The 115,343-nt window shown below is 73.2% G+C and carries 97 protein-coding genes and 2 pseudogenes (1 of these 99 running past the window's edge); 72 read left to right on the forward strand and 27 right to left on the reverse strand.

What is annotated here, in order from left to right; genetic code table 11:
- The first annotated feature begins 103 nt into the window (after positions 1–103).
- The 4 genes from ACFUJY_RS16400 to ACFUJY_RS16415 all read left to right on the forward strand — a co-directional run bounded on the left by ACFUJY_RS16400 (position 104) and on the right by ACFUJY_RS16415 (position 3,654).
- Positions 104–1,294: an alcohol dehydrogenase catalytic domain-containing protein gene (locus ACFUJY_RS16400; protein WP_383299440.1), complete on the forward strand. Its 1,191-nt coding sequence runs from the start codon at positions 104–106 to the stop codon at positions 1,292–1,294.
- A gap of 21 nt (positions 1,295–1,315) precedes the next feature.
- Positions 1,316–2,353, forward strand: a complete 1,038-nt coding sequence (locus ACFUJY_RS16405) for an NAD-dependent epimerase/dehydratase family protein (RefSeq protein ID WP_383299443.1) — start codon at positions 1,316–1,318, stop codon at positions 2,351–2,353.
- 66 nt (positions 2,354–2,419) lie between these two features.
- Positions 2,420–2,956: an isochorismatase family cysteine hydrolase gene (locus ACFUJY_RS16410; RefSeq protein ID WP_383300262.1), complete on the forward strand. Its 537-nt coding sequence runs from the start codon at positions 2,420–2,422 to the stop codon at positions 2,954–2,956.
- A 29-nt stretch (positions 2,957–2,985) separates the two neighbouring features.
- A complete protein-coding gene (locus tag ACFUJY_RS16415) occupies positions 2,986–3,654 on the forward strand; it encodes an HAD family hydrolase (protein ID WP_383299446.1) in 669 nt (222 codons plus the stop codon).
- 18 nt (positions 3,655–3,672) lie between these two features.
- Here ACFUJY_RS16415 and ACFUJY_RS16420 read toward each other — a convergent pair whose 3' ends face one another.
- A complete protein-coding gene (locus ACFUJY_RS16420) occupies positions 3,673–4,047 on the reverse strand; it encodes a VOC family protein (RefSeq protein ID WP_383299449.1) in 375 nt (124 codons plus the stop codon).
- 125 nt (positions 4,048–4,172) lie between these two features.
- Between ACFUJY_RS16420 and ACFUJY_RS16425 the strand changes: the two genes are divergently transcribed.
- Positions 4,173–5,138, forward strand: a complete 966-nt coding sequence (locus tag ACFUJY_RS16425) for an LLM class F420-dependent oxidoreductase (protein ID WP_383299451.1) — start codon at positions 4,173–4,175, stop codon at positions 5,136–5,138.
- A 44-nt stretch (positions 5,139–5,182) separates the two neighbouring features.
- Here the strand turns inward: ACFUJY_RS16425 and ACFUJY_RS16430 are convergent, their stop codons facing one another.
- Both ACFUJY_RS16430 and ACFUJY_RS16435 read right to left on the reverse strand, forming a co-directional pair.
- A complete protein-coding gene (locus tag ACFUJY_RS16430; RefSeq protein WP_383299455.1) occupies positions 5,183–5,731 on the reverse strand; it encodes a DUF6328 family protein in 549 nt (182 codons plus the stop codon).
- A gap of 88 nt (positions 5,732–5,819) precedes the next feature.
- Positions 5,820–6,146: a plasmid stabilization protein gene (locus tag ACFUJY_RS16435; protein WP_073967112.1), complete on the reverse strand. Its 327-nt coding sequence runs from the start codon at positions 6,144–6,146 to the stop codon at positions 5,820–5,822.
- A gap of 295 nt (positions 6,147–6,441) precedes the next feature.
- On the opposite strand from ACFUJY_RS16435, the gene ACFUJY_RS16440 reads away from it, so the two are divergent.
- Genes ACFUJY_RS16440 through ACFUJY_RS16470 form a run of 7 tightly spaced genes read left to right on the forward strand, consistent with a single transcriptional unit; the run spans position 6,442 to position 16,827 of the window.
- Positions 6,442–9,555: an FAD-linked oxidase C-terminal domain-containing protein gene (locus tag ACFUJY_RS16440; protein WP_383299459.1), complete on the forward strand. Its 3,114-nt coding sequence runs from the start codon at positions 6,442–6,444 to the stop codon at positions 9,553–9,555.
- A gap of 12 nt (positions 9,556–9,567) precedes the next feature.
- A complete protein-coding gene (locus ACFUJY_RS16445) occupies positions 9,568–11,373 on the forward strand; it encodes a thiamine pyrophosphate-requiring protein (RefSeq protein WP_383299461.1) in 1,806 nt (601 codons plus the stop codon).
- A complete protein-coding gene (locus ACFUJY_RS16450; protein ID WP_383299464.1) occupies positions 11,370–12,497 on the forward strand; it encodes an enolase C-terminal domain-like protein in 1,128 nt (375 codons plus the stop codon). The genes ACFUJY_RS16445 and ACFUJY_RS16450 overlap by 4 nt, the downstream gene beginning before the upstream one ends.
- A 25-nt stretch (positions 12,498–12,522) precedes the next feature.
- The gene (locus ACFUJY_RS16455; RefSeq protein ID WP_383299467.1) at positions 12,523–14,307 is read left to right on the forward strand and encodes a glycoside hydrolase family 15 protein; all 1,785 of its coding nucleotides are present in this window, start codon (positions 12,523–12,525) and stop codon (positions 14,305–14,307) included.
- Complete coding sequence (locus ACFUJY_RS16460; RefSeq protein WP_383299470.1) at positions 14,304–15,308, forward strand: SDR family oxidoreductase; 1,005 nt, start codon at positions 14,304–14,306, stop codon at positions 15,306–15,308. The genes ACFUJY_RS16455 and ACFUJY_RS16460 overlap by 4 nt, the downstream gene beginning before the upstream one ends.
- Before the next feature lie 6 nt (positions 15,309–15,314).
- Positions 15,315–16,199 (forward strand): non-homologous end-joining DNA ligase, encoded by an 885-nt coding sequence (gene ligD / locus ACFUJY_RS16465; RefSeq protein ID WP_383299472.1) that lies wholly within the window; start codon positions 15,315–15,317, stop codon positions 16,197–16,199.
- A 19-nt stretch (positions 16,200–16,218) separates the two neighbouring features.
- Positions 16,219–16,827 (forward strand): endonuclease, encoded by a 609-nt coding sequence (locus tag ACFUJY_RS16470; protein WP_383299474.1) that lies wholly within the window; start codon positions 16,219–16,221, stop codon positions 16,825–16,827.
- Between the two features lie 12 nt (positions 16,828–16,839).
- Here the strand turns inward: ACFUJY_RS16470 and ACFUJY_RS16475 are convergent, their stop codons facing one another.
- On the reverse strand, positions 16,840–18,234 hold the full coding sequence (locus tag ACFUJY_RS16475) for a hypothetical protein (protein WP_383299476.1): 1,395 nt from the start codon (positions 18,232–18,234) through the stop codon (positions 16,840–16,842).
- 165 nt (positions 18,235–18,399) lie between these two features.
- Between ACFUJY_RS16475 and ACFUJY_RS16480 the strand changes: the two genes are divergently transcribed.
- Complete coding sequence (locus ACFUJY_RS16480) at positions 18,400–19,701, forward strand: molybdopterin-dependent oxidoreductase (RefSeq protein WP_383299478.1); 1,302 nt, start codon at positions 18,400–18,402, stop codon at positions 19,699–19,701.
- A gap of 325 nt (positions 19,702–20,026) precedes the next feature.
- On the opposite strand, the gene ACFUJY_RS16485 is transcribed toward ACFUJY_RS16480, so the two are convergent.
- From ACFUJY_RS16485 to ACFUJY_RS16495, 3 genes are read right to left on the reverse strand one after another with little or no spacing between them, the layout of a single operon-like run.
- On the reverse strand, positions 20,027–20,911 hold the full coding sequence (locus ACFUJY_RS16485; RefSeq protein ID WP_383299480.1) for a class I SAM-dependent DNA methyltransferase: 885 nt from the start codon (positions 20,909–20,911) through the stop codon (positions 20,027–20,029).
- Positions 20,908–21,570, reverse strand: a complete 663-nt coding sequence (locus ACFUJY_RS16490; RefSeq protein WP_383299484.1) for a DUF2064 domain-containing protein — start codon at positions 21,568–21,570, stop codon at positions 20,908–20,910. The genes ACFUJY_RS16485 and ACFUJY_RS16490 overlap by 4 nt, the downstream gene beginning before the upstream one ends.
- Positions 21,567–22,271, reverse strand: coding sequence for a glycosyltransferase family 2 protein (locus tag ACFUJY_RS16495; protein ID WP_383299487.1), 705 nt, complete (start codon positions 22,269–22,271; stop codon positions 21,567–21,569). The genes ACFUJY_RS16490 and ACFUJY_RS16495 overlap by 4 nt, the downstream gene beginning before the upstream one ends.
- 125 nt (positions 22,272–22,396) lie before the next feature.
- Between ACFUJY_RS16495 and ACFUJY_RS16500 the strand changes: the two genes are divergently transcribed.
- Positions 22,397–23,194, forward strand: a complete 798-nt coding sequence (locus ACFUJY_RS16500; protein WP_383299490.1) for a response regulator transcription factor — start codon at positions 22,397–22,399, stop codon at positions 23,192–23,194.
- Entirely contained in the window at positions 23,191–24,297 is a 1,107-nt protein-coding gene (locus tag ACFUJY_RS16505) for a sensor histidine kinase (RefSeq protein ID WP_383299493.1), read from the forward strand. The genes ACFUJY_RS16500 and ACFUJY_RS16505 overlap by 4 nt, the downstream gene beginning before the upstream one ends.
- A gap of 14 nt (positions 24,298–24,311) precedes the next feature.
- Here the strand turns inward: ACFUJY_RS16505 and ACFUJY_RS16510 are convergent, their stop codons facing one another.
- On the reverse strand, positions 24,312–25,391 hold the full coding sequence (locus ACFUJY_RS16510) for an NAD-dependent epimerase/dehydratase family protein (RefSeq protein WP_383299496.1): 1,080 nt from the start codon (positions 25,389–25,391) through the stop codon (positions 24,312–24,314).
- Positions 25,392–25,490: 99 nt separating this feature from the next.
- Positions 25,491–25,901, reverse strand: coding sequence for a VOC family protein (locus ACFUJY_RS16515; RefSeq protein ID WP_073967342.1), 411 nt, complete (start codon positions 25,899–25,901; stop codon positions 25,491–25,493).
- Positions 25,902–26,142: 241 nt separating this feature from the next.
- Here ACFUJY_RS16515 and ACFUJY_RS16520 point away from each other — a divergent pair, with 241 nt between their 5' ends.
- A complete protein-coding gene (locus tag ACFUJY_RS16520; protein WP_383299499.1) occupies positions 26,143–26,985 on the forward strand; it encodes a DUF4157 domain-containing protein in 843 nt (280 codons plus the stop codon).
- A 7-nt stretch (positions 26,986–26,992) separates the two neighbouring features.
- On the opposite strand, the gene ACFUJY_RS16525 is transcribed toward ACFUJY_RS16520, so the two are convergent.
- Positions 26,993–28,324 (reverse strand): hypothetical protein, encoded by a 1,332-nt coding sequence (locus ACFUJY_RS16525; RefSeq protein ID WP_383299502.1) that lies wholly within the window; start codon positions 28,322–28,324, stop codon positions 26,993–26,995.
- Positions 28,325–28,532: 208 nt separating this feature from the next.
- Here ACFUJY_RS16525 and ACFUJY_RS16530 point away from each other — a divergent pair, with 208 nt between their 5' ends.
- The 5 genes from ACFUJY_RS16530 (at position 28,533) to ACFUJY_RS16550 (ending at position 35,197) form a co-directional block, all read left to right on the forward strand.
- Positions 28,533–29,159, forward strand: coding sequence for a response regulator transcription factor (locus tag ACFUJY_RS16530; protein ID WP_383299505.1), 627 nt, complete (start codon positions 28,533–28,535; stop codon positions 29,157–29,159).
- 156 nt (positions 29,160–29,315) lie between these two features.
- Positions 29,316–31,379 (forward strand): HYR domain-containing protein, encoded by a 2,064-nt coding sequence (locus tag ACFUJY_RS16535; protein WP_383299508.1) that lies wholly within the window; start codon positions 29,316–29,318, stop codon positions 31,377–31,379.
- A 16-nt stretch (positions 31,380–31,395) separates the two neighbouring features.
- Entirely contained in the window at positions 31,396–32,139 is a 744-nt protein-coding gene (locus tag ACFUJY_RS16540; protein ID WP_383299511.1) for a DUF4255 domain-containing protein, read from the forward strand.
- The gene (locus ACFUJY_RS16545) at positions 32,136–34,250 is read left to right on the forward strand and encodes an ATP-binding protein (RefSeq protein ID WP_383299514.1); all 2,115 of its coding nucleotides are present in this window, start codon (positions 32,136–32,138) and stop codon (positions 34,248–34,250) included. Before ACFUJY_RS16540 ends, ACFUJY_RS16545 begins: the two co-directional genes overlap by 4 nt.
- A 146-nt stretch (positions 34,251–34,396) precedes the next feature.
- Complete coding sequence (locus tag ACFUJY_RS16550) at positions 34,397–35,197, forward strand: alpha/beta fold hydrolase (protein WP_383300265.1); 801 nt, start codon at positions 34,397–34,399, stop codon at positions 35,195–35,197.
- 41 nt (positions 35,198–35,238) lie between these two features.
- On the opposite strand, the pseudogene ACFUJY_RS16555 reads toward ACFUJY_RS16550, so the two are convergent.
- Positions 35,239–35,478, reverse strand: a pseudogene (locus ACFUJY_RS16555) (IS200/IS605 family accessory protein TnpB-related protein); the annotation flags it as partial.
- Between the two features lie 177 nt (positions 35,479–35,655).
- Here ACFUJY_RS16555 and ACFUJY_RS16560 point away from each other — a divergent pair.
- Positions 35,656–35,889 (forward strand): annotated as a pseudogene (locus ACFUJY_RS16560) (cytochrome P450); the annotation flags it as partial.
- A gap of 41 nt (positions 35,890–35,930) precedes the next feature.
- Here ACFUJY_RS16560 and ACFUJY_RS16565 read toward each other — a convergent pair.
- Together ACFUJY_RS16565 and ACFUJY_RS16570 are read right to left on the reverse strand one after the other, a co-directional pair.
- Positions 35,931–36,611 (reverse strand): hypothetical protein, encoded by a 681-nt coding sequence (locus ACFUJY_RS16565; protein WP_383299517.1) that lies wholly within the window; start codon positions 36,609–36,611, stop codon positions 35,931–35,933.
- A gap of 7 nt (positions 36,612–36,618) precedes the next feature.
- Positions 36,619–40,650, reverse strand: coding sequence for a hypothetical protein (locus ACFUJY_RS16570; protein ID WP_383299519.1), 4,032 nt, complete (start codon positions 40,648–40,650; stop codon positions 36,619–36,621).
- Positions 40,651–40,938: 288 nt separating this feature from the next.
- Here ACFUJY_RS16570 and ACFUJY_RS16575 point away from each other — a divergent pair, with 288 nt between their 5' ends.
- From ACFUJY_RS16575 to ACFUJY_RS16655, 17 genes are all read left to right on the forward strand, one after another.
- Positions 40,939–42,477, forward strand: a complete 1,539-nt coding sequence (locus ACFUJY_RS16575) for a phage tail sheath family protein (RefSeq protein WP_383299521.1) — start codon at positions 40,939–40,941, stop codon at positions 42,475–42,477.
- 60 nt (positions 42,478–42,537) lie between these two features.
- Positions 42,538–42,981 (forward strand): phage tail protein, encoded by a 444-nt coding sequence (locus tag ACFUJY_RS16580; RefSeq protein WP_018099792.1) that lies wholly within the window; start codon positions 42,538–42,540, stop codon positions 42,979–42,981.
- Positions 42,981–43,415, forward strand: a complete 435-nt coding sequence (locus ACFUJY_RS16585) for a hypothetical protein (protein ID WP_383299524.1) — start codon at positions 42,981–42,983, stop codon at positions 43,413–43,415. The genes ACFUJY_RS16580 and ACFUJY_RS16585 overlap by 1 nt, the downstream gene beginning before the upstream one ends.
- Positions 43,412–43,555: a DUF6760 family protein gene (locus tag ACFUJY_RS16590; protein WP_018099790.1), complete on the forward strand. Its 144-nt coding sequence runs from the start codon at positions 43,412–43,414 to the stop codon at positions 43,553–43,555. Before ACFUJY_RS16585 ends, ACFUJY_RS16590 begins: the two co-directional genes overlap by 4 nt.
- A 28-nt stretch (positions 43,556–43,583) precedes the next feature.
- Positions 43,584–45,311 carry a hypothetical protein gene (locus ACFUJY_RS16595; RefSeq protein WP_383299527.1) on the forward strand — a complete coding sequence of 576 codons (1,728 nt, stop codon included), beginning with the start codon at positions 43,584–43,586 and terminating at the stop codon, positions 45,309–45,311.
- A gap of 25 nt (positions 45,312–45,336) precedes the next feature.
- The gene (locus tag ACFUJY_RS16600) at positions 45,337–45,777 is read left to right on the forward strand and encodes a phage tail protein (RefSeq protein WP_143616874.1); all 441 of its coding nucleotides are present in this window, start codon (positions 45,337–45,339) and stop codon (positions 45,775–45,777) included.
- A 5-nt stretch (positions 45,778–45,782) separates the two neighbouring features.
- Complete coding sequence (locus ACFUJY_RS16605; RefSeq protein ID WP_383299531.1) at positions 45,783–46,580, forward strand: peptidase M23; 798 nt, start codon at positions 45,783–45,785, stop codon at positions 46,578–46,580.
- Entirely contained in the window at positions 46,577–48,472 is a 1,896-nt protein-coding gene (locus ACFUJY_RS16610; RefSeq protein ID WP_383299533.1) for a VgrG-related protein, read from the forward strand. The genes ACFUJY_RS16605 and ACFUJY_RS16610 overlap by 4 nt, the downstream gene beginning before the upstream one ends.
- Positions 48,473–48,509: 37 nt before the next feature.
- Positions 48,510–48,791, forward strand: a complete 282-nt coding sequence (locus ACFUJY_RS16615; RefSeq protein WP_383299535.1) for a PAAR domain-containing protein — start codon at positions 48,510–48,512, stop codon at positions 48,789–48,791.
- A gap of 6 nt (positions 48,792–48,797) precedes the next feature.
- Positions 48,798–49,232 carry a GPW/gp25 family protein gene (locus ACFUJY_RS16620; RefSeq protein ID WP_164404606.1) on the forward strand — a complete coding sequence of 145 codons (435 nt, stop codon included), beginning with the start codon at positions 48,798–48,800 and terminating at the stop codon, positions 49,230–49,232.
- Entirely contained in the window at positions 49,229–51,202 is a 1,974-nt protein-coding gene (locus ACFUJY_RS16625; RefSeq protein WP_383299538.1) for a putative baseplate assembly protein, read from the forward strand. The genes ACFUJY_RS16620 and ACFUJY_RS16625 overlap by 4 nt, the downstream gene beginning before the upstream one ends.
- Positions 51,203–51,206: 4 nt before the next feature.
- Complete coding sequence (locus ACFUJY_RS16630; protein ID WP_383299540.1) at positions 51,207–51,773, forward strand: phage tail protein; 567 nt, start codon at positions 51,207–51,209, stop codon at positions 51,771–51,773.
- Between the two features lie 134 nt (positions 51,774–51,907).
- The gene (locus ACFUJY_RS16635; protein ID WP_383299542.1) at positions 51,908–52,999 is read left to right on the forward strand and encodes an NADase-type glycan-binding domain-containing protein; all 1,092 of its coding nucleotides are present in this window, start codon (positions 51,908–51,910) and stop codon (positions 52,997–52,999) included.
- 64 nt (positions 53,000–53,063) lie between these two features.
- A complete protein-coding gene (locus tag ACFUJY_RS16640; protein ID WP_383299545.1) occupies positions 53,064–53,516 on the forward strand; it encodes a flavodoxin family protein in 453 nt (150 codons plus the stop codon).
- Positions 53,517–53,613: 97 nt separating this feature from the next.
- Positions 53,614–54,981 (forward strand): hypothetical protein, encoded by a 1,368-nt coding sequence (locus ACFUJY_RS16645; protein ID WP_383299547.1) that lies wholly within the window; start codon positions 53,614–53,616, stop codon positions 54,979–54,981.
- 80 nt (positions 54,982–55,061) lie between these two features.
- On the forward strand, positions 55,062–56,303 hold the full coding sequence (locus ACFUJY_RS16650) for an AAA family ATPase (RefSeq protein ID WP_383299550.1): 1,242 nt from the start codon (positions 55,062–55,064) through the stop codon (positions 56,301–56,303).
- On the forward strand, positions 56,300–57,529 hold the full coding sequence (locus ACFUJY_RS16655) for a VWA-like domain-containing protein (protein WP_383299552.1): 1,230 nt from the start codon (positions 56,300–56,302) through the stop codon (positions 57,527–57,529). The genes ACFUJY_RS16650 and ACFUJY_RS16655 overlap by 4 nt, the downstream gene beginning before the upstream one ends.
- Here the strand turns inward: ACFUJY_RS16655 and ACFUJY_RS16660 are convergent.
- Together ACFUJY_RS16660 and abc-f are read right to left on the reverse strand one after the other, a co-directional pair.
- Complete coding sequence (locus ACFUJY_RS16660; protein ID WP_383299555.1) at positions 57,478–59,169, reverse strand: ABC-F family ATP-binding cassette domain-containing protein; 1,692 nt, start codon at positions 59,167–59,169, stop codon at positions 57,478–57,480. The genes ACFUJY_RS16655 and ACFUJY_RS16660 overlap by 52 nt on opposite strands.
- The gene (gene abc-f, locus ACFUJY_RS16665; protein WP_383299557.1) at positions 59,166–60,800 is read right to left on the reverse strand and encodes a ribosomal protection-like ABC-F family protein; all 1,635 of its coding nucleotides are present in this window, start codon (positions 60,798–60,800) and stop codon (positions 59,166–59,168) included. Before abc-f ends, ACFUJY_RS16660 begins: the two co-directional genes overlap by 4 nt.
- 378 nt (positions 60,801–61,178) lie before the next feature.
- Here abc-f and ACFUJY_RS16670 point away from each other — a divergent pair, with 378 nt between their 5' ends.
- A complete protein-coding gene (locus ACFUJY_RS16670; RefSeq protein WP_383299560.1) occupies positions 61,179–62,723 on the forward strand; it encodes an MFS transporter in 1,545 nt (514 codons plus the stop codon).
- 30 nt (positions 62,724–62,753) lie between these two features.
- Here the strand turns inward: ACFUJY_RS16670 and ACFUJY_RS16675 are convergent, their stop codons facing one another.
- The gene (locus tag ACFUJY_RS16675; RefSeq protein ID WP_383299563.1) at positions 62,754–65,045 is read right to left on the reverse strand and encodes a glycoside hydrolase family 3 N-terminal domain-containing protein; all 2,292 of its coding nucleotides are present in this window, start codon (positions 65,043–65,045) and stop codon (positions 62,754–62,756) included.
- 159 nt (positions 65,046–65,204) lie between these two features.
- On the opposite strand from ACFUJY_RS16675, the gene ACFUJY_RS16680 reads away from it, so the two are divergent.
- On the forward strand, positions 65,205–65,804 hold the full coding sequence (locus tag ACFUJY_RS16680; RefSeq protein ID WP_383299566.1) for a TetR/AcrR family transcriptional regulator: 600 nt from the start codon (positions 65,205–65,207) through the stop codon (positions 65,802–65,804).
- Between the two features lie 228 nt (positions 65,805–66,032).
- The gene (locus ACFUJY_RS16685) at positions 66,033–69,029 is read left to right on the forward strand and encodes a carbohydrate binding domain-containing protein (RefSeq protein ID WP_383299569.1); all 2,997 of its coding nucleotides are present in this window, start codon (positions 66,033–66,035) and stop codon (positions 69,027–69,029) included.
- A gap of 57 nt (positions 69,030–69,086) precedes the next feature.
- Here the strand turns inward: ACFUJY_RS16685 and ACFUJY_RS16690 are convergent, their stop codons facing one another.
- Positions 69,087–69,959, reverse strand: a complete 873-nt coding sequence (locus tag ACFUJY_RS16690; protein ID WP_383300269.1) for a carbohydrate kinase family protein — start codon at positions 69,957–69,959, stop codon at positions 69,087–69,089.
- A gap of 162 nt (positions 69,960–70,121) precedes the next feature.
- On the opposite strand from ACFUJY_RS16690, the gene ACFUJY_RS16695 reads away from it, so the two are divergent.
- Positions 70,122–70,583: a hypothetical protein gene (locus tag ACFUJY_RS16695; protein WP_383299572.1), complete on the forward strand. Its 462-nt coding sequence runs from the start codon at positions 70,122–70,124 to the stop codon at positions 70,581–70,583.
- Positions 70,584–70,595: 12 nt separating this feature from the next.
- Here the strand turns inward: ACFUJY_RS16695 and ACFUJY_RS16700 are convergent, their stop codons facing one another.
- Positions 70,596–72,656 (reverse strand): SpoIIE family protein phosphatase, encoded by a 2,061-nt coding sequence (locus tag ACFUJY_RS16700; RefSeq protein WP_383300272.1) that lies wholly within the window; start codon positions 72,654–72,656, stop codon positions 70,596–70,598.
- 219 nt (positions 72,657–72,875) lie between these two features.
- On the opposite strand from ACFUJY_RS16700, the gene ACFUJY_RS16705 reads away from it, so the two are divergent.
- The 4 genes from ACFUJY_RS16705 (at position 72,876) to ACFUJY_RS16720 (ending at position 76,386) form a co-directional block, all read left to right on the forward strand.
- Positions 72,876–73,130, forward strand: a complete 255-nt coding sequence (locus ACFUJY_RS16705; protein WP_383299575.1) for a WhiB family transcriptional regulator — start codon at positions 72,876–72,878, stop codon at positions 73,128–73,130.
- A gap of 13 nt (positions 73,131–73,143) precedes the next feature.
- Positions 73,144–73,464 carry a YkvA family protein gene (locus ACFUJY_RS16710; RefSeq protein WP_383299576.1) on the forward strand — a complete coding sequence of 107 codons (321 nt, stop codon included), beginning with the start codon at positions 73,144–73,146 and terminating at the stop codon, positions 73,462–73,464.
- 136 nt (positions 73,465–73,600) lie between these two features.
- Positions 73,601–75,778, forward strand: a complete 2,178-nt coding sequence (locus tag ACFUJY_RS16715; protein ID WP_383299579.1) for a discoidin domain-containing protein — start codon at positions 73,601–73,603, stop codon at positions 75,776–75,778.
- A gap of 95 nt (positions 75,779–75,873) precedes the next feature.
- The gene (locus tag ACFUJY_RS16720; RefSeq protein WP_383300275.1) at positions 75,874–76,386 is read left to right on the forward strand and encodes a DUF664 domain-containing protein; all 513 of its coding nucleotides are present in this window, start codon (positions 75,874–75,876) and stop codon (positions 76,384–76,386) included.
- On the opposite strand, the gene ACFUJY_RS16725 is transcribed toward ACFUJY_RS16720, so the two are convergent.
- Positions 76,353–77,165, reverse strand: a complete 813-nt coding sequence (locus tag ACFUJY_RS16725) for an AraC family ligand binding domain-containing protein (RefSeq protein WP_383299582.1) — start codon at positions 77,163–77,165, stop codon at positions 76,353–76,355. The genes ACFUJY_RS16720 and ACFUJY_RS16725 overlap by 34 nt on opposite strands.
- Positions 77,166–77,253: 88 nt before the next feature.
- Between ACFUJY_RS16725 and ACFUJY_RS16730 the strand changes: the two genes are divergently transcribed.
- Positions 77,254–77,694, forward strand: coding sequence for a DUF2000 family protein (locus ACFUJY_RS16730; RefSeq protein WP_383299584.1), 441 nt, complete (start codon positions 77,254–77,256; stop codon positions 77,692–77,694).
- A 43-nt stretch (positions 77,695–77,737) separates the two neighbouring features.
- Here ACFUJY_RS16730 and ACFUJY_RS16735 read toward each other — a convergent pair whose 3' ends face one another.
- The 3 genes from ACFUJY_RS16735 to ACFUJY_RS16745 all read right to left on the reverse strand — a co-directional run bounded on the left by ACFUJY_RS16735 (position 77,738) and on the right by ACFUJY_RS16745 (position 81,369).
- Positions 77,738–78,784: a polyprenyl synthetase family protein gene (locus tag ACFUJY_RS16735; protein WP_383299587.1), complete on the reverse strand. Its 1,047-nt coding sequence runs from the start codon at positions 78,782–78,784 to the stop codon at positions 77,738–77,740.
- Positions 78,781–79,845 (reverse strand): tetratricopeptide repeat protein, encoded by a 1,065-nt coding sequence (locus tag ACFUJY_RS16740; protein WP_383299590.1) that lies wholly within the window; start codon positions 79,843–79,845, stop codon positions 78,781–78,783. Before ACFUJY_RS16740 ends, ACFUJY_RS16735 begins: the two co-directional genes overlap by 4 nt.
- A gap of 231 nt (positions 79,846–80,076) precedes the next feature.
- Positions 80,077–81,369 carry an alpha/beta family hydrolase gene (locus tag ACFUJY_RS16745; RefSeq protein WP_383299592.1) on the reverse strand — a complete coding sequence of 431 codons (1,293 nt, stop codon included), beginning with the start codon at positions 81,367–81,369 and terminating at the stop codon, positions 80,077–80,079.
- A gap of 249 nt (positions 81,370–81,618) precedes the next feature.
- On the opposite strand from ACFUJY_RS16745, the gene ACFUJY_RS16750 reads away from it, so the two are divergent.
- The 10 genes from ACFUJY_RS16750 to ACFUJY_RS16795 are packed head-to-tail and all read left to right on the forward strand — an operon-like array spanning position 81,619 to position 92,830.
- Positions 81,619–82,875 (forward strand): ATP-grasp domain-containing protein, encoded by a 1,257-nt coding sequence (locus ACFUJY_RS16750; protein ID WP_383299595.1) that lies wholly within the window; start codon positions 81,619–81,621, stop codon positions 82,873–82,875.
- Positions 82,872–83,711: a Rossmann-like domain-containing protein gene (locus ACFUJY_RS16755; RefSeq protein WP_383299597.1), complete on the forward strand. Its 840-nt coding sequence runs from the start codon at positions 82,872–82,874 to the stop codon at positions 83,709–83,711. Before ACFUJY_RS16750 ends, ACFUJY_RS16755 begins: the two co-directional genes overlap by 4 nt.
- Entirely contained in the window at positions 83,708–84,775 is a 1,068-nt protein-coding gene (locus tag ACFUJY_RS16760) for a PLP-dependent cysteine synthase family protein (protein ID WP_383299599.1), read from the forward strand. The genes ACFUJY_RS16755 and ACFUJY_RS16760 overlap by 4 nt, the downstream gene beginning before the upstream one ends.
- On the forward strand, positions 84,772–85,830 hold the full coding sequence (locus ACFUJY_RS16765; RefSeq protein ID WP_383299602.1) for an enolase C-terminal domain-like protein: 1,059 nt from the start codon (positions 84,772–84,774) through the stop codon (positions 85,828–85,830). Before ACFUJY_RS16760 ends, ACFUJY_RS16765 begins: the two co-directional genes overlap by 4 nt.
- Positions 85,827–87,083, forward strand: coding sequence for an MFS transporter (locus tag ACFUJY_RS16770; RefSeq protein ID WP_383299604.1), 1,257 nt, complete (start codon positions 85,827–85,829; stop codon positions 87,081–87,083). The genes ACFUJY_RS16765 and ACFUJY_RS16770 overlap by 4 nt, the downstream gene beginning before the upstream one ends.
- 10 nt (positions 87,084–87,093) lie before the next feature.
- On the forward strand, positions 87,094–87,876 hold the full coding sequence (locus tag ACFUJY_RS16775) for a class I SAM-dependent methyltransferase (RefSeq protein WP_383299607.1): 783 nt from the start codon (positions 87,094–87,096) through the stop codon (positions 87,874–87,876).
- A gap of 40 nt (positions 87,877–87,916) precedes the next feature.
- Complete coding sequence (locus tag ACFUJY_RS16780) at positions 87,917–89,500, forward strand: ABC transporter substrate-binding protein (RefSeq protein WP_383299609.1); 1,584 nt, start codon at positions 87,917–87,919, stop codon at positions 89,498–89,500.
- Complete coding sequence (locus ACFUJY_RS16785; RefSeq protein ID WP_383299612.1) at positions 89,497–90,450, forward strand: ABC transporter permease; 954 nt, start codon at positions 89,497–89,499, stop codon at positions 90,448–90,450. The genes ACFUJY_RS16780 and ACFUJY_RS16785 overlap by 4 nt, the downstream gene beginning before the upstream one ends.
- Positions 90,450–91,328, forward strand: coding sequence for an ABC transporter permease (locus tag ACFUJY_RS16790; RefSeq protein ID WP_383299614.1), 879 nt, complete (start codon positions 90,450–90,452; stop codon positions 91,326–91,328). The genes ACFUJY_RS16785 and ACFUJY_RS16790 overlap by 1 nt, the downstream gene beginning before the upstream one ends.
- On the forward strand, positions 91,325–92,830 hold the full coding sequence (locus ACFUJY_RS16795) for an ABC transporter ATP-binding protein (protein ID WP_383299617.1): 1,506 nt from the start codon (positions 91,325–91,327) through the stop codon (positions 92,828–92,830). The genes ACFUJY_RS16790 and ACFUJY_RS16795 overlap by 4 nt, the downstream gene beginning before the upstream one ends.
- A gap of 12 nt (positions 92,831–92,842) precedes the next feature.
- Here ACFUJY_RS16795 and ACFUJY_RS16800 read toward each other — a convergent pair whose 3' ends face one another.
- Entirely contained in the window at positions 92,843–94,975 is a 2,133-nt protein-coding gene (locus tag ACFUJY_RS16800) for a SpoIIE family protein phosphatase (protein ID WP_383299620.1), read from the reverse strand.
- A 191-nt stretch (positions 94,976–95,166) separates the two neighbouring features.
- Between ACFUJY_RS16800 and ACFUJY_RS16805 the strand changes: the two genes are divergently transcribed.
- The 3 genes from ACFUJY_RS16805 to ACFUJY_RS16815 are packed head-to-tail and all read left to right on the forward strand — an operon-like array spanning position 95,167 to position 97,510.
- On the forward strand, positions 95,167–95,844 hold the full coding sequence (locus ACFUJY_RS16805) for an ABC transporter permease (protein ID WP_383299623.1): 678 nt from the start codon (positions 95,167–95,169) through the stop codon (positions 95,842–95,844).
- The gene (locus ACFUJY_RS16810; RefSeq protein WP_383299626.1) at positions 95,841–96,524 is read left to right on the forward strand and encodes an ABC transporter permease; all 684 of its coding nucleotides are present in this window, start codon (positions 95,841–95,843) and stop codon (positions 96,522–96,524) included. The genes ACFUJY_RS16805 and ACFUJY_RS16810 overlap by 4 nt, the downstream gene beginning before the upstream one ends.
- Positions 96,525–96,556: 32 nt before the next feature.
- Positions 96,557–97,510, forward strand: a complete 954-nt coding sequence (locus tag ACFUJY_RS16815; RefSeq protein ID WP_383299629.1) for an ABC transporter substrate-binding protein — start codon at positions 96,557–96,559, stop codon at positions 97,508–97,510.
- 63 nt (positions 97,511–97,573) lie between these two features.
- Here the strand turns inward: ACFUJY_RS16815 and ACFUJY_RS16820 are convergent, their stop codons facing one another.
- Positions 97,574–98,737, reverse strand: coding sequence for an ABC transporter ATP-binding protein (locus ACFUJY_RS16820; protein ID WP_383299632.1), 1,164 nt, complete (start codon positions 98,735–98,737; stop codon positions 97,574–97,576).
- Positions 98,738–98,842: 105 nt separating this feature from the next.
- Between ACFUJY_RS16820 and ACFUJY_RS16825 the strand changes: the two genes are divergently transcribed.
- Positions 98,843–100,138, forward strand: coding sequence for an alpha/beta fold hydrolase (locus tag ACFUJY_RS16825; protein WP_383299635.1), 1,296 nt, complete (start codon positions 98,843–98,845; stop codon positions 100,136–100,138).
- 46 nt (positions 100,139–100,184) lie between these two features.
- Here ACFUJY_RS16825 and ACFUJY_RS16830 read toward each other — a convergent pair whose 3' ends face one another.
- The gene (locus ACFUJY_RS16830) at positions 100,185–100,757 is read right to left on the reverse strand and encodes a rhodanese-like domain-containing protein (protein ID WP_383299637.1); all 573 of its coding nucleotides are present in this window, start codon (positions 100,755–100,757) and stop codon (positions 100,185–100,187) included.
- Between the two features lie 140 nt (positions 100,758–100,897).
- On the opposite strand from ACFUJY_RS16830, the gene ACFUJY_RS16835 reads away from it, so the two are divergent.
- The 6 genes from ACFUJY_RS16835 to ACFUJY_RS16860 all read left to right on the forward strand — a co-directional run bounded on the left by ACFUJY_RS16835 (position 100,898) and on the right by ACFUJY_RS16860 (position 108,261).
- The gene (locus tag ACFUJY_RS16835) at positions 100,898–101,629 is read left to right on the forward strand and encodes a PIG-L deacetylase family protein (RefSeq protein ID WP_383299639.1); all 732 of its coding nucleotides are present in this window, start codon (positions 100,898–100,900) and stop codon (positions 101,627–101,629) included.
- Between the two features lie 141 nt (positions 101,630–101,770).
- Entirely contained in the window at positions 101,771–104,434 is a 2,664-nt protein-coding gene (locus tag ACFUJY_RS16840) for a beta-N-acetylglucosaminidase domain-containing protein (RefSeq protein WP_383299642.1), read from the forward strand.
- Between the two features lie 164 nt (positions 104,435–104,598).
- Entirely contained in the window at positions 104,599–105,567 is a 969-nt protein-coding gene (locus ACFUJY_RS16845; RefSeq protein WP_383299645.1) for an NADPH:quinone oxidoreductase family protein, read from the forward strand.
- Entirely contained in the window at positions 105,564–106,751 is a 1,188-nt protein-coding gene (locus ACFUJY_RS16850) for an acyl-CoA dehydrogenase family protein (protein WP_383299647.1), read from the forward strand. Before ACFUJY_RS16845 ends, ACFUJY_RS16850 begins: the two co-directional genes overlap by 4 nt.
- Positions 106,748–107,881: an acyl-CoA dehydrogenase family protein gene (locus tag ACFUJY_RS16855; RefSeq protein WP_383299650.1), complete on the forward strand. Its 1,134-nt coding sequence runs from the start codon at positions 106,748–106,750 to the stop codon at positions 107,879–107,881. Before ACFUJY_RS16850 ends, ACFUJY_RS16855 begins: the two co-directional genes overlap by 4 nt.
- Positions 107,882–108,066: 185 nt before the next feature.
- Positions 108,067–108,261 (forward strand): hypothetical protein, encoded by a 195-nt coding sequence (locus ACFUJY_RS16860; RefSeq protein ID WP_383299653.1) that lies wholly within the window; start codon positions 108,067–108,069, stop codon positions 108,259–108,261.
- Positions 108,262–108,312: 51 nt separating this feature from the next.
- Here the strand turns inward: ACFUJY_RS16860 and ACFUJY_RS16865 are convergent, their stop codons facing one another.
- On the reverse strand, positions 108,313–108,621 hold the full coding sequence (locus ACFUJY_RS16865) for a hypothetical protein (protein WP_383299655.1): 309 nt from the start codon (positions 108,619–108,621) through the stop codon (positions 108,313–108,315).
- A 201-nt stretch (positions 108,622–108,822) separates the two neighbouring features.
- Between ACFUJY_RS16865 and ACFUJY_RS16870 the strand changes: the two genes are divergently transcribed.
- Positions 108,823–109,620, forward strand: coding sequence for a PepSY domain-containing protein (locus ACFUJY_RS16870; RefSeq protein WP_383299657.1), 798 nt, complete (start codon positions 108,823–108,825; stop codon positions 109,618–109,620).
- Positions 109,621–109,671: 51 nt separating this feature from the next.
- Here ACFUJY_RS16870 and ACFUJY_RS16875 read toward each other — a convergent pair whose 3' ends face one another.
- Positions 109,672–111,573, reverse strand: a complete 1,902-nt coding sequence (locus ACFUJY_RS16875) for an ABC transporter ATP-binding protein (protein ID WP_383299660.1) — start codon at positions 111,571–111,573, stop codon at positions 109,672–109,674.
- A gap of 201 nt (positions 111,574–111,774) precedes the next feature.
- Here ACFUJY_RS16875 and ACFUJY_RS16880 point away from each other — a divergent pair, with 201 nt between their 5' ends.
- The 3 genes from ACFUJY_RS16880 to ACFUJY_RS16890 form a co-directional block, all read left to right on the forward strand.
- Positions 111,775–111,936 (forward strand): hypothetical protein, encoded by a 162-nt coding sequence (locus tag ACFUJY_RS16880; RefSeq protein ID WP_383299663.1) that lies wholly within the window; start codon positions 111,775–111,777, stop codon positions 111,934–111,936.
- Positions 111,937–112,143: 207 nt separating this feature from the next.
- The gene (locus ACFUJY_RS16885; protein WP_383300278.1) at positions 112,144–113,979 is read left to right on the forward strand and encodes a SpoIIE family protein phosphatase; all 1,836 of its coding nucleotides are present in this window, start codon (positions 112,144–112,146) and stop codon (positions 113,977–113,979) included.
- A 224-nt stretch (positions 113,980–114,203) separates the two neighbouring features.
- On the forward strand, positions 114,204–115,343 hold the start of the coding sequence (locus ACFUJY_RS16890) for a glycoside hydrolase family 9 protein (RefSeq protein ID WP_383299666.1). It continues 1,248 nt past the right edge of the window; 1,140 of the gene's 2,388 nt are visible here — the first part of the coding sequence; the start codon lies at positions 114,204–114,206; its stop codon lies beyond the right edge, outside the window.

Below are 115,343 nucleotides of genomic sequence, written 5' to 3' on the forward strand. Positions count from 1 at the left end.
CCCGGAGGACCGGGCGGCCATTCCTCGCGAGCCACAAGCGGCAAACACCCATCAGCCACACCCGGTCCCCCCGGACCGCCAACCATTCTTAGGGAGATCACCCATGCGTGCACTGACCTGGCAAGGAAAGCGCGACGTCCGCGTCGAGACCGTTCCCGACCCCGTCATCCAGGACCCGACCGACATCATCATCCGGGTCACCTCGACGGGCGTCTGCGGATCGGACCTCCATCTGTACGAAGTGCTCGGCCCCTACCTGGACCCCGGCGACATCCTGGGCCACGAACCGATGGGCGTCGTGGAGGTGACGGGCCCCGAGGTGACCGCCGTGTCGCGCGGCGACCGGGTCGTCATCCCCTTCAACGTCTCCTGCGGCACCTGCTTCATGTGCGGCCAGGGCCTGCACTCCCAGTGCGAGACCACGCAGGTCAGGGAGTACGGCACCGGCGCCTCGCTCTTCGGGTACACCAAGCTGTACGGGCAGGTGCCCGGCGGGCAGGCCGAGTTGCTGCGGGTCCCCTTCGGCAACACCCTGCCCATCAAGGTTCCCGAGGGGCCGTCGGACGACCGGTTCGTCTATCTCTCCGACGTGCTGCCCACCGCCTGGCAGGCCGTCGAGTACGCCGCGATCCCGCCCGGCGGCAGCGTCACCGTCCTCGGCCTCGGCCCGATCGGCGACATGGCCGCCCGCATCGCCCTGCACCGGGGCGCCGGCCTGGTCATCGGCGTGGACCTGGTCCCCGAACGCCTCGCCCGCTCCGCCGCGCGCGGCGTCCAGACCCTCGACCTGGGGCGCTACGGCAAGGACCTGCCGGACGCGGTCCGCGACCTCACCGGCGGCCGGGGCACCGACGCGGTCATCGACGCCGTCGGCATGGAGGCCCACGCCATCGGCGCGCCGATCGGCAAGGCCGGCCAGTGGGCGGTCGGCCTCCTGCCGGACGCGGCGGCCCGCCCGCTCATGGAACGCGCCGGCATCGACCGGCTCACCGCCCTCCTCACCGCCATCGACGTGGTGCGCCGGGGCGGCACCATCTCCATTTCCGGTGTCTACGGCGGCGCCGTCGACCCGCTGCCCCTGCTCACCATGTTCGACAAGCAGATCCAGCTCCGGATGGGCCAGGCGAACGTCAAGCGCTGGGTGCCCGACATCCTGCCGCTGCTCGTGGACGACGATCCGCTGGGCGTGGACGGCTTCGCCACGCACCACCTGCCGCTGGAGGACGGCCCGAAGGCGTACGAGACCTTCCAGGCGAAGGCCGACGGCATGGTCAAGACGCTGCTCCGGCCCTGAGCCGCGACGAAGGGATTCACCGTGAACGCATCGCAAGGCCCGCGCGTCGTCGTCACGGGCGCCACCGGCAACGTGGGCACGAGCCTCGTGCGGGCCCTCTCGCAGGACCCGGACGTCGGGTCCGTCCTCGGCCTGGCCCGGCGGCTGCCCGAGCTCACCCTGCCAGGCGTGGAGTGGGGGAAAGTGGACCTCTCCCGTCCGGACAGCGCCCGCACCCTCGGCTCCCTGCTGGCGGGCGCGGACGCCGTCGTCCACCTGGCCTGGCGCTTCCAGCCCACCCACGCCCCCGTCGTCACCTGGCGCAGCAACGTCGAGGGCTCCCTCCGCGTCTTCGACGCGGTGCGCACGGCCGGTGTCCCGGCGCTGATCCACGCCTCGTCCGTGGGCGCCTACTCGCCCGGGCCCAAGCGGGAGCCCGGGGTGGACGAGCAGTGGCCGACCCACGGCTGGCCGGACGCCGCCTACTGCCGGGAGAAGGCCTATCTGGAACGGGTCCTGGACACCTACGAGCTGCGCCACCCGCAGATCCGGGTGGTACGGATGCGGCCCGGCTTCCTCTTCAAGGAGACGGCCGCCCCCGAGCAGCGGCGCATCTTCGGCGGGAAGTACCTCCCCGGCGTACTCCTCCGCCCCGACCTGCTGCCCTTCGTACCCGACCTGGCGGGGCTGAGGTTCCAGGTGCTGCACACGGACGACGCGGCCGAGGCGTACCGGCTCGCCGTGCTCGGCGACGCACGCGGCCCGTTCAACCTGGCCGCCGACACCGTCACCGACGCCCGCTCCCTCGGCGCCCTCCTCGACGCACGGGTGGTGCGCGCGCCCGTGCCGCTCGTACGCGGCGCGCTGGCGACCGCCTGGCACGCCCGGGCGGTCCCGGCGTCGCCGCACCTCTTCGACGCCGTGCTGCGCCTGCCCGTCATGGACTGCGCGCGGGCCCACGAGGAACTGGGCTGGCGGCCCCGCTACTCGGCGTCCGAGGCGCTGACGGCGTTCCTGCGCGGCGTGGTACGCGGCACGGGCGAGGAGACCGCCCCCCTGGCCGGCAGCCGGTGGAGCTGAGGGGTGCCGGACCGGGCGCAGGGCGACAGTTCGCCGCGAAAGCCCACGGATGCCACCATGGCAACCATGTCCCGCAAGGCGCTGATCGTCATCGACATGATCAACCCGTACGACCACGAGGACGCCGACCAGCTCCTGCCCTCGGCCGAGCGGGCGGTGCCCGTGATCGCGGACATGCTGAAGGCCGCCCGGGGCAGCGGTTCACTCGTGATCTACGCCAACGACAACTTCGGCGACTGGCGCTCCCACCACGGGGAGATCGTCGAGGCGGCCATGGCGGGCGCCCGCCCCGACCTGGTCGAACCGCTGAAGCCCGACGAGAACTCGCTCTTCGTGGTCAAGGCGCGGCACTCGATCTTCTACGACACGCCCCTGCCCTACCTGCTCCACCAGCTGGACGTCGACCACCTCGTCCTGACCGGGCAGGTGACGGAGCAGTGCATCCTCTACTCCGCGCTGGACGCGCACATCCGCCACATGGACCTGACCATTCCGCGTGACGGGGTGGCCCACATCCACCCCGATCTGGCCGACGCCGCCCTGCGGATGACGGAACGGAACATGGGCGCCCGGGTGTGCCCCGCCGACGAGATCGACCTGTGACACCGCCGGGCCGGTACGAAAGGACCCCCATGACACGCGCCGCACTGTTCGACGTGGACGGCACCCTGGTCGACACCAACTACCTGCACGTCACCGCGTGGTGGGAGGCGTTCCGCCAGGCCGGGCACACCGTGCCGATGCCCGCGATCCACCGTGCGGTCGGGCTCGGCTCCGACGACCTCGTCGCCCATCTGCTCGGCTCCGGCCGGGACCGGGATCAGGACGCCGGCATCAGCGCCACGCACTCCGCGCTGTACGCCACCTACTTCGAGCGCCTGCCGCCGCTGGACGGCGCGGCGGACCTGCTGCGCGCCCTGTCCGGCCGGGGCTGGACGATCGTCCTCGCCACCTCCGCCTCCGGCCCCGAGCTGAAGGCCCTGCGGCGCGCGCTCGACGCCGACGACGTCATCTCCGGCACCGCCAGCTCCGACGACGTGGACGAGGGGAAGCCCGCCCCGGACCCGATCCGTCACGCGATGGACATCGCCGGCGCCACCAGTGAGGAGGCGGTGTACATCGGTGACTCGGTCTGGGACATGGCGGCGGCCACCAGGGCGTCGGTCCCCGCCGTGGGCCTGCTGTCGGGCGGCATCCCCCGGGCGGACCTGGAGGAGGCCGGGGCCGTGGAGGTCCACGCGTCCCCGGCCGCCCTCCTGGACCGCCTCGACACCGGCGTCATCGGCCGTATGAGCCCCTGAGCCCCGGGCCCCGCGCCCTCAGCCGCCGTCGCACAGGCAGAACGGGTGGCCCGCCGGGTCCGCGAAGACCCGGAAGCCGCGCTTCCCGCCGTCGTCGTCCACGTCGAGCGGCGTGGCCCCCAGGGCGAGGACCTCGCGCTGGGCGGCTTCCATGTCCTCCACCTCGAAGTCCAGGTGCTCCTGCTGCGAGTTCCGGTCGGCGCGCGGCCACTCGGGCGGCTGGTACCCGGGGGCCAGCTGGAAGGCGAGGCGCGCTCCGCCGGGGGCCCGGAGCTCGTACCAGCGGTCGTTGTCGTGCGTCACCTCCCCGCCCAGCACCCGCTGGTAGAAGCCGGCGAGCGCAGCCGGGTCCGGGCAGTCGACGGCAACCAGGCAGTAGGTCGCGACAGCCATGTCGTCCCTCGCTTTCGGTGTACGCGGATGTGCGGACGTCCCCTGACGGGTTCCGCGACCGGCCCCGGGGAAACATGGTCCGGGGCCCTACGTTTCGACCGCCGGGGATCGGTAACCCATCCCATATGGTGCAATTCGGATACACGATGATGACTGAGCAGTCGGGACCGCGGGCCCTCGTCGAGGACGTGGTGGCGGCCGAGCAGGCCGGCTTCGACTTCTCCGTGACCTCCGACCACTACTTCCCCTGGCTGAAGTCCCAGGGCCACGCCCCGTACGCCTGGAGCGTGCTGGGTGCCGCCGCGCAGGCCACCACCCGCATCCCGCTGATGACGTACGTGACCTGCCCGACCACCCGCTACCACCCGGCCGTCGTGGCGCAGAAGGCCGCGACGCTGCAACTGCTCTCCGAGGGGCGGTTCCGGCTCGGGCTCGGCTCCGGCGAGAGCTTGAACGAGCACGTGGTGGGCGGCGGCTGGCCGGACGCCCGGGTGCGGCTCGACAAGCTGGAAGAGGCGGTGGAGATCATCAAGGCGCTCCTCGCCGGCGGCTACGTCAACCACCACGGCCCCCACTTCGACGTGGAGAACGCCAAGCTGTGGGACGTCCCCGACGTGGCCGTGCCCCTCGGTGTCGCCGTCTCGGGCGACCGCTCCTGCGAGATCGCGGGCCGGCTCGCGGACCTGGTGATCGCCACCGAGCCCAAGGAGGAACTGCTGACCGACTTCGACCGGCACGGCGGCGGCGGGAAGCCCCGGGTCGGCCAGCTGCCCGTCTGCTACGACACCGACCGCGACGCGGCGGTGAAGCGGGCGCACGACCAGTTCCGCTGGTCCGTCGGCGGCTGGAAGGTCAACTCGGAGCTGCCGGGTCCTTCCGCCTTCGACCAGGCCACGCAGTACGTCCGGCCCGACGACATCGCCGAGGCGGTGCCCTGCGGCGACGACGTCGGACAGTTCGTGGAAGCGGTGCGTCCCTACGTCGACGCCGGGTTCACCGAGGTCGCCCTCGTCCAGATCGGCGGGGACCACCAGAAGCCGTTCATCGACTGGGCCCAGGAGAAGCTGCTGCCCGCACTGCGCGCCCTGTGACACGCGTACGCACCCGGTCCCGCCGGGACCGGGTGCGTACGGGGTCACTTCGCGCGACCGGAGCCGCCGCGTCCGTTGGACGACCTGGCCAGCGCCCAGGCCGGGAAGACGAACCAGCAGACGAAGGACCACAGAGCCATCCCGCCCACCAGCCACAGGGCGAGCGCGTTGTGCAGCGCCACCCGCATGATGAGCAGCAGCGCGGAACACATCGTGCAGAACAGCAGCACGAGCCCGAGCAGGGTGAGCCGCGAAGCCCAGACCACCGTCTCCGGCTTCAGATGGCGGCCGGTCAGCAGCCGGTGGAAGCAGACGGGCCCGATCAGCGCCGCCGCCGTGGCGGAACCGAGGAGCACGGTGACGACGTAGATCGTCCGGTCGGTCTCCGAGAGCGTGGCGAATCGCGGCTGGAAGACCACCGCGAGCAGGAATCCGAAGAGGATCTGCACCCCGGTCTGCGCCACCCGCAGTTCCTGGAGCAGCTCCGTCCAGCGGCGGTCCGCCCGCTCCTCGGTCGTCTCGTTCCGCCCGCGGTGGGCGTTCTCGCGGTCGTCGTCCTCGCGGTCGTTCCCCGCCGCTCGTCCTTCGTCCATGTGCGGTGTCCCTCCCTCCCTCGTGCCGAAACCTTTGTGCGCGGGCCGCCCGGCCCGCGCACAAAGGTTTCGGCGACGCCCCGCCGATTCAGCGGCTGACGGCCTTCAGGAGCTGCTCCTTGTTCATCGTGGAGCGGCCCTCGATGTTCTTCTTCTTCGCCTCTTCGTACAGCTGGTCCTTCGTGCGGCCCTGCGCCCCCTTGTGCGAGCGCTCACCGCCGCGCTCGGAGGCCGACTTGGGGTCGCGCGTGGACGTCCTGCTCGCCGTCTTCGACTCGCCGGAGCGGGCACGCTCCTTGTTGACCGTGCGGGCGGCGATCTCCTTGGCACGCTTCTCGGAGGTGCCGCGCTTCTCCGCGCTCTCCTTCACGTGCTCGTACTGCCGCTCACGCTTGGGGCTCGATCCTGCCGGCATGACGCCGTCCTCCTCGCTCTCGTCCTCGGCCACTCGGGCCCGGTCCGGGGTCACCACCCGGGTTGCCGGGCGGCCACGTCCGAAACATGACACCGCCGTCGCGGGCACGCCCACCGGGTCGCGCGCTCGGGTGACGCCGACGTCCGCCCGTACGCCCGGCCGGCGGGTTTCGCGGGGCCGATCGGGGTCACTCACCGCGCCGCCCATAAGTGAACCCGCCGACTTCGGGTACCGGGGTCACTGCGAGGCCGGGCCACCCCCGGCGCGCACGCCGGACGACGAGGAGGAACGACGGATGGTCACGGGAGGGAACGCCCCGGCGGACGGGCAGCACGGAACGGATACGGACCCGGCTCCCGACGTCCGGGCCCTCCGCCGTGAGCTGGAACGGCGCGTGGACGGCGAGATCCGCTTCGACGGGGGCAGCAGGGGCGCCTACGCGACCGACGGCTCCAACTACCGGCAGGTGCCCATCGGCGTCGTCGTCCCCCGCACGGTGGACGCGGGCGCCGAAGCGGCGGCCGTCTGCGCCCGGCACGGCGTACCGGTGCTGTCCCGGGGCGGCGGGACCAGCCTCGCCGGACAGTGCACCAACGCCGCCGTGGTCATCGACTGGACGAAGTACTGCCACCAGCTGGTCTCCGTGGACGAGGCCGCCCGCACCTGCGTGGTGGAGCCCGGCATCGTGCTGGACGAACTGAACCGGCAGCTGGCGGACCGGGACCTGCGGTTCGGCCCGAAACCCTCGACGCACAGCCACTGCTCGCTGGGCGGGATGATCGGCAACAACTCCTGCGGCGCGTCCGCCCAGGCGTACGGCAAGACCGTCGACAACGTCCGGCGGCTGGAGATCCTGACCTACGACGGGCTGCGCTGCTGGGTGGGCCCCACCTCCGACGCGGAGTTCGCGGAGATCGTCGCAGCGGGCGGTCGTCGCGCGGAGGTCTACCAGGGGCTGCGCCGGATCATCGACGCGCATCTGGCCGACGTCCGCCAGGGCTTCCCCGCCATCCCGCGCCGGGTCTCCGGCTACAACCTCGACTCGCTGCTGCCGGAGAAGGGCTTCGACCTGGCCCGCGCCCTCGTCGGCAGCGAGGGCACCCTCGTCACCGTCCTGCGCGCCGAGCTCGACCTGGTCCCCGTCCCGCCCCACGAGGCGATGCTCGTCCTCGGCTACCCCGACATCTGCGCGGCGGCCGACGAGGTGCCGCGCCTGCTGGAACACAGCTCCCCGACCCAGCTGGAGGCGCTGGACGGCCGGATGGCGCAGCTCATGCGCGAGGAGGACAGCCACGTCGCCTCCCTGGACACCTTCCCGGAGGGCGACGGCTGGCTGCTGCTCCAGTTCAGCGGGGACACCCAGGAGGACGTGGACCGGCAGGCGCACGACCTGCTGAAGGCGCTCGGCCGCGACGAGGACGACCCCACGGTGACCTTCTCCGACGACCCGCCGCGCGAGCGCCGGATGCTCAAGGCCCGGGAGGCCGGGCTCGGTGTGACCGCCCGGCCGCCGGACGGACGGGAGACCTGGGAGGGCTGGGAGGACTCCGCCGTCCCGCCCGAACGGCTCGGCGACTACCTGCGCGACCTGAAGAAGCTCTTCGCCGAGTTCGACTACGACCACCCCTCCCTCTACGGCCACTTCGGGCAGGGCTGCGTGCACACCCGCATCCCGTTCGCGCTCAAGACCGCCGAGGGCGTCGCATCCTTCCGGCAGTTCCTGTTCCGGGCCGCCGACCTCGTCGTCTCGTACGGCGGCTCGCTCTCCGGCGAGCACGGCGACGGGCAGTCGCGCGGCGAACTGCTGCCCCGCATGTACGGTGAACGGCTCGTCGCCGCGTTCGGCGAGGTCAAGGCCCTGCTGGACCCGGACAACCGGATGAACCCCGGCAAGGTCACCGACCCGTACCGCACCGACCAGAACCTGCGGCTGGGCCCGCACTGGCGCCCGGCGAACGACGAGACGCACTTCCACTACCCGGACGACGAGGGCTCCTTCAACCGGGCCGTCATGCGGTGCGTCGGCATCGGAAACTGCCGCTCCCACAGCGGCGGCGTGATGTGCCCCTCCTACCGGGCGACGGGGGAGGAGGAGCACTCCACCCGGGGGCGGGCCCGGCTGCTCTTCGAGATGCTCGGCGGCCACCAGGACTCGCCCGTCACCGACGGCTGGCGCTCCACCGAGGTCCGCGACGCGCTCGACCTCTGCCTCGCCTGCAAGGGCTGCAAGTCCGACTGCCCGGTGGGCGTCGACATGGCCACGTACAAGTCCGAGTTCCTGGCCCACCACTACGCGGGCCGGCTGCGCCCCACCGCCCACTACTCGCTGGGCTGGCTGCCGCTGTGGGCCCGGCTCTCGCGCGTCGCACCCCGGCTGGTCAACGCCGCGCTCGACGCCCCCGGACTCCGCCGCGTCGCCAAGCGGGTCGCCGGTGTCGCCGACGAGCGGCAGCCGCCCGCGTTCGCGGAGGAGTCGTTCGTCCAGTGGTGGCGGGCGCGCGGCCTCCCGGAGCCCGACCCGGCGGACGCCCGGACCGTGGTGCTGTGGCCGGACACCTTCACCTCCTCCTTCCACCCCGGCATCGCCCGGTCGGCGGTCCGGGTCATGGAGGACGCCGGCTTCCGGGTCGCCGTTCCCGAGCAGGCCGTGTGCTGCGGACTCACCTGGATCTCCACCGGACAGCCCGCCACCGCCAAGAAGGTGCTGCGCCGGACCGCCGAGGTGCTGCGGCCGTGGATCGAGGCCGGCACCCCGATCGTCGGCCTGGAACCCTCCTGCACCGCCGTCTTCCGGTCCGACGCGCCGGAGCTGATGCCGCACGACCAGGACATCCAGCGCCTCGCCGGCCAGTTCCGCACCTTCGCCGAACTCCTGGTCAACGACGCCCCCGACGACTGGCGGCCGCCCGTCCTCACCCGGCGGGCCACCGTGCAGACGCACTGCCACCAGCACGCCGTCACCAAGTTCGACGCGGACCGCGAACTCATGCGCCGCGCCGGGCTCGACGCCGAGGTCCTGGACGAGGGCTGCTGCGGCCTCGCCGGCAACTTCGGCTTCGAACGCGGCCACTACGACCTGTCCATGGACATCGGCGAGCAGGGCGTCCTGCCCGCCGTCCGGGGCGCCGCACCCGACGCGCTGGTGGTCGCGGACGGCTTCAGCTGCCGCACCCAGATCGAGCAGGGTGCGACCGGCCGCCGCGCCATGCACCTGGCCGAAGCGCTCGCGCTCGGCCTCGACGGGCCGCTGCCCGCCGACCACCCCGAGAAGGCCACCGCCCGCCCCGGCCGCCCGGCCCCGGCCGCGAGCCGGCTGGTGACGGGCGCCGCGCTCACCGCACTGACCGCGCTCGGCACGGCCGTGTACGCCGCCCTGCGCCGGAACCGAAGCACGACGCACCACCGATAGGAGAGGCACACCATGGCGACCAAGGTCTCCGACTACGTCCTTCAGCGGCTGCGCGAATGGGACGTCGACCACGTCTTCGCCTACGCCGGCGACGGGATCAACGGGCTGCTCGCCGCCTGGGGGAGGGCCGAGAACAAGCCGAAGTTCGTCCAGGCGCGGCACGAGGAGATGGCCGCGTTCCAGGCCGTCGGCTACGCGAAGTTCTCCGGCAAGGCCGGCGTCTGCGCCGCCACCTCGGGGCCCGGAGCGATCCACCTGCTCAACGGCCTCTACGACGCCAAGCTGGACCACGTGCCCGTCGTCGCGATCGTCGGGCAGACCAACCGCAGCGCCATGGGCGGCTCCTACCAGCAGGAGGTGGACCTGCTCAGCCTCTACAAGGACGTCGCGTCCGAGTTCTGCGAGATGGTCACCGTCCCCGAACAGCTGCCCAACGTCATCGACCGGGCCATGCGCACCGCGTACGCCAAGCGCACCGTGACCGCCGTCATCATCCCGGCCGACGTCCAGGAACTGGACTACTCGCCGCCCACCCACGCCTTCAAGATGGTGCCCTCCAGCCTCGGCGCCAGCAGGTCCGCGCCCGTCCCGGCCGAGGACGACATCGCCAGGGCCGCCGAGGTGCTGAACGCGGGCGAGAAGGTCGCGATCCTCGTCGGGCAGGGCGCGCGGGGCGCACGCGCCGAGGTCGAGCGGCTGGCCGAGCAGCTGGGCGCGGGCGTCGCCAAGGCGCTGCTCGGCAAGGACGTCCTCCCCGACGACCTGCCGTACGTGACCGGCTCCATCGGGCTGCTCGGCACCCGTCCCAGCTACGAACTGATGCAGGGATGCGACACCCTGCTGGTGATCGGCTCCAGCTTCCCGTACACCCAGTTCCTGCCCGAGCTCGACCAGGCCCGTGCGGTACAGATCGACATCGACCCCTACATGATCGGTCTCCGCTACCCGTTCGAGGTGAACCTCGTGGGTGACGCGGCCGCCACGCTGGACGCCCTGCTGCCGCGCCTCAAGCGCAAGAAGCACGGCTCCTGGCGCAAGAAGATCGAGAAGGACACCGCCAAGTGGTGGGAGGTCATGAAGGGCCGCGCCGCCGTGGAGGCCGACCCGGTCAACCCCGAATACGTCGTCCACGCACTCGACGCCCTCCTGCCGGACGACGCCATCGTGGCCGCCGACTCCGGCTCCGCCGCCAACTGGTACGCCCGCCACCTGCGCTTCCGGGGCGCCATGCGCGGCTCCCTCTCCGGCACGCTCGCCACCATGGGCCCCGGCGTTCCGTACGTCATCGGCGCCAAGTTCGCCCACCCCGACCGGCCGGCCATCGCGCTCGTGGGCGACGGGGCGATGCAGATGAACGGCATGGCGGAGCTCATCACCATCGCCAAGTACTGGCGCGAGTGGGACAACCCCCGCCTGATCGTCGCCGTCCTCAACAACGAGGACCTCAACCAGGTCACCTGGGAGATGCGCGCCATGTCCGGCGCCCCGCAGTTCCTGCCCTCCCAGTCGCTGCCCGACGTGCGCTACGCCGACTTCGCCCGCTCGGTCGGCCTGGACGGCATCCGCGTCGAGAAGCCCGACCAGGTCGAGGGCGCCTGGCACCGCGCCCTGGCCTGCGACCGGCCGTTCGTCATCGACTTCCGGACCGACCCGGACGTCCCGCCGATCCCGCCGCACGCCAGCCTCGACCAGATCGAGGCCGCCGCGTCCGCCATCGTCAAGGGCGACAGCGACCGCGTCGGCATGGTGCGCCAGGGCATCAAGGCCAAGGTCCAGGAGATGCTGCCCGGCCACCACGACGGGCCCTCGGCCAAGTGACCCCGCGCCCCGGCGACGCGCACACCCCCCTGATCGACCGGGTGGAGACCGCCGTCTACACCGTGCCCACCGACGCCCCCGAGGGCGACGGCACCCTGGCCTGGGACGAGACCACGCTCGTCCTGGTCCGGGTGGGCGCCGGCCCGACGAGCGGCCTCGGCTACACCTACGGGGCGCCCGCCACCGCCGTGGCCGTCGACCAGCTGCTCGCCGGGGTGGTGACGGGCCGCAGCGCCTGGGACGTCCCCGCCGCCAACGAGGCCATGAGCCGGGCCGTCCGCAACGCCGGGCGCCCCGGGCTCGTCGCCCAGGCGCTGTCCGCCGTGGACATCGCCCTCTGGGACCTCAAGGCCCGCCTCCTGGACCTGCCGCTGACCCGGCTCCTCGGCGCGAGCGTCCAGGAGGTCCCCGTCTACGGCAGCGGCGGCTTCACCCCGTACGACGACAGCCGGCAGGACCGGCAGCTGCGCGGCTGGACGGAAGCCCGGGGCATCCCCCGCGTCAAGATCAAGATCGGCGAATCCTGGGGCCGCGAGGAGACACGCGACCTGGACCGGATCGCGAAGGCCCGCCGCAGCATCGGGGACGGCACCGAGCTGTACGTGGACGCCAACGGGGCCTACACCCGCAAACAGGCCGTCCGCGTGGCGCACTGCTTCGAGGAGTACGGCGTGACCTGGTACGAGGAGCCCGTCTCCTCGGACGACCCGGCGGGGCTCGCCGAGATCAAGACGGCCACCACGGCCGACGTGGCCGCCGGTGAGTACGGCTACGCCCTGCCGTACTTCTGGCAGCTGGTCACCGCCGGCGCCGTGGACTGCCTCCAGGCGGACGCCACCCGCTGCGGCGGCATCACCGTCTGGCTCCGCGCCGCCGCGCTCGCCGAGGCCGCCGGTCTCGGCCTCTCCGGCCACTGCGCCCCGCACGTCCACGCCCACGCCGCCGCGGCCGTACCCAACCTCCGCCACCTGGAGTGGTTCCACGACCACGTCCGCATCGAGGACCTGTTCTTCGACGGGGTGCTCGACCCGGCCGGCGGCACCGTACGCCCCGGCGCGTCCGGCGCCCCCGGACACGGCCTGGAACTGCGCGCCCGGGACGCGGAACGCTACCGCGTCCGATGACCGGCCGGACCCCACGAGGAGGCGCATGACCCGCCCGCACCCGCCGCGCGGCAACCCGCCGCCCCACGTACTGCGCGAGTACGCCCTCATCGCCGACGGCGAGCGCGGCGCGCTCGTCGGCCCCCAGGGCGACATCGCCTGGCTGTGCGCCCCGCGCTGGGACTCCGGCGCGGTCTTCGCCGCCCTCATCGGCGGCCCCGGCCACTACACCGTCACGCCCACCGAACGCTTCGTGTGGGGCGGCTCCTACGAGCGCGGGACGCTGATCTGGCGCAACCGCTGGGTCACCACCGCCGGGGTCATCGAGTGCCACGAGGCCCTGGCCTTCCCCGGCGACGCACGGCACGCCGTCCTGCTGCGCCGCGTCCACGCCGTGGAGGGCGACGCCCGGGTGACCGTCCGCCTCGAACCGCACGCGGACTTCGGCACGCACCGCTCGCGGGACGTGCGGCGCGAGCGCTCCGGGGCGTGGACCGGGCGCACCGGCCCCCTGCACTGGCGATGGACCGGGGCCGAGGCGGCCCACCCCGTCCGCGACGGCCACCGCACGGGCCTGGCGGCGGAACTCACCGTCCCGGCGGGCGGCCACCACGACCTGGTCCTCGAACTCTCCGAGGACCGGCCGGGAGACGCGGTGGACCCGGACCGGGCCTGGCACGCCACCCAGGACGCCTGGGCCCGCGCCGCCGAGCCGCTGCCCGACTGCCTCGCCCCCGACGACGCACGCCACGCCCACACCGTCATGCGCGGCCTCACCAGCGCCTCCGGCGGCATGGTCGCCGCGGCCACCACCAGCCTGCCCGAGCGCGCCGAGGCGGGCCGCAACTACGACTACCGGTACGTGTGGATTCGCGACCAGTGCTACGCCGGGCAGGCCGCGGCGGCGGCCGGCGCCCACCGGCTGACCGACGACGCCGTCCGCTTCGTCGCCGCCCGCCTCCACGAGGACGGTCCCCGGCTCGCGCCCGCCTACACCGTCACCGGCGCGCCCGTACCCGACCAGGAGAGGCTGCCGGTCCCCGGCTACCCGGGCGGCGGGAACCGGATCGGCAACCACGTCAACCGGCAGTTCCAGCTCGACGCGTTCGGCGAGGCGCTGCTCCTGTTCGCCGCCGCGGCCAGGACCGGCCGGCTCGGCCCGGAGGGGCGGCGCGCGGCGGACATCGCCGTCGCGGCCGTCGAACAGCGCCACCACGAGCCGGACGCCGGCATCTGGGAGCTGGACGACCGGGCCTGGACGCACAGCAGGCTCATCTGCGCGGCGGGCCTGCGCGCCATGGCCGCGAACGTCCGCTGCGCGCAGGCGGCCTCCTGGGCCGGGCTCGCCGACACGCTGCTCGCCCGGACGGCGGCCACCAGCACCCACCCCACCGGACGCTGGCAGCGCGCGCCCGACGACCCCGGACTCGACGCCGCCCTGCTGATGCCCGCGATCCGGGGCGGCGTCTCCGCCCGCGACCCCCGGACCGTCCGCACCCTCGACGCCTACCGCGCCGAGCTGACCCACGACCACTACGCGTACCGCTTCCGGCACGACGAACGCCCCCTCGCCGAGGCCGAGGGAGCGTTCCTGCTGTGCGGCCATCTGATGGCGCTGGCCGAGCACCAGCAGGGCAACGAGCGGGAGGCGCTGCGCTGGTTCGAACGCAACCGGGCGGCCTGCGGGCCACCCGGTCTGTTCACCGAGGAGTACGACATCGGCCAGCGGCAGCTGCGCGGCAACCTCCCGCAGGCGTTCGTCCACGCGCTGATGCTCGAAACCTCCGTCCGACTTGCCGCACCGGCCCCCACCGAAGGAGAGACATCGTGAGCCAGAGCGTCGTCATCACAGGAGCGAGCGCAGGCATCGGCCGGGCGGTGGCCCGGGCCTTCGGGGCGCGCGGGGCCGATGTGGCCCTGCTCGCCCGGGGCCGGGCCGGTCTCGACGCGGCCGCCCGCGAGGTGGAGGAGGCCGGCGGGCGCGCGCTGGCCGTCCCCGTCGACGTGGCCGACCACCGCGCGGTCGAAGCCGCGGCGAACGAGGCCGTGCACGCCTTCGGCCGGATCGACGTCTGGGTCAACTGCGGTTTCACCTCGGTCTTCGCGCCCTTCACCGAGATCGAGCCCGAGGAGTACGAGCGGGTCACCCAGGTCACGTACCTCGGCTTCGTCAACGGCACCCGGGCCGCGCTCACGCACATGCAACCACGCGACGCCGGGACCATCATCCAGGTCGGCTCGGCGCTCGGTGAGCGGTCCATCCCGCTCCAGTCCGCGTACTGCGGGGCCAAGCACGCCATCAATGGCTTCACCTCGTCCCTGCGCACCGAACTCCTGCACCAGGGCAGCGGCGTCCGGGTCACCGTGGTCCAGATGCCGGCCGTCAACACCCCGCAGTTCTCCTGGGTCCTGTCCCGCGTGCGCGGCAGGCCGCAGCCCGTCCCGCCGATCTACCAGCCGGAGGTCGCCGCCGACGCGGTGCTGTACGCCGCCGACCACCCCGGCCGCAAGCAGTACTACGTGGGCTCCAGCACCGTCGCCACCATCGTCGCCAACAAGTTCGCGGCGGGCCTCCTCGACCGCTACCTCGCGCGTACGGGCTTCGACTCCCAGCAGTCCGGGGACGCCGGCGACGACAACCGCGAGCACAACCTGTGGCAGCCGGTCGACGACGCCACGGACCACGGCGCGCACGGCAGGTTCGACCAGGAGTCCCACCGGCGCGACCCGCAGCTGTGGGCCCTGAGGCACCGCGCACTCGCCGCGGTCGCGGCGGCGGGGGCCGCCTGCGGCGCCACGGCCCTCGGCCGGCGCGTGGCACGGGGCCGGTGAGCGCCGATGACGGCCCGCGCGATCCCGGAGATCAGCCGCCCGGACAAGGTCCTCTTCCCGGACGACGGCATCACGAAGGCGGACCTCGCCGGCTACTACCGCACGGTGGCCTCCCGCATGCTGCCCCATCTGAGGGACCGGCCGCTCATGCTGGAGCGCTTCCCCGACGGCATCGGCGGCCACGGCTTCATGCAGAAGGACGTGCCCGACCACTTCCCCGACTGGGTCCACCGCGTCGAACTCCCCAAGGAGGACGGCACCGTCACCTACCCGGTCGCCGACGACACCGCCACGCTCGTCTACCTCGCCGGGCAGGCGAGCATCACCCCGCACCGCTTCCTCTCCCGCGCCGACCGGCCCCGCCACCCGGACCGGATGGTGTTCGACCTCGACCCGCCCGGCGACGACTTCGCCCCGGTCCGCGAGGCGGCGTTCGGACTGCACGGGCTCCTGGACGAACTGGAGCTGCCGTCCCTCGTCATGACCACGGGCTCGCGCGGGCTCCACGTCGTGGTGGCGCTCGACCGCCGGGACGACTTCGACACCGTACGGGCGTTCGCCCGCGCGGTCGCCGACGCGCTCGTCACCCGTGACCCCGGCCGCTTCACCACCGAGGCCCGCAAGAAGGCGCGCGGCGGCCGCCTCTACCTCGACGTCCAGCGCAACGCCTACGCCCAGACCGCCGTCACGCCCTACGCGGTCAGGGCCCGCCCGGGAGCCCCCGTCGCCGCGCCCCTGGCCTGGGAGGACATCGACGACCCGGCCCTCGGCGCCCGCCGCTGGACCCTGCGGGACGCCGACGCGCTCGTGGACCGGGACCCCTGGCACCACCCCCCGCGCCCTCGCTCCCTCACCCGGGCCCGCACCCTGCTCGACGCGCTGACCGCGTAGAACCGAACGGAGCACCACCGTGTCCAGAGCCACGACCGTGCGGAACCTGCTGGACGAGCACGGGCAGACGTACGCCGAGGAAGCCGGCATCCGGCTCCGCGACACGCCCATGCCGCTCTACCAGCTGCTGACCCTGTGCGTCCTGTTCTCGGTCCCCATCAAGGCCGGCATGGCGGTCGCCGCCGCCCGCGAACTCTTCACCGCCGGAATGCGCACCCCCCACGCCATGGCGGAGGCGTCCTGGCAGGACCGGGTCGACGCCCTGGGCCGCGCCCACTACCGGCGCTACGACGAGAGCACCGCCACCGCACTCGGCGAGGGCGCCCGGCTCACCCTCGACCGGTACCACGGCGACCTGCGAAGGCTCCGCGAGGAGGCCGGAGGGGACGCGGGAAAACTGCGCGGACTGCTCACGGAGTTCCCCCGGATCGGTCCCGTGGGCGCCGACATCTTCAGCCGGGAGGCGCAGGGGCTGTGGCCCGAACTGCGCCCCGCCTTCGACCAGCGCGCCCAGGACGCGGCCGACGGCCTGGGGCTGCCGCGCTCACCGGAGGAGCTGGCCGGTCTCGTCGCCGACGAGGACCTGCCCCGGCTGGCCGCCGCCCTGGTCCGGGTCGAGCTGAGGTGACCGGACCCGCCGTCACCAGCCCGTCCAGAGCAGGTGGTTGACGGCGAGGGCCACCGCCGCCTGGACGGCGAGCCAGCCCCGTCGGCCCCGGTCCGGCAGGAGCGCCGCCGCAGGCAGCAGCCAGACCATGAACGGCTGCCAGATCCGCTCGGTCTCCGCCTTGCTCATCCCCGACAGGTCGGCCGCCAGCAGCAGGAGCAGCGCCACGAGCACCAGCGGGACCAGCCGGTCCGCCGCGCGCGCCTCCCCGCCGCGCAGCGCCCGCACAGCACCCGGCGCGCCCGCGAAGGTACGGCGCAGCCCCGCGACCACCGCCGGCCCCACGGCGATCACGGTGCAGGCGAGGTTCGCCCACACCCAGTACCCGTCCGGCCGGAACCCGCCCGCACCCTGGTGGTAGCGCTCCACGAGTACGTGATACGCCTCCCACCAGTCGAAGCCCGCCGCCGTGAACACGGCCGGCACCACCACGGCCCCGAGCAGCGCGAGCGGCAGCGGCCGCAGAGTGCCGGCGAGCACGAGGACGGCCAGGAGTAGGAGCGCGATCAGCGTCAGCCCGTAGCTCAGGTAGCAGACCCACCCGAAGAGGAGGCCCGCGCCCAGCGCGGCGGCCCCGGGGCTCCGCACCGTGCGCGTCGCCGCCAGGGCCAGCAGGGCGACGGACCAGGCGGCCACCGCCGCGAAATAGCCGTCCGCCGAGGTCCCGGCCCAGACCGCCACCGGGGCCAGGACGAGGAACGGCGCCGCGCGCCGGGCGATGTCCTCCCCGGCCAGTGCCCGCACCGCGACCAGCACGGCGAGCAGGGCGGACGCGCCGGTCAGGACGCACCAGACCCCGGCCCAGGCGCCGCCGCCCAGCCCGGCCCGGTCCAGGAACACGAAGGTGAGCGTGGCGCCCGGCGGGTGGCCCGCCACATGTGCGGGCCAGTTGTCCGGCGCGCCGAGCAGGATGTGGTCGTCGAACGTGCGCAGCGTGGCGCCGATGTCCTGGAAGCGGTCGATGACCCGCAGGTACTCGTGCTTGGTGGTCAGCCGCTCGGCGACACCGCGCCCCCAGCCGTCGATCAGCGCGAGCGAGAAGACCCACGCCAGCGAGGAGGCGTAGACCGCCGTGAGCAGGGACCGCCAGCGCAGCCGACGGGCGAGGAGCGGCCCGTACGCGATCACCGCGACGGCCACCACCGGAGCCGCCACCGTCCCCGGCCCCGTGTGCGGGTACCAGGACGCCAGCAGCGGCGGCCAGTGCACGTACAGCGTCCGCGCGTAGTCCTCGACGGCCCGGCCGCCGAGGGCGGCGGCGACCACGAGCAGGACACCCGCCCCGGCGGCCACCAGATCCCGGCGCTGTCCGGCGCCCCCGACGGTGTCCGGTTCGGTACGCGGCTCGGTGCGGTCCTCGGTCTTCACGCAGGCACCGTACGCACCGGCACACCGTGACGGCCGCTACCGGCCGGGCGCGTCACACAACCGTCAGATTCACGGCCCCGGCCGTACGTTCGCCGGGGTGACGTCACCGTTTCGTCAGGAGTCGCACCCGCCGGCCGCGCGGGCCACGGGCATAGCGTCGGGCCCATGGGCGACAGCCGTCGGAACGCTCCGACACCCTCCGCATCCTCCTCCCGGCCCCGCGCCGCCGCGCTCCTCGAACGGCTGCCGTCGGCACCCGGATTCTGGCGCAGCCCCGTGCGCGGTGTGCCGTTCACCGCCGTGCTCGGGCTGGTCCTGCTCGCCGGGATCACCCTGCTCTTCGTGACGGGCCTGCTGTCGTACGCCGCGTACAACCCGGACCTCGCCCCGGTCAACGACAAGACGCCGGACAAGGGTCTCCTCGGCTTCTACCTCTTCTCCTGGCCCACCTCGCCGCACTGGCTCTACCGGCTGACGCAAGGGCTCCACGTCACTCTCGGGATCGTCCTCGTCCCGGTGCTGCTGGCCAAGCTCTGGTCCGTGGTGCCCCGGCTCTTCGCCCTGCCGCCGGCCCGGTCCCTCGCGCACGCCCTGGAACGGATCTCGCTGCTCCTGCTGGTGGGCGGGGCGCTCTTCGAGTTCGTGACCGGCCTGCTCAATATCCAGCTGGAGTACCTGTTCCCCGGCTCCTTCTACCCGCTGCACTTCTACGGAGCGTGGGTCTTCTTCGCCGCCTTCCTCGCCCACGCCGGGCTGCGCGCCCCGCAGGCCGTACGCGTGCTGCGGACGGGCGGACTGAACGGGCCGGTCCCCGACGACGCGCTGGAACCGCCCGCCCCGGCCCCGCCGACCCTGTCCCGGCGCGGCGCCCTCGCCATGGTGGGCGCGGGCTCACTGGTCCTGCTGGTCACCTCGGCGGGCCGGAGCTTCGACGGGCCCCTGCGCCGCCTCGCCGTGCTCACCCCGCGCGGCGCCGCCGAACCCGGGTCCGGCCCGGGCGGCTTCCAGATCAACAAGACCGCCGCCGCCGTCGGGATCACCACCGCCGACACCGGCGAGGGCTGGTGGCTGACCGTCAGCGGCCCGGCCGGCGACCTGCGGTTCAGCCGGGAACAGCTGCTGGCCATGGAGCAGCACGGCGCGGCCCTGCCCATCGCCTGCGTGGAGGGCTGGTCCACCTCGGACCAGTGGTGGCGCGGCGTACGGCTGAGCGACCTCGCGGCCCTCGCCGGCTACCCGGACCGGCCGCCCGCAGTGCTGGTGGAGTCCCTTCAGCGCGGCGGCCCCTTCCGCCGGGCGGCGCTCCGGGACAACCAGGTGCGCGATCCGCGTTCGCTGCTGGCCCTCCAGGTCAACGGCGAGGACCTGTCACCCGACCACGGATACCCGGCCCGGATCATCGTGCCCGCCGCCCCCGGGGTGCTCAACACCAAATGGGTGTCCCGGCTGACCTTCGGAGAACTGTGAACACCACCGGCCCCCGTGCCCTCCCGCACCGCCGCTACGGAGCGGGCCCCCTGCACCTCGTGCTCCTGGCCGCCTCGTTCGCGCTCGCCGGCTACGCGGGCGTGCGCCTGCTCGCCGGCGACTGGCTCGGCGTCACCCTGTGGTTCGTCGGCGCGGCCCTCGTCCACGACCTGGTGCTCGCACCGCTGTACGCGTCGGCGGACCTGGCGCTGCGCGGGTGCCTCGGACGCCGGCGGCCGGCCTCCGTCAACTACGTACGGGTGCCGGCCTTCCTGTCCGGGCTGCTGCTGCTCGTGTGGTTCCCGCTGATCGCGCGGCCGGAGCGTTACGCGCCGGCGAGCGGGCTGTCCCCTGATGTGTTCCTGGGGAACTGGCTGCTCATCACGGCCGTGCTGTTCCTGCTGTCGGCGCTCTGGTGCGCGGTCCGGGCGCTCCGGCTCCGCCGCAGGGCCACGAAGGCGCGGCCGTCCGCCTCCCACTGACCCTCGGCCCGCAGCCCGTGCGGGCGGGCGTACCCCAGCAGGGCGGACGAGCCGAGCCGCGCCCACGGGAAGAGCCCGGCCGCCGCACTTCCGGCCGGGGCACGCCCGTCGTCGAGCCGCACCCGGACCCGCTCGTCCAGGTCGTGCGGCACGGTCTCCGCGATGAGGAGGCCGCCGGGCGCGAGCAGTTCCGCCGCCCGGCGCAGCAGCCGGTCCGGGTCGCCACCGATCCCGATGTTGCCGTCGGCGAGCAGTACGGTGCCCCAGCGGCCCTCGCCGGGCAGCGGGTCGAACACGGACCGGCGCAGCGCGTACCCGCCGAGCCGGACCGTCCGGGCGACCGCCGCCTCGCTGACGTCGATCCCGAGGGCGCGGTGGCCGCGCGCCGCGAGCGCGGCGACCAGCCGGCCGGGCCCGCACCCGACGTCCAGGACCGGGCCCTCGCAGCGCCGCAGCGCCGACAGGTCCGCCGCGTCGGCCCCGGCGCACCAGCGCTCGACGTCCAGCGGCAGCAGCCAGCCGTCCGTACGGCGCAGGAACAGCGGCCCGTGCCCGTTGCGCAGGGCGTCGGCGTACGGGTCGGCGCCCCAGGCATCGGCTTCCGGACGGGCGGCGGTCTGGGGCGCGGGGGCCTGCGACGCGAGCGCGGGTTCCACGCCCGTGAGCCCGGCGTCCGGGTCCGCCGGCGGGTGGACCAGCACGTTCCGCTCCCGGCCGGTGCGGCTCATCGGACAGCCGTCCGGCGCGTCCGGGCCAGCTCTGCGGCGAACCGCCCGTCCGGAGCGAGCGCCGCGACCTCCGCCGCGTCGGCCGCCGTGTCCACGTCCCGCAGCCGGGGCAGGTCCCGCACGGTCAGCCCGGCGTCGACCAGCCGGCGCCGTTGCACCGCACCCGTCTCCGGCACGGACATCGGCACACCGCGCAGCAGCCCCGGGTCCGGTTCCGCCAGGCCCAGCGCCCAGAACCCGCCGTCCTCCGCCGGGCCGAACCAGGCGCCGCAGCCGTCCCAGGCCCCGGGGGCCAGTGCGGGGGCCAGGTCCGCCGCAGTGATCTGGGGGGTGTCCATCCCGATCAGCAGGGTCGGTCCGGTGCACGCCCCGAACGCGGCGGCCAGCCGCTCGTCCAGCCCGCCCGCGCCCTGCTGCACGACCTCGATGCCCGGCGGCAGCCACGGCCCGGGCGCCCCCGCCAGGACGACGGCGCGCCGGGCGGCCGGCAGGGCCAGGACGGTGTGCAGGGTGTCGGCGAGCGCGGCCTCCGCGAGGCGCGCGGCCTCGGCGGGGGAGAAGGGCGGGCTGAGCCGGGTCTTGACCCGCCCGGGCAGCGGCTCCTTCGCGATGACCAGCACGGTCGTCGCACCGGCCGGCCCGGACGCCGCCGCGCTCACCGGGGCACCCCCGCCGGGACCGGCGGCTCGGCCAGCACGGCCCGCATGTCGCGGACCGCGTGCCAGGTGCCCAGCCAGGTGCCGGTGACCTTCGACTTCCCGGTACGCGTGAGGTACGGGACGTCCGTCTCGGCCACCCTCAGCCCCGCGTCGGCCGCCCGCACCACCATCTGCAACGGATAGCCGCTGCGCCGGTCGGTGAGGCCGAGCGCCAGCAGATCCGCGCGGCGGCCGGCGCGCAAGGGGCCCAGATCGCGCAGCCGCAGCCCGGTCCGCCGTCGCAGCATCCGGGACAGCGCGGCGTTGCCCGCCCGCGCGTGCAGCGGCCAGGCGCCGCGCTCCCGGGGCCGCCGCCGCCCGAGCAGCAGATCGCACTCGCCGCCGGCCACCCGGCGTACGAAGCCGGTGAGGAGCGCGGGGTCCAGCGAGCCGTCGCAGTCGCAGAAGCAGACGAACTCCGCCTCGGAGGCGAGCAGCCCGGCGTGGCAGGCCGAGCCGAAACCGCGCCGGGGCTCGTGCACCACGGTCGCACCCAGCGCACGGGCCACATCGGCGGAGCCGTCGGTCGAGCCGTTGTCCACCACGATCGCCCGCCAGCCCCGGGGCACCCGGGCCAGCACGCCGGGCAGGGCGGCGGCCTCGTCGAGACAGGGAAGGACGATGTCGGCGCGGGGGCCTGAGTCATCGGAAGGAAGGATCACCCGGCTCACCCTACGGAGCGAAAACCGGCATTTCGGGCTTTGGATTCTTACGAAACGTGGACGTCGCCCGCCACCGGCCCGCCCGGGTTTCCGGCCGCGCCGCCCCGGGTGCCAGGGTGGGTTCCATGCAGACGCCCCCGGACACCCCGCCGCCCGTCCCCGCAGGCGGGACGCCCACGGCCGGACCGCATCCCGCCGCCCCGGCCCGCGGTCATGTCCTCGTCGTGGACGACGACCCGACCGTCGCCGAAGTCGTCGCGGGATACCTGACCGGGGCCGGCTACGACGTCGCCCGGGCGGCGGACGGACCGGCCGCGCTCGCGCTGTACGCGGCCCGCCGGCCGGACCTGGCCGTCCTCGACCTCATGCTCCCCGGCATGGACGGCTTCGAGGTCTGCCGCCGGATGCGGGTCCAGGGGCCGGTGCCCGTCATCATGCTCACCGCGCGCGGCGACGAGGACGACCGCATCCTCGGCCTGGAAACCGGCGCCGACGACTACGTCACCAAGCCGTTCAGCCCGCGCGAGCTCGTCCTGCGGGTCGACTCCGTGCTGCGGCGTGCCAGGGCGGCGGCGGTCCCCGCCGGACCGCCCCGGCTGCTGGAGGGCGCGGGGCTCGTCCTCGATCCGGCGGCCCGGAGCGCGACCTGCCGGGGCGGCCGGCTGGCCCTGACGCTCCGCGAGTTCGACCTGCTCGCCTTCCTCCTGCGCCACCCGGGCCGCGTCTTCACCCGCGAGGAGCTGATGCGCGAGGTCTGGGGCTGGGACTTCGGTGACCTGTCCACCGTCACCGTGCACGTGCGCCGGCTGCGCGGGAAGGTCGAGACCGACCCGGCCCACCCGCAGCTGATCCGTACGGTCTGGGGCGTCGGCTACCGCCTCGACCTCCCCGTCGCCGGCCCCGCCGCCGGAGCCCCGTCATGACCGACCTGCTCCTCATCGCCCTCTTCGCCTTCCTGGGCGCCGCGGCCGCCGGACTGCTCGGGGCGTGCGCGCTGCGGCTCACCCGGCACCGCTCGCTCGTCGTCTCCCTGAGCATCGTGGCCGCCGTGGCCGTCACCGCGATGCTCGCCGGAACCCTGGTCGTCGCCTGGGCGATGTTCCTGTCGCCGCACGACCTGAGCGTCGTGACGACCGTCGTCGCCATGGCCGCCGTCGTCTCCCTCGTCACGGCGATGCTGCTCGGCCGCTGGGTCGCCGCCCGCAGCCGCGAACTGACCCTCGCCGCCCGCTCCTTCGGCGACGGCGGGACCTTCGCGGCGCCCGAGGCCCCGGCCACCGCGGAACTGGCCGCCCTCACCCGCGAACTCGCCGCCACCAGCGCCAAGCTGGACAGCTCGCGGAAGCGGGAACGCGCCCTGGAGACCTCGCGGCGCGAACTCGTCGCCTGGATCTCGCACGACCTGCGCACCCCGCTGGCCGGGCTGCGGGCCATGTCCGAGGCGCTGGAGGACGGCATGGCCGCCGACTCGCCGCGCTATCTGCGCCAGATCCGCACCGAGGTCGGGCGGATGAACGACATGGTCGGCGACCTCTTCGAGCTCTCCCGCATCCACGCGGGCTCGCTCGCGCTGACCCCCACCCGCGTCTCCGTCTACGACCTGGTGGGCGACGCCCTCGCCGGCGCGGACCCGCTCGCCCGCGAGCACGGCGTGCGGCTCGTCGGCGGACGGATCGAGGAGGTGCCCGTGGAGGTGGACGGCAAGGAGATGAGCCGGGTCCTGGGCAATCTCCTGATCAACGCGATCCGCCGGACGCCCGCCGACGGCACGGTCGCCGTCGCGGCCCACCGCGCTCCGGACGGGGTGGTCCTCTCGGTGACCGATGGCTGCGGCGGCATCCCGGAGGAGGACCTGCCGAGGGTCTTCGACACCGGGTGGCGCGGCAGCCACGCTCGTACACCTCCGGCCGGCGCGGGCCTCGGGCTCGCCATCGTGCGCGGCATCGTGGAGGCCCACGCGGGCCGCGCGGAGGTCCGCAACGTCACCGGCGGCTGCTGCTTCGAGGTGACGCTGCCCACGGCGTGAGCCCCGGACCGGCCTCAGGCCGGCAGCCCCGCCCCGGCCTCCCGCAGCGGCGCCGCCGCGAAGTCGGCCATGCCCTCGGCGAACCCCACCGCGGGCCGCCACCCCAGCTCCTCGCGCAGCCGCCGCGAGTCCGCCGTCACATGGCGTACGTCCCCGAGCCGGAACTCCCCGGTCACCACCGGCGCCGGACCCCCGTGGGCCGCCGCCAGCGCCCCCGCCATCTCGCCGATCGTGTGCGGCTCGCCGCTGCCGGTGTTGTACGCCGCGAAGCTCCCGGGAGCACGGGCGCCGACGGCCTCCAGCGCCACCGTGTTCGCGGCGGCCACATCCCGTACGTGGACGAAGTCGCGCCGCTGCCCGCCGTCCTCGAAGACGCGCGGCGCCTCGCCCCGGGCCAGCGCCGACCGGAAGAACGACGCGACACCCGCGTACGGCGTGTCGCGGGGCATGCCGGGCCCGTACACGTTGTGGTAGCGCAGCGCGACCGCGCTCCCGCCCGTCGCCCGCGCCCAGGACGCGGCCAGGTGCTCCTGCGCCAGCTTCGTCGCCGCGTACACGTTGCGCGGGTCGGCCGGCGCGTCCTCCCCGACCAGCCCGGGGACCAGCGCCGCCCCGCAGTCCGGGCAGCGCGGCTCGAAGCGGCCCGCCGCCAGGTCCGCCGGGTCGCGGGGGCCGGGGCGGACGGTCCCGTGGCGCGGACACGCGTAACGGCCCTCGCCGTACACGACCATCGACCCGGCCAGCACCAGGCTCCGCACCCCGGCCCCGGCCATCGCGGCGAGCAGGACGGCGGTGCCCAGGTCGTTGCACCCCACGTACTCCGGGGCGTCCGCGAAGTCCTTGCCCAGGCCGACCATCGCCGCCTGGTGGCACACCGCGTCGACGCCGTACAGCGCACGGTCCACGGCCGCGCGGTCCCGTACGTCCGCCACGATCAGCCGCCCGTCGCCGCGGCCGGCCGGGCGCCGCGCGGAAGGGCCGTGCGCCGACGGCAGCAGTGCGTCGAGCACCACCGCCTCGTGCCCCGCCGAGGTGAGACCGCGGACGATCTCCGAACCGATGAACCCGGCACCGCCGGTGACAAGTACGCGCATGCCCGCCACGCTAGAACGCGCACGGCCCCGTCACGTGCTTCGGCGGCGGCACGTCACGGGACCGTAAGCCCTCGGGCGACGGGAAGGGTCAGACGGGCCCTAGCGCAGTTCCTGGATGCGGACCAGATTGCCCGCCGGGTCGCGGAACGCGCAGTCGCGGATGCCGTACGGCTGCTCGGTCGGCTCCTGCACCACCTCCGCGTCACCGGCCTGCACCTTCTCGAAGGTGGCGTCCAGGTCGCGGGTGGCGAGCAGAATCCAGCCGTAGGTGCCCTTGGCCATCATCTCGGTGATGGTGCGCCGCTCGTCGTCCGTCACGCCCGGGTCCGCGGCCGGCGGCGCCAGCAGGATGGACGTGCTCGGCTGGTCCTTCGGGCCGACGGTGATCCAGCGCATCTTGCCCTGGCCGACGTCGTTGCGGACCTCGAAGCCGAGCGTGTCGCGGTAGAACGCGAGGGACTCCTCCGGGTCGTCGTGCGGGAGGAAGCTGGTGTGAATGGTGATGTCCATGAAGATCATGCTAGGCACGGGCCCGACGCCCGCGCTTCTCGAATCCTGACCGGTTCCCCGCACCCCCGCCTGCGGCCTTCCGGTCCGCCCCGCTGCCCGAAGAGGCACCCCGCCGTGCCCCGCACCGGACAGGGCCGGGCTGGACGGGGCAGCGACGCGTCCCCCAGGGTGGAAGGACGGTAGGAGCGGGCGGTCCGCCGCGACCGCGCGGCGCGGGCCGGCCCCGGTGCGGTCAGGGGAGATGACGGTGGACGCACACGACCACGACCACGAGCACGAACACCACGTGAAGCCCCCGGAGACCGGGGAGGAACACGAGCGGCTGCCGGCCGGGCCCCCGCACGACGCGACCACCGAGGCGCCCGTCACCTCCGACAACCACCACCTCTTCCGGGCCGCCGCCACCGGGCGGACCGACGTGGTGGGCACCACGGGCATGGGCGTCCTCCAGCGCACCGTCGGCAACGCCGCGCTCGGGCCCGTGATCCAGCGCGCCCGGGCGGCGGCACCGGACCGGGCCGAGGAGGCGGAGTCGCGCTCGCCCGTGCACGACGTCATCTCCTCCGGCGGCGGCACCCCCCTCGACACCGAGACCCGGGTGGACCTGGAGAACCGGATGGGCGCCGACTTCTCCGACGTACGCATCCACAACGACTCCGCCGCACACGAATCGGCGAAGGGCGTCGGCGCGCACGCCTACACCGTGGGCAACAACGTCGTCTTCCAGCGCGACGCCTACGACCCCTCCTCGCCCCAGGGCCGTACGACGCTGGCGCACGAACTGACCCACGTCATCCAGCAGCGCAGCGGGCCCGTCGAAGGCACCGAGGCGCCCGGCGGCATCCGGGTCAGCGACCCCTCCGACCGCTTCGAACGCGAGGCCGTCGCCAATGCCGACCGGGTCCTCTCCGACCCCGCCCCGTCCACACCGGCGGCCCCCGCGGCCGCCCCGTCCGCCGCGCCCGCCGTCCAGCGCGCGGCCACGGAGGACGAGGACGAGCAGCCGGCCGACGTCCAGGGCTCGTTCGTACAGCGCGCCGAGGAGAAGAACCCGGAGGAGGAAGAGGAGGCCCCTCCGGCCTGACCGCCCGTCAGCCGCCTTCGGCGGCGCGCATGGTGCCGCCCAGGAACATCGACTCCGCGCACCGCGCGGGGGCCTGCGCCCCCACCGGCCTGCCCACCTTGCGGCAGTCGATGGTCATGGTGACCTTGCCGCCCGCCGGGATCACGATCGGCGTCACGAAGTGGTAGTCGGAGTCCCGGAAGTTCTCCAGGCCCAGGCTCAGCACCCGGGTCTCCCTGCCGGCGGAGACGACCAGCGTCCCGGCGTCGCCCTGCGGGTTCTGGACCACGATGTCGGTCAGCTGGAACGTCTTCCCGGCCGGCACGGTGAGCGCCGTCCCCGTGTTCGTCCCGCCGCCCAGCGCGTCCCGCACCCGGACCTGCGCGCTGGTCGGTGTCGCCGCTCCCGCGTCGGCCGCCGCCGACGGGGTCGGGCTCGGTGTGGGCTTCGACTCGCCGCCGCCGCCCGAACCGCTCCCGGCGGAGTCGCCCCCGCCCGCCCCGGAACCACCCGAGCCGCCCTGCTCCGGCGCCTTGCTCTTGTCGGCCGCGGCGGCGGACCGCACCGCCTCGGGGGTGACCGCCTCCCGCGCCGCCGACTTCACGGCCGGGCGCAGCAGCGCGTACCAGAGGCCGACCAGCGCGAGCACCAGGACGGCGGCGGTGATCAGGGCGCGGGGCAGCCAGCGGGGGAGCAGGGGCTCCTGCTCGTAACTGCCGTCCACGAGGACCGGCTCCACCGGGTCCTGCCCCTCGGCCACCTGCGTCGCGGCGAAGACCTGGAAGGGATGCGTGACCGGTGTGCCGCGCCACATCCGCTGCACGGGACGCACCCGCAGCCGCGCGAACTCCGCCTTGCCCGGCGCCACACGGAGCTCGGGCACGGCGAAGACGACGCGGGCCCGCTCGGTCCCGGGCTGGGCGCCCAGCCGCACCGTGACCGGAGTGTTGCCCCGGTTGTCGACCGCCAGCTGGTGGCGTCCGGCCAGCGCCCCGTGCGAACCGCGCGGGACCAGCTCGGCCGTCGTCTCGGTGAACGGCAGCACGGTCACCCGGCCCTCGGGCACCACCGTCTCGCCCTGCTCACCGGTCGGCACCACCCGCACCCCGAACGGCGTCTCGCCCGCCGGAACCGACGCGTCACGGGGCGGCCGCAGCACGAGTGACACGGTGCCCGAGTCGCCCGGGTAGAGGGACAGCACGGCCGGCTCCACCGCCGCCCAGGCGGCACACGCGCCGACCACCTCGAAGCGGTACTCCTCCACGGTCCGCCCGGAGTTGCGGACCTGGAGGGGGACAGCCGTCTCGGCGCCCGGTGCGGCGCTGACGGTGGACGCGTCGAGGCTTGCCGTGAGACTCATACGGCGGACCGTAAGGTCGCCGCCCACGTCGTACATCGGCCGTGAAGGAACACTTTCGGGCACATCCGGTGCCCCGGCCAAGCAATTCGGTTTCCTCCTCGACGAACCAGGGCATCTTCTGTCCGCCTCCACACCAATGAGGCTGACGAACACGGCTGCGAGGCGTGTGCCAGAAGTGCTTCCGGCCGTCACACAGGGGGAGCACGCAATGGAGCGCACCACTGTCGCGTTACGGGCCCAGGACCCGATCTCACAAGCCGGAGTGGCCAGCCAGTTGAGGGCGCGGCCCGAAGTGAACCTCGTGGACTGGAGCGAAGAGGGGCCCTGGCCCGACGTCGTGGTCGTGGTCGTGGACGCGGTGGAAGAGGACGTGCTGACGACGCTGCGTCACATCCAGCGCACCACCGACTCCCGCGCCGTTCTCGTCACCAGGGACATCGACGAACAGAAGCTGGTGAGCGCCGCGGAATGCGGCGTCGTGGGGGTCATCAGGCGGGCCGAGTCGACCCCCGAGCATCTCGTGCACGTCATCGAGACGGTCGCCCGGGGCGAGGGACACCTCCCCTCCGACCTGCTCGGCCGGCTCCTCGCGGAGGTCGGCCGCCTCCAGGGCCAGGTGCTCGCACCGCGCGGACTGCACTTCACCGGACTCGCCGCCCGCGAGGTGGACGTCCTGCGCCTGGTCGCCGAGGGCTACGACACCGCCGACATCGCCACGAAGCTCGCCTACTCCGAACGCACCATCAAGAACGTCCTGCACTCCGTGATGACCCGGCTCCAACTGCGCAACCGGTCCCACGCGGTGGCGTACGCGATGCGGCAGGGCCTGATCTGACGCCACCCCCGACCCACGCGGTCCGGGCGGCTGCCCCAAAGGGCAGCGGGCGCTACCCGCCGAAAGGGCTGACTTCCCGCTGTGCGCACCACGTACACGGGGGACCGTGTGGGCGCTGTTCTTCGGTGGGAGGTCCGGGTGCGGGGGAGAGAAGCTGTGCGGTGGATTCGGCCGGCGGGACGCCCACCCGGACTGCCCGGCGCGCGCCGTTCCGCGGCACTCGCCCTGCTCCTGCTGGCCACCGCGTTCGTCCCCGGGCCGGGCCCGGCCGGCGCCGCCCCCGCCGTGCCCGTCCCCCCGGACCCGTGGGTCACCCCGGCGACCGTGCACGAACCGCTCGACCCGGGCGGTTCGACCGGTGTCGACAAGTCGGTGCGTACGCCGGCGATCCCGCCGAAACCCGAGGTCGTCCTGCTGGTCGACGGCACGGGGAGCATGGAGAAGCCCATCACCGACGTACAGAAGAACCTGTCGGCCATCACCAAGAAGGTCCTGGCGGAACAGCCTGAGTCGCGTTTCGCCGTCGCCACCTTCGGCGACCAGCAATTCGACCGCACAGGAGGCGAATTCGAGGTCCTCCAGGGGTTGACGGACGACCTCGTCAAGGTGCAGGCCGGCGTGGACGAGCTGAAGACGGACCGGGGCGCCTACAGCATGGGACCGTCCGAGGACTGGATCAACGGCCTCTGGCAGATCGCCAACGGAGCCGGCGGCGAGACGGTCTTCCGCGAGGGCTCCAACCCGGTGATCGTGCTGGTCAGCGACGCGTCCAGCCACGCACCGAGCGCCGGCCACACCATCGACGACACGATCTTCGCCCTTCAGGACAAGGGCGTCCGGGTGGTCGGCGTCGACGTGGACAGCGAACTCGGCGACGGGCTCAACGGCACCGGCGACGCCGGCGTCCCCGGCCAGGTCGAGAAACCGCCGACCGAGGCGGGCCAGGCCACCCGCATCATCGAAGCCACCCAGGGCCGGCTCCTCGAAGGCATCCAGGGCGACGAGGTCGCCCAGGCCATCGTCGACGGCATGGACAACCTCCCCACCTCCGTCGGCCACCGGCTCGACGACTGCAGCCCCTACCTCACCGTCGCGCTCGACCCGCCCACCCGCCGGGTGACCAGCGGCGACACCGCGCACTTCGCCGAGACCATCGACGTCGCGGCCGACGCCCCGCAAGGCGCCCGGCTCACTTGCACCGTCCAGTTCCTGCTCGGTCCGCAGATACCGGGCACCGACAGACTCGCCCCCACGGCCGCGCCCGACCCCGATTTCCAGCAGAAGATCACCATCGACGTGAACGACGTCGACGCGCCCGTCGTCACCGTGGACGACCGCATCGCCAGGGCGGACGACGAGGACGGTACGAGGATCAGCTACTGGGCGACCGCCAGGGACGCCCAGGACGGCCGCCTCCCCGTCACCTGCGCCCCCGCGTCCGGCTCCCTCTTCCCGATCGGCTCGACGACGGTCACCTGCACCGCGACGGACACGGCGGGCAACACCGCCACCGACACCGCCGTGTTCCTGGTGCTGGACCCGCCCCCGCCGCCGCTGCCCCCGCGACCCGCGACGGACGTCGCCGTCACCGCCGACGTCAGCCCCGGCCGCACGTACATCGGCCGCCGGGCCGACGCCCGGTTCACCATCACCAACGCGGGCCCGGACACCGCCAGGGACGTCGTCGTCGCCACCGCCTGGCCGGAGCCCGGCAGGACGAAGGACCGCACGCTGACCTCCCTCAGCCGCTGCACGGCCGCCGCCCCCTGCACCATCCCGCCCGGCGGCCGGATCGAGCTGACCCAGACCGGCACCTACCGCGCGCCGGTCACCGGGGACGTACGCGCCACCGTGAGCGGCATGCTGGGCGACCTGCGCCCCGTCAACAACGAGGACACGGCCCGGCTGCGCGTCCTCAAGCCGTCCCTCACCGTCACCCCGCAGGTCGCCAAGCCCGGCCAGCCCGTCGTGGCGCGCGGCAAGGACTACCCGCCGGGCGAGACCGTACGCCTGACCTGGAACACCGGCATCACGGCGGACCGCACCGGCGTACGCGTAGGCCGCGACGGCACCTTCGAGGTCCAGGTCCTGGTGCTGCGCAAGGACACCCTCGGCCCCCGGGTCCTGCGCGCGGACATCACCGGGCTGCCACAGCTGCGGAAACCGGTCCTGGTGGTCCAGCGCAACCTCCAGCCACCGGACTTCAAGGGCCGTACGTGAGAAGGGCGGACACCAGGTGATCCACGAGGTGGACGACGTACTCCGCTCCCTGATCCGGGCGGAGGTGCTCGGCGGCGGCCAGATCACGGTCGTCTTCGACGCCCCCACCCGGGAGTGGGCCGCCAAGGTCAACGCCCCCATGGTCAACCTCTACCTGTACGACATCCGCGAGGACATGCGGCGGCGCGAGCGCGGTCTGCACAACGAGTACGACGAACGCGGCGCCGTCGTGGCGAGGCGACGCCCGCCGCGCTACTTCAAGCTTTCGTACCTGATCACCGCGTGGACCAAACGCCCGGAGGACGAACACCGGCTGCTCTCCTCGCTGCTCGCCTGCCTGCTGGCGTACGAGGCGCTGCCCCCGGAACGGCTCGCCGGGTCCCTCGCCGGGATCGGGGCCGCCGTACCGATGTCGATCGCCCTGCCCCCGCCGGAGGACCGCTCCTTCGCCGACGTGTGGAGCGCGCTCGGCGGCGAACTGAAACCGTCGCTCGACCTGGTGGTGAGCGTGCCGGTGACGGCCTCGCCGACCTACCCGGCCGGGCCACCGGTCGGCGACGAGGGCCTGCACGCACGGTACGGCGACATGCCGGACCCCCCGGAGCCGGTGCGGGGCGGTCTGCCGGTGTACGGAAGCCGTCCCGGCCGTCCGGTCCGGGAGGAGCCCCCGGCCTCCGCGGCGCGTCGCGGCCTCGGGCTGCGGATCACCGAGAAGCGCTCGGCCGACGACGACGCCGCTGAGGAGAACCCCACCGCATGATGTCCCCGGGCCACCCCCACGACGACCTGAACCTGCGCCACCTCCTCGCCCGGGCGACCGTCGTGGAGCAGCGCGTCCGCCGCGCGGTGGAGGCCCGGCAGCGCACGGACCCGGACCCGGAGGACGCGTTCCGGGGGCTGTACCTGACCGACGAGAACATCGCGCGGCTGCTGAACGAAGAGGGGGCGCGGGGGTTCCCGGACCCGGTGGAGGACGAGGGCGCCGAATCGGTGCCCGGCGCCTCGCGTCCCGGGCCCCGCGACGACCCGGCCGGCGAGCAGTTCGCCGCGCCTTCCCGGCTCACCGCTCTCGAAACGGACTTCGGTCTCACCCCGCTCGACACCGAGATCCTGCTCATCGCGCTCGTGCCGGACCTGGACGACCGCTTCGAGGCGTTGTACGGGTACCTCAACGACGACGTGACCCGTCGGCGACCATCCATCTGCCTGGCCCTCGGCCTGTGCGGGGTGTCCCCGGCCGACGCCGTCGCGCGCGGCCGGCTGGCGGCGGCGGCCCCGCTCCGGGACGCCGGGCTGCTGCTGGCCGAGGACCTGGACCGCCCGTTCCTGAGCCGGGCGCTGCGCGTGCCGGACCGGGTCACGGCGCACCTGCTCGGCGACGACACGAGAGATCCGCGCCTCGCGGACGTCACGGCGCCCTGGGAGCCGGCCGGCGGCGTGGGCGACCCGGCGGCTCTGGCCCGGGTCCTGGCCGAGGGCGTCCCACTGGTGTACCTGAGCGAGGACCAGGGCGGTGCGGGCACGGCCCTCGCCGCGTCGGCGCTGGAACGGGCGGGGCGGAGCGTCCTGGGCGTCGATCTCGCCCGCCTGGCGGCGGACCCGGCCCCCGTCGACGCCGTGCGGGCCCTGGTCCGCGAGGCGCGGCTGACCGGGGCGGGCCTGGTGTGCGCGCCGCTGGACGCGGTGTCGCGGGAACACCCCCACCTGCTGCGGCTGCTGACGGCCACCCCGGTACCGACGGTCATGGTGGGCCGGGTGCCGTGGGACGCCTCCTGGTCCACGGTTCCGCCGCTGCTCGTGCACGCCCCGAGGGTGGAGCCGTCGGCACGCGGGGCGCTGTGGGCCGAGGCGTACGGGCGTACGGGGGCGGGCCCGGTGCCGGCCGGGATCGACCCGGATCACCTCCTGGCCCCGTTCCTCCTGACGCCGGAGCAGGTCACGGGCGCCGCCCGCAGCGCCGCCCAGACGGCCCGGCTCGACGGCGGGACCCTCACCCCGGACCACGTACGCCAGGGAGCCCGCGCCCAGAACGCGGCCGGCCTCGACCGCCTGGCCCGCCGCATCGAACCCACGGTCACCTGGGACGACCTGGTCCTCCCACCCGACGCCCACGCCCAGCTCCGCGAACTGACCGCCCGCGCCCGCCACCGCGACCGGGTGCTGGGGGAGTGGGCGATGCGGCCGGGCGGGGGCCGGGGGCGCGGGGTCTCGGCGCTCTTCGCGGGGGACTCCGGCACGGGCAAGACCATGTCGGCGGAGGTCATCGCGGCCGACCTCGGCCTCGACCTCTACACGGTCGACCTGGCGACGGTGATCGACAAGTACGTGGGCGAGACCGAGAAGAACCTGGAACGCATCTTCACGGAGGCCGCTGGCGTCAACGGGGTCCTGCTCTTCGACGAGGCGGACGCGATCTTCGGGAAGCGCTCGGACGTCAAGGACGCGCACGACCGCTACGCGAACGTGGAGAGCGCGTACCTCCTCCAGCGCATGGAGTCCTTCGACGGCCTGGCCATCCTCGCCACCAACCTCCGCGCCAACCTGGACGACGCCTTCACCCGCCGCCTGGACCTGGTCATCGACTTCCCGGTCCCGGACCCGGACCAACGCCGGGTGCTCTGGGACCGCTGCCTGGGACCGACCCTCCCGCGCGCCGCGGACCTGGACCTCTCCTTCTGCGCCGAGAACTTCGAGCTGGCGGGCGGCAACATCCGCTCGATCGCGGTGACGGCGGCGTACCTGGCGGCGGACACGGGGGGCGCGGTGACGATGGCTACGCTGATCCACGCGGTACAGCGGGAGTACCAGAAGCTGGGGCGGTTGACGCTGGCCTCGGAGTTCGGGCCGTATCTGGACCTGCTGACCTGCTGACCTGCTGACCCGAGGAGGCGGGACCGGGACCCGGGCACGGGTGTCACCCTTGCGCGGAAGGGGCCGGGGAGCCACCGTGGTCGGAGCCGGGCTGTCGACGACCGGCTGGACCGAGGCCTACGGCGACGGGAGCCGGTGTGACCGCATTGTCTGTTCTGCCTGAGGGAGTCCTGCCCCACACGCTGTACGGCGAGGGCGCGCACAAGGTGATCGCGGTGCACGGCTGGTTCGCCGACCGCTCCGCGTACGACCCGGTGGTGCGCGATCTCGACCCCGGCTCGTTCCAGTACGCGGTGGCGGACCTACGGGGGTACGGCGAGGCCAGGGGCGTGGCGGGCTCGTACACGACGGCCGAGGGCGCGGCGGACGTGCTCGCGCTGGCCGACCGGCTGGGCTGGGAGCGCTTCTCGCTGATCGGTCACTCGATGGGCGGCTCCGTCATCCAGCGGACGCTGGCCGCCGCACCCCACCGCGTGCGCCGGCTGGTCGGCATCTCGCCGGTGCCCGCGTCCGGGCTGCCGCTGTCGCCCGAGCAGTGGGAGTTGTTCTCCGGTGCGGCGGCGAGCCCGGAGAACCGGCGGATCATCCTGGACCTCACCACCGGGGGCCGGCGTCCGGCGGCCTGGCTGGACCGCATGGTCCGGCGCTCGGTCCGGTGCAGTGATCAGCAGGCGTTCCGGGCCTGGCTGGACTCCTGGGCGGGCGAGGCCTTCCATGACCGGATCGACGGATCGCCGGTCGAGGCCCTGGCGATCGTGGGAGCGCTCGATCCGGCGCTCTCGGCCGAGGTGCAGCGGGAGACCTGGATGCGCTGGTTCCCGCGCGGCACGCTCGTCGAGCTGCCCTCCTGCGGCCATTACGCGATGGACGAGGCGCCACTCGACCTGATCAGGGTGGTGGAGGACTTCCTGCGGGCGGACACGGCCGACGACGGGGGCCCGGCGTGAGCGAGCCCGTTCTGCCGGGGACCGTTCCCGATGTGCTCGACCCCCGCAATCCGCGACGAGGACACCCCCGTCAACCCACGCTTACGCACCGCCCACGACTCAGCGCTGTGGTCCAAGCCGTCCGCACACCGGTCCTTCAGGTCCCGCGACGCCAACCTGCCCTGATACGCGCCCACCGCCCGCAACACCCGCTCGTCCTGGGCGGTGAGGTGCTTGAGACGGCCCCGCACCGCCACCCCGGACGGTCCAGCCACCACGAACGTCGCCGCCAACTCCCGCACACCAACACACCCCGCTCACGACCGGCGCACCACGCCACCCGCAACAACGAGCAACCCTCCACAAGGTCACCCATTCGACCCCAGAACTCATATCCCCCACGCACACCCGCCCCACCCCACCCCACTCACTCCCGAGCACTACAGCTCACCTATGTGGCTCAGCTCACAGCAGTTCAGGACCCCTTCACCCTGGACCTGTCCCGCTCCCCGAACCCCCACGTCTTCTTCGGCGACGGCCCCCACGTATGCCTGGGCGCCCACTTCGCCCGCCTGCAACTGCGCGTGCTGTACGAGGAGATGTGCACCACCTTGCCCCCGGGAACCATCGACCTCGCGGCCCCGCCGACCCACCTCCTGTCCAACTTCATCAACGGAGTGAAGTCACTGCGCGTGCGGGTGGCCGACGTCTGAGATGGCCCGCGGGATCTCTGCCGCGGCCCGCACCTGGTTCGTCAGTGGCTCGGAGGCGGCCAAATCCCGCCTCGCTCACGAAACAGCTCGAGGAGCTTTCCCGGTTCCCTTGCCAGTAGATCTTCCACTTCTTCAATCTCGACCTTGGGGTGGTCGGTGTCGGGACTTTCAGTGACTTCGAGCCCGGGGCTGAAGAGATAGTAGTCGTCGCCACTGCGGTAGCAGCCGAGAGGGATGCCCTCTTCTCGGCATCGTAAACTAGCTCGCCATTCTCGCTCCTGCGATCGAGAAACATTGCATCCGCGGCGCGTCAGCTCGGGGATGGCGACATCGTACGAGTTCCGCGTCAACGGGTTTCCATCGATCTCGAGATCCGCAAGGTCGCACTCCAGGAGCGGAGAAAGATCCTGAATCAAGTTTCTCGGTGTGGCGAGGAGGCGCAGACTCGGGAAGTTTGCAATACCTTCGAGTCGGCGGAGACCGCTGTCATGAATCCTTAGTGACAGCAGTTTCTCCAGCGCAGGCAGAGCGTCGAGCACTACCGGATCGCAGCCGGCGAGAATGAGGATCTCAAGATCCGGGAATTTTTCGAGTCCGGCCAATGATTTCGCGTGAGTCACATGGAGTTCTGTGATCGCATCACTGTCGTCCCTTCGCAGTCTTTTGTGCAGCCGGGCCAGTTCAACGCCTTTCGCGATTGCGGGATCCATAGGTGTCGTCACGTGTACTTCACTCCCTGGTTAAAGCATCGTGGACCTTCTGGAAATCTGCACGCACTCTTTCGTAATTGATCTTCTGAAGTTCCCCCAGCTGACCAAGCTTTATTCTTACGTGCTCGTCCGTCTGTGCAACTCCTGCAGCATTCACAGTGATACAGCGATAGATTGCGTCGACTTCGACCTCTTGTAGCGCGGCCGGTATGGGGCGAACCCCGGGATCCCAAATGAGTCGCACGACATCAGGGGCGGTTCCAGAGATCGGCAGTCTGGCCTGCAGGGATTCCAGGAACTCGAGCGCTGTCCCTGCCCGATTGGTTGCTATGAATTCGTCGAACAGGTTACGCAGCCCGTTGTGCCAAGGGTCGTCTCCATCGTTGAAGATGGGGTTTCGGTCGCTGGTGGTGAGGAACGCGCCCACATGCGCCGATATCGCTCCCCTTGTCGCAACACGCTGGGAATCGGGCGGTATTTCGACCCGATAGATCACGTCCGACGTGAATGAGCGCAATTTGTTATGCAGAGTCAACCAGTCCCGGGCGGCTTGGAGGCGTCCCTTGAGTCTGTGTTCAACCGCAAAATGTAGCACATCGGAAATGTAGTTGGTGGGGATCCATTCGTGCTTTCCCCCGTCGGCTTCGCGGAATTTTGTCTTCACGTAGGATCTCGAGTTGCTGTCGTTGTCCCACAGGTTCTTGAATTCCGGCCAGTCGATCGCTCCGACGGTTTCCCCTTCCATGATCTTCTGGAGGAAGACTATGATTTTATCTTTGGGTGCGGCGCTGATCATGTCGATTGCCTTTGCCAGTTTGCGGTCGGGGGCCTTGGTTCCCTTGGGGAACGGGTCGAATCGACCGTAGTTTCCTTCTCCGGGGAGGAAGCCCATTTTTGCCAGAGTCTTCAGGGTGTCCGTGTCTCCCGCCTGCCGCGCGCTCCTTGCCCCGACTTGGCGGATTTTGCTCAGCGCTCCCATTCCGAGCAGCCGGACGATATTCTGGCGTGAGTACCTGCTCGAGTCGCCGAAGACCTTTTTATAGAAATGATCCTTGTTCGGGTCGCTTCGGTTGTCGGAATAATAATCCTTTGCGACCCTCTCGTGCACGCTCCTGTCGGTGAGGTATTCCCTCGCCAATATGCTGGTAGGAGGGAGAATGTCATTGCTCTCCCACATCTTCCCGCGCGCGGTCTTCGGGTGCTTCAGTTGCTTGTCCCACCAGTCTGAATGTGCCTTCAGTATGAGTTGCTCTCCGTGCGCGGTGAAGTTCTTTCCTACGAGATCAATCTTTGCATTCGAGTCGTTACTGGTAGGCAGGTTCACGCTGTTGCTCGACATGGTTTGTACGTGAACGCGTTCCGAGAGTTCATTTTTCGACTCGACTACCAGATGCAATGGGACGCCGTGACGACGCGAGATTTTGGGAAGTTTCTCGGATACTGCTTCTTTCGCCGGCCGCTGGTTGAGCAGCAAGTTCGCTTCTCTGATTGCCTTTGCATCCTTGGCGGTCGACCTGTTCGAGCTTGCTCCATTTTCTGAGGGGATTTTTTTCTTCGACTTTTTCCAGATGCTCCTTCCCTTTTTGGCTATGAAGTCAACGATCTTGTCGATCGCTCGGTTCACCGGGCGGGAGACCGCGTGGAATACGGACTTCACCTTCGCGGCCAGGCTGCCGATGCCCAGCAGGGACGCGAGGAAGCCGATCAGGAGGGGGACGCTCGCGGCCAGGGCGGTTTCGACCATCTTGGGGACGCCCGCCTTGCCGCCGTTGGCTATGGCGACCACCGCGTCCAGGACCGAGTTGACGAACTCCACTATCTGGGCGCCCTGGTTCACCACGAAGGTGACGATGTCGATGATTCCCTTGACCGCGCGGACGAAGGCTGAGGCGGGGTTCAGGAGCGAGAGGATCCAGGTGATGCCCGCGATGATGACCGTGGGAATCAGGTAGCTCGTCAGCTTTTCCAGGATCGTGGACTTGAGGTCGCCCGCCTCCTCCTGGATCTCCTTGACCGCCCCGGCCGGGCCCTCGCGGGCGATGTTCTGGGCGACCGGGACCGAGGACTCGACCGCCGTCATCGCCTCGTCCGGGACGCCCTTGCGGGTCACGCGGGCCCGGATGTTGGCCCAGGTCAGGCCCAGGAGGGAGCCGATGAGCTGGATGATGCCCTTCATGTCGAACTTCTGGGGGAGTTCTAGGCCCGCCTTCACCGCCGTGCCGAGCAGCCACGACACGACCCCGGTCCTCAGGTGGTCGGCGATGTTCGTGAGGAAGAGGTTCAGGCCCGCGCCGACGGCCGACACCAGGTTTCCCAGGAAGCCGATGGGGTCCTTGATGATCTTCATGATCGCGCCGGCGGCCTTGGCGAGGATGCCCAGGAGGAGGTTCTTCAGCTCGTTGATCGTCTTGATCGCGCCGACGATCGCGTCCTTCGCCTGGTCGATCAGGCCCTTGTTGGCCTCCTGGAGCTTCTTGATCTCCTCGTCGACCTTGTTGAGCGCCGCCGTGTATTTCTGGGCCAGGTCCTGGACCAGCTGTTCCGACTTCTCGTTGACCGTCGCTTCCAGGTCGTCGAACTTGCCCGCGAAGTCCTTCGCCGCCTCCTCGCCGAACTGCCGCAGATCGGCGGGCAGTTTGTCGACCTCTGCCTTCAGTTCGCCCCGGCCCTTCGCGATCCGGGCCTTCGCTTTGCCCAGTTCGGTGCCGATGATGTCCGCGACCGACGAGATCACCGTCCGCATCTGGGACACGTACAGCTTGCGGGCCTCCTGGTAGAGGTTGTTCGCCTCCTCCGGCAGGCCCGCGAATTTGTCCTTCACCCAGCGGGCCTTGCCGGTCCAGCCGGAGTACCGCTTGTCCTTGTACTTCTTCATCCGGCGCTTGTGGTCCGCCGTGAACGCGTCCCGGGCCGCCTTCTCCCCGGAGGTGAACGCGGCGTCGACCTTCTTGTCCAGGCCGGACAGTGTCGCCTCGACGTCCTTCTTCGTGCCGTCGTAGACCTTCTGGAGCTTCGCCGTGACCTCGGCGCGCTTCTTCTCGTCCTTCGACTTGGTCTCGCCCTTGCCGCCGTCCACCTTCTGCCCGGCCTGCGCACGCGTCGCGGTCAACGTGCTCATCGCGGCGGCGCCCGACGCCGCTGCCCCCGCCTTCGCGGCGGACAGCTGCCGGCTCTCGGCCGACCTGCCCTTCGCCGGGGCCTTCGCGGAATCCGCCTCGGCGGTCTTCTTCGCGGTCAGCGCCTCGTTGAACTCCGGCTCGTTGCCCTTGGCGAGCTGCTCCTCGGTGACCTCCGCGTCCGCCATCGCCTTGTCGTTCTGCGCGGGCCCCTCGGAGAAGTCCGTGACCGAAGCCGGCTGCTTCTCGGGGATCGCGGCCGCCGCGGACGGCGCCCCGGGGTTCCCCGGCGGCTGGTCCGGGGTGAGCGGGGTGACGGGCTTGTCCTTCGCGGCCGACGTGTCCGGCGGGGCCTTCGTCGCCGTGTCGATGTCCTTGGCCGACGACTCCTTGCCGTCCGAGACCTTGCCGTCGACCTCCGCCTTGACCCGCTCCGCCTTGCCGGATTTGGCGAACTTGTCGGCGTCGTCGAGGTTCTTCGGCGCCTGCGCGTCGATCGCCTTGTTCACCGCGTCGATGAACGCCTTCTTGTCGAACTCGCCGGGCTTCGCGGCGTTCATCTTCTCCGCGTTGGCCGCCTTGCCCTGCGCCTCCTTGTCGTCCGGAGGCGCGACGGCGGCAGCCTGCGACGCCTTCGACTCCGTCGCGGCCGGCCGGTGCTGGGCCATCCGCTGCTTCTTCGCCGCGATGTCGGCCCTGACGCCCCGGAAGCCCGGCGCCTGGGCCGGGGACGGCTTGACGGGCGCCGTGTAGCGCTGGGCGACGAGACGCGAGACGGCCGCGTTGCCGGCCGCCCGTTGCAGCCGCTGGATACTGCGGCGGTCCGGCGCCGGGGCAGGGGCGGGCGTGGGCGCGGGAGCCGCTTCCGTACGAGGGGAGCCGGTACGGGACCCGGCGGCGGGGGCGGAGGGCGGCTTCTCGGGACCCGCCTTCATACGCCACCTCCCGCCTGTACAGCCGCCCGCACACGGTGGCTAGCCAGGCTGCCGGGCACCCATGAGGTGCGGGGAGCCCCGGCGGGACGGGGGAGGGGCAGGCCCGTACGGTGCGCCCGGCGCCGCCTCCTTGCCTCATCGGGCAGCGCCGCATGCACGCCGGGGCGGCCGACTATCCGTTCCCGGTGATCGCCGAAGTGGCGAGAATCGCCGGTGTTCCCCGGTCGGGCAGCGGTCACGCGACGGGGTGGGAAGCACGTCGAGGAGCACGTCGAGGAGAGGCCTTCTATGCCGTCGTACCTGTCCCCGGGCGTCTACGTCGAAGAGGTCGAGTCCGGTTCCCGGCCGATCGAAGGGGTGGGCACGTCGGTCGCCGCCTTCGTCGGGTTCGCTCAGCGCGGCCCGTTCGACGAGCCCACGCTGATCACGAACTGGAGCCAGTTCGTCAGCACCTTCGGCGACTTCGTGGACGGCACGTACCTCGCCGCCGGCGTCTACGGCTTCTTCGCCAACGGCGGCGGCATCTGCTACGTCGTCCGCATCGGCGACGGCTCGGACACCGCCGCCGGGGGAGCGGAGGGCGAACTCGCGGCCGGCTCCGAGGTCCAGGTCGGGCCGTACGCCGTCAAGCCGAAGCCGGGCGTGGCCGGCGAGATCAGCGTGGAGGTCGCGGAGGCCGAGGGCGATGACCCGCCGTCCGACGTGTTCCAGCTGATCGTCAAGCGCGACGGCCAGGTCGCGGAGACGTATCCGTCCGTGACGACCAAGCGGAGCAAGGAGAACGTCGCCACCCGGGTCAACGCCAAGTCCGAGCTGATCGAGATACGGGAGTCGGGGCGCGGCGCCGCCCCCGCCCGCCCCGCTCCCCAGTCGGTGACGCTCGCCCCCGCGGCGCCGCCCGCCGGAAGCGCCGGGGCGCTCGCCCCCGAGGTGTACGTCGGCGACGCCGACCGCCGCACGGGTCTCGGCGGCCTCGAAGCGGTGGACGACGTCACGATGATCGCCGTGCCGGATCTCATGGGAGCTTACGAACGCGGCCTGCTCGACCTGGAATCGGTCGTCGCCGTGCAGCAAGCACTGATCCGGCACTGTGAGTTGATGGGGGACCGGGTCGCCATTCTCGACCCGCCACCGGGCCTGACGCCGCAGCAGGTCCGCGCCTGGCGCACCGACCGGGCCAACTTCGACTCCAAGTACGCCACGCTCTACTACCCGTGGATCAGCGTCGCCGACCCGGCGTCCGGCCGCGCGACCCTCGTACCGCCGAGCGGTCACATCGCCGGGATCTGGGCCCGCAACGACGACTCGCGCGGTGTGCACAAGGCACCGGCCAACGAGGTGGTGCGCGGGGCGGTTGCATTGCAGACGCAGCTGACCAAGGGCGAGCACGACCTGCTCAACCCGATCGGACTGAACTGCATCCGCGCCTTCCCCGGACGCGGCATCCGGGTCTGGGGCGCCCGTACCCTGGCCTCCGACCCGGCCTGGCGCTACCTGAACGTGCGGCGGCTCTTCAACTACCTGGAGGAGTCGATCCTCGCCGGCACCCAGTGGGTGGTCTTCGAGCCGAACGACGATGCCCTGTGGGCCCGCATCCGGCGCACCGTCTCCGCGTTCCTGGTGAACGAGTGGCGCAAGGGCTCGCTGTTCGGCCTCACCCCGGACGAAGCCTTCTACGTGAAGTGCGACCGGGAGACCAATCCGCCCGAGAGCGTCGACGCGGGGCAGGTCGTGTGCGAGATCGGCGTCGCGCCCGTCAAGCCGGCCGAGTTCGTCGTGTTCCGGCTCTCCCAGCTGACCGGCGGGACCGGAGGCGTGGACGAGTGACCGGTCCGCGCCGCCCTCCAGTGACCGGCCCGTTCCCGAACCTGGCGTAAGGAGCCTGTGGTGCCACTTCCCGATCTCGACAGTTCCGTCGGGCACTCCTTCGGTCTCGAATTCGACAGCGTCGTCATCAAGCAGATCACCGAGGTCAGCGGTCTGAAGATGGAGCAGGATGTCATCGAGCTGAAGCAGAACACCGCCGACGGCAAGTACGCCATCAAGAAGCTGCCCGGCCGCCCCAAGGCCGGCGAGGTCACCGTCACGCGCGGTCTGACCGAGGACAACAGCTTCGAACGCTGGATCAAGGACTCCCGCTTCGGCCGCATGACGAACGCCCGCCGCAACGGCGCCGTCATCGTGTACGACTACGAGGGCCTGCCGATCAAGCGGTACAAGCTCATCAACGCCTGGCCCAAGTCGCTGGAGATCGGCACCCTCAAGGCCGGCGACACCTCGGTGCTCACGGAGAAGCTGGCGATCACGTACGAGAGCATGGAGCTCGACTGATGCGGCGTACGGTCCAGTTCCAGGCGCCCCCGGAACGGGACACGGGCCCGGGCAGGTCCGAGCCGCTGCGGACCGAGTTCACCTTCGAGCTGCCGCGCGGTTACGTGGACGAGTCGGGCACCGTGCACCGCAGCGGGGTGATGCGGCTGGCGACCGCCCGGGACGAACTGGTCCCCCTGCGCGACGACCGGGTCCGGGAGAACTCCGCGTACCTCTCGGTCGTGCTGATCTCCCGGGTGGTGACGCGGATCGGGACGGTCGAGGACATCCATCCGGGCGTCATCGAGGACCTGTTCGCGTCGGACCTGGCCTTCCTCCAGGACTTCTACCGCCGGATCAACGCCGAGGGGCACACCCGCGCGGCCGTCACCTGTCCGTCCTGCGACGAGGAGTTCGCGGTGGATCTCGCCGGCGGTCGCCTGGGGGAATCGTGACGTACGCGGCCGACCTGCTCTACGAGGAGGTCGCGTACCTCGCCTACCACTTCCACTGGCCGCTCGACGACCTGCTGGACCTGGAACACCCGGAACGCCTGAAGTTCGTCGCACAGGTCGCCCGCCTCAACGGGCAGTAGCCAGGAGCACGGAGGAGGACGAGGAACCATGGGGCTGATGTCCTGGCTGCGCGGCGGCCGTTCCGCCGACGCCCCGCCCCCGCGGCTCCCTGGCCCGCCGGGGCCGGGCCGGGCCGACCGGGTCGACGTGAACCGGCTGGAACCTGTGCAGCGGTCCGTCTGGGGCCAGGAGCTCCTGACCGACCCGCTCGCCTTCGAGTCGAGGCTGACGACCCGCCAGGACACGTCACTGGGCACGCCGTTGGGGCACCTGGTGAGCCCCGAGGCCCCCGCCGGTCTGGTACGCGGTGTGGTTGACGCCGCCCCGGGAAGCCCGGCCCCACCGGTCCAGCGGGCCGTCGAGATGCCGATGCCGGAACGCTCAGGCAAGGGGCGTGGCGCGGTCGCCGTCCAGCGGACGTACGGGAACGGCCCGCCGCACCTGACCTCCGCCGGACCCGCCTCGGCCTCCGCCGGTGTGCCCGTCCGCCAACTGGTCGGCGAGCAGCCCCTGCTGCCGCCGGACACGAACACCGGGCCGGTGGGCCCGGCGCCTCGCGCGGACGCCGCCGAGCCCGGCGCCCCGGTGCCGGACGAGCCGCCCGTGCAACGCACCGCCACCTCCGCCGATGGGCCACCGCCGCCGGTGCCACTCCCGCCCCCGACCCGACGCACCGGCGGCCTCGGCGCACCGCTGCCCGGCCTGCCGCCCACGGCGCAGCGCAAGGCGGTCCGGCCCCCGCAGTCGCCCCAGGTGCAGCGCGACGGCGCCCCGCCGCCGGCCCACGCCACCGACCCGGCGCCCGGCCCCGGCGCGAGCCCGGAGCCGCTGCCCCCCGAGACGACCGGCACCCCGGACACCCCCTCCGGGGCGGAGGCCGTGGCGCCGCTCCTGGGCGACGCCCCGCTCAAGCCGGAGGGCGGTGCACCCGCGCCCGACGCGGCGGCGGACCGCCACCACGACCCCGCCGCCCCGGTGCAGCGCACGGGCACCCCGCCGTCGGCCGCCCCCGGCCGCCCCACCGCCCCCCTGCTCGGGGACCGGCCCCTGACCCTCCGTACCGCCGACGCCCCCGGCGACACCCCGGCCGTCCAGCGCGCGGCGGAAAGCGCCGAGGGCGCCCCCGGGCCGTCGCCCTTCGTCCCCGCGCCCCCGGCCCCGCCGCCCGCCGTGGCCGTCCGCTGGACCGCGACCGACGCGGGCACGGTACCCGCAGCGTCGGGGGCGCGGGGAGTGCCGGGAGCACGGGGAGTACAGCGAGTGGCGAGTGCCCCGGCGGCGCCGTCGCAGCGCGGGGCGGCCCCCGTGCAGCGGCAGACGGCCCCGCCGCCCGCCCGCCCGCAGCCGTCGGACGGCCGGGGGCCACGCGTCCCCGCCTCCGTGCGGAACGCCGGGGCCTTCGCCGTGGCGGCGGGCGTGGCGCAGCGGATGGCCGACGGGAGCGTCGTCTTCCCGTCCGCGCCCCGCGACGGCACCTCGCGACCGGTCGTCCAGCGGGACTCGGACACCGCAGAGGAACCCCCGCCGCCGCCCCTGCCGGAACCCGATCCCCCGCCGGAACCCGATCCGGAGCCGGGGCCCGAGCCCGAGCCGCCGGCCACGGAGCAACCGGCGGCGACGACCGGTTCGTCCGTGAGCCCGGACGGGACACCGCAGGCGCCCCCCGTCACCGACGAGCTGGTCCGGGCGCTCTACGCGCCCCTGAGCAGACTGCTGAAGGCGGACCTGAGACTCGAACGCGAACGTTCCGGCTCCCTCATCAACACCCGTCACTGACCTCACTGATCGAGAGGCACGCGCCATGGCCACCGCCCCCGCCCCGGACGACCCCGCAGTCAGCGTCTGCTTCGTCGTGACGATCGACGACATCGAGCTCGGGTCGTTCAACACCTGCGACGGGCTGGGCTGCGAAGTCGTCCTGGAGACCCGCGAGGAGGGCGGCAACAACGGGCATGTGTGGCAGCTGCCGACCCGGCTGAAGTACTCCAACGTGAAGCTGTCGCGCCCGCTCACCAGGGAGACGGAGAAGGTGGCGCGCTGGTTCGCCACCATGACGACCGGGTTCAGCCGCAAGACCGCGCACATCGAGGCGCGGACCGGCGACGGCCGGAAGGTCGCCCAGTGGGGGCTGCTCGAAGTCGTTCCGGTGCGGTGGACCGGGCCCTCGTTCACGCCGGAGTCGCCCAAGGTCGCGATGGAGACGATCGAGATCGCCCACCACGGCTATGTGATGGAGGGCTGAGCGGCGTGAGCTCGGGACCCATCGCGTTCAGCGCGGCCGGGACGTCCGGAGTGGCGTCCGCCGCGAAGGGCGGCTCGGCCAGGCCCAAGCTGGAGCACGCCTACCTGGAGCTGCGCACACCGCCCACCGGGGGCGGTCTCACCCCCGGCGGCCCGTGCGGGCGGATCGACTTCCAGTTCAACCCCAAGGAGCTGAGCCTGACGAAGGCGGCCTCCTGGAAGCGCACCCCGGCCAAGGGGGCCAAGAGCTCGGGCCCGCCGGAGTACCAGGGCTCGCAGCCCAGCAAGCTGACCGTCGAGATGTTCTTCGACGCGGGCGACACCCAGGACACCCGGGTCGTGACGGCGGTGGAGCAGCTGTTCGCGTGCTGCGTGCCGACGAACGAGACCAGGCAGCAGCAGCGTTCCTCGCCGCCCTGGGTGGTGTTCCACTGGGGCGGCCTGACCGGCTTCCCCGGTTACGTGAGCCAAGTCGCCGCCAAATACACGCTGTTCACCACGTCGGGCGTGCCGATCCGGGCCGTCTGCCAGGTGACGATGGAGGAGATCAGCGGGGAGACGCCCGGCCAGAACCCCACGTCCGGGGCGCTGGCGGCCCGGCGGGTGCACCGCGTCGCGTCGGGGGACTCGCTGCCGTCGCTCGCCCACCGTGAGTACGGCGACGCGGGCGCCTGGCGGGTCATCGCCGAGGCCAACGGCATCGATGACCCGATCAGACTGGCCCCCGGCACGCAGCTGCTGCTGCCCGCCCTGGACGAGCTGAGCCGGCTGGACGACAACGGCGGCCGGGGGGCGGGGCGATGACGCGCACCGGGGTCGCCAGCGCGCTGGTGGTGGAGTTCGACGGCCGCCCGCTGCCCGCGAAGTTCCTCAACACGCTGGTCGAGGGATACGTGGACGACAGCCGTACGCTCCCCGACCTCTTCCTGCTCCGGTTCCGCGACCCGGACCGTGTCCTGCTCGAACAGGCCGGCCTGAAGATCGGCAGCGAGGCCCGGCTCCTCGCCAGGGCCGGCGGCGGCACCGCCCCGAAACCACTCCTCGAAGGAGCGGTCACGGCCCTGGAGGTGGAGCTGGACGAGACCGGCACCTTCACCGTGGTCCGGGGACTGGACGAGTCGCACCGGCTGCTGCGGGGCCGGCGCGTCGCCAGCTACCAGAATATGACCCTGTCCGACATCTGCGGCCAGGTCGCCCAGCGCGCCGGACTCGAACCCGGCACCGTGGACATCGCGGGCCCGGTCATCGAGCACCTCGCCCAGCCCAACGTCACCGACTGGGAGTTCGTGCGCGGACTCGCCGAGGAGGCGGGCGCCCAGGCGTACGTACGCGACGGGCAGCTGCACATCACCCGGCCCGCCGAGGCGAGCGGGGCGCCGGACGGCTCCGCACGCGCCGACCGCGACCCGCTCGTCCTCGAACTCGGCAGCAATCTGCTGCGCTGCCGCGCCGGTGTCTCGGCCGCCGAACAGGTCTCCGAGGTCGAGGTGCGCGGCTGGGACATCGGCGCCAAGGAACCGCTGGTCGGCCGGTCGCCCGCCGGGAAGTCGGCCACGCTGGACCTCGGCGTCACGGCGGCCGAGGTCGCCGCCCCCTTCGGCGAGGCCCGGTTCGTCGTCACTGATGCCGCGTACGGCAGCCAGGCGCAGGTGGACCAGGCGGCGAAGGCGCTGGCCGAGCGCATCGCCGGCTCGTTCGCGGAACTGGAGGCGGTGATCCGGGGCAACCCCGAGGTCACGGCGGGCAGCGCGGTCGCCCTCAACGCGGTCGGCGCGCCCTTCGAGGGCCGGTACACGGTCACCTCCTCGCGCCACGTCTTCGACGCCGTACGCGGCTACGAGACCTGGATCACCGTGTCGGGCCAGCAGGAGCGCTCACTGCTCGGGCTCACGGCGGCCACCGGCACACCCGGGGGCGGTCCGCGCTGGGCGGGTCTGGTCAGCGGGACGGTCACGGACACCCAGGACCCGGAGGGCTCCGGCCGGGTGAAGGTGCGCTTCCCCTGGCTGTCCGAGGAGTACGCGAGCGACTGGGCGCGCACCGCGCAGTCCGGCGGCACGGGGGGCGGCGAGGCGTTCATCCCCGAGGTCGGCGACGAGGTGCTGGTCGGCTTCGAGCAGGGGCACCTGGACCGGCCGTACGTGCTGGCGGGCCTGTACAACGGCAAGGACCGGCCCGGCGGGGGGACCCCGGGCGCACCCGGAGCCCCCGGCGCGCCCGACGCGGGCGGCGGCGATCTGGTCGACCCCACCACCGGTGCCGTCAACCGCCGCGCCTTCGCGTCCAAGAGCGGCAACCAGCTCGAACTGCTGGACGCGGCGAACGGCCCGCAGGGCGTGCGGCTGCGCACCGGGGACGGAAAGCTCACCATCGACCTGGACCGGCGGGGCACCGCCGTCGTCATCAGCAGCGACGGCAGCGTCACCATCGAGGCCAAGGAGCAGGTCTCCGTCACGGCCGCCAAGGGCGTCTCCCTGGACGCCGGGCGCGGGGAGCTGAAGCTCACCGGCGAGAGCGTCACCCTCACCTCCCGCAGCGGTGTCGCCCTGGACGGCGGGAACGGCAGGGTCGCCCTCTCCACGGACGGTGCCGTGGAGGTGCACGGCGGCCAGGTCACGGTCGACGGCAGCCGGCGCACGGACCTGAAGAGCGGCGGCTCCGTCTCCGTCAACGCACCCATGATCCAGCTCAATTGACGCACCACCACACCCGCAGCGAACAGGAGCGCACCGCATGCCGTCAGCAGCAGCCGCCCGGGTCGGCGACCCCACGGGGCACCCGGGCACGGTCGGGCCGCCCGGGGTGGTCTCGGTGCTGATCGGCGGCAGACCCGCGGCCACGGTCGGTACCACCCACCAGTGCGCGTCGCCGCTCGGACACCCCCCGACCCCGATCGCGCCCCCCGGCAGCCGGAGCGTGTTCATCGGCGGCAGACCGGCCGCCCGCGTCGGAGACCTGAGCGGCTGCGGGGCGCCGGTCCTCTCGGGCTGCGCCACGGTGCTGATCGGAGGCTGAACGGACATGGGAGAGCAGTTCATCGGGGCCGGCTGGGCCTTCCCACCGCGCACGGACGCCACCGGGTCCATCGCCCTGGTACGCGGCGAACGCGAACTGGAGGAGTCGATCCGGCTGATCCTCGCGACGTCACCGGGCGAACGCCCGATGCGGCCCGAATTCGGCTGCGCCGTCAACGACTACGTGTTCGCCCCGGCCGACGCCGGAACGGCCGGGCAGCTCGCGTACGAGGTGCGCCTCGCCCTGGAGCGCTGGGAACCGCGCATCGAGGTCGCCGACGTCACCGTCCGGTTCGACGCGGCGGACAGCGGGGTGCTCTACATCGACATCGGCTACACGGTGCGCGGCTCCAACGACCCGCGCAACCTCGTCTTCCCGTTCTACGTGATCCCCCCGCACGGACCGGAGACGAACCCCGACGACGAGGAGGCCGGCGCGTGACCCTGCCCAGTCCGCATCTGGACGACCGCCGCTTCCAGGGGCTGGTGGACGAGGCCAAGCGCCTGGTCCAGCAGCGCTGCCCGGAATGGACCGACCACAACGTGTCGGACCCGGGCGTCACGCTCATCGAGGCGTTCGCGACCATGGTCGACCAGCTCGTCTACCGGGTGAACCGGGTACCGGAGAAGAGCTACCTCACCTTCCTCGACCTCATCGGCGTACGGCTGCACCCGCCGACGGCCGCGCGCACCGAGGTGACCTTCCGGCTGTCCGCCCCCCGCCCCGACCCCGTCGTGGTGCGCGCCGGGACCGAGGTGGCGACCGTCCGCACGGAGACGGAGGAGGCGGTCGTCTTCACGACCTCGTCCGAACTGACCGTGGTGCCGTGCTCGTTCGCCCACCTGGCGACCTGGCCGGCCGCCGAGGAGGTGGTCGACCGCACCGAACAGCTCGCCATCGGGCGTGACGTGGCATGCTTCGGCGCCACCCCCGCCCCCGGTGACTGCCTCTACGTGGGCCTGTCGGCCGCCGTGCCGGCCGGTGTGGTCGTGCTGCGGCTCGACTGCCGCGTCGAGGGCGTCGGCGTGGACCCGCTGCGCCCGCCCCTGGTCTGGGAGGCGTGGGACGGGACCGGCTGGGCGGCCTGCGAGGTCGAGAAGGACGACACCGGCGGCTTCAACCGGTCCGGCGAACTCATCCTGCACCTGCCGAGGACCCACACCCCGGCCGCCGTCGTCCGGCGCACCGGCGGCTGGCTGCGCTGCCGCCTGATCGAGGCCGAGCCCGGCCGCCCCACCTACCTGGCGCCGCCCGTGGTCCGGTCCGTCACCGCCTTCACCATCGGCGCCACCGTCGACGCCGAGCACGCCGAGACCATCACCGACGAAGTGCTCGGCGCGGCGGAGGGCGTACCGGGCCAGGCGTTCACCCTGGCCCGCTCGCCCGTCGTGCCGGGGGACTTCGTGGTCGAGGTCGCGGCCCCGGCGAGCGGCCCCGAGCCGGAGTACACCCGCTGGACCAGGGTCGACGACTTCGCGCACTCCGGCCCCGAGGACCGGCACATCACCCTCGACCCGAACTCCGGCCGCGTCGAGTTCGGCCCCGCCGTACGCGAACGGGACGGCTCCATCCGCTCCTACGGGGCCGTCCCCGCCAAGGGCGCCACGGTCCGGGTGCGTTCGTACCGCACCGGTGGCGGGGTGCGGGGCAACGTCGCCCGCTCGACCCTGAAGATCCTGCGCAGCGCCATCCCGTACGTGGCCCGCGTCGAGAACCGCGGACCCGCGCTCGGCGGGGTCGACGGGGAGAGCGTCGAGAGCGCCCGGGTGCGCGGCCCGATGACCCTGCGCACCCTGCACCGCGCCGTCGTCCCGCACGACTACGAGCTCCTGGCCCGCGAGGTCGCCCCGGACGCCGCCCGCGTGCACTGCATCAGGGCCGGGGCCGACGGCGAGGAGAGCGACGCCACGGCCCAGGGCGTACGGCTCCTCGTCGTGCCGGCCGGGCGCAGCGACGACCGGGGCCGGATCGAGTTCGACGAGCTGGTCCCGCCCGCCCCGACCCTGCGCCTCATCGCCGGGCACCTGGAGGAGCGCCGCCCGATCGGCGCCCGCCTCGCCGTCGAACCGCCGTTCTACCAGGGCGTCACCGTCGTCGCCTCGGTCCAGGCCGAGCCGGGCGCGGACCGCGACCGCGTGCGCGACGCGGCACTGGCCGCGCTGTACGGGTACTTCAACCCCCTGACCGGCGGCCCCAACGGGCAGGGCTGGCCCTTCGGACGCCCGGTCCAGTCCGGCGAGGCGTTCGCCGTGCTCCAGCGGGTGCCGGGCGTGGACCTGGTGGAGGACGTACGCCTCTACCGCGCCGACCCGGTGACCGGTGAACGCACCGACGCCACCACCAAGATCCCGCTCGACCGGCACGCGCTGGTCTTCAGCTACGAGCACCAGCTCCGGGTGAGAGGAGCCTGACCCCATGCGCACCGGTGTCCCCGGGCTCCCCACCCCGCACCCCCTGGTCGACCAGCTCCCCGCCGTCTACCTGGAACAGGACTTCCTCCGCCGCTTCCTCGGCGCGCTGGACGACGTCCTCGCCCCGGTCCTGCTCACCATCGACAACCTCCCCGCCCACCTGGACCCGCGCAGCGCCCCCGACGACTTCCTGGCCTGGCTGGCGCAGTGGGTGGCGGCGGAGTCCCCCGAGGACGGCCCGGTCGAAAGGCGCCGGGAGACGGTACGCGGCGCGGTGGCCCGGCACGCCCGGCGCGGAACGGCGGGCGGCCTCGCCGAGGCGGTGCGCCTGGCGACCGGCGCGGACCCGGAGATCACGGAGAGCGGCGGCACCGCCTGGTCCACCGGGCCAGGCACCGCGCTTCCCGGCGCGCCGCGCCCCTGGGTGACGATCCGGGTCCGGGAGGGGCACGGCCGGCCCGTCGACCGGGCCCGGCTGGAAGAACTCATCGGCACGGAGGTGCCGGCCCACGTGGGCTTCACGCTGGAGATCCTGCCCTCGGACGAGGGCGCGGGGGGTGCGACGCGGTGATCTGCGAGTCGTGCGGTACGAGGAACGAACCGGGCCGCGCATTCTGCGTGTCGTGCGAGGCCTTTCTGGCCTGGGAGGAGGACGACGAGGCCGCACCCTCCACGCCTCGTGCGCCCGCGCGGTCCGGTCCGCCGGTGACGAGCCCGCCGGCCCCCGCCCCGCCACCACCCGTCGCTCCCGAACCGGAACCGGACGCCGGGCCCCCGGCCCCCGTACCCCCGCCCTCCGCGGCGCCCGCCCCCGTACACCAGGACCCGTCCCGCCCGTCGTCCCACGCGGTGGACCCCCTCCCCGCCATCCCGCCGCAACGCCCGCCGGCCCCCGCGCTCCGCGGCGAGGACGCGGACCGGCCGGCCCCGCCGCCCCGCACGCCCCACGCACCCGCACCACCCGCGGGCGCCGGCCCCCGGCGCCCCGGGGACCGGCCGGACACCCCGCCCGGTCCCGCCGCCCGGACCCCCGACGCGTCGTCGCCCGAACCACCGCCGGCCGCGCCCGTGCGGTGCCCCGGCTGCGGCACCGAGAACGCACCCGACCGCACCCTGTGCGTCCGGTGCGCCCTGCTCCTCGACCCCGGGCCCCCGCCCGCCGCGCGCCCGCCGTGGTGGCGCCGCCTCTTCCGCAGGGGCCCGGCACGGGGCCACCAGGCCGGGGCGCGCCCACGACGCCGTCGGCGTGGACCGCGGCTCGGCATCCCCCTCGCACTGCTCCTCGTCCTGGCCGGGGCGTGGTTCGCGCTGCCGCACCTGTCCGGGCTGCTGGGCCTCGCCAAGGAGGAGACGGGCGCGCCGGAGTCAATGCCGCCCTCCGCGTGCCACGCGTCCAGCGCGGCGCGCGGACACGCGGCGGGCGCCGCCGTGGACGGCTTCAACAACCGGTACTGGGCGCCCGAGGACACCGGTGGCGGGGCGGGGGAGTTCCTTGAGTGCACGTTCGACTCGCCGGTCCGGCTACGGAAGATGGTGGTCTTCTCCGGCACCTCGACGCGTACGGACGAGTATCTGACGCAGGCGCGGCCGGCCAGGCTCGTCGCCGAACTGACCGCGAAGGACGGCACCAGGAGCACCAGGACGATCCGGCTCGCCGACCAGGCGGGCCAGCAGACGTTCGACGTACGGGGCTCGGAGACCGTCCGCATCCGGCTCACGGTCGACTCCGCGTACGGCACCGGCAAGGGCCGCCGGGTGGCGATCGCCGAGGTCGAGTTCTTCGGCCACCGCTCCTGACACCGCGGCCCGCCACGCGCGCCCGGCTTGCGACGGAGGGAGGGGGACGGCAGGGTTCGGTGCTGTGCCCACTCTCCTGATCGTGCATCACACCCCCTCGCCGAACTGCCAGGCCCTCTTCGAGGCCGTCGTCTCCGGCGCGACGACGGACGAGATCGAGGGCGTACGCGTCGTACGGCGCGCCGCGCTCGCCGCGACGGCCTCCGACGTACTCGAAGCCGACGGGCTGCTCCTCGGCACCCCGGCGAACCTCGGCTACATGTCCGGGGCGCTGAAGCACTTCTTCGACCAGATCTACTACCCGTGCCTGGACACGACGCGGGGCCGCCCCTTCGGCTACTACGTGCACGGCGGCAACGACGTCACGGGCGCCGTGCGCGGCATCGAGACGATCACCACCGGCCTCGGCTGGCGCCGGGCGGCGGACGCCGTGCGGGTGACGGGCGAGCCGGCCAGGGCGGACACCGAGGCCTGCTGGGAGCTGGGAGCCACGCTGGCGGCCGGCCTGACCGAATAAGGGGCTGCGCGGCCGGGGCCCGGACGCTACGCTGTGCCGCGATGACGACTCACTCTCTCAGAAGAATGGGGGACCCGTCCGCGCAAGGTGAGTGCTGATGACCACTCACCGGCCCGACGAGGACCCCTTCCTGTCCTTCTGGCTGCGCGTGCGCGAGTTCGCCGTGCCGCCCTCCATGATCGAAACCGCCACCGCGCGGCGCCGTACCGGCGACTGGGCGGGCGCCTGCGCCGCCGCCGGCGTCGACGTCGACTTCAACCCCCGGGCGCTGGCCCGCGCGTACGGGCGGGAACTCGCCGCCCGCGTACGCGCCGACCTGCGCCACCTCGCACCGGACCTGCTGCGCTGGCACATGCCGAGGATCGCCCCGCGCGGGCTGCTGCGTCCCGGGCTGACGGTCGCGCTCGCCCGGTACGACTCCGAGCCGCGCGCCGGCACCGCCCGGGCGCCGGCCCCCCTGCACCTGGTGGCCAGAACACCGCCCGCCTGGGCGGACGCCGGCCAGCGGATCAGCCTCGGCCTGTGGGACGGCAGCGGCCCGGGCACCGTACGCCTGCATCCGCATCCCTACCCCAGCCGTCGGTTCCGGCTCGACCTGCACCGCCACCTGTGGGACGCGCGCAGCGCTGCTGAGCTGCGGGTACGCGGGGGAGGGAAGGACGGGACGCAGACGGCACCGGACCTCCTCGGCCGGCTGCCGCCGGGGCGCCGCTGTGCCGTCGGCCGCTGGGCGGCGGAAGCCGCGCTGCTGCTCGCCGCCGAGGGCCGCACCTCGGGCCCCGTCACCGTACGGCTGGGCGGGCGGCACCGGCTGCTCCTGGACGTGGACGGCAGCGTGCGGCTCGCGGACGGCCGGGGCGCAGCCCGCACCCCGCTGGTGCTGCCCGACGCGGCGACCTGGGCGCTGCCCGACCTCGAACTCCTGCGCGCGGGCGCGATCGGGGCCGACCGGCTGCACCCGCTCGTCGCGGACGCCCTGGCCCCCGGACACACACCGGCCGGTCCGCCACCGGCCCCCGTCGGCGCCGGTCACCCGCGCGTCGTGGAATGCCGGGGCGCCCGGCACCGCATCGGCCTGGTCGACGGGGTGCTGTCCGCCCTGGACCACGACCCGGCCGAGATCCGGCGCGAGGAGCTGCTGGTCGCCCTGACCGGGACCCCGGTGCCGTGCCTCCGCGCCATCGACGAGGCCTACCGCCGCCCGGACTGCCTCACCGGGGTGCGGGAACGGCTCGACCACGGCGACATCGCCGGCGCCCTCGCCATCGTGGAAGGTCTCCTCGGCCCTGGCGCACAGCTCCGCGACGGCCCGCTGCGCGACGAACTGGAGACGGCGGCGCAACGCCGGATCACCTACGGGCTGTACCGGGCCGACCTGATCGAACCCGGACCCAGCACCTGCCACCCCGTCCCCCCGCCCGCTCCCGCACGCCGAACGCGCCCGCGCCGGGCGGGGGCGCGCTGACGGGTGCGCCCGCACCCCGCACCGACCGGTCCGCGGGCCGGCACCCCCTGCACCCACCACGACTCACAAGGTGATGACCCATGCCCGTAAGCACCCCTTCCGCCCCGCCCGCGGCCTCCCAGCTCGACATCGCCGGGGCGCTGACGAGCCTGTTGCGCGACACGACGACCGAAGCGCGCCCCGACACCCAGCTGGAGGCGCTGACGCTGGCCGTCGCCGCCGACCTGCCCGTGCTGCTGTGGGGCGAGCCGGGCATCGGCAAGACCGCCGCCCTGACCCAGCTCGCCGACGACCTCGGGCTGCCCCTCACCACGGTCATCGCCAGCGTGCACGAACCGTCCGACTTCTCCGGGCTGCCCGTCGTCGGGGACGATCCGGCGGAACAGGGCGTTCCCATGGCCCCGCCGGACTGGGCCGTGCGCCTGGTCCGGGCCGGGCGCGGACTGCTCTTCCTGGACGAACTGTCCACGGCACCGCCCGCCGTGCAGGCCGCCCTCCTCCGCCTCGTACTCGAACGGCGGGTCGGAGCGCTCCGGCTGCCGCCCGGCGTACGGATCGTGGCCGCCGCCAACCCGCGGTCGTCGGCGGCCGACGGCTGGGAGCTGAGCCCGCCGCTGGCCAACCGCTTCGTCCACCTCCAGTGGACCCACGACCAGGACGTCGTCGTACGCGGTCTCGGCGGCACCTGGCCCCGGGCGACCCTGCCCCGGCTCCGGCCCGAACTCCTCGGCGAGGCGGTGGACTTCGCCCGGCGGGCGGTGTGCGGGCTCCTCGCGGCCCGTCCCGCGCTCGTCCACCGGCTGCCCAGCGGCGAGACCCGCAGGGGCGGCCCCTGGCCGTCGCCCCGGAGCTGGGACATGACCCTCACCCTGACCGCCTTCGCCACCGCCGCCGGCGTCTCGCGCGACGTGCTCTCCCTGCTCGTCCGCGGCACGGTGGGGGACGGGCCGGGACTCGAACTGCTGGCGGCGATCGACCGGATGGACCTCCCGGACCCCGAAACGCTCCTGGCCGACCCGGCCGCCGCCGTACTGCCCGAACGGGGGGACCTGCGGCAGGCGGTGCTCGACGGGGTGGTCGCGGCGGTGCGCAACCGCCTCGACCGGTCGCGCTGGGACGCCGCCTGGGCGCTCCTGGTACGCGCCGTGGAAACGGGAGCGCCGGACCTCGTCGTCGTTCCCGCGACCACCCTCGCCACGCTCCGGCAGGAGGAGTGGGACGTGCCCGCGTCGATCGAGGCGCTGGCAGGGGTCGTGTCGGTGTCGCGGCGCGCCGAGGACGCGGCGGCCCGCGCCGCCGTGGCGACGAAGGGCGGCCGGTGACCGGGGCCGGGCTGGACCGCGACAAGCTCTTCGCCGCCCGGCTGCGGGCCGTCGGGGCCCGCCCGTTCCTGGCGATGGCCCTGTTCGCCCTCCACGTGGTCGAGTCGCCGCGCGTCCCGACGATGGCCGTCGACCGCCACTGGCGGTGCTACGTGTCGCCGCGGTTCGTGGACCGCACGCCCGTGGAGGAGCTCGCCGGGGTGTGGGTGCACGAGGTGTCCCACCTGCTGCGCGACCACCACGGACGCGGCGACCGGTTCGCCCGCCGGCACGGACTGACCGGAGTGGCGGAGCGCCTGCGGATGAACATCGCGGCCGACTGCGAGATCAACGACGACGTGTACGGGGACGGGCTGGCCGCCCCCGAGGGCGCCGTGCGGCCCGCGACGCTCGGGCTCCCCGAGGGAAAACTGATGGAGGAGTACCTCCGCCTGTTCCGGCTCGGCCCGCATACGCAGGACTTCGCCTGGCTGGACTGCGGCAGCGGCTCCGACGGACTCGACCGGGAGTGGGACCTCGGACCCGACGGCGCGCACGGGCTCAGCGAGCAGGAGCGCGACGCGGTGCGCTTCCGGGTGGCCCAGGGCATCACCGGCCGCCCGGGCCGGGCGCCGAAGGCGTGGAAGCGGTGGGCGGAGGAGGCGTTCCACCCGCCCCAGGCGTGGCGCGACCTGCTGGGGGCCGCCCTCCGCTCAGCCGTTTCCGGCCCCGGCGCGGGCGACGACTACTCCTACGGGCGCCCCTCGCGACGCTCGGCCGGACTGCCCGGGGTGATCCTGCCGAGCCTGCGGCGCCGGCCACCGCGCGTGTCCGTGGTCATCGACACCTCGGCGTCGGTCAGCGACGCGGAGCTGGGCAGCGCGCTGCTGGAGGTGTCCGCGATCACCCGTGCCGTGGGCGGTCGCCGGGACCTGGTCACGGTGCTGTCCTGCGACGCGGCCGCCCGGGTCGTGCACCCGCTGTGCCGCGCCGAGGGCATCACCCTGGTGGGCGGCGGCGGTACGGACCTGCGCACGGGCTTCGCCAGAGCCCTGCGGACCCACCCCCGGCCCGAGGTCGTCGTGGCCCTGACCGACGGCCAGACCCCCTGGCCGTCGGTCCAGCCGGAGTGCCGGACGGTGGTCGGCCTGTTCGACCGGCCGGACCGGGACTCCTGGGACGAGAACGACCCCGACTACGTACCGGACGCGCCACCCGCGTGGGCGCGCGTCGTCGAGATCGGCTGATCGCCCGGCAGCTCGTCCTGCCGACCGGTGCCCCGGTCCCCCAGCCGTACTTCGCGCCCCCGCCAGCGCCGCCGCAGCCAGCGGTCGTGGCTGGCGACCACGACCGCGCCGGGCCCGGGGCCCAGCGCCTCCTCCAACTCGTCGCACAGCGCGGGGGAGAGGTGGTTGGTCGGCTCGTCCAGCAGCAACAGCTCCGGCGGGCGGGCCATCAGCAGCGCGAGCGCGAGCCTGCGCCGCTGGCCCGCCGACAGCTGCCGCACCTGCTTGCCCAGGTCCGCCTCGCGCAGCAGCCCGAGCGAGACCAACGGCACCAGCTCCGCCCGCTCGGCGCCCAGCACCCGTACGTAGGTGTCGGCGACGGTACGGTCCGGCCGGGCGAACACGCTGTCCTGAGCCAGCACCCCGACGGACAGGCCCGGCCGCCGGACCACCTCGCCGACCGCCACCGGCCGGCCCGCGAGCACCGCGATCAGCGTCGACTTCCCCGTTCCGTTGCCGCCCGTCACCAGCAGGCGGTCGGACGCCCCGACGTCGAGCCGGTCCACGGCCAGCCGGCCGGGGAACCGCACCCCGCGCAGGGACACCAGCGTGCCCGGCTCGGGCGGCTCCGCCCGCTCCGGGTACCGGAACCGCAACGGGGCGGGCGGCTCGGCGACCTGGCGGCGCTCCGCCTCGTCCAGGCGGCGGGTGGCGTTGCGCACCCGGCGCGCGATCTGGCTCTGCACCTGGCCTGCCCGCAGCCCGTACCCCATCTTCTCGCTGTCGCGGGGCCCCCGGTCGGGCGCGACCTGGCGCGCGGTCACCGCGGCCGACCGGCGCAACTCCCCGATCTCCTCCTGCTCCTCGGCGTACCGGCGCTCCCAACGCGCCCGCTCCGCCCGCTTCTCCGCCAGGTACGCGCTGTACCCGCCGCCGTACCGCACGGGCCCGTCCACCGCCGGATCGAGGTCCACGAGGTCCGTGCAGACGGCGTCCAGGAACGCCCGGTCGTGGCCGGCGATCACCACGGGCCCCGGCATCGCCCGCAGCCGCTCCTCCACGAACGCGGCGGCCTCGTCGTCCAGATGGTTGGTCGGCTCGTCGAGGAGGAGGGCGGCCGGCCGGCGGACCAACAGCGCGGCGAGCGCCAGTCGGCCGCGCTGCCCGCCCGACAGCGAGCGGATCGTCCGCCCGAGCGGCAGGGAGCCGAGCCCGAGCCCGTCGAGCACGACGGCCGCGCGCCGGTCGGCGTCCCAGGCCTCCCGCTCCTCGGCCTGTTCGAGCCGCCCGCCGTACGTCTCCAGGAGCTGCGCGTGCTCCGGGGAATCCTCCGGCGTACGGGAGAGCAGGCCGGAGAGCCGGTCCAGTTCGGCGAGGTCCGCCCGTGCCTCGCGCAGCGCGTCGTCCAGCACACCGGCGACGGTGGAGTCCGCGTCGAACGGCATCTCCTGGTGCAGGAACCCCACATCGGCGGGCCGGACGACCTGCCCGGCGTCGGGCTCGTCCACCCCCGCGAGCAGCCGCAGGAGTGTCGACTTGCCGACACCGTTCTCACCGATGAGGCCGATGCGGTCGCCGGGCGCCGCGGTGAGCGACACCCCGTCCAGGACACGCTTCGTGCCGAGGACGCGGACCAGGTCGTGGGCGAGGAGGGCGCTCATGATGCCGGGGCCCCCGTCTCGCGCAGCTCCCCGTCCGCCAGCCGCAACCACCGGCCCACGCCGATCCGTTCCAGGAACCGTTCGTCGTGGCTGACGACCACGAACGCGCCCCGGTACGAAGCGAGCGCGCTCTCCAGCTGGCCGGCGCTCACCAGGTCCAGGTTGTTCGTCGGCTCGTCCAGCAGCAGCAGCTGCGGGGCGGGCTCCGCGCACAGGACGCAGGCCAGTGTGGCCCGCAGCCGCTCACCGCCCGACAGCACGCCGACCGGCAGATGGGCGCGGTCGCCCCGGAAGAGGAACCGCGCGAGGAGGTTCATCCGCTCGGCCTCCTCCCGGTGCGGGGCGTACGCGGCGAAGTTCTCCGCCACCGTGCGCCCGAGGTCGAGCAGGTCGAGCCGTTGCGAGAGGTACGCGATGCGCCCGTCGGCCCGCCTGACCGATCCGCTCTCCGGGTCCAGGTCACCGTTGACCAGCCGCAGCAGGGTGCTCTTGCCGGCGCCGTTGGGGCCGGTCAGGGCGATGCGCTCGGGGCCACGGATCGTCAGGTCGACGCCGTCGCCGGAGAACTGCTCCCGGCCGCCGAGGCGCACCCGCAGCCGCTCGGCCAGCAGCACCGTGCGGCCGGCCGGCACATCGGTGTCCGGCAGGTCGAGCGTGATGCGCTGCTCGTCGCGTACGGCACGCCCCGCCTCGTCCAGGCGGGCCTGCGCCTCACCGACCCGGGCGGCGTGCGTCTGGCCCGACTTGCCGGCCGCCTCCTGAGCGCCCCGCTTCATGTTCCCGGCGAAGATGCGGGGCAGGCCCGCGTTCTTGAGGTTGCGGGCCGCGTTGCTCGCGCGCCGCTCGGCCCGCTCACGGGCCTGCTGCATCTCGCGCTTCTCCCGCTTCAGCTCCTGCTCCGCGTTGCGGACGTTCTTCTCGGCCACCTCCTGCTCGGCCCGCACGGTCTCCTCGTACGCCGTGAAGTTGCCGCCGTAGAGCCGCAGTTCCGAGGTGCCGAGTTCGGCGATGCGGTCCATGCGGTCCAGCAGCGCGCGGTCGTGGCTGACGAGCATCAGCGTCCCGTTCCACGACTCCAGCGTGTCGTAGAGGCGGTGCCGCGCGTCGAGATCGAGGTTGTTCGTCGGCTCGTCGAGCAGCAGGACGTCCGGCCGCTTCAGCAGCTGGGCCGCGAGCCCGAGCGAGACGACCTGGCCGCCGCTGAGCGTGCCGATGCTCCGGTCCAGGGCGATGCCGTCCAGGCCGAGCCGGTCGAGCTGGGCGCGGGTGCGCTCCTCGATGTCCCAGTCGTCGCCGATGACGGCGAAGTGCTTCTCGTCCACGTCACCGGACTCCACGGCGTCCAGCGCGCGGATCACCGCGTCGACGCCCAGGACCTCGGAGACCGACAGGTCACCGGTCAGGGGAAGGCTCTGGGGGAGGTAGCCGAGCGTCCCGTCGACGGTGACCGAACCGGCGCTCGGCCGCAACTCGCCGGCCAGCAGTTTGAGCAGGGTGCTCTTCCCGGAGCCGTTGGGCGCGACGAGACCGGTACGGCCGCTGCCCACGCTGAAGGACAGGCCGGAGAAGACCGGAGTGTCGTCCGGCCAGGAGAAGGAGAGGTTCGAGCAGATGAGGGATGCGTCGGACATACGAAGACCTCGCGTGTGAATCCGGGGACGCGGACACCACGGCCCGGGGAAATGGCCTGAGGGAACAACGACATGGCCACTGCGGCTGCGCCCTGGGCGCCCGCTGCGGCTACGGGGCTCCGGGATCACCCGGAGATGTCGTCGTCGCCTGCCATGTCTGGTCTCCTCGTCGCCTGCTCCGTCACACGCTGAACAGCGCGTCGATGGTACCAGCCGCCCCCTCGCACCCGCCGGCGAGCCGACCACCGCGGTCCGGCGGGCTCGGCGCAGGAGCCTTCCCGGGCCCGCCGGAGATCGATTCGCGACGGCCCTCCGCCGGAGCTAACGTCGGGGGAGTGAACGACCGCGTTCACTCCCCGCACACGCGGCTACGAACTCATGACCGGCTCCCACGCGGAAACCACGCGAGCCACCGCAACCCCCCGGAGGGACCGCGGCGGCACCATAGCCCTGCTGGTCATCTGCTCGTGCCAGCTGATGGTGGTCCTTGACATCACCATCGTGAACATCGCGCTGCCCCACATCCAGACATCCCTCGGCTTCTCCACCGAGAACCTGTCCTGGGTGATCAACGCCTACACCCTCACCTTCGGCGGCCTGCTCCTCCTCGGCGGCCGGATCGGTGACATCCTCGGGCGGCGCCGGGTCTTCATGACCGGCGTCGCCCTCTTCGTCATCGCCTCGCTGCTCGGCGGACTCGCCCAGGAATCCTGGCAACTGCTCGCCGCCCGCTCCCTCCAGGGCGTCGGCGGCGCGATCGCGTCCCCGACCGCCCTCGCCCTGATCACGACCACCTTCCACGAAGGCCCGGCACGCAACAGGGCCTTCGGCGTGTTCGCGGCGGTGTCCGCGGGCGGCAGCGCCATCGGTCTGCTCGCGGGCGGTGTGCTGGTCGAGTGGCTGGACTGGCGGTGGATCTTCTTCGTCAACGTGCCCATCGGCGCGCTGATCGTGCTCGCGACCCGGCGCTACATCCAGGAGTCCGAACGCCACCCGGGCCACTTCGACGTCCTCGGCGCCCTCACCGCGACGCTGGGCATGGTGTCCCTCGTCTACGGATTCATCCGGGCCTCCGAGGAGGGCTGGAGCGACACCCTGACGCTCCTCGCGTTCGCCGCGGCCGTCGTGCTGCTCGGCCTGTTCATCGCCGTCGAGAGCCGGTCCCGGCAGCCGATCACCCCGCTGTGGATGTTCCGCGACCGCAACCGGGCCGGGACGTACGGGATCATGCTGAGCCTCGCGGCGGCGATGTTCGGGATGTTCTTCTTCCTGACCCTGTTCGTGCAGAACATCCTGGGCTTCAGCCCGCTGCGCACGGGCCTCGCCTTCCTGCCGGTCAGCGTCATCATCGCGATCGGCGCCGGGTTCACCTCGAAGCTGCTGCCCCGGTTCGGGCCGAAGCCCTTCATGGTGACGGGCGCGGTCCTCGCGGCGGGCGGGCTCGGCTGGCTCACGCAGACCGACGTCCACAGTTCGTACCTGGGCAGCCTGCTGGGCCCGATCCTGGTGTTCGGGCTCGGTATGGGTCTGCAGTTCGTCTCGCTGACGCTGATGGCCCTGTCCGGCGTCGAGCCGCACGAGTCGGGCGCGGCCTCCGGAATCCTCAACACCACGCAGCAGGTGGGCGGATCGCTGGGCCTGTCCATCCTGGTCACGGTCTTCGGGACGGCGAGCCGCGACGAGGCGACCGGCCAGGTGCCCAAGTTCATGGCCGAGGCGACGCCGGCGCAGATCGCCCGGTTCCGCAGGACCGGACAGCTCCCCGGCCCCTGGGGCGACCAGGTTCTGGCGTCGGGCGTCTCCACGGCGTTCCTGGCCGCGGCGGCCTTCGCCGTCGCCGCCGCGCTGATCGCGCTGTTCGTCATCCAGGTCCGCGCCTCGGACCTGGAACGGCTGCGCGGGAGCGGCCGGCCGGGACCCTGAGAACAGGCCGACCGCCCCCGCGCCCCACGGTCAGCCCTTGACGGTGAAGCCCGCCCGCAGCAGGTCGTCGTCGCGCGACGACGGACCGACGAGCAGTTCGAAGGCCCCCGGCTCCACGACCCGCAGGCCCTCGGCGTCCACCAGGGCGCACGCCGCGACCGGCAGTTCGATCGTCACCTCGCGCGACTCACCCGGAGCCAGCCGGATCTGCCGGTAGGTCTTCAGCTCCTTCTCCGCCCACGTCACGGACGTCACCAGGTCACTCACGTACGCCTGTACGGTCTCCAGCGCCGGACGCCCGCCGGTGTTGCTCACCGTGACGCGCGCCCGCAGCGTGTCGCCCGCGCCCAGGACGTCGGTCAGCACCTCCAGGTCCGTGTAGGCGACGGTCGTGTAGCTCAGGCCCTCGCCGAAGGCGAACGCGGGCCGCTGGGTCAGGTCCGCGTACCGCGAACCGTGCTGGCCGCGCAGCTGGTTGTAGTACGTGGGCTGCTGTCCGGCATGGCGTGCGAAGGAAACGGGCAGTCGCCCGGACGGCTCGACGAGGCCGAGAACCAGCTCGGCCACCGCCCGGCCGCCCTGCATGCCGGGGTTGAAGGCGTACACGATCGCGGACGCCCGGTACGCGGACGGCGGCAGCACCAGTGGCTTCGAGGCGATGACGACCACCGTGAACGGCGTGTCCGTCGCGGCGAGCGCGTCCAGCAGCGCGACCTGGCCGCCGATCAGCTCCAGGGTCGCGGTCGAGCGCCCCTCACCGATCAGCTCGATGCGGTCGCCCACCACGGCGACGACGTGGTCGGCGGCCTCGGCTGCGGCGACCGCCTCCGCGATCAGGTCGCCGGACGCTTCGCACGGGACGACGATCTCGGGGCGCGGCTGCCCGTCCGGGAAGAAGGCCCCCTCCGGGTCCGGGCCCACCGTCAGGATGTCGGCGCCGCGCGCGTGGGTGACGGTCCAGCCGGCGGGCACCTGCTCCCGGAAGCCGTCGAGGACGGTACGGATCATGGCGCGCGGATGGCCGTCCGGCAGCCAGTCCGCCTGGCCGGAGGAGCCCGCCCAGTCCCCGAGCTGGGTCTGCGCGTCATCGGCGTTGGGGCCGATCACGGCGACCGTACGCGGTGCCGCACTGGCGTCCGCGACCGCCCGCCCGTCCGCCCCGGCCTCGAAGCCGCCCTCCAGGGGCAGGGTGCCGTCGTTGGCCAGCAGCACCAGCGAGCGGCGGGCCGCCTCAAGATTCAGCTCGGCGTGCCCGGCGCTGCCGATGACCGCCTGCTGCCGGTCCCGGTCGGGATGGCGCGGGTTCTCGAAGAGGCCCAGCTCGAACTTGAGCGTGAGGATGCGCGCGACCGCCGCGTCGAGGTCCGCCTCGGCGAGCCGTCCGGTCGCCACGGCCTGCTGCGCGCCCTCGAAGAAGTCGGGCGTGGTCATCACCATGTCGTTGCCCGCCCGGACCGCCGCGGCCGCCGCCTGCGTGTGGTCGGCGTACACCTTCTGCTCCCACACCATGCGGCCGACGTTGTCCCAGTCGGTCACCAGCGTGCCGGTGTAGCCCCACTCGCCGCGCAGCACCTCGTTGAGCAGCCAGTTGTTGACGGTGACCGGCACGCCGTCCATCGACTGGTAGCCCAGCATGAACGTACGGCAGCCCTCCTTGGCGACCCGCTCGAACGGCGGCAGGAACCAGGAGCGCAGCTTGCGGCGCGAGATGTCGGCCTCGCTCGCGTCCCGGCCGCCCTGGGTCTCGGAGTACCCCGCGAAGTGCTTGGCGCACGCCAGGATCGCCGTCGGGTCGTCCAGCCCCTCGCCCTGGTAGCCGCGCACCATCGCCGAGGCCAGTTCGCCGATGAGGAACGGGTCCTCGCCGAACGTCTCGCTGACCCGGCCCCAGCGCAGGTCCCGGGTGATGCACAGCACCGGCGAGAACGTCCAGTGCACCCCGGTCGCGGCCACCTCGACGGCGGTCGCCCGCGCCACGCGCTCCAGCAGTTCCGGGTCCCAGCTCGCGGCCATCCCCAGCTGAGTCGGGAAGATGGTGGCGCCCTCCCAGAACGAGTGCCCGTGGATGCAGTCCTCGGCGACCAGGAGCGGGATGCCCAGCCGGGTCCGGCGGGTCAGCTCGGCGGCCTCCAGGACGCGTTCGGGTGAGGCGTGCAGGATGGAGCCCGCGTGCATCTCCTCGATGTGCTGCCGTACCCCGTCCTTGGCGTTCAGCTGGAGCATCTGGCCGACCTTCTCGGGCAGCGTCATCCGGCCCAGCAGATCAAAGACGCGTTCCGGAATGGGCAGGCGGGGGTCGAGATAGGGCAGGGAGGAGCCCACGGGCTTTCCTTTCACGACGTCGGCGACGTTCTCATCGGGCGGTACGCGGAGGCTGAGCGCTCCGGGGACCACCGTACGCCGAATACCGACCTAGTGGTAAGTAAGTAGGATGCGAACATACGGGGCGGAGTCCGCCGAGACGACCGGGGAGCGTGCCGAGTGACCGGCGATGAGCGGCGCGGATACGCGAAGGGCCGGGCCAAGCGCGAGGAAATCCTCGACCAGGCCATGGCCATGTTCGGTGAGGCGGGCTACCGGGGCGCCTCTCTGCGGGTGATCGCCACCCGCTGCGGCATCTCGCATCCCGGACTGCTGCACCACTTCCCGACCAAGGAATCCCTGCTGCTCGCCGTCCTGGAACACCGCGACGCCGTGGACGGCCAGTGGCTGGAGGCGGGCCGTCCCACCGGCGTCGACCGGCTGCGCCGGCTGGTCGCACTCGCGGCGCTCAACGCGGAGCGGCGCGGCATCGTCGAGCTGTTCTGCGTACTGTCCGCCGAGGCCACCTCCACCGACCACCCGGCCCACGCCTACTTCGTGGAGCGGTACCGGTGCTCGGTGCTGTCCACGGCCGTCTCGTACACCGAGGCGCGCGAGAAGGGTGTGCTGCGGGAGGGCATCGACCCGCGGGAGGCGGCGCAGCAACTCATCGCGCTGATGGACGGACTGCAGATCCAATGGTTGCTCGGCGACGGCGCGACCGACATGGCCGGGGTGCTGCACGCGCATGTGCAGGCGCAGTTGACGGTGCCGTTCTGAGCCGACGCGCCAGGTGTCGCGAGACGGCGCCCCCACACCTCTTTACGGGCTTGTCATGTGCCGGTAACTTCGCTGCTGCAAGAGATTGCAGCAACATTCCGGCTTGATTTACAAGCTCGCTCGGACCTTGAGGCGCGTCAGGGTCTCCGGCGGGATCGCGCGGGCCCCACCTCCCGCGCATCGGACGCCACGGCTTCGCCGCCGTCGTGGCCCTTCCCTGGAGACACCATGAAACGCAACGCCCACCGGCTGCTGAGACGCACCCTGGCGTCCGCCGCTGCCGCCGCCGCGGTGTGCGGTCTGCTCACCGCACTGCCGGACACCGGCCTCGACGCACAGCCCGTCGCCGCCTCCGACGCGACGACCACCGTCTTCTACTACACCAAGACGAAGAACTGGGCCGCCTACAACCTGCACTACGCCCCCGACGGCGGCGCGTGGACGACCGTGCCCGGGGTGGCCATGGACGCCGCCTGCACGGACTGGGTGAAGAAGACCGTGCCGCTCTCCGGAGCCGAGGGCATCCAGGCGACCTTCAACAACGGCTCGGGCGTCTGGGACAACAACGGAGGCAAGAACTACGACCTGGGCAGCGGCAGCATCACCGTCAAGGACGGGGTCGTCGCCCACAGCGACCCGTGCGCGGACAGCGGTGACCCCGATCCGAGCCCCACTCCGACCGACGGGGCGCACACCGCGTCGGTGTACTACTCCACCGCCACCGTCGGCTGGACGACCACCAACCTCCACTACCGCCCGGCGGGCGGCTCGTGGACCGCCGTGCCCGGCGTCGGCATGGAGCCGGCCTGCACCGGCTGGGTGAAGAAGACGGTCGACCTCGGCGCCGCGACCTCGATGAAGGCCGCGTTCAACAACGGCAACGGCGTCTGGGACAACAACAACGGCGGCGACTACACGATCCCGGCCGGCCTCAGCACCGTGAAGGACCGCGCGGTCGTCAAGGACGCCGCGGACCCGTGCGCCGCCGAACCCGCCGACACCGAGGCACCCACCGCGCCCTCGGCGGTCACGGCGAAGGCCGACGGTGTGGCCGTCGTCCTGAGCTGGGAACCCGCCACGGACAACCGGAAGGTGACGCGCTACCAGGTCACCCGCACGGGCGGCACGAAGGGCGACGTCGTCACCGACGTCACCTCCACCGTGCTCTCCGAATCCGGCCTGGAGGAGAACACCACCTACACCTACACCGTCAAGGCGATCGACGCGGCGGGCAACACCTCCGCCGCATCCGCGCCCGCCAAGGCGACCACGGGCGACAAACCGCCCACGGCGGCCCAGGGCGCGCCCCTCGGCACCGACCCCCGCAAGGACCCGATCTACTTCGTCCTGACCGCCCGCTTCAACGACGGCGACGCGAGCAACAACCGGGGCGGCAGCCAGCACGTGAAGTCCGGCAACGCGGCCAACGACGATCCCATGTTCCGCGGGGACTTCAAGGGCCTGGTCAACAAGCTGGACTACATCAAGGGGCTCGGCTTCTCGGCGATCTGGATCACCCCCGTCGTCCTGAACCGGTCCGACTACGACTACCACGGCTACCACGGATACGACTTCTACAAGGTCGACCCCCGCCTGGAGTCCGCCGGAGCCTCTTACCAGGACCTCATCAACGCCGCCCACGCCAAGGGCATCAAGATCTACCAGGACGTCGTCTACAACCACTCCTCGCGCTGGGGCGCCAAGGGCCTGTTCACGCCGACCGTCTACGGCGTCCGCGACTCGCAGTGGAGCTGGTACTACGACGAGAAGAACGAGGGCTTCGAGTACGACGGACTCACCGTCGAGCCCAAGAGCGGCAAGTCCTACTACAACGGCGACCTGTGGTCCACGGCCGAACCCGCCGGCAACACGTGTCTCAACTGGGGCAAGCCGACCGGGAGCAAGTCCGCCGAGGGCTACACCATCTACAACTGCCAGTGGCCCAACCCCACGTCGGGGATGTTCCCGAAGGAGTACTACCACACCTGCTGGCTCGGCAACTGGGAGGGCGAGGACTCCCGCTCCTGCTGGCTGCACGAGGACCTGGCCGACTTCGACACCGAGTCCGCGCCGGTGCAGAACTACCTGATCGGCGCCTACGACAAGTACATCGACATGGGCGTGGACGGCTTCCGCATCGACACCGCGGTGCACATCCCGCGCACCACCTGGAACCGCCGCTTCCTGCCCGCGATCCAGGAGCGGGTCACCCAGCGGTTCGGCGCCGAGGCCGCGAAGAACTTCCTCGTCTTCGGCGAGGTCGGCGCCTTCGTCAACGACAAGTGGAACCGCGGCTCGGTCAACCACTCCGCGCAGTTCTTCACCTGGAAGGAACGCAAGGAGTACGACGCCGACGACGCCAAGGCCGCCCTGGAGATGTACGCGTACGAGGAGAAGCTCGGCACCGGCAACCAGCCGACCTCCACCAACGCGTTCCTGGACGGGAACAGCTACCACACCCCGGACCACAGCGAGTTCTCCGGCATGAACATCATCGACATGCGCATGCACATGAACTTCGGTGACGCCACCAACGCGTTCAACAACGGCAAGGACTCCGACGACTCCACCAACGACGCCACCTACAACGTCGTCTACGTCGACAGCCACGACTACGGGCCCAACAAGAGCAGCGAACGCTACGCGGGAGGCACCGACGCCTGGGCCGAGAACATGTCCCTGATGTGGACGTTCCGCGGCATCCCCACCCTCTACTACGGATCGGAGATCGAGTTCCAGGCCGGCAAGAAGATCGACTGCGGCCCCACCTGCCCCCTGGCCACCACCGGCCGCGCCTACTACGGCGACCACCTCGCGGGCAACGTCACCGCCTCGGAGTTCTCGCAGGTCGACTCCGCGTCCGGAGAGGTCGCCGACACCCTCGCCCAACCCCTGGTCAAGCACCTCCAGCGGCTCAACCGCATCCGCCGGGCCGTACCCGCCCTCCAGATGGGCCAGTACTCCACCGAGGGCATCAGCGGCCAGATGGCGTACAAGCGCCGCTACACCAGCGGATCGACCGACAGCTTCGCGCTGGTCACCGTCACGGGCGGCGCCTCGTACACCGGCATCCCCAACGGCACCTACAAGGACGCCGTCACCGGTGACACCCGGGTCGTGACCGACGGAAAGCTCACCGTCGAAGCCCCGGGCAAGGGCAACATGCGCGTGTACGTGCTGAACGGCCCCGGAAAGATCGGCACCGCGGGCCCGTACCTGAAGTGACCGGTGAACGCGGGTGCCCCGGTCCCCGGGGCACCCGCGCCTCACCCAAGGACCCCGCTACGTGCCCAGCAGCTCCGCCCGGCCGATCATGGCCGTCGAGCCCGGAGCCGTACACGCGAAGGCACCCGCCACCGCGCCCAGCCGGGCGCACTCCGACGGCCCACGCCCGTCCAGCCTGCCGAACAGGAAGCCGGTGACGAACGCGTCGCCCGCTCCGTTGCTGTCGACCACCGGCGCTGGCGGCGCGACCGCCGGAACGTGCACCGGTTCGTCGCCGCCACCACGGGTGAGGAAGTACGACCCCTCCGCGCCCGCCGTGGCCACCACCGTCGTGGCCCGGCCCTCACGCAGGATCTCCCGCATCAGCGCGGGCGCGCGCTCACCGGTCGCCGCCGCGCTGAAGAAGACCAGGTCGGACCGGAGGGCGAACTCCCGCTGGTGGTCGCTCCGTCCGTCCCAGTCGTGCAGATCGGTGGAGACCGGCACCCCCAGCGCCTCGATGTCGTCGTACAGGAACCGGGTGAAGTGCGTGATCGACAGATGGACATGGCGGGCCCGCCGCAGCCGGGGGAGGTAGAACTCCCGCGGCATCCGCAGCCCCTCCGGGTCCCGGGCGTCGTAGAACGACATCCGGCGCCCCGTCGCGTCCACCAGATTCACCGCACGCCGGGTCCCGGCCGGGGAGATCACCGCGTGGAACTCCACCTCGCCCTCGGCAAGCCGTTCACGCACCTGCGTACCGGTCCAGTCGTCGCCGATGCAGTCGAGGAACACCACGTCCAGCCCCAGCGCACGGGCGCCGAGCGCCACGTTCCCGCCGGTCTGACCGGGCCACTCCTGGATCGGGCCGACCAGCACCGAGTCGGCCAGTGGGACCGGCAGGGCGTCGACGCGGACGATCGTGTCCACCCCGCTGCCGCCGACCACCACGACGTCGTATTCCGTTGGCTGTTGGACCACTGAGCCCCCTCTCGCGTACCCGCCGCGCCCAGTATCGCCCACCGGCCCGGGCCGCTCGACGCGCGCCCGGGACCCCTGCTGGCTAGGCTCGACCGGGGGCCGCCGACAACCCGTTCCCTGGAGGCTCACGCCATGATGCTGTTGCCCGAACCGCGCGATATCCCGCCGCGCCTCGCCACCGGCGCCTTCATCCTCAACTCCGGCCTCGGCAAGCTCAAGGCCGACGAGGGCACCGCGCAGGGACTGCACGGTATGGCCAGCAACGCCTATCCTTTCCTTGGCAAGCTGGAACCCGCCCGGTTCACCCGATTGCTCGCGTGCTCCGAGATCGCGGTCGGCGCCACCCTGCTGGTGCCCTTCGTACCGACCCGGCTGGCCGGGCTGCTCCTCACCGGGTTCTCCGGCGGTCTCTTCGGCCTCTACCTGCGGACCCCCGGCATGCGGGAGCCCGGTAGCCTCCGGCCGACGCAGGACGGGATCGCGCTCGCCAAGGACTCCTGGATGCTGGGCATCGGCCTGGGCTTCCTCGGCGCCGGCGGCAGCCGCGTCCGTGCCACCGCGAAGTGCCGCACCCGGCGCAGGTGCGCGCACTGAACCCCGGCTCCGTCACGTGTGGACCCGGGCCATCAGCAGTGCCACGTCGTCGTGGCCGTCCGGGTCCCGCAGCTCCCGCAGCAGCCGGTCGCACGTCGCGTCGAGCGACACGTCCCGGGTGCGCAGCAGCCCCAGCAGCGTCGCCAGGCGGCTGTCGATGTCGTCGTCACGCGTCTCCACCAGGCCGTCCGTGTACAGGACCAGCCGGTCGCCGGGGCCGAACGGGACCGTGACATCGCTGAACGGAACCCCGCCCACGCCCAGCGGCACCCCGGCGGGGAGATCCAGCAGCACCGGCTCACCGCCCTCCGGGATCAGCACCGGCGGCAGATGCCCGGCCGTGGACACCCGGCACCGGCCGGCGTCCGGGTCGTACACGGCGTAGACGCAGGTGGCGAACCACGGGTCCAGGCCGGCGGTGATCTCGTCCAGGTGCCCCAGCACCTCGGCGGGGTCCAGGGAGAGCCGGGACAGCGTCTGGGTGGCGGTGCGCAGCCGCCCCATCGTGGTGGCCGCGTTGATCCCGCTGCCCATCACGTCGCCCACCACCAGGGCGGTGCCGCCGCCGCGCAGCCCGATCACGTCGAACCAGTCGCCGCCGACCTCGTACCGCGAGGCCGCCGGCCGGTAACGGGACACCACGTCGAGGCCCGCCGGGTCGTGATGGTTGCGCGGCAGCATGCTGCGCTGGAGCGTCAGCGCGGTCTCCTGCTGCTGGCGGTAGAGGCGGGCGTTGTCGATGCCCACCGCGGCCCGGGCCGCCAGCTCGGCGGCCAGCGCCTCGTCCTCCGCCGTGAACGGCAGCGGGTTGTCCGTCCGGATCAGGTCGATCGCCCCCAGCACCTCGCCCCGCGCGATCAGCGGCACCGCCAGGTACGAGTGCGCGCCCGCCTCGGCCAGCAGGGCGGCCGACCGCTCGTCGCGGGCCACCCGGGCCAGCTTCTCCGCGTCGAGATACGGCTCCCGCACCGGCCGCGCCGTCCGCACACAACGGGTGACGAGGCGGTCGGCGCCGTACCGGGCGGCCCGGCCCGGCGGGTCGGCGGCGTCCACCACGGGCGTCGGCCGGGCGGCCACGACGGCCAGGGCCTGGATGAGGAGCGGGCCGTCGGACGGCCCGGGGCGCCCCTTCAGAACGCTGTCCAGCACGTCCACCGCGGCGACGTCGGCGAGCTGCGGCACGGTGACCTCGGCCAGCTCCAGGGCCGTCTGCTCCAGGTCGAGCGTGGTGCCGATGCGCACCGAGGCGTCGGCGATCAGCGCGAGGTGCTGCCGGGCCCGCTCCGCCTCGGCCGCCGCGCGGTACCGGTCGGTGACGTCGATCAGCGATGCGGCGATGCCCAGCACCCGCCCCGTCGAGTCGTCCAGCCGGTACAGCGACACCGACCAGGCGCGGTCGCTGTCCGGAGCGGCGGGGGAGCGGCCGACCACCTGGCGCGACACCTGCGGCACACCGCTGTCCAGCACCTCCCGCGCGGCCGCCTCCAGACCGTCCGGGCCCAGGAACGACAGCGCCTCACCCATCGGCCGCCCCAGGTGCTCCGCGGCCCGCACGCCGTCCATCCGCTCCAGCGCGGCGTTGGCGGACAGGAAGCGGAGGTCGGGGCCCAGGACCGCGAGACCGATCGGCGACTGGTCGACCAGGCCCACCGACAGCGCGAGATCCCGCTCCAGCCGGCGCAGCACGTCCCCGTCGGCCGCCAGCCCCAGCGCGTAGAAGTCACCCCGGTCGTCCTGCAACCGCATGTTCCGGAACTCCAGCAGCCGGATGGTGCCGTCCTTGTGCCGTACGGGGAAGACCCCGGCCCAGGCCTCGCCGCTGCCCATCACCTGGCCGAAGAGGCGCAGCACCAGCTCGAAGTCGTCCTCGTCGACCAGCACCCGGGCGGCGAACCGGCCCAGCGCCTCCTCGGCGGAATACCCCAGCAGCCGTTCGGCCTGCGGGCTCCACAGCACGATGCGGCCCTGGGTGTCCAGGACGAGCGCGGCGACCCCGAGGACGTCGAGCAGACCGCTCTCGGACGCCCGGCGCGCGCCCGCCCGGTGGGCCTCGCCCCAGCCGCCGATCCGCATGTCATCAGTGCCGCCCACGGACGATCCTTCCCAGCCGTCACCGTGCCCGACGCAGGCCCGCCGTCTCCCATGATCGCCCCTGAGCCGCCGCCCCCGCAGCTTTGGGGGACGTGAAGAGGACGCGAAGGAAGGGCCACCGGGGTTTCGGGGGTGAAATGCCGGTCACCCGCAGCGTACCGAGGCAAACGCGACGCACACGACCGTCAGGAGTGAGAGTCCATGGAGAACTGGCGCATGCACGCGGCCTGCCGCGACGAGGACCCGGACCTGTTCTTCCCCATCGGAAGCAGCGGCCCGGCGCTCGTCCAGGTCGAGGAGGCCAAGGCGGTGTGCCGACGCTGCCCCGTACAGCAGGAATGCCTGCGGTGGGCCCTGGAGAAGAACCAGGACGCCGGGGTGTGGGGCGGTCTCGGGGAGAACGAGCGGCGCGCACTGAAGCGTCGCACCCGGCACCGGACGCACCGCTCCGGATAAGGCAGTATGAAGCATGGACACCAAGGCTTGGATCATCGTCGGCGCGGCGCTCGTGCTGCTCATGCTGGCCGCCGCCGGCGTCCTCCTGGTGCGGGTCCTGAAGGCCAGGAAACTGCTGGCCGACGCCGGTGTCCCGCTGCACAACAAGGCGCTGGTCTGGGCGGCGGTGCTGTACACCGTGTCGCCGGTCGACCTGCTGCCGGACCCGGTCTACCTCGATGACATCGGGTTCCTCCTGCTGGCCCTGCGCTCGCTGCACGCGGCGGCGCGGGCCGCGGGTGTCGGCGGGCGCCCGGAACGGCCCGCGGAGGCCGGGCCCGGCCTCGTCAGGTAGTTCCGCACGCACATTCCGGTGAACCCGGCGCGTCCTGATCGTTGACAGCTGGACGAGTACACGTCACTCTCCTGGGAGAGCGCTCTCCCAACCCGCCGCGGGACCCCCGTCCCGCACTCTTCCGCCAGGAGAGAATGTGCACAGAGCCGGTTCAGCCCTGCCCGCGAAACCCCGCGCGGGCACGCTGCTGATCACCCTCCTCGCCCTCGTCGCCTCGTCACTGGTCATGCTGACCGCGCCCGTCGCCCGGGCCGCGGACTCCCTGCTGTCGCAGGGGAAGACCGCCACCGCCTCCTCGTCGGAGGGCGCCGGATACGCGGCCTCGGCCGCCGTGGACGGCAACCTCACCGGCACCCGCTGGGCCAGCGAGTGGAGCGACCCCCAGTGGCTCCAGGTGGACCTGGGCGCCGCCGCCGACCTCAGCAGGGTCGTCCTGACCTGGGAGTCCGCCTACGGCAAGGCGTACGAGATCCAGGCGTCCGACAACGGTTCCGACTGGCGCACCCTGAAGACCGTCACCGGCGGCGACGGCGGCACCGACGACCTCGCGGTCAGCGGTTCCGGCCGCTACGTCAGGATGCACGGCACCGCCCGCGCCGGTGGTTACGGCTACTCCCTGTGGGAGTTCCAGGTGTACGGCAGCGCCGGCTCCGGAAACCCGGACCCCGGCACCGGCGGAGCCGTCCGCGTCACCGGTTCGCAGGGCAACTGGCAGCTCACCGTCGGCGGCAAGCCGTACCAGGTGAAGGGCCTGACCTGGGGCCCGTCCGTCAACGACGCGGCGCGGTACATGCCCGACCTGAAGTCCATGGGCGTCAACACGATCCGGACCTGGGGCACCGACGGCACCTCCAAGCCGCTGCTCGACGCGGCGGCGGCCAACGGCATCCGCGTGGTCAGCGGCTTCTGGCTGCAGCCCGGCGGCGGCCCCGGCAGCGGCGGCTGCGTCAACTACCTGACCGACGACGCCTACAAGTCCTCGTCGCTCACCGAGTTCGCCAAGTGGGTGGACACGTACAAGAGCCACCCCGGTGTGCTCATGTGGAACGTCGGCAACGAGTCGGTGCTCGGCCTCCAGAACTGCTACAGCGGCGACGAGCTGGAGAGGCAGCGCAACGCGTACACCGGCTTCGTCAACGACGTCGCGAAGAAGATCCACACGATCGACCCGGACCACCCGGTGACGTCCACCGACGCCTGGACCGGTGCCTGGCCCTACTACAAGCGCAACGCCCCCGACCTCGACCTGTACTCGATGAACTCCTACGGAGACATCTGCAGGGTCCGCACCGCCTGGGAGTCCGGCGGCTACACCAAGCCCTACATCATCACCGAGGGCGGCCCGGCCGGTGAGTGGGAGGTCCCGGACGACGCCAACGGCATCCCGGACGAGCCCACCGACGTGCAGAAGGCCGAGGGGTACACCAAGGCGTGGAACTGCGTCACCGCCCACCAGGGTGTCGCACTGGGCGCCACCTTCTTCCACTACGGGACCGAGCACGACTTCGGCGGCGTCTGGTTCAACGTGGTGCCGGACGGCAAGAAGCGGCTCTCGTACTACGCGCTGAAGAAGGCGTACAGCGGCTCCACCGCCGATGACAACACCCCGCCCGTCATCAGCAACATGACGGTGCAGAACGCCGGCGGCGCCCCCGCGGGCAAGGAGTTCACCGTCCGCGCCGACGTCCGCGACCCGGACAACGACCCGGTCACCTACAAGATCTATCTGAGCGGCAACTACGCGACCGGTGACAAGGCCCTGGTGGAGGCCGACTGGCGGTCCACCGGCAACGGCACCTTCGCGGTGACCGCGCCCGCGCGGCTCGGGGTGTGGAAGGTGTACATCCAGGCCGAGGACGGGCACGGCAACGCCGGCATCGAGACCAAGTCGGTGAAGGTCGTGGTGCCCCCGGTCAGCGGCACCAACATCGCGCTCGGCCGCCCCGCCACCGCCACCTCCGCCCAGGCCGGCAGCAGCGGCTGCCCCTGCACCGCGGCGATGGCGACCGACGGACGGCTGGACACCCGGTGGGCCAGCGACTGGAGCGACCCGCAGTCCATCCAGGTCGACCTGGGTGAGCGCACGTCGTTCCGCCACCTCCAGCTGGTGTGGGACCCGGCGTACGCCAAGTCCTACGAGGTGCTGGTCTCGGACGACGGCAACTCCTGGCGGTCGGTGTACACCACGACCACCGGGAACGGCGACGCCGACGACCTCGACATCGCGCAGACCGCCCGTTATGTGAAGCTCAACCTCACCCAGCGGGGCACGGCGTGGGGCTACTCCCTCTGGGAGTTCGGCATCTACAGCTGACGACCGGGCGGGTACCGGCGGGACGCCCCGCCGGTGCCCGCCCCGGTGCGTGTCGGTGGCCGCACCGGGGAAGGGGAACGGCCATGGTTGAACGCATGAACGTCACCGACATCCTGACCGACGGGTACACCCGCATCCGGGAGACCGTGCACGCGGCCGTCGAGGGCCTGGGCCCCGACGACCTCCACGCCCGGCTCGACGACGACGCCAACTCGATCGCCTGGCTCGTGTGGCACCTGACCCGAGTCCAGGACGACCACATCGCGGACGCGGCCGGCACCGAACAGCTCTGGACCGCCCAGGGCTGGGCCGGCCGCTTCGATCTGCCCCTCCCCACGGACGCGACCGGCTACGGGCAGAGCAGCGAGGAGGTCGCGGCCGTCCGGGTGGGCTCGGCCGATCTGCTCATCGGCTACTACGACGCCGTCCACGAGAACACGCTCGGCTACCTCCGCGGCCTGGGCGGCCACGCGCTGGACCGTGTCGTGGACGAGGCGTGGGACCCGCCCGTCACCCTGGGGGTGCGGCTGGTCAGCGTCCTGTCCGACGACCTCCAGCACGCCGGTCAGGCCGCCTACGTACGCGGAGTGCTCGAACGCCGCGCGTAGCGCCCCGGCGCCGTGCCCACGATCCGCTTGAAGTGGCGGGTCAGGTGCGACTGGTCGTAGAAACCCGCCGACGCGGCGACCGCCGAGGCCGGGACCCCGCGCAGCAGCAGCCGCCGCGCCAGGTCGACCCGCCTGCCCATGACGTACTGGTGCGGCGCCATCCCGAACTCCCGGCTGAACGCCCTTACCAGATGGGTGTGATGGGCGTGCAGCCGCGCACCGGCCTCCTGGAGCGTGACGCCCTCGACGTAGCTCGCGTCGAGGAGCTCACGCAGCCGGTGCGCGAGCCTGCCGTCGTGGACGTCCGGGGCTGAGCCGGCCCGGCCGCCCAGGTGCTGTTCGAGCCGTTCCGCCACCAGGGCCAGCCGGCTCGCCGCCTCCAGCTCGTCGCCCGGGGCCGCGAGGGTGCGGTGGAGGCGGTCGATACGGCTGCGCAGCGCCGGGTCGTGCAGCACCGGCCGGTCCACCGCCCGGCCGATCAGCCGTTCGTCCACCTGGCCGGTGTCGAGGTACAGCACGCGTTTGCGGAAGCCCTCTGGGGTGGCCGCCGCACCGTTGTGCGGGACGTGCGGCGGCAGCAGCGTCACCGTGTGGGTGAGCACACCGTGCTCGTGGTGGTCCAGGTCGTAGCGCACCATGCCCTCGTCCACGACCAGCAGCGTCCAGGCGTCGTGCGTGTGCATGGGGTACGCGTGGTCGGTGAAACGCGCGTGGAAGACCTCGGCGATCCCCTCCACGGGCGGCGACCACGCGGTGATCTCGGGACGTCCTGCGGCCATGCGCCGATCGTACGCCGGGCGGGCGCCGCTCCCCGACGTGCAAAGTTCGTACAAGACCGGGCCCCGGGAGGCCCGGCAGGCTGCGGGCATGACAGCCGAGAGCACCGCACCCGCCCCCGTACGCTTCGACACCAAGATCGCCGTGCTGCTCAGGAACGACCTGGAGACCTGGCAGCGCCTGAACGTCACCGCCTTCCTGGTCAGCGGTCTCGGCACGGTCGCCCCGGAACTGATCGGCGAGCCCTACACCGACGCGGACGACACCCCGTACCTGCCGATGTTCCGCCAGCCGGTCATGGTCTTCGAGGGCCCGAAGGAGATGCTGACCACCGCCCACACCCGTGCCGTCGGCCGGGGCGTCGCGCTGTCCGTGTTCACCTCGGACCTCTTCGCGACGGGCAACGACCGCGACAACCGCGCCGCGGTCCGCGCGGTGCACCGGGACTCGCTCGACCTGGCCGGGATCGCGGTGCACGGGCCCCGCAACGCGGTGGACAAGATCCTCAAGGGTGCGTCGATGCACCGGTGACGACGGCCGCGCCGCCAGCCGGAGCGAGGGCGGCGCGGTGGCCTCACAGAGCGCGGTCCACGACGTACGGGAACAGTGTGAGCATCTCCTCCAGGGCGTCGGGCGCCGACGCAACGCTCTCCAGGCAGGCCCGTGCCCGCTCCAGATGACCGTGCGCCTCCGCGGTGGCGGCCGCCCGCCCGCCGGCCTCCTCCACCAGCCCGGCGGCCCGCCGCACCGCTTCCTCGTCGAGCGGGCCGCCGCGCAGCAGCGCCGCCAGCTCCGTCGCGGCCGGACCGCCGGCGGCGAGCGCGGCGAGCACCGGGAAGGTCTTCTTGCCCCGTCCGAGGTCGCCGTGCACCGGCTTGCCCGTGACCGCGGGATCGCCCCAGATGCCCAGCACGTCGTCCGCCGCCTGGAACGCCACGCCCAGGTGGCGCCCCGCCGCGGCCAGCGCGTCGGCCTCCGTGCGCCCGGCGCCCCCGAGCAGCGCGCCCAGACCGGCGGCGCAGCCCAGCAGCGCACCGGTCTTGCGCTCGGCCATCTGCCGGTACTCGTGCGCCCGCACGGCGTCGGGACCGGTCCAGGGCCGCGACTCGAAGAGCAGGTCGTCGGCCTGGCCGTGCACCAGGTCGGTGAGGGTCCCGGCGAGCAGCCGCAGCGCCGGCGCGCACTGCTTGCCCGGCGCGTCGGTGAGTGTCCGCACCGCCTGGGCGAACAACGCGTCCCCCGCGAGGACCGCCGGGCCGGTTCCGTAGGTCTTCCACGCGGTGGCGCGTCGCCTGCGCGTCTCGTCGCCGTCCATGATGTCGTCGTGGAGCAGGGAGAAGGTGTGGATCAGCTCGACGGCGACCGCTCCGGGCACCGCGTCCCGGGCCTCCGCCCCGACGGCCTCCGCGCCGAGCACGGCCAGCGCCTGGCGTACGCCCTTGCCCTGGGCGCCCGGCACATCGTCGCCGTCCACCCCGTCCCACCCGAGCGAGAAGGCGGTGATCTCGGCGTGCCACGGGTGGAGTCGGCGCACGGCCCGGGACAGTGCGGGGCGGGCCAGGGCGCGGCAGCGGGCCAGTATCCGCGGTGCGGTCACCGGAGAGGCCGTCGGAGAAGTCATCGCCCACCGCCCGTCTCCGCCGCCGTGTCCCCGGCCCGCTCCACGCCCAGCTCCGTGTACGCCCGGTCGACCATGTCCCGGGCATTGAGCAGCCCGATCCGGTCGAGCGTGGCCCGCAGGGCGTCCAGGTCGGCGGCCGTCTCCCCGGCGTCCCGCCCGAGCCGGGCGAGCGACTTCACCAGCCCGAGCCGCGCCAGCGCCTCGCCCCGGAGCTCCGCCATCGCCCGGAACTCCTCCAGCGCCCCCGCGTAGCCCTGCCGGGCCTCCTCATGGCGTCCGGCGCGGTAGAGCACGTTGGCGCGCATCTTGTGGTTGTACGCCAGGGCGCTCGACAACTTCATCTCGCGGCAGGTGACCTCGGCCTCCGCCAGCAGTTCCAGCGCGCGGTCCGGGTCGTTGTCGCGTACGGAGATGATGTCGGCCATGCCGCGCAGCGCCCAGGCCCGGCCCCGCCGGTCGTCGGCGTCACCGGCCAGCCGGGCCGCCTCCTCGAACATCGCCAGGGCGGTGTCGAAGGAACCGGTGTTGCGGTGGATCTGCGCGATGCCCTCCAGGGCCCAGACGGTGTGGCGGGCTTCGCCGCGTGCCCGTGCCTCGGCGAGCAGTTGCTCGTGCAGCGCGGCGACGGTCCGGTAGTCGCCCTGGATGCGCCCGGTCTCCGCAAGGCCGGCGAGGGAGTAGCCCCGGGCGACGACGTCCCCGCCCTTCTCGCCCATGTCCGCCGCCAGGCCCAGGAGCCGGAACGCGAGCCGGAGCCGGCCGCGCTGGCGGGCCAGCGTGCCGCCGCTCCACAGGGCCCAGGCCATCGCCCCGGCGTCGTCCGCCGAGCGTGCGGCGCGGTAACTCGCCTTCCACGCGGAGTCGGCGTCCCGCACCTGGCCGAGCCTGCGGTGCGCCTCGGCCACGGCGAGACCCGCACGGGCCACGTCCCCGGCGGAGCCGGAGCGTTGGGCCTCCGCCAAGTGGCGTATGCCCTCGGCGAGTACGTCCGTGAGCGAGGCGTTCACGGACATCTTGGTGAGGGCGCCCTGGTATTCGGGCGCCAGTGCCTTGCTGTGCATGGAAGCCTTTCGCGCGGGCACGGGCGGCCCCGGACATGACTATGCAGTGCGTGTATACACAGGGCGCATAGCTGGCCGGATCTCCGGTCCGTGCTCAGGGGGGAGGGGCGAGAGTGGTCGTGTGTGCGGCGTGCCGCCTTGCTGTGGATCAAGACCGCGGATCGGCGTCCGGGGTTGCCTCGTCCCTGGAATTGCCGACGGAACGCTGGACCGGGCGCGTTCGTGACCGCGTCACGCGGACCCGTCGGCCAGGTGCTCGACGAACCATGCCCGCGCCCGCTCGGCGACCTCGTCCAGCGTGCCCGGCTCCTCGAACAGGTGGGTCGCCCCCGGGACGACGTCGAGCCGGCTCTCACAGCGCAGCTCCGCCTGTGCCCGGCGGTTCAGGTCCAGCACCTCGGTGTCCCGGCTCCCCACGAGCAGCAGGGTGGGGGAGCGGACCTCGCCCAGGCGGGCGCCCGCCAGATCCGGCCGGCCGCCCCGCGACACGACCGCCCCGATGCCCGTGTCCCGGTCCGCGCCCACGACGGCCGCCGCCTGGAGCGCGGCGGCCGCGCCCGTGCTGGCACCGAACACGCCGAGGGGCCCGGGCGCATGGCCCCGCACCCAGGCGGCGGCGTCCACCAGGCGGCCGGCGAGGGCCGAGATGTCGAAGACGTGGCCGCCCTCCGCCTCCTCGTCCGTGGTGAGCAGGTCGAACAGCAGCGTGCCGAGGCCGGCCCGGTTCAGCGCCGCCGCCACCGACCGGTTGCGCGGGCTGTGCCGGCTGCTCCCGGAACCGTGGGCGAAGAGCACGAGCGCCCCGGAGCGGCCGGCCGGTGTCAGGGTGCCGGGCAGGCCGACCCCGCCGGCCTCCACCAGGACGTCGCTGGTCAGCCGGGGACCGGTCTGCCGCGTGGCCCGGGCCAGGAGCGCGACGACCTCCTCGTCCGGCGTCTGGCCGAAGTCCCGGTACCACTCGCCGACCGCCGAGAACCCGGCCGGCGACGACAGGCAGACCAGTTCGTCCGCCTCCTCGCGCAGCCGGGCCGCGGCGGACGGCGGCGCGACCGGCACCGCCACCACCACATCTGCGGCGCCCTGCGCCCGGGCCACCGCGCAGGCGGCGAGCGCGGTCGCGCCGGTGGCGATCCCGTCGTCCACCAGGACCACGGTGCGTCCGTCCAGGGGGACGCGAGGCCGGTCGCCGCGGAACTTCCGGGCCCGGCGCCGCAGTTCCGTCTCCTCCGCCTCCCGAACGGCTGCGATGTCGGAGTCCGACACGCCGGCCCGGCGCACGATGTCGTCGCTGATGACCCGGACCCCGCCCTCCCCGATGGCCCCGAAGCCCAGCTCCGGGTGGCGCGGGACGCCCAGTTTGCGGACCACGATGACGTCCAGCGGGGCGCCGAGCTCCTGCGCGACGCGGAAGGCGACCGGCACACCGCCGCGCGGGAGACCCAGCACGACGGGATCGCTCTGCGCGAGGGGACGGAGGGCTTCGGCGAGCCGCCGGCCCGCGTCGGCCCGGTCGGCGAACAGCACGGGTCTCACCCCCTGTCGAGGGACACGTACGACGGTCCCCCGCTCTCCCGCCGGGCGACGCGCGTACCTCATTCCAATCAACCGCGCCCGCCGGGCCTGCGCAAATCGACGGAAACGCACCTGATCCGGAAACATGGATGACAATGAAAACGATTGTCGTTAACGTATGCGGGGTTGGGCGCGCAGCGTGCCGGCCATGTGCCGACGCGTGCCCGGAATCCCGCAACCGTGTGTCCAAGAGGGGGAGTTGTGGCTCATCTGCTGATGGTCGAGAGCTGGGTCGGGTCGATGAGCAGACTGCTCCCGAGAGCGATCCGGGAGGGCGGGCACGCGTTCACCTTCATCACCCGCGACCTGCACCACTACCTGCGCTCGGCACCCGAGGGCACCCGGCACCCGCTGCTCTCGGCCCGGAACGTCCTGACGGCCCCCACCAACGATCCCGACCGCCTGCTGCCGTTCGTCGAACGGGCCCACCGGGCCATGGGGTTCGACGCCGTGGTGTCCTCCTGCGACTACTACCTGCCGGTGGCCGCCCGCATCGCGGCCCGCCTGGGCCTGCCCGGGCCCGCCCCCGAGGCGATGGAGAACGCCTGCCGCAAGGACGCCACCCGCGACGTCCTCGCCCGTGCCGGAGTGCCCGGCCCGCGCTACGCGGTCTGCGCGGACTGGCCCGGCACCGCGAAGGCCGCGGCGCGGCTCGGGCTGCCGCTGGTCGTCAAGCCGGTGGACCTGTGCGCGGGGATGCTGGTGCGCCGTGTGGACGACGAGGCGCAGCTCGCCGACGCCCACCGCGCCCTCGCCGGCTTCCCGGTCAACGCGCGGGGGCAGCGGCGTTCCCCCGTCGTCCTGCTGGAAGAGCTGCTGCACGGACCCGAGGTCAGCGTCGAGACCGTCACCCACCGGGGACGCACCCGGGTCATCGGGGTGACCGACAAGAGCATCGGCGGCGCGCCGGCCTTCGTGGAGACCGGCCACATGTTCCCGGCGGCCCTCACCGACCAGGACGCCCGCGCGGCCCGGGACACGGCGGTCCGGGCGGTCGAGGCACTGGGCCTGGACGACGTGGTGGCGCACACCGAGATCAAACTGACCCCCGAGGGACCCCGCGTGGTGGAGGTCAACCCCCGCCCGGCCGGCAACCGCATCACCGAACTCGTCCGGCACGTCACCGGCATCGACCTCGCCGCCGCCTGCGTGAGCGTGGCGCTCGGCGAGGAGCCGGACCTGCGGGCGCACGACACCGGCCTGCGGAGCGCCGCCATCGGCTTCCTGGTACCCGGCGCCGGGGGAGTGCTGGACGGCATCGACGGCGGCGACGCGGTCGGTGAGGCCGACGACGTGCTGGAAGTCAGCCTCGCCGCGCCCGGCACCCGGGTCACCGCCGAAGGCAGCAACAACGGATACCTCGGGCACGTGATGGCCGGAGACACCGAGGGGCCGGGCGCCCGCGCCCGGGTGGAAGCGCTGCTGGCGGGCCTCCGCCCCCGGGTGGTGTCCCGATGACCGCGCGACCCGGCACCGCCACGGCCCCGGCCCCCGGCTCCTGCGAGGAGCTGGTCTCCCGGGCCCTGGCCGGCGCGTACGGGCACGATCCGAGGGCCCTGCGCGTCAGCACCGCCTTCACCACCCGCCAGTCCGTCAGGCATACGGGGCGGGCCGGCGGCTACCGCAACGAGGTGCTGAGCCTCCGCATCGCCGCCGCCGTCGGCTCCTGCGCGGTGGAACCGGGGGAGCTGCCGGCCGACGCGGCCGACGACTGCGTCGGCGCCGATGCCGCCACCCTGCTCGCCCACCCGCTGCGGCCGGTACGGATCGCCGCACTCGACGCCTTCCTCATGCACGCCCTGCCCCACGGCCCCGCCTCGGGCGCCCTGCCCCTGCCGCTGCCCGCCGGTGGCTCCCTGGAGAAGTCGCGGGCCAGGGCGCGCGCCGTCGTCGGCCTCCTCGACCTCCCGCCCGGCCGCACCGTGCTCGTCGTCGGCGTCGTCAACTCGCTCCTGGAGGCGCTGCGCGAGCGCGGACTGCGTTACGAGCCCTGCGACCTCAAGGGCGGCACCACGGAGTGGGACGAACCGGTACGCCGGGACGCCTCGGACCTGCTCGGCCGCTGCGACGCCGTCCTCGCCTCCGGGATGACCCTCGGCAACGGCAGCTTCGAGCACTTCAGGACCCACGCCCTGCGGCACGGCAAGCCGCTCGTGATGTTCGCCCAGACGGGCAGCGCGGTGCTGCCCCGGCTCATCGGCTCCGGGGTCACCGCCGTGTCCGCGGAGCCGTACCCCTTCTTCTGGCTCGACGGCGGCCCCGGCACCATCCACCAGTACGGAGGCACCCGGTGACCACGACACTCCTGCGCCCCGCGGGCAACCGCGAACTGCTCGGCCTCGTCGGGCGCACCCCGCTCGCCCGGATCACCACACCCCTGCCCTCGCCGCACCCCGGATTCTGGGCCAAGCTCGAAGGCTTCGGAGTGGGAGGCATGAAGGCACGCGCCGCCGTCTCGATGCTCCAAGGAGCCGAGGCACGCGGCGAACTCCGGCCCGGCGCACCGGTCGTGGAGTCGACGTCCGGCACACTCGGCGTCGGCCTGGCCTTCGCGGGCCAGGCACTCGGCCACCCCGTGATCCTGGTGGGCGACAGCGAACTCGAACCGTCCATGCGGCAGTTGCTGCACGCCCACGGCGCCCGGCTCGAACTGGTCGACCGCCCCGCCGAGGAGGGCGGCTGGCAGGCGGCCCGGCTCGCCCGGCTCCGCGAGCTGCTGACCACGCTGCCCGACGCCTACTGGCCCGACCAGTACAACAACCCCGACAACACCGCCGGTTACGCCTCGCTCGCCGCCGAGATCGCCGGCCGGCTCGACCGGGTGGACGTGCTGGTGTGCAGCGTCGGCACCGGCGGACACAGCGCCGGCACCGCCGCCTCGCTGCGCGGACACTGGCCCGCGCTGCGGCTGATCGGCGTCGACGCCACCGGCTCGGCCATCTTCGGCCAGCCCGCCCGCCCCCGGCTCATGCGCGGCCTCGGCAGCAGCATCCATCCCCGCAACGTCGCCCACGACCGTTTCGACGAGGTCCACTGGGTCGGCCCGGCCGAGGCCGCCGACAGCTGCCGCAGGCTCGCCAGGGGCAACTTCGTCAGCGGCGGCTGGAGCACCGGGGCCGTCGCCCTCGTCGCGGCCTGGGCCGCCCGCACGCACCCGGGCGCGGTCGTGGCCACCGTCTTCCCCGACGGACCGCACCGCTACCTCGGCAGCGTCTTCGACGACGGCTTCAACGCCCGCCACGGCCTCCGCGCGGGCGCCCCCGCGACCCGGCCCGTCGAAATCTCCCACCCCGGCGCGGCGGAGGCCACGGGCTGGACCCGCTGCACCACCGTCACCCGTCCCCAGGAGCCCCGATGAAGTGCGCCCTGCGCACCGTGGAGCTACGGCTCGCCGAGCCGCTGCGGATCTCCCGGTCCACCACGACCGCCCGGCACGCCGTCCGGCTGTCCGTCGAGCATCAGGGGCTCCACGGCCACGGCGAAGCCGTCACCAGCGCGTACTACGGGCTGGACACCGGGACCCTGCACCGGTGGCTGCACCGGTGCTCCCGCTCACTCGCGGCCTTCCCCGACCCGGAGACCGCCCTCGCGGCACTCCCCGAGGACGCCACCGCGACACCCCCGGCGGTCACGGCCGCCGTGGAGTCCGCGCTGCTCGACCTCGTCGGCAAGCGTGCCGGTGAGCCCGTGCACCGGCTCCTCGGCGCCGCCGCCCCGCCGGAGGCCGCGACCGCCCGGACCATCGGCATCACCGCACCGTCCCGGGCCGCCGCCCTCGCCGCCCGCCTCGCGTACCGGGGGTTCACCGTCCTCAAGGTCAAGGCCGGATCCGCGGACCCCGAGGACGACATCGCGCGGGTCCGCGCGGTCCGCGCGGCAGCCCCCGGCGCCCGTCTGCTGCTCGACCCGAACGGCGGCTGGAGCGGGTCCGCCGCGCCCCGGCTGCTCGGACGGTTCGCCGAACTGGGCGTCGAGGCCGTCGAGCAGCCCGTCGCACCGGGCGACCCCGAGGGGCTGGCCCGGCTCGCCGCGCACTCACCGCTGCCGGTCGTCGCGGACGAGGACGCGGTCTCCTTCGAGGACGCCCGCCGCCTCGCCGGCCGCGTCCACGGCATCAACGTCAAGCTCGCCAAGTGCGGCGGCCCCGGCGCGGCCCTGCGCATCGCCGGCCTGATCGCCGGGAGCGGGACCGACCTCATGCTCGGCTGCCTCACCGCCAGCTCACTCGGCATCGCCCCCGCCGTCCACCTCGCCGACCGCGCCCGGTGGACCGACCTGGACGGCCATCTCCTGCTCGCCCACGACCCCTGGACCGGCATCGGCGGCCACGACGGCACCGTACGCGCCGGTGCGCGGCCAGGACTCGGCGTACGGCCGAGCCCACCGCACGCCCCGGCGGAGGTGCGACCGTGACGACCTGGCGCGAGATACGCGACTTCAGCCCGGCCGTCCGCCTGCTGCTGGTCAACCAACTCGGCGTGAACACGGGCTTCTACCTGCTCATCCCCTACCTCGCCGTCCACCTCAGCCGCGACCTCGGCATGTCCGCCGCCGCCGTCGGCACCGTGCTCGGCATACGCAACCTCAGCCAGCAGGGGCTCTTCGTCATCGGCGGCTCGGCGGCGGACCGGCTGGGCGCCCGGGGCGTGATCATCACCGGCTGCGCACTGCGGACCGTGGGCTTCGCCCTGTTCGCCCTGGGCGACGGAACGGCGGTGCTGCTGGCGGCCTCGGTGCTCAGCGGACTGGCCGGCGCCCTGTTCAACCCCGCCGTGCGCGCCTACCTCGCCCAGGAGGCGGGGGAGCGCAAGGCCGAGGCATTCGCCCTGTTCAACGTGTTCGCGACGACCGGGGCCCTGGTCGGCCCCCTGCTCGGCAGTGCGCTGCTTCTCGTCGACTTCCGGGCCGCGGCCCTGACGGCGGCCGGGCTCTTCGCGCTCCTGACCGTCGCCCAGGCCCTGATGCTGCCGGCCGGACAGGTCGCCCCCGCCGGGGGGAGCGTGCTCGCCGACTGGCGCGAAGTGGTGGGAAACCGGGCGTTCATGGCGTTCGCCCTGGCCATGGTGGCCATGGTCGCGCTGGAGAGCCAGCTCTATCTGCTGCTTCCCGAGGGCGCCCGACGGGCCACCGGGTGGGACGGAGCGGCCGGGCCGGTCCTCGTCGTGGCGACGCTCGCCGGGCTCGGGCTCCAGCTGCGCATCACCCGGGCGCTGCAACGCCGTGGCAGCCGGGCGGGCTGGATCAGCTGCGGCCTCGCGCTCATGGCCGCGGCCTTCGTGCCGCCCCTGCTCGTGACGTCCGGACCCGACTCGGGGGACATGCCCGGCGCCGCGTTGCGCATGGTGCCGGTACTGATCGGCGCCCTGCTCCTCCAGACCGGCCTGATGATCGCCCAGCCCTTCGTCATGGAGCTGGTGCCCGGCTTCGGCCGGTCCCGGCTCACCGGCACCTACTTCGGCGTCTTCTACGTGGTCTCCGGCATCGCGGCCGCCCTGGGCAACGCCGCCGTCGGCTGGGCCATGGACACCGGCGCGCGCACCGGAGCCGGATGGCTGCCGTGGGCGTGCTGCGCCGGCCTCGGGCTCGCCTCGGCGACCGCCGTCGCCCGGCTGCACCGCACCGGGGCACTGCCCACCGGGCCGGCGCCCCTGCCGGCCCGTGCCTGAGGGGGGCACGATGAACGACAGGAACCTGCTCACCGACAACCCGGCCCTCTACGAGGCGCGCTTCCCGGACGCCGAACGGCTCGCCGGACGCTGGACCGAGGAGTGCCTGCGCACCCACGGGGGCGGCGCCCGCGTCCTGGACATCGGCTGCGGCACCGGCCGCGACGCCGCCCACCTGCACACGGCCGGCCGTACGGTGACCGGCGCGGACCTCTCCGGGGCGATGCTCCGGTACGCCGCCCGGCACCACCCCGGCCCCCGCTATCGACGCGCGGACCTGCGCCGCTTCGACCTGGGAGCGGGGCGCTTCGACGCCGTGGTCTGCCTGGACAGCGCCTTGCTGTACTGCCGGTCCGACGCCGAACTCGACGGATGCCTCGCCTCCTGCCACCGGGCGCTCGCCCCCGGCGGCCTGCTCGTCGCGGAGATGCGCAACGGCGCCTACTTCCTCGGCCGGGCCCACCGCGACGGCGCCCCCGCCGTCCACGCCTTCACCCACGACGGCGTCACCTACCGCTCCGTCACCCGGCTGCGCGTGGACGCCGCCGGACGCCTCCTGCACCGCTCCCGCACCTGGACCACGGACGACGGCTCGCCCCCGGTCGAACAGCGCTCGGCCTGGCGCCTGCTGCGGCCCGAGGAACTGCACCGCACCGTCACCGGGGCCGGCTTCGAGGTGCTGGCCCTGCACGACGGGCCCGGCCCCCGCACCGAACCCGCCTGGCGCGAAGGCGCGGTCCCGGCGGGCACGACGGCCGGCGACCGACTCCACCTCATCGCCCGGCGCGCCTGAGCCGGGCCCGCAACCCACCACACAGCAAGGACACCCCGTCATGCACGACGAGCACTTCCCCGGCCTGCACCGCAGAGGCTTCCTGATCGCCTCGGGAGCCGCCGGCGCCGCCGGAGCCCTCGCCCTCTCCGGCTGCGCGAGCACCCCCGGCACCTCCGACGCGAAGGAGGAAGCAGGCACTCCGAAGCGCGGCGGCCGGCTGAGGGCCGCCTTCGCCGGGGGAGGGGCGAGCGAGACCCTGGACCCGCACCTGAGCAACCTGTTCGCCGACGCGGCCCGCGCCAAGGCCCTGTACGACAAGCTCGCCGACTACGGCGCCGACCTCGCCGCCCGGCCCCGGCTCGCCGCCTCCTGGGAACCGGACGCCACCCTGAAGCGGTGGAAGGTCGCCCTGCGCACCGCCGTCTTCCACGACGGGACACCGGTGACGGCCGCCGACGTCCTGCACAGCTACCGCCGCATAGCCGACCCCGAGCGAGCCTTCCGCGCCAGGGCCTCGCTCGAACCCATCGACCTGGCCGCCAGCCGGGCCCTGGACGAGCGGACCGTGGAGTTCGTCCTGAAGCGCCCGACCGCCGAATTCCCGAACGTCATGGCCGCGTTCGGCGCGTACATCATTCCCGCGTCGGCGCGCGAGGGCGACTTCGACCACGCACCCGTCGGCAGCGGGCCGTTCCGCCTCGTCTCCTTCGCACCGGGCCGCTCCACCCTGCTGCGCCGCAACGACGAGTACTGGGAGGGCGCGCCGCACCTGGACGAGCTGGAGTTCGTCGTCGCCGACGAGGAGTCCGCCCGCGTCAACGCCCTGCTCGGCGGCCAGGTGGAGTACGCCCACGAGCTGAACCCCGCCACCGCCCGCGCCCACGAGCACGGCGGGCGCGTGACCATCGTGCGGCTGCGCAACAGCGCCATGCAGTCCTTCGCCATGAAGACCGACCGGCCGCCCTTCGACGACCGCCGCGTCCGCCAGGCGCTGTTCCTCGTCGCCGACCGCGCGGAGCTCGTGCGCAGCGCCCTCTCCGGCGCCGGTGAGATCGGCAACGACCTCTTCGGCAAGGGATACGAGTACTACGCCGACGGCCTCCCCCAGCGCGAGCAGGACCTCGGCCGCGCCCGGCGGCTGCTGAAGGAGGCCGGGGCCGACGACCTGCGGATCACCCTGGACACCTCACCGGTCGCCACCGGCTTCACCGAGGCCGCCGCCGTCTTCCGCGACCAGGCCGCGAAGGCCGGCATCACCGTCCGCGTACGCACCGGCAGCAAGGACACGTACTGGAGGGACATCCTCGACGCGGGCACCCTGTGCTGCTACCGGTCCGGGGCGATGCCCATCGAGTCGCACCTCTCGCAGCGCCTGCTCACCGACTCGACCACCAACGCGACCCACTGGCGCCACCGGGACTTCGACGCCCTGTACCGGGAGGCCCAGTCCACGAAGGACCCGAAGCAGCGCGCCGACGTCTACGCCCGCATGCAGCGCCGCCTGCACACCGAGGGGCCGTTCCTCATCTGGGGTTTCGCCGACTGGATACTCGGCACCGCCCGCAACGTCCGGGGCATCGAGCGCGAGGCACCCGCCAACACCCTCGACTGGGCCCGCTTCGACAAGGTGTGGCTGGCGTGAACGCGACCAGGCGCTGGGTGGCGCGGCGGCTGCTCCTCGGTGGCGCGCAGACCGCCGCCGTGGTCCTGCTCGTCTTCGCCGCCACCGAGGCCCTGCCCGGCGACGCCGCCGTCGCCCTGGCCGGCGACCAGCCCGACCCCGCACGCATCGAAGCCGTCCGTACGGCCATGCACCTCGTCCGGCCGGCCCACGAACGCCTGCTGGACTGGACGGCCGGACTCCTCCACGGCGACCTCGGCACGTCGCTGACCTCGGGACGGCCGGTCGCCGCCGCGCTCGCCGACGGCATCGGCCCCACCCTGCTGCTCGCCGTGCCGACGGTCCTGCTGCTGGTCCCGGCCGGGATCGGCCTGGGCGTGCTGGCGGCCCGGCGCGAGGGAGGAGCGGCGGACCGGACCATCAGCGCGGTGCTGCTCGCCCTGTACGCCGTTCCCGAATTCGCGCTGGGAGCCCTGCTGGTCACCGTCTTCGCCCTGCAGCTCGGCTGGTTCCCGCCGACCGCCGTGGGTTACGGCACCGAGCTCGCCTCCCACCCCGCCGCGCTCGTCCTGCCCGTCCTGGTCCTGCTCGCGCGCCCGGTCTGCTCCCTCGCCCGGCTCGTCCGCGCCGGCATGCTCGACGCGCTGGCCTCCCCGTACGCGGCACAGGCCCGACGCTGCGGCATCTCCCGCGCCCGCGTCCGTTACGCGCACGCCCTCCCCAACGCCCTCACCCCGGCCACCCAGCAACTGGCCCGCACGGTCGACTGGCTGCTGTGCGGGGTGGTCGTGGTGGAAGCCCTGTTCGTGGTCCCCGGTCTCGGCACCGTCCTGATGGACGCGGTCGCGGAACGCGATCTGCCCACGGTGCAGGGGCTCGCGGTGGTGTTCGGCCTCGTCACCGTCCTGCTCAACCTGGGCGCCGACCTGGTCACCCACCGCTTCGCCCCCCGGTCGGAGGTCGCCGCGTGATGGCCGTGGCGGTGGCCCGCTCCCGGCGCGGGCTGAAGAGAATCGTCGTCGGCCCTCCACACGAGGCCGCCCGGGACCGGAGCGCCCGGCGGCTCGTCCCGGCCCTCGCCGTCCTCGCAGTGCCACTCCTCATCGCCCTGGCCGGGCCGCTGTTCGCCGGTGACGCGGGACCGCGCGGCACCTCGCTGACCACCGGGGCGGGCCACTGGCTCGGCACCGACTTCACCGGTCGCGACGTGTTCCGCGAAGTCCTGCTCGGCGGCCGGTCCGTCGTCACCGTCGCCGTCGCGGCCACGGCCCTGACCTACGCGGTGGCGCTGCCCGTCGGCTTCGTCTGCGCCCTCACCCGCCGGACCTGGCTGGAGGAGCTGCTGATGCGCCCCCTGGACGTCCTGCTCTCCGTGCCGTCCCTGCTCGTCGTCCTGCTGGTGGCCGCCGTCGTGCAGCCGGGCCCGGCCGGGCTCGCGGTCGTCGTCGCGTGCGTCGGCATCCCGGACGCGGCCAGGCTCGTACGGGCCGCCGGCGCGGAAGCCGCCTCGCGCCCCGCCGTCGAGGCGCTGCGCATGCAGGGCGAGAGCTGGGCGCGCCTGGCCCTCGGCTACGTCGGGCGGTCCATCGGCCGCACGCTCGCCGCGGACACCGGAGTACGCCTGACCGGCGCGGTGTATCTCGTGGCCACCGCCGCCTTCCTCGGCGTGGGCGTGGCCCCGGACGCGGCGGACTGGGCCGTGATGGTGGACCGCAACCGCACCGGCCTGTCCGTGCAGCCCTGGGCGACGGTGGTGCCCGCCCTGCTGATCGTCGCCCTCACCATGGGCGGCAACCTGCTCGCCGACGCCGCGCTCACCCGCCCGCACCGCACGGAGAAGAACCGATGACACACCTGCGTACCGCCGCGCGCGAACCGGTCGCCGCGGTCGAGGGGCTGCGGGTGGAGGTCGGCGGGCGCGTCGTGCTCGACGGCGTGGACCTCAGCCTGCGGCCCGGCCGGATCACCGCGCTGACCGGTGGATCGGGCAGCGGCAAGACGACCACCGGACTCGCCCTGCTCGGCGAATACCCGCCCGGAGCGCGGGTGACCGGCCGCGTACGGGTCCCGGACGGCCTGATCGGCTACGTACCCCAGCACCCGGCTGCCGCGCTCAACCCGGCCCGCCGCATCGGCGCGCTGCTCCTGGACATCGCCCGTGACCGGGTGCGGCACCTGCCCCGGCCGGGGCGCCGGGTGGCGGCGCGGCAACGCGTGCTCGACGCACTCGCCCGCGTCCGGCTGCCGGCGGACGGACGGCTGCTGCGCCGCTTCCCGCACCAGCTCTCCGGGGGCCAGCAGCAGCGCGTGGTGCTCGCCCAGGTACTGCTGCTCGGTGCGCGCGCCGTCGTCGCGGACGAGCCGACCACCGGTCAGGACCCGCTGACGAAGCGCGGGATCGTGGACCTGCTGGGCGAGCTGGCCCGGCAGGGGATCGCCGTACTCCTGCTCAGTCACGACGCGGACGTCGTCCGGGCGCTGGCCGACGACGTGGTGGTCCTGCGGGACGGCCGGGTACGGGACGCCGCGCCGGCGGACGCGCCCGCCCGGGCCCCGCTGGGCGGCGCCGGGCGGGAGGGCGCGGTGCTCGACGTGCGCGCCCTGGTCGCGCGTCACGGCCGGACGCCGGTGCTCGACCGGGTGTCGCTCACCGTCCACGCCGGTGAGTGCCTCGCCGTCGTGGGCCGTTCCGGCAGCGGCAAGACGACCCTGGCCCGCTGCGTGGCCGGTCTGCACCCCCGCCACGACGGGGACGCGCTCCTCGGCGGCGAGCCCCTGCCGGCCGGTCTGCGCGACCGTACCCGGAGCCAGGTCGCCGGTGTGCAGTACGTGTTCCAGGACGCGAAGGCGGCCTTCGACGAGTACCGCCCGGTGCTCGACCAGGTCGCGCGGACGGCGGTGCGCCTGCGCGGAGCGGCCCCGGCCGGGGCGCGGCGCGAGGCGCTCGCGCTGCTGGGCGCCCTCGGGCTCCCGGAGGCGAAGGCGGTGCGCCTGCCCGCCCACCTGTCCGGTGGCGAACTCCAGCGCGCGGCCCTGGCCCGCGCGGTCCTCGCCCGCCCCCGGGTCCTGGTCTGCGACGAGATCACGTCGGGCCTCGACCCGCGGTCCCGGGACGCGGTCCTCGGCCTGCTCGGCGGGCTGCTGCGCTCCGGCCGGACCGACGCGCTGGTCCTGATCACCCATGACCTGGGCACCGCCGCCCGGGCGGACCGGATCGCGGTGATGGACCGGGGCCGGATCGTGGAGGCGGGGCCCTCGAAGCGCGTGCTGGGCGCGCCGGAGCACCCGTGCACCAAGGGACTCGTGGCGGCGGACCGGTGGTTCGCGGCGGCCCGGGGGAGCGGCCGGTGAAGCGGGCGTGCCTCAGTCGCCCCCGGCCCTCAACGCCTCGATGAGCAGCAGCGCGATGTCGTCGCTGCCCGGTGTGACGTCCTTCGCGTACTGGACCAGACTGTCGGCGACGGCCTCCATCGAACGGCCGGTGAGCAGGCCGAACCGGTCGGCGAGCGCCGCGGTGGACCGGTCGGGATCGGTGCCCGGCACCTCGACGAGCCCGTCCGTGTAGAGCGCGAGCGCGGCACCCGGCGGCAGCGGGATCTCGGTCGTCGGGTAGCGGGCGTCCCGGTCGATGCCGAGCAGCAGGCCGGGCGGCAGCCGGAGCACCTCCGTATCCCCGCCGGGATGGCGCAGCAGTGGCGGCGGGTGGCCGGCGGTGGCCAGCAGGGCGCGGTGGCCCGCCAGGTCCAGATGGACGTAGAGGCAGCTGGTGAACAGGTCGGCATCGAGGTCGGCGAGCAGCCGGTTGGTGCGCGCGAGGACCTCGGCGGGCGGTGCGCCGGCCGAGGCGTGCACCGCCGTGCGTACCTGCCCCATCAGCGCGGCGGCCGTCACGTTGTGGCCCTGCACGTCGCCGATGGCCGCGGCGGCCGTGGTGGCGTCCAGCGGGATGACGTCGTAGAAGTCGCCGCCGATGCCCATGCCGCGGGTGGCGGGCAGATAGCGGGCGGCCACGTCGAGTCCGCCGATCCGGGGCAGGGTGTGGGGGAGCAGATGGGCCTGGAGGCTGTGTGCCAGCCGCTCCTTGGTGTCGTACAGGCGGGCCCGGTCCAGCGCCTGGGCGATGAGCCCGGCGATCGAGGTGAGGAGGGCCCGCTCCTCGGGTTCGAAGGGGTGTGCGCGGTCGTAGCCGAACACCAGTGTGCCGACCGGGCGCCCGGAGGCGAACAGCGGCAGGAAGGCCCACGCGGTCAGGCCCTCCTGGAGCGAGGCGGGCCCGAAGGCGCGCCGGAATTCGTCAAAGGTCCGGTAGAAGGCGGGCACCCCGGTGCTGAGCACGCGCGCCACGGGGGCGTCGGACGTCAAGGGCGCGCCCTCGAAGCACTCCATCAGCTCGTCGCCGAAGCCCCGGTGCCCCTCGATGCGCAACCGCCCCTCCGCGACGGTCAGCACGGCGAGCGCCTGGATGCGGAAGGCGGGCACCAACTGCTCGGAGATCAGCTCGACCACGTCCTGGATGCCCACGGCCTCGGTGAGGGTCGCGGCCAGGTGCATCAGGTGGTACAGGGCGACGGCGCGTCCCGGGGCGCTCGGCGAGGCGACGGCGCCCGTGGCGGTGGGGAGCGCCGGGGCCTGCGGGCCGGAGACCGGTGTGATGTACACGCTGATGCCGGACGCGTCGGGGTAGAGGCGGAAGCGCAGCCACTGGTCCGGAGGCCGCAGGGCGACGAAGGACATCGGCTCCCGGCTGATGATCGCGCCCCGGTACTGGTCCTCGAACAGCGGATCGGCCATCCACCGCAGCGACTCCCACGGCAGCGTCCCCACCAGGTCATCGACGCGCCCTCCGACCAGAGCGGCACCGGTCTCCGTGAGATAGGTGATCCTCCCGTGCATGTCGAGCGTGCAGCAGCCGCCCGGCAGCCGGCCCACGAAGTCGGCCGCGGCGACCGCCTCGGTGTGGGCCGGCGGCGGAGCGGTGACCGGGGGCAGCACCCGCGGGCTCGTGCCCGCTTCCAGCGGCCGGCCCCGTTCCCGCGCCTCGTGGAGCACCTGTGCGGCGTCGCGGCAGCAGTGGCCGACCGCCGTGCGCTCCTGCGGCGTCAGCTGCGCCGGGTGGGAACCGGGCCACAGGAGTACGAGTCCGCCGTGCACCCCGGTCCCGTCGGCGAGGGGCGCGGCGGCCAGCGCGAACCGGTACGGCAGCACGAGCGCCGGACGCGGATACCGCCTGGCCAGCTCCTCCTGGCTGCCCAGCCAGACCAGCCGCCGGTCCTTCACCGCGTCCGACACCGGCATCGGCGCGGAGAGCGGCACCCGGAGCCAGGGGTCCGCGATCTCCGGCGGGATCCCCGCGAGCACGGCCAGCCGGAGCGTCGATCCGCCGGGCGGCAGCAGATAGAGCATCGCCACGGCGGCGCCCGTCTCCCGCACGGCACACGCCACCGCCGCGTCCAGACGCTCCTCCGCCGTATCCATGGCGGGCCCGACATTACCCATAAGCGGACAATACGCCCAGGTCTTGTGTGTGACACCGCGATACCGGCCACCACGACGCGCTTCCCGAGGTCCGGGGCGCGGGCGGGCCCCGCCGAGCCAGCGGCCCGCGCCGACCCGCAACCGGACGGTGCGGTGGCCCGATCGGACGACCCGGACGCGCGCCCCCGGGCCGAGCGGGCTGCAATGGACGGGTGACCGCGCCCCCCGACGACTGCCTCGCGCGCAACGAGTGGGTCTGCGGCGCCTACCTGAGCAGCCGCCGGCACATCCTCTGGGAAGCGGCGGTGCAACACGTGCAGCTGACCGCGGTGGCCGTGCTCATCGGGCTCGCCCTCGCCCTGCCGCTCGCCCTCGCCGCACGACGCCGGCGCTGGGCCGCCGGGCCCGTGCTCGGGGTCACGACGATCCTCTACACCATCCCGTCGCTCGCCATGTTCTCCCTGCTGCTGCCGGTGTACGGGCTCTCGGCCTCGCTCGTCGTCGCGGGCCTCGTCCTCTACTCACTGACCCTGCTGGTGCGCAACGTACTCGCCGGGCTGCGCGCCGTTCCGGAGGAGACCCGGCAGGCGGCGCGCGGCATGGGCTACGGCCCCGTACGGCTGCTCGTCGCCGTGGAACTCCCGCTCGCCCTGCCCGCCGCGATGGCCGGCCTGCGCATCGCCACCGTCTCCGCGGTCTCCCTGGTCACCATCGGGGCGATCGTCGGCTACGGCGGCCTGGGCAACCTCATCTACGCCGGGATGAACACGTACTTCAAGGCCCAGGTGCTCACCGCGTCCGTCCTGTGCGTGGTCATCGCCGTCGCCGCCGACCTGCTCCTCCTGCTGCTGCAACGCCTGCTCACCCCATGGACGAGGAGCCGGTCGTGAACACCCTGGCGGAAGCCTGGTCCTGGCTCACCACCTCCGCGCACTGGCATGGGCAGGACGGCATCTGGGCCCGGCTCGGCCAGCACCTCTACCTCACCGCCGTCTGCCTGCTGATCAGCTGTCTCATCGCGCTGCCCGTCGCCCTGCTCCTCGGCCACCTCGGCCGGGGCGGCGCGCTCGCCGTCAACATCTCCAACGTCGGACGCGCCGTGCCCACCTTCGCCGTCCTGGTGCTGCTCCTGCTCACCCCGGTCGGCCGCTGGGGCGAGGGCCCGACGGTCGTGGCGCTGGTCCTGTTCGCCGTGCCCCCGCTGCTCACCAACGCGTACGTCGGCATGCGCGAGGTGGACCGGGACGTCGTCCGGGCCGCCCGGGGCATGGGCATGACGGGCCGCCAACTGCTGCTCCAGGTCGAGGTACCGCTCGCCCTGCCGCTCATCCTCACCGGGGTGCGCATCGCCGCCGTCCAGCTCGTCGCCACGGCCACCATCGCGGCCCTCGCGGGCGGTGGCGGGCTCGGCCGCATCATCACCGCCGGGTTCAACCTCGCCTCCACCCCGCAGGTGGTCGCCGGAGCCGTCCTGGTCGCCGCGTTCGCCCTGGTCGTCGAGGGGGTCTTCGAGGCGGCCCAGCGGTTCGCGCCACGGCGGTTCGGGCTGCGCGCGGGGGAGGCCCCGTGAGAGCGGGACCCCCTGGGAGGGCGGGACTGCGGGTGAGAGCCGCCCGGCCGCTCGTCGCGCTTCTGCTGCTGGCGGCCACCGCCTGCACCACCGGACCCACGCTGGAGAACCAGGGCGCGGTCACCGCCCCGCCCGGCGACAGCAAGCACCTGACCATCGGCTCCGCCGGCTTCACCGAGAGCGACCTCCTCGCCCAGATGTACGCCCTGCTGCTGGGCCGCGCCGGATACTCCACGAAGATCATCTCGGTCACCAACCGGGAGATCTACGAACCCGCCCTGGAGAACGGCCAGATCGACATCGTCCCCGAGTACGCGGCAACCTTCGCCGACTGGCTGGGCGCCAAGGAGCACGGCGCCGACGCCACCCCCGTCGGCTCGCCGGACCTCGACGCCACGATGAAGGCCCTGCGCGCCCTGGCCGCACCCCGCGGGCTCACCGTCCTCGACCCGGGCCGGGCCGTGGACCAGAACGCGTTCGCCGTCACCGCCGCCTATGCGCGCGAGCACCACCTCAGGACGCTCGGCGACCTCGGCCGCTCCGGCCTCCCGGTACGCCTCGCGGCCGGCGACGAGTGCGTCCAGCGCCCGTACTGCGCGCCCGGGTTGAAGAAGACGTACGGCATCGACATCACCGCCGTCGACCCCAAGGGCGTCGGCACCACACAGGCCAAGCAGGCCGTCCAGAGCGGTCGCGACCAGATGGTGCTGACCACCACCACCGACGCCACCCTGGACGACTTCGGGCTCGTCCTCCTCGCCGACGACAAGCACCTCCAGAACGCCGACTACCTCGTCCCCGTCGTCAACCGGGCCCGCGCCGGCGGCGCAGGCGTGCGCAAGGCCCTCGGCAAGCTGAACACCGTCCTCACCACCGGCGACCTGGCCCGGCTCAATGAACGGGTCGACAGCTGGCGCCGGCTCCCCGAGGACGTGGCCCGCACCTACCTGCGCTCCGCACACCTCCTCCCCGGCGGCCCGGGATGAGGACGCGCAGCGGCCTTCGGGCAGTACGCCGCGGACGCCTGACCGGTCACCGGGGCGCGTCCCTCAGGCGTCCGCCACCGAGTCGAACCCCACCTCGTCGCGCCCCACGCCCTGCGCGTCCGCGTCCACCGAACGCCGCAGGGCCTCGTGGAGCTTCGCCGGGGTCAGCACGCCGAGGAACCGCGCCCCGTCCAGCACCGCGATCCACCCCGCGTCCCGCTGGAGCATCTCGCTGAACGCCCGCTTCAGCGGCGCGCCCACCGGCACCCACGCGTCCATCCGGCGGGCCAGCTCGCCCACCGTGCCCTCGTCCCCGGCGATCCGCAGCGCGTCCGCCGCCACCCAGCCGTGCAGCTCGCCCGCCTCGTTCAGCACGACCGCCCAGCGGGCGCCGGCCGCGCCCAGCCGGGCCGCCGCCACCCCCGCCGGCTCGGCCAGCCGGGCCACCGGCGGCTGCTCCAGGTCGGCCGGTTCGATCGCGGTGACCGACAGCCGCTTCAGCCCCCGGTCCGCGCCGACGAACTCCGCCACGTACGGGGTCGCGGGCGCGCCGAGCACCGCGGCCGGCGTGTCGAACTGCTCGATGCGCCCCTGTCCGTACACCGCGATCCGGTCACCCATCCGGACGGCCTCCTCGATGTCGTGGGTGACCATCAGAACCGTCTTGCGCACCCTCGACTGGAGCTTCAGGAACTCGTTCTGCAGCCGCTCGCGCACCACGGGGTCGACCGCGCCGAACGGCTCGTCCATCAGGAGCACCGGCGGGTCGGCCGCCAGTGCCCGGGCCACGCCGACGCGCTGGCGCTGGCCGCCGGAGAGCTGCGCGGGGTAGCGGGAGCCGTACACCGACGGGTCGAGGCCCACCAGATCCAGCAGCTCGGCCGCCCGCTCCCGGGCCCTGGACCGCTTCCAGCCGACGAGCGCCGGCACGGTCGCGGTGTTGTCGAGGACCGTCCGGTGCGGGAAGAGCCCCACCTGCTGGATGATGTAGCCGATGCCGCGGCGCAGCTTCACCGGGTCGGTCCTCGCGATGTCCCGGCCGTCCACGAGGATGCGGCCCGAGGTGGGTTCGATCAGCCGGTTGACCATCATCATCGTGGTCGTCTTGCCGCAGCCCGACGGACCGACCAGGGTGACCAGTTCTCCCTCGGCGACCTCGAAGGACAGTGCGTCGACCGCGGTCGTGCCGTCCGGATAGACCTTGCCGACCTGCTCGAACCGGATCATGAAAGCACGGTAGGAGCCCCGTGCCCCGGCCGCACACGGGCCGCGACCGTCCGGGGCACACCGGTGTGCTGAACTGTCCGGGAACCGTCCGATCCAGGAGCACCCTTGAACAGCTACCGGCAGCCCGGCCTCGTCCTCACCGACCACCGCTTCACCGTCCCGCTCGACCACGCCGACCCCGGCGGCGAGCAGATCGAGGTCTTCGGCCGGGAGGTCGTGGCCGCGTCGAAGGCCGGCCAGGAGCTGCCCTGGCTGCTGTACCTGGAGGGCGGCCCCGGCTTCGGCGCGCGGCGCTTCACCGGCGCCGAGGCGTGGCTCGGGCGGGCGGTGCGGGAATTCCGGGTGCTCCTGCTCGACCAGCGCGGCACCGGCCTGTCCAGCCCGGCCAACCGGCAGACCCTGCCGCTGCGGGGCGGACCCCGCGAGCAGGCCGACCACCTCGGCCACTTCCGCGCGGACAGCATCGTGCGGGACTGCGAGTTCATCCGTCCGCGGCTGACCGGCGGCGCGCCCTGGACGGTTCTCGGCCAGTCCTTCGGCGGCTTCTGCGCCGTCCGCTACCTCTCGGCCGCCCCCGAGGGCCTGAACACCGTTCTCATCACCGGCGGTCTGCCCTCCCTCGACGCCCACGCGGACGACGTCTACCGGGCCGCGTACCCCCGCATCGAGCGGAAGGTCGCGGCGCACTACGCCCGCTACCCGCAGGACGTGGAACGCGCCCGGGAGATCACCGCTCACCTCGCGGAGCACCGCCCCGAGAGCGCCGGGCACCGGCTGACGCCCGAGAGCTTCCAGTCGCTGGGCATCATGCTCGGCGGCGGCAGCGGCAGCCACCAGCTGCACTACCTCCTGGAGAACGCGTTCGTCCGCACCCCGCACGGCACCGAGCTGTCCGACACCTTCCAGGAGGCCGTGCGCGCGGCGACCTCGTTCGCCGGACACCCCCTGTACGCCCTCCTGCACGAGGCGATCTACGGACAGGGCGGGCGTCCCACCGACTGGGCCGCCGAGCGGGTCCGCGCCGAGTTCCCGCAGTTCGACGCCGCTACGGCCCTCGCGGGCGACGGACCGGTCCTCTTCACGGGCGAGTCCATCCACCCCTGGCACTTCGAGGTGGACCCCGCGCTGCGCCCGCTGCGCGAGACGGCCGCGCTCCTCGCCGCCCGCACCGACTGGGAGCCGCTGTACGACCCCGAGCGCCTGGCCGCCAACGAGGTCCCGGTGGCCGCCGCCGTCTACCACGACGACATGTACGTGGACACCGCCCACGCGCTGCGCACCGCCGGCGCGATCCGCGGCCTGCGCACCTGGGTGACCGACGAGTTCGAGCACGACGGGCTGCGTGCGGGCGGGCCCCGCGTACTGGACCGGCTGCTCGCACTGGTCCGCGACGAGGTCTGACGTACATCGCGCGGGGCCGGCCGGCACCGGCCGGCCCCGCGGTGTCTCAGCCCTGGAGGGCGTCCAGCGTCGCGTTCAGGCTCGCCGCCGAGCGCGGTGCGCGGTTGTGCGGGAGCTTCGACAGGACCGCCGCCATCCCGCAGGTGTTGGTGACGGCCGAGAAGACGAGACCGGAGCCGACGCCGGCGGACAGCCAGCGCGCGGCGGGGTACCTGAGGCCCGCCAGCAGCCCGGCCACCACGAGCGAGCCGGCCGCCAGCCGGACCTGGCGCTCCATCGGCCAGGTGGCCCGCGCGCCCACCGGGCGCTCCAGCCCGTGGCCCTCGCTCTCCCAGGCGGAGGTGCCGCCGCTGAGCGTCGCCGCGTCGATGTCGGCCGCCGACAGGATGCCGCAGGCGCGTGTCGAGCGGTTGCCCGAGGCGCAGACCATGAGCAGCGCACCGCGGGCGGAGGCGGACTTGAGCGCGGGCAGCGCCTCGTCGAGCCGGTCGAGGGGTATGTTCAGCGCCCCCGGCACATGCCCCGCCGCGTACTCACCGGGTGCGCGTACGTCGATCACGGTGAACTCCGTGAGCCGGGCGGCCGCCTGGGCGGGGGAGAGGGATACGGGGCTGGTCACGAGCTGTGTTCCTTTCGGTCACCGGGGTACGGGGCAGATCTCGCTCTCTCCTGCCCCGGACGGTCAAGGATACCCCCCTGGGTATCGAAGCCCGTCGTGTCACGGGTCTCACCCCCCGCCTTGCCGGTTAGCCTGCGGATATGACCGAGCAGCTGAGGCCCATGCCCGAGGACTGGCGGCGCGCGCTCGCCGTGGTCGCGCACCCCGACGACCTGGAGTACGGCTGCGCGGCAGCGGTGGCCGGCTGGACCGATGCCGGACGCGAGGTCACGTATCTCCTCGCGACCAGGGGTGAGGCCGGTATCGACACCCTCGAACCGGAGCGCTGCGGACCGCTGCGCGAGCGGGAGCAGCGTGCGAGCGCGGCGGCCGTCGGCGTCTCCCGCGTCGAGTTCCTGGACCACCGGGACGGCGTGATCGAGTACGGCGTCCCGCTCCGCCGGGACATCGCGGCGGCCATTCGCCGGTACCGCCCCGAGCTGGTGATCACGCTCAACCATCGTGACACCTGGGGCGGCGTCGCTTGGAACACCCCCGACCACCGCGCCGTCGGCCGTGCCACGCTCGACGCCGCGGCCGACGCGGGCAACCGCTGGATCTTCCCGGAGCTGGCCGAGCGGGGTCTCGACCCGTGGGACGGAGTCCGCTGGGTGGCCGTGGCGGGATCGTCCACGCCCACCCACGCGGTGGACGCGACCGCCGGTCTGGAACGGTCCGTGCGGTCCCTGCTGGCCCACCGCACGTACATCGAAGTCCTCACGGACGAGGACCCCGAGACGTACTGCCGCAGCTTCCTCACCGGCAACGCCGAGGCTGCCGCCGAGCGCTTCGGCGGGCGGCCGGCGGTTCCGTTCGAGCTCTTCCCTCGGTAGCCGCGGAGGGGCTGTCGTTCGTAAAAGCGCAGGTCCACGCATTGATGTTGTCCAGACCATTGACATGTAAGCGCCAGGATGTTGCATTCGGTGTCGTTGTGTTGCGCGACTCTGGTGACTTGAGTGACCGATGGAGGATTTGTGACGCCTCGCCCGCCCCGCATCACCGCACTCACCGCCGCGGCGACCCTGCTCGCCGGCGGCCTGCTGGCCGCCGGGCCGACCGCCCGGGCCGCCGACGCCCCGCCCGTGCCGGCCCCGGCCCAGGGCGTACCGACGATCACCCCCACCCCCCGGTCCGCCGAGCCCCGCCCGGACCGGGTGACCGTCACCCCCACCGTCACCCTCGTCGCCGGCGGGACGGCCGACGGGCCCACGCTCGACGTGGTGGAGACGGCCCTGCGCGAGGCGGGCGCCCGGCACGTGGTCCGTGCGGAGCGCCCCGCCCCCGGCAGGCTCACCGTGTACGCCGGCGACGCCGCCGCCCTCGCCGCGCAGAAGCTCGACGGGCCCGCCGCACTGCCCGCGGAGGGGTACGTCCTCGGCATCGGCGCCGGCCGGATCGTCCTCGCCGGCAAGGACACCACCGGCACCTACTACGCCGCGCAGACGCTGCGCCAGGTCCTGCCGCACCGGAAGCACCCGGGCGGCAAGGTCGCCGGACTCGCCGTGCGCGACTGGCCCGGCACCGCGCTGCGCGGGGTGATCGAGGGCTTCTACGGCACCCCGTGGTCGCACGAGGCCCGCCTCGACCAGCTCGACTACTACGGCGAGCACAAGATGAACATCTACGTGTACTCGCCCAAGGACGACGACTACCTCCGGGCCAAGTGGCGCGACCCCTACCCCGCCGACCGGCTGGCGGATATCGAGGACCTCGCCGACCGGGCGGCCCTGCGGCACGTCGAGTTCACCTACGCCCTCTCACCCGGCCTCTCGGTCTGCTACAGCTCCGACGCGGACGTGAAGGCGCTCGTCGACAAGTTCCAGACGATGTGGGACATCGGCGTCCGTACCTTCGCGGTCCCGCTGGACGACATCAGTTACACCCATTGGAACTGCGACGCCGACAAGGCGAAGTGGGGGACCGGCGGCGGCGCGGCCGGAGCCGCCCAGGCCCATCTGCTCAACCGGGTCAACCAGGAGTTCATCGCCACCCACCCCGGCGCCCAGCCGCTCCAGATGGTCCCCACCGAGTACTACAACGTCAGCTCGTCGGCGTACAAGACGGCCCTGTCCGAACAGCTCGACCCCGATGTGCTGGTCGAGTGGACCGGGGTCGGCGTCGTCGCCCCCACCATGACGGTCGCTCAGGCGGACGCCGCCCGGGAGGTGTTCGGGCATCCGATCCTGACCTGGGACAACTACCCGGTCAACGACTACGCCACCGACCGGCTGCTGCTCGGCCCGTTCAACGGCCGCGAGAAGGGGCTGCCCGGCCGGCTCGCCGGCATCACCGCCAACCCGATGATCCAGCCGTACGCGTCGAAGCTGTCGCTGTACACCGTCGCGGACTACGCCTGGAACGACGCCGCCTACGACCCGCGCGCGTCGTGGGGCAAGGGCATCGAGGAGTACGCGGGCGGCGACGCCCGGACCGCGAAGGCGCTGCGGTCCTTCGCCGACGTCAACTACAGCTCCGCGCTCAACACCGCCGAGGCGCCCGAGCTGTCCGCCGCCTTCGCGCGGTACTGGGAGTCCGGGGACGCGGAGCGGCTCGACTCCGTCCTGGCCTCGCTGGGCGCCGCCCCCGCCCGGCTGCGCGCGGCTCTCCCCGACCGGGGCTTCATCGCGGACGCCGGCCCCTGGCTGGACGCCACCGAGTCCTGGGCCACCGCCACCCGCACCGCCCTGCGCATGGTCGAGGCCGCCCGGGCCGGGGACGGCGCCCGGGCATGGGAGCTCCGGCAGCAGCTGCCCGCCCAGGTGGAGCGGGCCGCCTCCTTCACGTACACCGGGCTCGACGGGCGCAAGGTGCCGGTGCGGGTCGGTGACGGACAGCTGGACGGGTTCACCGACGCCGCCACCGCCGAGTACGACCGGCTGCTCGGCGTCAGCGGCCGGCCCACGGCCTCGACCAGCCTGGGTACGTACCAGAGCAACACCGTCGCCCGGATGCTCGACGGCGACGACTCCACGTACTTCTGGAGCGACGGGGCGCCCACGGCCGGGGACCGGCTGACGGTCGACCTCGGTGAGCCCCGGGCCATCGGCTCCGTCACGCTCGCCATGGGCAAGCCGGGCAGCGCCGACGACTACCTCCACGAGGGCGTCCTGGAGTACTCGGCGGACGGCGAGAACTGGCAGCGGCTCGCGGACTTCTCCGGTGAGCCCGACGTCACGGCGGCCCCGCCCGCCGGGACGAAGGCGCGCTATGTGCGGGCCCGGGCGACCGCCGGGCAGGGCAACTGGGTCGTCGTCCGCGAATTCCAGGTCGCGACCACGGACGGCGCCGTCACCGGCAACCCGCCCGCCGCCACCGGCTCCTCGCTGCGCGCGGCGGCCGACGGCGACCCCGGCACCGTGTACCGGGGCGCGCGACCGGCCGGGAACGGCGAGTCGCTGGAGGTGGACCTCGTGGCCGCGCGGCCGGTCGGCTCGGTGACGGTGCTGCGGCCGTCCGGCTCCGAGGGCGCGGCCGACGTCCAGCTGCGCACGGTCGACGGCACCTGGCACACCGTGGGCGCGCTGAGCGGCGCCTACACCGCCGTCGACACCGCGGGGCGCACCGCCGACGCGGTACGCCTGGCCTGGCGGGACGGGACGACGGCACCGCGGGTCGCCGAGGTGGTCGTGGGCAGGTAGCCCTCGCGTACGTCCGTGCGCCCGGCGCCCCGCGTTCCTCGCGGCGGGGCCGGGCGCACGGACGTCTCCGGGACCGTTGTCCGCAGGTTGTTCCCACAGGGGCAAGCGACCGCTTAGTATGCGCCGGAGCAGTGGTAATGCCGACAGTGTTGTGGAGGCCCCTCATGCAGGCATGGCGAGTGCACCGGAACGGCGAGCCGAGCGAGGTGATGCGCCTGGAGGAGACGGACCGGCCGGTGCCCGGCGGCGGGCAGGTGAGCGTCGAAGTGCTCGCGGCGAACATCAACTTCCCCGACGCGCTGCTCTGCCGGGGCCAGTACCAGGTGCGGCCCCCGCTGCCGTTCACCCCGGGCGTCGAGATCTGCGGCCGCACCGAGGACGGGCGCCGGGTCCTCGCGACCCCCGCCCTGCCGCACGGCGGCCTCGCCCAGTACGTCGTCGCCGACGAGGCGGCCCTGCTGGACGCCCCGGACTCCCTGGACGACGCGGAGGCCGCGGCCCTGCACATCGGCTACCAGACCGGCTGGTTCGGACTCCACCGGCGCGCCCGGCTGAAGGCGGGGGAGACCCTGCTCGTGCACGCCGCCGCCGGCGGGGTGGGCAGCGCAGCCGTCCAGCTGGGGAAGGCCGCCGGTGCCACCGTCATCGGTGTCGTCGGCGGAGCCGAGAAGGCGAAGACCGCCGCCGCGCTCGGCTGCGACCTGGTCATCGACCGGCGCACCGAGGACATCGTCGCGGCGGTCAAGGAGTTCACCGGCGGCCGGGGCGCCGACGTCGTCTACGACCCGGTCGGCGGGGACGCGTACGCCAAGTCCGTGAAGTGCATCGCCTTCGAGGGGCGCGTCGTCGTCGTGGGCTTCGCCTCCGGCACGATCCCCGCCCCCGCGCTCAACCACGCCCTCGTGAAGAACTACTCCGTTCTGGGGCTCCACTGGGGCCTCTACAACACCAAGGACCCGCAGGCCGTACGCGACTGCCACCAGAAGCTGACCCGGCTCGCCGATGAAGGCGTCGTCAAGCCGCTGGTCAGCGAGCGGGTCGCGATGGGCGAGGCGGCGGCCGCCGTCCAGCGCGTCGCCGACGGCACCAGCACCGGCCGCATCGTCGTCCTCCCGTCAGGAGCCGCCCGATGACCGCACCCGACGCCGCCGAACTGCGCCGCCGCACCCGCGAACTGCTCGCCGCGCACCCCCCGGCGACCACCGAGCGCACCGACTTCCTCAAGGCACGCTTCGACGCCGGACTCGCCTGGGTGCACTACCCGGCCGGGCTCGGCGGCCTGGACGCCCCGCGCTCCCTCCAGCCCGTGGTGGACGCCGAACTCACCGCCGCACACGCCCCCGACAACGACCCGCGCCGCATCGGCATCGGCCTCGGCATGGCGGCCCCGACCATCCTCGGCTTCGGCACCGACGAGCAGAAGGAGCGGTTCCTGCGCCCCCTGTGGGTGGGCGAAGAGGTCTGGTGCCAGCTCTTCAGCGAACCGGGCGCGGGCTCCGACCTCGCCGCCCTCGGCACCCGCGCGGTGCGCGACGGCGGGGACTGGGTGGTCGACGGGCAGAAGGTGTGGACCTCCAGCGCCCACCTCGCGCGCTGGGCCATCCTCATCGCCCGCACCGACCCCGACGTGCCCAAGCACCGCGGCATCAGCTACTTCATCTGCGACATGACCGATCCCGGCGTCGAGGTCCGGCCGCTCCGGCAGATCACCGGCGAGGCCGAGTTCAACGAGGTCTTCCTGACCGGGGTGCGCATCCCCGACAGCCACCGGCTCGGGCCGGTCGGCGAGGGCTGGAAGGTCGCCCAGACCACCCTCATGAACGAGCGGGTCTCCATCGGCGGCTCCCGCATCCCCCGCGAGGGCGGCATGATCGGCCCGGTCGCCAGGACCTGGCGCGAACGCCCCGACCTGCGCACCCACGACCTGCACCAGCGCCTGCTCACCCTGTGGGTCGAGGCGGAGGTCGCCCGGCTCACCGGTGAGCGGCTGCGCCAGCAACTCGTCGCGGGGCAGCCCGGCCCCGAGGGCTCCGGGATGAAACTCGCCTTCGCCCGGCTCAACCAGGAGATCAGCGGCCTCGAAGTGGAACTCCTCGCCGACGAGGGCCTGCTGTACGGCGACTGGACCATGCGGCGGCCCGAACTGGTCGACTTCACCGGCCGCGACGCCGGTTACCGCTACCTCCGCTCCAAGGGCAACTCGATCGAGGGCGGAACGAGCGAGGTACTGCTCAACATCGTCGCCGAGCGCGTACTCGGTCTCCCCTCCGAGCCCCGCAACGACAAGGACGTCGCCTGGAAGGACCTCTCCCGATGACCGCACAGAACGAAGCCGGCCAGGCGCCCGACCTCCTGTACTCCGAGGCCGAGGAGGACCTGCGCGCCGCCGTCCGCTCCCTGCTCGCGGACCGGGCCGACGCGCCGTCGGTGATCGCCCGCACCGAGTCCGGCACGCCGTACGACCCGCAGCTGTGGAAGGCGCTCGCCACCGGCATCGGCGCCGCCGGACTCCTCGTCCCCGAGGAACTGGGCGGCCAGGGCGCCACGCACCGCGAGGCCGCCGTGGTCCTGGAGGAGCTGGGCCGCAGCGTCGCGTCCGCGCCGTTCCTGACCAGCTCCGTCGTCGCCACCGAGACGCTGCTGGCGCTCGGCGCGCAGGACGGGCCGGCCGCGGAACTCCTCTCCGCACTCGCCGAGGGACGCCAGGTCGCGGTGGTGGCCGTGCCGTTCGCGGCGGCGTCGGCGGACTCGGCGGGCGTACAGGCGTCGGCGGGGAACGGTGCCCTGCACGGAACGCCGGGCCCGGTCGCCGACGCGGCCGCCGCCGACGTGCTCCTGGTCCCCGCCGCCGACGGCCTGTACGCCGTCGCCGCCGGTGCGCCCGGGGTACGGGTCGAGCCGCTCGTCGCGCTCGACCTCACCCGCCCGCTCGCCACCGTCACGCTCGACGGCGCCACCGGGACCCGGCTCGCGGACGCCGGGGCCGGCCGGCGCGCGCTGGACCGGGGACTGCTGGCCGGGGCCGGGCTGCTCGCCTCCGAACAGCTGGGACTCGCCGAGTGGTGCCTCACCGAGACGGTGCGACACACCCGGGAGCGCCACCAGTTCAACCGGCCCATCGGCTCCTTCCAGGCGCTCAAACACCGCATGGCGCAGCTCTGGCTGGAGGTCGTCTCGGCCCGGGCCGCCGCGCGGAACGCCGCCGACGCCCTGGCCACCGGCAGCCCCGACACGCCGCTGGCGGTGGCCGTCGCGCAGGCGTACTGCTCGAAGGTCGCGGTCCACGCCGCCGAGGAGTGCGTGCAGTTGCACGGCGGGATCGGGATGACCTGGGAGCACCCCGCACACCTCTACCTGAAGCGGGCCAAGGCCGACGCCACCGCGTACGGCACGGCGGGAAGCCACCGGAACACCGTCGCCGCGCTCATGGAGCTGCCGGCGCCCTGAGGTACAGCCGCGCGGGGGTGCGGGAGGCCCCGCGCCGCCGCGCGGCCCCTCCCTCTTCCCCGCTGCGGTGGCCTCGACCCAATCCCTACCCGTTTGGCGGACACGCCGATGCGCCGGACACCCCGCGGCCTGCGCCACACTGACGCCGAATGCCGCAAACCAGGCGCGGCGGAGGAGGTTTGGCCATGGCAATTTCGATCTCGGTGGTGCTGCTTCTGCTGATTCTCGCGGTGGTCTTCCTCCGCAACGGCGGAATGAAGCTCTCGCACGCCCTGGTGTGCGGAGTGCTCGGATTCCTCCTCGCGGGCACCAGCATGGCCCCCACGATCCAGGACGGCATCACGGCCACCGCCGACGTGGTCAGCGGCATCAGGCCCTGACCGTACGCGCGGCACACCGCGCCGGCCGGTCCCGTACCCGTACGGGACCGGTCATTCCGAGCCCGCCGTCTGTTCGGGGCCGGGTTCCGGCACGGGGACCGTCGCCGCCGAGCCCCGCCGGACCGCCTCGACGGCGGCCGCGTGCAGGGCGCGGCTCGCCTCCTCCGACGGGCAGGGCACGGGGCTGCCCGCCATGGTGAACCAGTCGGCCGCATCGGTGTACTGCACGGTGATCTGTGCCGTGCCCTCGGCCCAAGTGGTGTGGATGGTCAGGTCACCGGACAGCGGCCCGACCTCATCGGTGAGCACGCCGCCGTGCCCCGAATACACTCCGCGTGTTGTCCAGGACGCCCAGGTCATGCATTCAGGCTCGCACCAAAGCGGGCGGATCGCGACCCGCGTCACCAGGGAATTCGGACTGTCGTCGCATCTTCGCCCGGCGTGCACGAAATCCCCCCGATCCCCGGCGACACGCGGCAGCGGGGCGGGATGGCGGTCGATCGGGTGACACTGGCCGGTCATTCCACATGCCGGGGCCGTGCGGCGGTTAAGCATGCGGGCATGACATGTGACTCCCCCTCCAAGAACACCGGATTCCTCCGTGCCCACCGGGTGCGCGCCGCGGGCGTCGCCTGCGTCGTGGTCACCGCCGCCCTGCTGACCGGCTGCGGCCAGGACAGCGGCAGCACCTCCGCGAGCACGAAGACCTCGGAGGCGGCCCGCGCCGTGCCCGAGGCCACGAAGAGTCCGTCCCCCACCGGGAGCCCCTCGCCGGGCCGGCTGACCGAGGACCAGCAGGAACGCAAGGAGCTGATCTCCGCCACCAAGGTCACGTACGACAAGGCCGTCACCACGGCCGAGGGCGAGGTCAAGGGCGGCAAGCTCGTCGACCTCGAACTCAAGAGCGCCGAGGACGCGGCCGACGACGACGAGAGCCCCAGCCCCTCGCCCACGGGCAGCCCCTCGCCCACCGGCAGCCCCTCGCCGACGGGCACCGCCGCGGCCGGCGCGCCGCAGTGGGTCGCGACCGTCGCCACCACGACCGGGACCAAGCACAAGGTCCACATCGACGCGGTCTCCGGCAAGGTCGTCAGCTCCTCCGAGGACGCCGACCAGAGCACCTCGGACAAGGCCAAGACGGCCAAGCGGATCACCCAGGCCAAGCAGACCCCGCAGCAGGCGGCGAAGGCCGCCACCGCCAAGCAGCAGGGGACGGTGACCGCCCTCGACCTCGACGACGACGACCAGGGCACCCTCGTCTGGAAGACGGATGTCGTGACCAAGGACTGGAAGAAGACGACCTTCGACATCGACGCGTCCAACGGCTCGGTCACCCACCAGGAGACCGACAACGACTGAGCACCCCGCGCAACGAGCGCCCCCGGTCCGCACGGACCGGGGGCGCCCGTGTCAGGCGGACCCCACCGGCTCCTGCTGATCGTCCGCCGCGTCCGGCGAGGCGAACTGCGTCCGGTACAGCTCCTCGTACCGGCCCCCCGCCGCCAGCAGCGCGGTGTGGGTGCCCCGTTCCACCACCCGGCCCTCCTCGACGACCAGGATCAGATCGGCGGCCCGCACCGTGGACAGCCGGTGCGCGATCACCACCGCGGTGCGCCCCTCCAGCGCCTCGGCCAGGGCTTCCTGCACCACCGCCTCGGACGTCGAGTCGAGGTGCGCCGTCGCCTCGTCGAGGATGACCACCCGCTGCCGGGCCAGGAGCAACCGGGCGATCGTCAGCCGCTGCCGCTCACCACCGGAGAGCCGGTAGCCGCGCTCGCCCACCACCGTGTCGAGCCCGTCGGGCAGCGACGCCACCAGACCGTCGAGCCTGGAACGCCGCAGCGCGTCCCAGATCTCGTCCTCGGTGGCGCCGGGCCTGGCCAACAGGAGGTTCGCGCCCACCGAATCGTGGAAGAGGTGCCCGTCCTGGGTGACCATGCCGAGCGTTTCACGGATCGACGCGGCGGTGAGGTCACGCACGTCGACACCGTTCAGCCGTACCGCTCCCTCGTCCGTGTCGTAGAGCCGGGGCAGCAGCTGGGCGATGGTCGACTTGCCGGCGCCCGACGAGCCGACCAGCGCGACCATGCGGCCGGGCTCGGCCCGGAAGGAGACGTCGTGCAGCACCCGCGTGCCGCCCCGGGAGTCCAGCGTCGCGACCTCCTCCAGCGAGGCCAGCGACACCTTGTCGGCGGACGGGTAGCCGAAGGAGACCCCGTCGAACTCCACGGACACCGGCCCCTCGGGCACCGTACGGGCGTCCGGCTTCTCGGCGATCAGCGGCTTCAGGTCCAGGATCTCGAAGACCCGCTCGAAGCTCACCAGCGCGCTCATCACCTCGACCCGGGCGCCCGCCAGCGCCGTCAGCGGGGCGTAGAGCCGGGTGAGCAGCAGCGCCAGCGTCACGACCGCGCCCGGCTCCAGACTGCCGTGCAGCGCGTAGTAGCCGCCCAGCCCGTAGACCAGCGCCAGGGCCAGCGCGGACACCAGGGTCAGCGCCGTGATGAACGTGGACTGCGCCATCGCCGTACGGATGCCGATGTCCCGTACCCGGCCGGCCCGCGCCGCGAACTCGGCGGACTCGTCGGCGGGCCGGCCGAAGAGCTTCACCAGGGTCGCGCCCGGCGCCGAGAACCGCTCGGTCATCTGCGTGCTCATCGCCGCGTTGTGCGCCGCCGCCTCGCGCTGCATGCGCGCCATCCGCGAGCCCATCCGCCGGGCCGGCACGACGAACACCGGCAGCAGCACGAGTGCGAGCAGCGTGATCTGCCAGGAGATCGTCAGCATCACCGCGAGCGTCAGCACCAGCGTCACCACGTTGGAGACCACCCCCGACAGGGTGTTGCTGAACGCCCGCTGCGCGCCGATCACGTCGTTGTTGAGCCGGCTCACCAGAGCCCCCGTCCGGGTCCGGGTGAAGAAGGCGACCGGCATCCGCTGCACGTGGTCGAAGACCGCCGTGCGCAGGTCCAGGATCAGCCCCTCACCCAGCGTGGCCGACAGCAGCCGGGTGAGCAGACCGAGTCCCGCCTCCGCCACCGCGATCACGGCGATCAGCAGGGCGAGACGGACGACCGTGCCGCTCTCCTTGCCCTGCACGATCGCGTCGACCACCCGGCCCGCCAGCATCGGCGTCGCCACGGCCAGCAGCGCGGTGACCACGCTGAGCAGCAGGAACCGGTAGAGCTGGCGGCGGCGCGGGCGGGCGAACGAGGCGATCCGGCGCACGGTGGCCCGGGAGAAGGGGCGGCGGTCCGCTTGCGCGTTGATCGCGCTGTGCAGCGACGACCACGCGGTGACTTCCATGCTCATACGGGTGCCTCCGGGGCAGGACGGATCGGTACGGCCCCGGCGGCCGGTGCGGACCCGGGGTGTGGGAAGAACGCTAGAAGCTCAAGCGAACTTGAGGTCAAACTTTCGGTGCCCTGTGCGGGCCGGGCATCGGACGTGCGTAGAATCGGCCCCTGTTTCCGGCCGGACCACGGCAGACACGACCGATTGAGGCAGTTCGACGTGAGTTTCACAGACAGTACCGACGCACCGATTTACGCCGGTCTCGTGGAGGAGCACGGGGATGTACCGGCCGAGGTGCGCCGGGTGGCTGAAGAGACCATGCGGGAGGCCGACCGGGCCATCGACTTCAGCGATCTCCGCAGGTCACCCGTGTACCGCTAGCCCACGCGCCCTCCCGATCCGGGCTCACGTCCGAGCGCTTCCCGACCCGCCGGAGACCCCGGCCGGCCCGCGCGGACGGCCCGGCCCGCACCCCTCGCCCGGCACACTCCGGCGGCGGCGCGGGGACGTCTCGCACTGCGGACCCGGCTCTCCCGTCGGAGCATGGAACGAACAGTCGCCGACGACATCGGGACGAAGGGAAGCCGGATGGGTGGTGAACGGCATGAGCCACCGACCGACGCGTTCGAGGCCGAGCTGGACCAGATCGAGGCGCTGAACCGGATGCAGGCGCCGGGCCCCGACCCGGCGCTCCCCCCGGGACCCGACCACGGGACCCGGGCCGGCGGCACGCCGGAAGAGGCCAGACGCCGCGACTCCCTGCTGCTCTCCGCCGGACACGCGGTCGCCGCCGCCGACACCCTCGACGAGGCCCTGAGACTCGCCGCCGGCCTGTACGCCCCCGATTTCCCGCTGGACGGCCAGTGCGTGTTCGGCATCGCCGAGGGCAACCTCACCGCGATCGGGCAGTACGGATTCCGGCCCGGCGGCGCGGGGCGCGGCTTCCGCATGCCCATGAACACCGGCTACCCGGCCGCCGAAGTGGCCAGGACCGGGCGCGCCGTCTACCTGGGCTCCCCGCAGGACTACCGCCGCCGGTTCCCCGCGACCTGGCACATGTCCGCGCGCAAGGGCCGTGAGGCGTGGGCCTTCCTTCCCCTGGTGACCGCCGGCCGGGTCGTCGGGGTCTGGCTGGCCGCCTTCCGCACCCCCCGGGACTTCACGGCGAGCGAGCGCGCCCTGCTCACCGTCACCGGCCGCATGATCGCCCAGGTCCTCGAACGGGCCCGGGCCAGCCGCGCCGAACTGGAACTCTCCCGCGGCCTGCGTCGCAGCATGCACACCGCCGGCGCGGCCCTGACCGGGCTCAGCGTCGCCACCCGCTACGTGCCGACCGGTGGCGGCCTCATGGTCGGCGGGGACTGGTACGACACCATCGACCTGCCGAACGGCCGCATGGCCGTCGTGATGGGCGACGTCCAGGGGCACGACGTGCACGCCGCGGGACTCATGGCGCAGCTGCGTACCGCCGTGCACGCGTACGCCGCCGAGGGGCACGGTCCCGACGCGGTCCTGGCGCGCGCCTCCCGCTTTCTGACCACCCTGGACGAGGACCGCTTCGCGACCTGCCTCTACATCGAGGCCGATCCGTCCACCGGCGACCTTCTCATCGCCCGTGCGGGCCACCCGCACCCCGTCCTGCGCATGCCGGACGGCACGTGTGTCCTCAAGCACGTCAGCGGCGGGCTGCCCCTCGGGCTGATGCCCGGTGAGGAGGACTACCCGATCGACGTCGTGCGCCTGCACGAGGGCGAGATCCTCATGCTGTGCACCGACGGGTTCATCGAGAACGGCGGCCACGACATGTACACCGGCTGGGTGCGGGTGCGCGACGCGTTCTCGCCCGGCCCCACCGACGACCTGGAGGGCATGGCCGACCGGCTCATGGCGGCCGTCCTCGACCCCGGTCCCGGCGCCCGGGAGGAAGCCGTCGCCCGCGACGGTGACGACATCGCCCTCCTCCTGCTGCGCCGCGACGCCATCCACGCCCGCGCCGAGATCAGCCAGCGCCGGCTCATGCTCACCGTCGGCCAGGACCAGGGCGAAGGACTGGCCGAGGCCCGCGCGGAGCTCAAGGCGCTGCTGCACGACTGGGCGCGCCCGGACCAGGTGGACACCGCCGTGCTGCTGGCGACCGAACTCCTCGGCAACGTCCTGGTGCACACCGACCAGGACGGCGCGCTCAACGCCACCGTCTCCGGCGAGACCGGCACCCGCCGGCTGCTGGTCGAGGTCATGGACCGCGGCGACGAACTGCCCCACCAGCGCACCCCGGGCGAGCTCGCCTCCTCGGGCCGCGGCCTGCTCCTGCTGGACATCCTCGCCGACCAGTGGGGCGTACGGCCCGAACCGGAGGGGAAGACCGCCTGGTTCGCGCTGAACGAGGCCGCCCCGTCCGACGCCGCGGACCTGCCGGGTATGTGAGACCCGGCCGGGTCCGGCCGCGCGCGGGGGATCAGGACCACGGGCGGCCGATGCGGTGTTCGCGGATGACCGTGCGCCGAAGAGGGCGTGCCGCAACCGTTGACAGCTCTCGCGGGAACTGGCTTCATGAGCAACGCCCTTGGGAGCGCTCCCACGCCCTCGGGGTCACGCACGCACCCCACACACACCCGGCACCCCCACCGACGTGACGAAGGGAAAGTCCGTTGCGCTCGCTCACCCTCCCCGCCCTGCGAAGGCGGTCCCGAAGACCAAGACCGCTCGGAGCCGTAGGCCTGGCGCTCACCGTCGGCGCCGGCCTCCTGCTCCCGCTGTCCCTGCCGGCCGGCGCGGCGGCCGCCCCCGCCTTCGACTACGGCGAGGCGCTGCAGAAGTCGATCCTCTTCTACGAGGCCCAGCAGTCCGGAAAGCTGCCCGACACCAACCGCGTCTCCTGGCGCGGCGACTCCGCGCTGGACGACGGCAAGGACGCCGGCCTGGACCTGACGGGCGGCTGGTACGACGCCGGGGACCATGTGAAGTTCGGCCTCCCCATGGCCTACTCGGCCACCATGCTCGCCTGGGGCGGTACGGAGCAGAAGGCGGCGTACCAGGCGTCGGGCCAGCTGCCGTACCTGCGGAACAACCTGCGCTTCGTGGACGACTACCTCCTGAAGGCCCACCCCTCGCCCAACGTGCTGTACGGGCAGGTCGGCAACGGCGGTGACGACCACAAGTGGTGGGGTCCCGCCGAGGTGATGCCGATGAAGCGCCCGGCGTACAAGATCGACGCCTCGTGCCCCGGAAGCGACCTGGCCGGCCAGACCGCCGCGGCCCTGGCCTCCTCCTCGATGGTGTTCTCCGACAGCGACCCGGCGTACGCGGCGAAGCTGCTCACCCACGCGAAGCAGCTGTACACCTTCGCCGACACCTACCGGGGCAAGTACAGCGACTGCATCACCGACGTGCAGAGTTACTACAACTCCTGGAGCGGGTACGACGACGAACTCGTCTGGGGAGCCATCTGGCTGTACAAGGCGACCGGAGACAGCACGTACCTCGCCAAGGCCGAGTCGTACTACGACGACCTGTCCACCGAGCCGCAGACCACCACCCGGTCCTACCGCTGGACGCTCTCCTGGGACGACACCTCCTACGGGGCCTATGTGCTGCTTGCCCAGCTGACGGGCAAGCAGAAGTACGTCGACGACGCGAACCGCTGGCTGGACTGGTGGACGGTCGGCGTCAACGGGCAGCGGGTGCCCTACTCACCCGGCGGCCAGGCCGTTCTGGACAGCTGGGGTTCGCTCAGGTACGCCGCGAACACCGCCTTCGCCGCGCTGAGCTACTCCGACTGGCTGACCGGT

The sequence above is a fragment of the Streptomyces sp. NPDC057249 genome, from assembly GCF_042669245.1.
In the GTDB taxonomy this organism is placed as follows: Bacteria; Actinomycetota; Actinomycetes; order Streptomycetales; family Streptomycetaceae; genus Streptomyces.

Excerpts from the sequence above, each read along its gene's own strand:
- ACFUJY_RS16595 (WP_383299527.1), top strand. The coding sequence starts at position 43,584 with ATGGGGCTGATGTCCTGGCTGCGCGGCGGCCGTTCCGCCGACGCCCCG.
- ACFUJY_RS16525 (WP_383299502.1), bottom strand. The coding sequence starts at position 28,324 with ATGAGTCTCACGGCAAGCCTCGACGCGTCCACCGTCAGCGCCGCACCG.
- ACFUJY_RS16765 (WP_383299602.1), top strand. The coding sequence starts at position 84,772 with ATGAAGTGCGCCCTGCGCACCGTGGAGCTACGGCTCGCCGAGCCGCTG.
- ACFUJY_RS16755 (WP_383299597.1), top strand. The coding sequence starts at position 82,872 with ATGACCGCGCGACCCGGCACCGCCACGGCCCCGGCCCCCGGCTCCTGC.
- ACFUJY_RS16885 (WP_383300278.1), top strand. The coding sequence starts at position 112,144 with ATGGGTGGTGAACGGCATGAGCCACCGACCGACGCGTTCGAGGCCGAG.
- ACFUJY_RS16410 (WP_383300262.1), top strand. The coding sequence starts at position 2,420 with ATGTCCCGCAAGGCGCTGATCGTCATCGACATGATCAACCCGTACGAC.
- ACFUJY_RS16735 (WP_383299587.1), bottom strand. The coding sequence starts at position 78,784 with ATGACTTCTCCGACGGCCTCTCCGGTGACCGCACCGCGGATACTGGCC.
- ACFUJY_RS16425 (WP_383299451.1), top strand. The coding sequence starts at position 4,173 with ATGGTGCAATTCGGATACACGATGATGACTGAGCAGTCGGGACCGCGG.
- ACFUJY_RS16445 (WP_383299461.1), top strand. The coding sequence starts at position 9,568 with ATGGCGACCAAGGTCTCCGACTACGTCCTTCAGCGGCTGCGCGAATGG.
- ACFUJY_RS16570 (WP_383299519.1), bottom strand. The coding sequence starts at position 40,650 with ATGAAGGCGGGTCCCGAGAAGCCGCCCTCCGCCCCCGCCGCCGGGTCC.
- ACFUJY_RS16705 (WP_383299575.1), top strand. The coding sequence starts at position 72,876 with ATGGAGAACTGGCGCATGCACGCGGCCTGCCGCGACGAGGACCCGGAC.
- ACFUJY_RS16740 (WP_383299590.1), bottom strand. The coding sequence starts at position 79,845 with ATGCACAGCAAGGCACTGGCGCCCGAATACCAGGGCGCCCTCACCAAG.
- ACFUJY_RS16455 (WP_383299467.1), top strand. The coding sequence starts at position 12,523 with ATGACCCGCCCGCACCCGCCGCGCGGCAACCCGCCGCCCCACGTACTG.
- ACFUJY_RS16780 (WP_383299609.1), top strand. The coding sequence starts at position 87,917 with ATGCACGACGAGCACTTCCCCGGCCTGCACCGCAGAGGCTTCCTGATC.
- ACFUJY_RS16720 (WP_383300275.1), top strand. The coding sequence starts at position 75,874 with ATGAACGTCACCGACATCCTGACCGACGGGTACACCCGCATCCGGGAG.
- ACFUJY_RS16695 (WP_383299572.1), top strand. The coding sequence starts at position 70,122 with ATGATGCTGTTGCCCGAACCGCGCGATATCCCGCCGCGCCTCGCCACC.
- ACFUJY_RS16870 (WP_383299657.1), top strand. The coding sequence starts at position 108,823 with ATGACATGTGACTCCCCCTCCAAGAACACCGGATTCCTCCGTGCCCAC.
- ACFUJY_RS16440 (WP_383299459.1), top strand. The coding sequence starts at position 6,442 with ATGGTCACGGGAGGGAACGCCCCGGCGGACGGGCAGCACGGAACGGAT.
- ACFUJY_RS16620 (WP_164404606.1), top strand. The coding sequence starts at position 48,798 with ATGGGAGAGCAGTTCATCGGGGCCGGCTGGGCCTTCCCACCGCGCACG.
- abc-f (WP_383299557.1), bottom strand. The coding sequence starts at position 60,800 with ATGTCCGACGCATCCCTCATCTGCTCGAACCTCTCCTTCTCCTGGCCG.
- ACFUJY_RS16685 (WP_383299569.1), top strand. The coding sequence starts at position 66,033 with ATGAAACGCAACGCCCACCGGCTGCTGAGACGCACCCTGGCGTCCGCC.
- ACFUJY_RS16800 (WP_383299620.1), bottom strand. The coding sequence starts at position 94,975 with ATGGGTAATGTCGGGCCCGCCATGGATACGGCGGAGGAGCGTCTGGAC.
- ACFUJY_RS16790 (WP_383299614.1), top strand. The coding sequence starts at position 90,450 with ATGGCCGTGGCGGTGGCCCGCTCCCGGCGCGGGCTGAAGAGAATCGTC.
- ACFUJY_RS16835 (WP_383299639.1), top strand. The coding sequence starts at position 100,898 with ATGACCGAGCAGCTGAGGCCCATGCCCGAGGACTGGCGGCGCGCGCTC.
- ACFUJY_RS16775 (WP_383299607.1), top strand. The coding sequence starts at position 87,094 with ATGAACGACAGGAACCTGCTCACCGACAACCCGGCCCTCTACGAGGCG.
- ACFUJY_RS16860 (WP_383299653.1), top strand. The coding sequence starts at position 108,067 with ATGGCAATTTCGATCTCGGTGGTGCTGCTTCTGCTGATTCTCGCGGTG.
- ACFUJY_RS16610 (WP_383299533.1), top strand. The coding sequence starts at position 46,577 with ATGACGCGCACCGGGGTCGCCAGCGCGCTGGTGGTGGAGTTCGACGGC.
- ACFUJY_RS16725 (WP_383299582.1), bottom strand. The coding sequence starts at position 77,165 with ATGGCCGCAGGACGTCCCGAGATCACCGCGTGGTCGCCGCCCGTGGAG.
- ACFUJY_RS16415 (WP_383299446.1), top strand. The coding sequence starts at position 2,986 with ATGACACGCGCCGCACTGTTCGACGTGGACGGCACCCTGGTCGACACC.
- ACFUJY_RS16435 (WP_073967112.1), bottom strand. The coding sequence starts at position 6,146 with ATGCCGGCAGGATCGAGCCCCAAGCGTGAGCGGCAGTACGAGCACGTG.
- ACFUJY_RS16875 (WP_383299660.1), bottom strand. The coding sequence starts at position 111,573 with ATGAGCATGGAAGTCACCGCGTGGTCGTCGCTGCACAGCGCGATCAAC.
- ACFUJY_RS16510 (WP_383299496.1), bottom strand. The coding sequence starts at position 25,391 with ATGCGCGTACTTGTCACCGGCGGTGCCGGGTTCATCGGTTCGGAGATC.
- ACFUJY_RS16710 (WP_383299576.1), top strand. The coding sequence starts at position 73,144 with ATGGACACCAAGGCTTGGATCATCGTCGGCGCGGCGCTCGTGCTGCTC.
- ACFUJY_RS16530 (WP_383299505.1), top strand. The coding sequence starts at position 28,533 with ATGGAGCGCACCACTGTCGCGTTACGGGCCCAGGACCCGATCTCACAA.
- ACFUJY_RS16645 (WP_383299547.1), top strand. The coding sequence starts at position 53,614 with ATGACCACTCACCGGCCCGACGAGGACCCCTTCCTGTCCTTCTGGCTG.
- ACFUJY_RS16505 (WP_383299493.1), top strand. The coding sequence starts at position 23,191 with ATGACCGACCTGCTCCTCATCGCCCTCTTCGCCTTCCTGGGCGCCGCG.
- ligD (WP_383299472.1), top strand. The coding sequence starts at position 15,315 with ATGACGGCCCGCGCGATCCCGGAGATCAGCCGCCCGGACAAGGTCCTC.
- ACFUJY_RS16795 (WP_383299617.1), top strand. The coding sequence starts at position 91,325 with ATGACACACCTGCGTACCGCCGCGCGCGAACCGGTCGCCGCGGTCGAG.
- ACFUJY_RS16600 (WP_143616874.1), top strand. The coding sequence starts at position 45,337 with ATGGCCACCGCCCCCGCCCCGGACGACCCCGCAGTCAGCGTCTGCTTC.
- ACFUJY_RS16865 (WP_383299655.1), bottom strand. The coding sequence starts at position 108,621 with ATGACCTGGGCGTCCTGGACAACACGCGGAGTGTATTCGGGGCACGGC.
- ACFUJY_RS16585 (WP_383299524.1), top strand. The coding sequence starts at position 42,981 with ATGCGGCGTACGGTCCAGTTCCAGGCGCCCCCGGAACGGGACACGGGC.
- ACFUJY_RS16485 (WP_383299480.1), bottom strand. The coding sequence starts at position 20,911 with ATGAGCCGCACCGGCCGGGAGCGGAACGTGCTGGTCCACCCGCCGGCG.
- ACFUJY_RS16660 (WP_383299555.1), bottom strand. The coding sequence starts at position 59,169 with ATGAGCGCCCTCCTCGCCCACGACCTGGTCCGCGTCCTCGGCACGAAG.
- ACFUJY_RS16850 (WP_383299647.1), top strand. The coding sequence starts at position 105,564 with ATGACCGCACCCGACGCCGCCGAACTGCGCCGCCGCACCCGCGAACTG.
- ACFUJY_RS16650 (WP_383299550.1), top strand. The coding sequence starts at position 55,062 with ATGCCCGTAAGCACCCCTTCCGCCCCGCCCGCGGCCTCCCAGCTCGAC.
- ACFUJY_RS16630 (WP_383299540.1), top strand. The coding sequence starts at position 51,207 with ATGCGCACCGGTGTCCCCGGGCTCCCCACCCCGCACCCCCTGGTCGAC.
- ACFUJY_RS16730 (WP_383299584.1), top strand. The coding sequence starts at position 77,254 with ATGACAGCCGAGAGCACCGCACCCGCCCCCGTACGCTTCGACACCAAG.
- ACFUJY_RS16430 (WP_383299455.1), bottom strand. The coding sequence starts at position 5,731 with ATGGACGAAGGACGAGCGGCGGGGAACGACCGCGAGGACGACGACCGC.
- ACFUJY_RS16855 (WP_383299650.1), top strand. The coding sequence starts at position 106,748 with ATGACCGCACAGAACGAAGCCGGCCAGGCGCCCGACCTCCTGTACTCC.
- ACFUJY_RS16615 (WP_383299535.1), top strand. The coding sequence starts at position 48,510 with ATGCCGTCAGCAGCAGCCGCCCGGGTCGGCGACCCCACGGGGCACCCG.
- ACFUJY_RS16420 (WP_383299449.1), bottom strand. The coding sequence starts at position 4,047 with ATGGCTGTCGCGACCTACTGCCTGGTTGCCGTCGACTGCCCGGACCCG.
- ACFUJY_RS16670 (WP_383299560.1), top strand. The coding sequence starts at position 61,179 with ATGACCGGCTCCCACGCGGAAACCACGCGAGCCACCGCAACCCCCCGG.
- ACFUJY_RS16700 (WP_383300272.1), bottom strand. The coding sequence starts at position 72,656 with ATGCGGATCGGCGGCTGGGGCGAGGCCCACCGGGCGGGCGCGCGCCGG.
- ACFUJY_RS16515 (WP_073967342.1), bottom strand. The coding sequence starts at position 25,901 with ATGGACATCACCATTCACACCAGCTTCCTCCCGCACGACGACCCGGAG.
- ACFUJY_RS16480 (WP_383299478.1), top strand. The coding sequence starts at position 18,400 with ATGGGCGACAGCCGTCGGAACGCTCCGACACCCTCCGCATCCTCCTCC.
- ACFUJY_RS16845 (WP_383299645.1), top strand. The coding sequence starts at position 104,599 with ATGCAGGCATGGCGAGTGCACCGGAACGGCGAGCCGAGCGAGGTGATG.
- ACFUJY_RS16500 (WP_383299490.1), top strand. The coding sequence starts at position 22,397 with ATGCAGACGCCCCCGGACACCCCGCCGCCCGTCCCCGCAGGCGGGACG.
- ACFUJY_RS16545 (WP_383299514.1), top strand. The coding sequence starts at position 32,136 with ATGATGTCCCCGGGCCACCCCCACGACGACCTGAACCTGCGCCACCTC.
- ACFUJY_RS16575 (WP_383299521.1), top strand. The coding sequence starts at position 40,939 with ATGCCGTCGTACCTGTCCCCGGGCGTCTACGTCGAAGAGGTCGAGTCC.
- ACFUJY_RS16520 (WP_383299499.1), top strand. The coding sequence starts at position 26,143 with ATGACGGTGGACGCACACGACCACGACCACGAGCACGAACACCACGTG.
- ACFUJY_RS16400 (WP_383299440.1), top strand. The coding sequence starts at position 104 with ATGCGTGCACTGACCTGGCAAGGAAAGCGCGACGTCCGCGTCGAGACC.
- ACFUJY_RS16820 (WP_383299632.1), bottom strand. The coding sequence starts at position 98,737 with ATGATCCGGTTCGAGCAGGTCGGCAAGGTCTATCCGGACGGCACGACC.